61 protein-coding genes and 3 pseudogenes are annotated in these 82,161 nt (G+C 45.5%); 17 read left to right on the top strand and 47 right to left on the bottom strand.

Annotation, left to right across the window (positions count from 1 at the left end; genetic code table 11):
- The 5 genes and pseudogenes from LJ740_RS09770 to LJ740_RS09795 form a co-directional block, all read right to left on the bottom strand.
- A partial coding sequence (locus LJ740_RS09770; protein ID WP_229528912.1) for a reprolysin-like metallopeptidase occupies positions 1 to 3,481 on the bottom strand: 3,481 nt, incomplete at its 3' end.
- Positions 3,482 to 3,672: 191 nt separating this feature from the next.
- The gene (locus LJ740_RS09775; RefSeq protein ID WP_229528913.1) at positions 3,673 to 4,896 is read right to left on the bottom strand and encodes a CsgG/HfaB family protein; all 1,224 of its coding nucleotides are present in this window, start codon (positions 4,894 to 4,896) and stop codon (positions 3,673 to 3,675) included.
- Positions 4,883 to 6,307, bottom strand: a complete 1,425-nt coding sequence (locus LJ740_RS09780) for a DUF6844 domain-containing protein (RefSeq protein WP_229528914.1) — start codon at positions 6,305 to 6,307, stop codon at positions 4,883 to 4,885. Before LJ740_RS09780 ends, LJ740_RS09775 begins: the two co-directional genes overlap by 14 nt.
- Positions 6,308 to 6,382: 75 nt before the next feature.
- Positions 6,383 to 7,002: pseudogene (gene lpoB, locus LJ740_RS09790) on the bottom strand (penicillin-binding protein activator LpoB).
- 15 nt (positions 7,003 to 7,017) lie between these two features.
- Positions 7,018 to 8,487 carry a COG3014 family protein gene (locus LJ740_RS09795; RefSeq protein ID WP_229528916.1) on the bottom strand — a complete coding sequence of 490 codons (1,470 nt, stop codon included), beginning with the start codon at positions 8,485 to 8,487 and terminating at the stop codon, positions 7,018 to 7,020.
- Positions 8,488 to 8,859: 372 nt separating this feature from the next.
- Here LJ740_RS09795 and LJ740_RS09800 point away from each other — a divergent pair, with 372 nt between their 5' ends.
- The 4 genes from LJ740_RS09800 (at position 8,860) to LJ740_RS09815 (ending at position 12,759) form a co-directional block, all read left to right on the top strand.
- Positions 8,860 to 9,393: a nicotinate-nicotinamide nucleotide adenylyltransferase gene (locus LJ740_RS09800; protein WP_229528917.1), complete on the top strand. Its 534-nt coding sequence runs from the start codon at positions 8,860 to 8,862 to the stop codon at positions 9,391 to 9,393.
- 88 nt (positions 9,394 to 9,481) lie between these two features.
- Positions 9,482 to 10,174, top strand: coding sequence for a substrate-binding periplasmic protein (locus LJ740_RS09805; protein ID WP_229528918.1), 693 nt, complete (start codon positions 9,482 to 9,484; stop codon positions 10,172 to 10,174).
- A 213-nt stretch (positions 10,175 to 10,387) separates the two neighbouring features.
- On the top strand, positions 10,388 to 12,160 hold the full coding sequence (locus LJ740_RS09810; RefSeq protein WP_229528919.1) for an aromatic amino acid hydroxylase: 1,773 nt from the start codon (positions 10,388 to 10,390) through the stop codon (positions 12,158 to 12,160).
- A complete protein-coding gene (locus tag LJ740_RS09815; protein ID WP_229528920.1) occupies positions 12,157 to 12,759 on the top strand; it encodes an NADPH-dependent FMN reductase in 603 nt (200 codons plus the stop codon). The genes LJ740_RS09810 and LJ740_RS09815 overlap by 4 nt, the downstream gene beginning before the upstream one ends.
- 54 nt (positions 12,760 to 12,813) lie before the next feature.
- On the opposite strand, the gene LJ740_RS09820 is transcribed toward LJ740_RS09815, so the two are convergent.
- From LJ740_RS09820 to LJ740_RS09865, 10 genes are all read right to left on the bottom strand, one after another.
- Entirely contained in the window at positions 12,814 to 13,092 is a 279-nt protein-coding gene (locus tag LJ740_RS09820) for a GIY-YIG nuclease family protein (protein ID WP_229528921.1), read from the bottom strand.
- Entirely contained in the window at positions 13,092 to 14,843 is a 1,752-nt protein-coding gene (locus tag LJ740_RS09825; protein ID WP_229528922.1) for a hypothetical protein, read from the bottom strand. Before LJ740_RS09825 ends, LJ740_RS09820 begins: the two co-directional genes overlap by 1 nt.
- A complete protein-coding gene (locus LJ740_RS09830) occupies positions 14,840 to 17,119 on the bottom strand; it encodes a DUF4175 domain-containing protein (protein ID WP_229528923.1) in 2,280 nt (759 codons plus the stop codon). The genes LJ740_RS09825 and LJ740_RS09830 overlap by 4 nt, the downstream gene beginning before the upstream one ends.
- Complete coding sequence (locus tag LJ740_RS09835) at positions 17,116 to 18,219, bottom strand: BatA domain-containing protein (protein WP_229528924.1); 1,104 nt, start codon at positions 18,217 to 18,219, stop codon at positions 17,116 to 17,118. The genes LJ740_RS09830 and LJ740_RS09835 overlap by 4 nt, the downstream gene beginning before the upstream one ends.
- Positions 18,216 to 19,112: a DUF58 domain-containing protein gene (locus tag LJ740_RS09840; RefSeq protein WP_229528925.1), complete on the bottom strand. Its 897-nt coding sequence runs from the start codon at positions 19,110 to 19,112 to the stop codon at positions 18,216 to 18,218. Before LJ740_RS09840 ends, LJ740_RS09835 begins: the two co-directional genes overlap by 4 nt.
- A gap of 16 nt (positions 19,113 to 19,128) precedes the next feature.
- Positions 19,129 to 20,139: an AAA family ATPase gene (locus LJ740_RS09845; RefSeq protein ID WP_229528926.1), complete on the bottom strand. Its 1,011-nt coding sequence runs from the start codon at positions 20,137 to 20,139 to the stop codon at positions 19,129 to 19,131.
- A 9-nt stretch (positions 20,140 to 20,148) separates the two neighbouring features.
- Positions 20,149 to 20,847, bottom strand: coding sequence for a DUF4159 domain-containing protein (locus LJ740_RS09850; protein ID WP_229528927.1), 699 nt, complete (start codon positions 20,845 to 20,847; stop codon positions 20,149 to 20,151).
- Between the two features lie 6 nt (positions 20,848 to 20,853).
- Positions 20,854 to 22,221 (bottom strand): TldD/PmbA family protein, encoded by a 1,368-nt coding sequence (locus tag LJ740_RS09855; protein WP_229528928.1) that lies wholly within the window; start codon positions 22,219 to 22,221, stop codon positions 20,854 to 20,856.
- Positions 22,222 to 22,252: 31 nt separating this feature from the next.
- The gene (locus LJ740_RS09860; protein ID WP_229528929.1) at positions 22,253 to 23,881 is read right to left on the bottom strand and encodes a TldD/PmbA family protein; all 1,629 of its coding nucleotides are present in this window, start codon (positions 23,879 to 23,881) and stop codon (positions 22,253 to 22,255) included.
- Between the two features lie 185 nt (positions 23,882 to 24,066).
- Positions 24,067 to 24,924: a DUF2306 domain-containing protein gene (locus LJ740_RS09865; RefSeq protein WP_229528930.1), complete on the bottom strand. Its 858-nt coding sequence runs from the start codon at positions 24,922 to 24,924 to the stop codon at positions 24,067 to 24,069.
- Between the two features lie 137 nt (positions 24,925 to 25,061).
- Between LJ740_RS09865 and LJ740_RS09870 the strand changes: the two genes are divergently transcribed.
- Entirely contained in the window at positions 25,062 to 26,183 is a 1,122-nt protein-coding gene (locus LJ740_RS09870) for a helix-turn-helix transcriptional regulator (RefSeq protein ID WP_229528931.1), read from the top strand.
- A gap of 81 nt (positions 26,184 to 26,264) precedes the next feature.
- Positions 26,265 to 27,059 (top strand): hypothetical protein, encoded by a 795-nt coding sequence (locus LJ740_RS09875; protein WP_229528932.1) that lies wholly within the window; start codon positions 26,265 to 26,267, stop codon positions 27,057 to 27,059.
- A gap of 86 nt (positions 27,060 to 27,145) precedes the next feature.
- Here LJ740_RS09875 and LJ740_RS09880 read toward each other — a convergent pair whose 3' ends face one another.
- Positions 27,146 to 28,039, bottom strand: a complete 894-nt coding sequence (locus LJ740_RS09880; RefSeq protein ID WP_229528933.1) for a LysR family transcriptional regulator — start codon at positions 28,037 to 28,039, stop codon at positions 27,146 to 27,148.
- A 102-nt stretch (positions 28,040 to 28,141) separates the two neighbouring features.
- Here LJ740_RS09880 and LJ740_RS09885 point away from each other — a divergent pair, with 102 nt between their 5' ends.
- Entirely contained in the window at positions 28,142 to 28,627 is a 486-nt protein-coding gene (locus LJ740_RS09885; protein WP_229528934.1) for an SRPBCC family protein, read from the top strand.
- Positions 28,628 to 28,686: 59 nt separating this feature from the next.
- Here LJ740_RS09885 and LJ740_RS09890 read toward each other — a convergent pair whose 3' ends face one another.
- From LJ740_RS09890 to LJ740_RS09920, 7 genes are all read right to left on the bottom strand, one after another.
- A complete protein-coding gene (locus LJ740_RS09890; RefSeq protein WP_229528935.1) occupies positions 28,687 to 29,976 on the bottom strand; it encodes a sensor histidine kinase in 1,290 nt (429 codons plus the stop codon).
- Between the two features lie 6 nt (positions 29,977 to 29,982).
- Complete coding sequence (locus LJ740_RS09895; RefSeq protein WP_229528936.1) at positions 29,983 to 30,681, bottom strand: response regulator transcription factor; 699 nt, start codon at positions 30,679 to 30,681, stop codon at positions 29,983 to 29,985.
- Between the two features lie 42 nt (positions 30,682 to 30,723).
- Positions 30,724 to 31,845 carry a type 1 glutamine amidotransferase domain-containing protein gene (locus tag LJ740_RS09900; RefSeq protein ID WP_229528937.1) on the bottom strand — a complete coding sequence of 374 codons (1,122 nt, stop codon included), beginning with the start codon at positions 31,843 to 31,845 and terminating at the stop codon, positions 30,724 to 30,726.
- A gap of 122 nt (positions 31,846 to 31,967) precedes the next feature.
- A complete protein-coding gene (locus tag LJ740_RS23445) occupies positions 31,968 to 33,542 on the bottom strand; it encodes an ABC transporter permease (RefSeq protein ID WP_407676417.1) in 1,575 nt (524 codons plus the stop codon).
- Positions 33,543 to 34,437: 895 nt separating this feature from the next.
- Positions 34,438 to 35,187 (bottom strand): ABC transporter ATP-binding protein, encoded by a 750-nt coding sequence (locus LJ740_RS09910; protein ID WP_229528939.1) that lies wholly within the window; start codon positions 35,185 to 35,187, stop codon positions 34,438 to 34,440.
- A gap of 112 nt (positions 35,188 to 35,299) precedes the next feature.
- Positions 35,300 to 35,539 carry a TIGR02647 family protein gene (locus tag LJ740_RS09915; protein ID WP_229528940.1) on the bottom strand — a complete coding sequence of 80 codons (240 nt, stop codon included), beginning with the start codon at positions 35,537 to 35,539 and terminating at the stop codon, positions 35,300 to 35,302.
- A 132-nt stretch (positions 35,540 to 35,671) separates the two neighbouring features.
- Positions 35,672 to 36,862: an MFS transporter gene (locus LJ740_RS09920; protein WP_229528941.1), complete on the bottom strand. Its 1,191-nt coding sequence runs from the start codon at positions 36,860 to 36,862 to the stop codon at positions 35,672 to 35,674.
- Between the two features lie 120 nt (positions 36,863 to 36,982).
- Between LJ740_RS09920 and LJ740_RS09925 the strand changes: the two genes are divergently transcribed.
- A complete protein-coding gene (locus tag LJ740_RS09925) occupies positions 36,983 to 37,870 on the top strand; it encodes a LysR family transcriptional regulator (RefSeq protein ID WP_229528942.1) in 888 nt (295 codons plus the stop codon).
- Between the two features lie 109 nt (positions 37,871 to 37,979).
- Here the strand turns inward: LJ740_RS09925 and arsB are convergent, their stop codons facing one another.
- Entirely contained in the window at positions 37,980 to 38,996 is a 1,017-nt protein-coding gene (arsB, locus tag LJ740_RS09930; protein ID WP_229528943.1) for an ACR3 family arsenite efflux transporter, read from the bottom strand.
- A 274-nt stretch (positions 38,997 to 39,270) separates the two neighbouring features.
- On the opposite strand from arsB, the gene LJ740_RS09935 reads away from it, so the two are divergent.
- Together LJ740_RS09935 and LJ740_RS09940 are read left to right on the top strand one after the other, a co-directional pair.
- Positions 39,271 to 40,182 carry a diguanylate cyclase gene (locus tag LJ740_RS09935; RefSeq protein WP_229528944.1) on the top strand — a complete coding sequence of 304 codons (912 nt, stop codon included), beginning with the start codon at positions 39,271 to 39,273 and terminating at the stop codon, positions 40,180 to 40,182.
- A 34-nt stretch (positions 40,183 to 40,216) separates the two neighbouring features.
- Positions 40,217 to 40,924, top strand: coding sequence for a phytanoyl-CoA dioxygenase family protein (locus LJ740_RS09940; protein ID WP_229528945.1), 708 nt, complete (start codon positions 40,217 to 40,219; stop codon positions 40,922 to 40,924).
- Between the two features lie 31 nt (positions 40,925 to 40,955).
- On the opposite strand, the gene LJ740_RS09945 is transcribed toward LJ740_RS09940, so the two are convergent.
- The 7 genes from LJ740_RS09945 to LJ740_RS09975 form a co-directional block, all read right to left on the bottom strand.
- The gene (locus LJ740_RS09945; protein WP_229528946.1) at positions 40,956 to 42,422 is read right to left on the bottom strand and encodes a tryptophan halogenase family protein; all 1,467 of its coding nucleotides are present in this window, start codon (positions 42,420 to 42,422) and stop codon (positions 40,956 to 40,958) included.
- A 14-nt stretch (positions 42,423 to 42,436) separates the two neighbouring features.
- Entirely contained in the window at positions 42,437 to 43,456 is a 1,020-nt protein-coding gene (locus tag LJ740_RS09950; protein WP_229528947.1) for a cupin-like domain-containing protein, read from the bottom strand.
- The gene (locus tag LJ740_RS09955; RefSeq protein WP_229528948.1) at positions 43,457 to 44,182 is read right to left on the bottom strand and encodes a SapC family protein; all 726 of its coding nucleotides are present in this window, start codon (positions 44,180 to 44,182) and stop codon (positions 43,457 to 43,459) included.
- 87 nt (positions 44,183 to 44,269) lie between these two features.
- Positions 44,270 to 47,296, bottom strand: coding sequence for a TonB-dependent receptor (locus LJ740_RS09960; RefSeq protein ID WP_229528949.1), 3,027 nt, complete (start codon positions 47,294 to 47,296; stop codon positions 44,270 to 44,272).
- Between the two features lie 435 nt (positions 47,297 to 47,731).
- Positions 47,732 to 48,694, bottom strand: a complete 963-nt coding sequence (locus LJ740_RS09965; RefSeq protein ID WP_229528950.1) for a Gfo/Idh/MocA family protein — start codon at positions 48,692 to 48,694, stop codon at positions 47,732 to 47,734.
- Entirely contained in the window at positions 48,691 to 50,283 is a 1,593-nt protein-coding gene (locus tag LJ740_RS09970; RefSeq protein WP_229528951.1) for a sugar porter family MFS transporter, read from the bottom strand. Before LJ740_RS09970 ends, LJ740_RS09965 begins: the two co-directional genes overlap by 4 nt.
- A 34-nt stretch (positions 50,284 to 50,317) precedes the next feature.
- Positions 50,318 to 51,508, bottom strand: coding sequence for a glycoside hydrolase family 26 protein (locus LJ740_RS09975; protein ID WP_229528952.1), 1,191 nt, complete (start codon positions 51,506 to 51,508; stop codon positions 50,318 to 50,320).
- A gap of 178 nt (positions 51,509 to 51,686) precedes the next feature.
- Here LJ740_RS09975 and LJ740_RS09980 point away from each other — a divergent pair, with 178 nt between their 5' ends.
- Complete coding sequence (locus tag LJ740_RS09980) at positions 51,687 to 53,303, top strand: glycoside hydrolase family 43 protein (protein WP_229528953.1); 1,617 nt, start codon at positions 51,687 to 51,689, stop codon at positions 53,301 to 53,303.
- 68 nt (positions 53,304 to 53,371) lie between these two features.
- Here LJ740_RS09980 and xylA read toward each other — a convergent pair whose 3' ends face one another.
- Both xylA and xylB read right to left on the bottom strand, forming a co-directional pair.
- Positions 53,372 to 54,691, bottom strand: a complete 1,320-nt coding sequence (gene xylA / locus LJ740_RS09985) for a xylose isomerase (RefSeq protein ID WP_229528954.1) — start codon at positions 54,689 to 54,691, stop codon at positions 53,372 to 53,374.
- Positions 54,692 to 54,808: 117 nt separating this feature from the next.
- Complete coding sequence (gene xylB, locus LJ740_RS09990; protein ID WP_229528955.1) at positions 54,809 to 56,263, bottom strand: xylulokinase; 1,455 nt, start codon at positions 56,261 to 56,263, stop codon at positions 54,809 to 54,811.
- 241 nt (positions 56,264 to 56,504) lie between these two features.
- Here xylB and LJ740_RS09995 point away from each other — a divergent pair, with 241 nt between their 5' ends.
- Positions 56,505 to 57,698: a XylR family transcriptional regulator gene (locus tag LJ740_RS09995; protein WP_229528956.1), complete on the top strand. Its 1,194-nt coding sequence runs from the start codon at positions 56,505 to 56,507 to the stop codon at positions 57,696 to 57,698.
- Between the two features lie 116 nt (positions 57,699 to 57,814).
- Here the strand turns inward: LJ740_RS09995 and LJ740_RS10000 are convergent, their stop codons facing one another.
- On the bottom strand, positions 57,815 to 58,546 hold the full coding sequence (locus LJ740_RS10000) for a 4'-phosphopantetheinyl transferase family protein (protein WP_229528957.1): 732 nt from the start codon (positions 58,544 to 58,546) through the stop codon (positions 57,815 to 57,817).
- A gap of 216 nt (positions 58,547 to 58,762) precedes the next feature.
- On the opposite strand from LJ740_RS10000, the gene LJ740_RS10005 reads away from it, so the two are divergent.
- Complete coding sequence (locus LJ740_RS10005; RefSeq protein ID WP_229528958.1) at positions 58,763 to 58,975, top strand: hypothetical protein; 213 nt, start codon at positions 58,763 to 58,765, stop codon at positions 58,973 to 58,975.
- Between the two features lie 26 nt (positions 58,976 to 59,001).
- On the opposite strand, the gene LJ740_RS10010 is transcribed toward LJ740_RS10005, so the two are convergent.
- Entirely contained in the window at positions 59,002 to 60,663 is a 1,662-nt protein-coding gene (locus LJ740_RS10010) for a response regulator (protein ID WP_229528959.1), read from the bottom strand.
- A gap of 247 nt (positions 60,664 to 60,910) precedes the next feature.
- On the opposite strand from LJ740_RS10010, the gene LJ740_RS10015 reads away from it, so the two are divergent.
- On the top strand, positions 60,911 to 61,675 hold the full coding sequence (locus LJ740_RS10015) for a substrate-binding periplasmic protein (protein ID WP_229528960.1): 765 nt from the start codon (positions 60,911 to 60,913) through the stop codon (positions 61,673 to 61,675).
- A 143-nt stretch (positions 61,676 to 61,818) separates the two neighbouring features.
- Positions 61,819 to 63,120 (top strand): amidohydrolase family protein, encoded by a 1,302-nt coding sequence (locus LJ740_RS10020; protein ID WP_229528961.1) that lies wholly within the window; start codon positions 61,819 to 61,821, stop codon positions 63,118 to 63,120.
- Positions 63,121 to 63,366: 246 nt separating this feature from the next.
- Here LJ740_RS10020 and LJ740_RS10025 read toward each other — a convergent pair.
- From LJ740_RS10025 to LJ740_RS10060, 7 genes and pseudogenes are all read right to left on the bottom strand, one after another.
- Positions 63,367 to 63,582, bottom strand: a pseudogene (locus tag LJ740_RS10025) (transposase domain-containing protein); the annotation flags it as partial.
- Positions 63,583 to 63,853: 271 nt separating this feature from the next.
- Complete coding sequence (locus LJ740_RS10030; RefSeq protein WP_229528962.1) at positions 63,854 to 64,282, bottom strand: hypothetical protein; 429 nt, start codon at positions 64,280 to 64,282, stop codon at positions 63,854 to 63,856.
- A gap of 150 nt (positions 64,283 to 64,432) precedes the next feature.
- Positions 64,433 to 67,434: pseudogene (locus LJ740_RS10040) on the bottom strand (diguanylate cyclase).
- A gap of 187 nt (positions 67,435 to 67,621) precedes the next feature.
- A complete protein-coding gene (locus tag LJ740_RS23290; RefSeq protein ID WP_229528965.1) occupies positions 67,622 to 68,209 on the bottom strand; it encodes a DUF6436 domain-containing protein in 588 nt (195 codons plus the stop codon).
- 2 nt (positions 68,210 to 68,211) lie between these two features.
- Entirely contained in the window at positions 68,212 to 69,711 is a 1,500-nt protein-coding gene (locus LJ740_RS10050; RefSeq protein ID WP_229528966.1) for a methyl-accepting chemotaxis protein, read from the bottom strand.
- The gene (locus tag LJ740_RS10055) at positions 69,708 to 70,811 is read right to left on the bottom strand and encodes a threonine aldolase family protein (RefSeq protein ID WP_229528967.1); all 1,104 of its coding nucleotides are present in this window, start codon (positions 70,809 to 70,811) and stop codon (positions 69,708 to 69,710) included. Before LJ740_RS10055 ends, LJ740_RS10050 begins: the two co-directional genes overlap by 4 nt.
- Before the next feature lie 177 nt (positions 70,812 to 70,988).
- Positions 70,989 to 71,288 (bottom strand): antibiotic biosynthesis monooxygenase family protein, encoded by a 300-nt coding sequence (locus LJ740_RS10060; RefSeq protein ID WP_229528968.1) that lies wholly within the window; start codon positions 71,286 to 71,288, stop codon positions 70,989 to 70,991.
- 245 nt (positions 71,289 to 71,533) lie between these two features.
- Between LJ740_RS10060 and LJ740_RS10065 the strand changes: the two genes are divergently transcribed.
- A complete protein-coding gene (locus tag LJ740_RS10065; RefSeq protein ID WP_229528969.1) occupies positions 71,534 to 72,652 on the top strand; it encodes a sialidase family protein in 1,119 nt (372 codons plus the stop codon).
- A gap of 460 nt (positions 72,653 to 73,112) precedes the next feature.
- On the opposite strand, the gene LJ740_RS10070 is transcribed toward LJ740_RS10065, so the two are convergent.
- The 3 genes from LJ740_RS10070 to LJ740_RS10080 all read right to left on the bottom strand — a co-directional run bounded on the left by LJ740_RS10070 (position 73,113) and on the right by LJ740_RS10080 (position 78,581).
- Complete coding sequence (locus tag LJ740_RS10070; RefSeq protein WP_229528970.1) at positions 73,113 to 73,994, bottom strand: hypothetical protein; 882 nt, start codon at positions 73,992 to 73,994, stop codon at positions 73,113 to 73,115.
- On the bottom strand, positions 73,994 to 75,280 hold the full coding sequence (locus tag LJ740_RS10075; RefSeq protein WP_229528971.1) for an AAA family ATPase: 1,287 nt from the start codon (positions 75,278 to 75,280) through the stop codon (positions 73,994 to 73,996). The genes LJ740_RS10070 and LJ740_RS10075 overlap by 1 nt, the downstream gene beginning before the upstream one ends.
- Before the next feature lie 478 nt (positions 75,281 to 75,758).
- Positions 75,759 to 78,581 carry a TonB-dependent receptor plug domain-containing protein gene (locus LJ740_RS10080; RefSeq protein WP_229528972.1) on the bottom strand — a complete coding sequence of 941 codons (2,823 nt, stop codon included), beginning with the start codon at positions 78,579 to 78,581 and terminating at the stop codon, positions 75,759 to 75,761.
- A 337-nt stretch (positions 78,582 to 78,918) separates the two neighbouring features.
- Between LJ740_RS10080 and LJ740_RS10085 the strand changes: the two genes are divergently transcribed.
- On the top strand, positions 78,919 to 79,662 hold the full coding sequence (locus LJ740_RS10085; RefSeq protein ID WP_229528973.1) for a LytR/AlgR family response regulator transcription factor: 744 nt from the start codon (positions 78,919 to 78,921) through the stop codon (positions 79,660 to 79,662).
- A 533-nt stretch (positions 79,663 to 80,195) separates the two neighbouring features.
- Here LJ740_RS10085 and LJ740_RS10090 read toward each other — a convergent pair.
- Positions 80,196 to 81,080 carry a LysR family transcriptional regulator gene (locus tag LJ740_RS10090; RefSeq protein ID WP_324255607.1) on the bottom strand — a complete coding sequence of 295 codons (885 nt, stop codon included), beginning with the start codon at positions 81,078 to 81,080 and terminating at the stop codon, positions 80,196 to 80,198.
- Positions 81,073 to 81,840, bottom strand: a complete 768-nt coding sequence (locus LJ740_RS10095) for a GNAT family N-acetyltransferase (RefSeq protein ID WP_229528975.1) — start codon at positions 81,838 to 81,840, stop codon at positions 81,073 to 81,075. Before LJ740_RS10095 ends, LJ740_RS10090 begins: the two co-directional genes overlap by 8 nt.
- Positions 81,841 to 82,161 lie beyond the last annotated feature (321 nt).

The following is an 82,161-nucleotide window of genomic DNA, read 5'->3' on the forward strand; positions in this document are numbered from 1 at the left end:
TAAACCGCTGAAGTTCGCCATCACTGGAATTCAGAATGTACCAGTATTGATTCGACGGGCGGCGCACCGCAATATCGGTTATGCCATCACCATCATAGTCTGCCGGAACCGGAATATCCTCGGCCTGTTTACCAAAATTAACGCGTTGAATTTCACCATCTGAGCTGTTTTTAATATACCAGTACTGGTTGGATGGCCGTCTTACTGCCACATCGGCAATACCGTCGCCATCAAAATCCCCCGATACCGGAATGTCATTTGCAGATTTACCAAATTGCTCCCGCAACAACGCGCCACCGGATGACTGACTGATATACTGGAAATAATTGGACGGGCGGCGCACTCCCACATCGGCTTTACCGTCGCCGTCGTAATCAAAGGCAACCGCGGATGCATCTGGTGTTGTTACTCCGGGCAGTGGTAAGCTGACACTGTCCAGGTAAACCCGATCATCGCCATTCGACACGGATTCATCTTTGGTATAAGTCCAGGTCAGTGTATGAGTACCTGCTGATACAGGCTGTGAAACCAGTAAGAAATCCTCTTCACCTGACCACCGTTTAATAAACTGGCCATCCACATAAAAACTAAGAAAATCATAATCGTATTCAGTTGAAATCTTAACGTTAAAACTGACCGTGCCCGCCCCAAAGGTATTGGTGTAGCTTATCGTGGAGGAGCCGCGATCCTTGATTACTCCTGAGCCAAGGCTAAAAGTCCCTTCCCCGGCAGAGCCAAGTGCAAATCCCCATCCGCCGAGATCCCAGTCTTCCAGGCCCAACGGACTCTCAAACTGGAACGGTTCACCTGCGGTTGGAGCTTCGAGATCAGTTACATAAGTTCGGCTATTTATCGGCACAACGATGTTATCAATCCAGGCGCTATCCTCGCCTGAACTGACACCTTCATCCTTTTGATATTGCCAGCTAATAACGTGTGCTCCGGCCTCGATGGGGATGGTGTAAGTTTCCCAGTCTAGTTCACCTGACAGATTTCTGACCGCTCTGCCATCCAGATACACCACCAAATAATCATAATTTGCTTCGCTGGACACCTTGGCGTCAAAACTCACGAAACCTCCTGAGCTGACAATCAACATATCCAACACACTGATTTGATTGTCTGATATATCAGCAGCTTGAAGACTATTATTGCCAGAGGACGCTGCACTGTTCACCCGGGTCCAGGGGTGTTCCCCAATAAAGTTAAATCGGTTTAGCTCAGTTTGAGTTTCAAAGTCAAAGTTTACCTCTCCCACAAAGGGGTTTGAATTGGCATCATTTGGGTCGGTACCGGCCAGATATTCGTCCATGTTGGAGGCGCCATCCCCATCTGCATCATCACTTATATCTGTGGCATCCTGAGGATCAAGAAAATTGGCAACTTCATAGGCATCAGGTAGTCCGTCATTGTCTGTGTCAGTATCATTCACCGCCGTGCCAAGCAAAGCCTCTTCAATATTAGACAATCCGTCAGAATCCAGGTCGCCGCTGGCATCTGATGCATCATTGGCATTAAGACCGTTTAAGGTTTCAAAACTGTCTGACATGCCATCGCCATCGCTGTCGGATGTCACGGCAGCCACCACAGAAACACTGGTTTGTGAAACACTGAAGAAAATATTGTCTTCGCAGGATAATCTGAATCGATAGTCTCCCGTTTGTTGTGGCGCGGTCACCACTGCCAAACCGTCGTTGGTCAGACCCGTTGCTACCGTTGTAAAACTGTTGCCGTTATCGCTTGTCACATCCAATGCGATTCGGCTGCAGTCAATTGGCGCATTTTGAGTACCCGCGGTGTTCCAATACAACAAAGATTGGCGCGCAGCTTCCCATTGCAACTGGGCATCAGGTTTTAGCAATCGAAATTGCTGGCCTGAATTAACCGTAGATACCAGCATCGCATCTGTTGTTACGCCACCATTCCCGTCTCTTGCCGTGAGCCTGAAATTGAGTTCGCGAGAGGTTGTAGCGTAAGTCTCACCTATAGTACTGGTGCCGGACATGACATCCGACATTTTCGGTAATGTCCTGGCGGGTGTGCTTAGCGGGGTAAATGAGCGAAACAACGGGCGACTACTGTTATCTACCATAGTTTCAGGGCTGGAAGAGGATGTTCCGATATCCAATTGCTCCCAAATGTACGTTAATGAGTCACCATCGGGATCACTGCCAGAGCCGGTCAATGTAAAGGGCAAATTTACCGGTATTGTATAGTCGTTACCCGCATCCACTGATGGCTGAGTATTGTTTAATGCTGAAGTACTACCACAATTCCCCCCGGCGCCATTATCGATGAAATCACGGATCTCTTCGATAGAGCCAATATGGAAAATCGGATCGGAGTTTTGCTGCAAATTTTGTGTCGCGCAAATGCTGGCATAAGCCATAATGGTGGAACCACTTCCGGGCTCCCAGGCCGTTCCACCATTGCGATTGCCATCACAAAAGCCTGCCGTGCCATTAAAGGTGTGATTTCCTCGAAATTGATGGCCTATTTCATGGGCGACATAATCAATGTAAAAGGAATCGCCGCTTGGAACAGGAGCTCCCGTCACCCCTGACGCTTTACTCGCCGTACATACGACTCCCAATCCGGCGAGGCCGCCTCCTGCCGTGTTTACGATATGCCCAATATCATAATTACTGAAACCAATGGCTCCATTGATGACGCCCGCATTCAAATCTATATCGTCTGTATCATTATTGAATGGATCGGATGTGGCATCCGTAAAGACCAGTGCATCATTACCTGCCACCAGCTCAAATTGCACCGCCAGATCCACCAGATAGACTTGATTGACTCGATTGACCATGGCATTAACAGCGGCCAGACCGTGTTCAACCGTTCCGCCGTGATAGGCCGTGTATTCTGCTGCGGCAGAGACCGCCAGACGATAGGTACGCAATGTATCACCGGTGGCGATGCGTTGCGCAGAATCAAACTTGCGTTCGCTGATATAGGGTTTCAGTTTCGAAAAATCTTCAGTAAATCGGTGGGTTGTATTAGGAATAGCCTTGCTGCGCAAATAACTGATGTAATGACGGGTTTGGTTGCTCACCTGCGGTTCCAGAAATGCCCAATCATTCTTGTAACGATACATGCCATGCAGCCCAAGCAGGCTAAAGCTGAACCGCCCAATATTTTCGCCGAATTGGTTTAACGCTTTGTAGGACCTGATACCAGGATATCTGGCAGCCAGTTCCGGGGCCATAACGCTATCTTCAATCAAAGTAAGCGAGATGTTTTTGCCATCTGGTGCGGGGATCAAGAGTTCAACCTGACTTTGTCCCAACATGAATTGCTTGCGCATTGGTTCATGTTGAAAATTAATATAGCGCGCGTCCAAAGCCCGGGCATTCAAAACCTGGCCGGTCAAATCCATTTTCTGGTTGTTTTCCTGCCAGAATTGATTGGCAGACACAACAAAAGAACAAAAAGCGGCCAACGCTGCCAGTATCTTAACCCTGCTAAACCCCATCTAAAATCCCTACCTGTATTCTAAAACCAAAGCATAGTGCAAATTGCCGGTATTATGTAATGCGTCATATCACCGATTAAACGTTAACGAGATAGCCACCGCGATTATTCCCTTATTGGTTTAAACAAAAAAGCGCTCGTTGGTGAGCAACGAGCGCTTTTTCAACCTGATAACATGCAATCTAACAGGTGCTATTGATCATCAATGATCACCCCACCCGCCGGTGAGGGCTCAGGTTTCTTTTTAGCTGCGCCAGGCAGCACAATACCACCGGCAGCAGAGGGTTTGTGTGTGGCGTTCGCAGGCGGTACGGGTTGATTTTCGCCTTCATGGTAAAGCACAACATCATTATTCAGGCGCACAATGGAGCCAGCGACCATATCTTCGATATTACCCGATACCACACTGGCATAGGACAGTTTCGAGGTCACCCTGACAATGCTCACCTGTCCAACGGGCAACTCCACGCGCCCCAATGACTCCTTTGTATAAGGGTCTATGAGTTTTTCACCAAGCACAAAAACATCATACAATTCGCCCACTTCCAGACTCTTACCGCCCTGATTCAATACTACAGCGTTGTGACTGTTGGAGACCACTTTCAGTGGATAAATGGCATTAACGATATCCCGGGATATCTTTAACGCTGTGTACAAATCGGTTAAGTCAGTATCCAGCATCGCCTTGTCCTGCCACTTCACCTGTCTGGTAGACAGATTAATGATCTTGTAATTGACCTCGCTATACAGATCGAGGATATCTTTGCGCTCTCCGGTAAACTCGTTGATTTCGGTACGTGAATCATCAAAAAGTGCCACTTCCCCTACCACCAGATAATCCAGCCCCAATACCTGCGATAAACGCACTTTTTCACTCAGGGGCGTATCCGCGCTCATCAACAACGCTTTTTCTTTCTGGTATTCAGCATTGTGCTCACGGTCTAGCACGGCAAAACGTCGGGATTGCACTAAATGGGTTTGCAGATTCTCGGCAAACTCTTTGCCGTAACGGCCATCAAACGGCGCAACTACCAGCTTACGTCGCTTGTCTGGCGACAGTCCGGGACTGTCATACTTTGGAATAATCACGCGTAAATCTACTTCGCACTCTTCATCACAATAACTGTTGAGCACTTCATAACTCTTTATTTGTCCCCGGGTTTTCATGGTGGTGATGTTTTCCAGTGCAATACTGGTAATGGCATCACCATTGACTTTCAGTTGATTGGCCTGACGCCATGACTGACTATTGACGTCAACCCCATGTACCTGTGCAATTGCACTCACTAATCCCTTTTCGATTGCAGTTTCTTCGGTCAGCCCCCTGGCAGTTAACTCCACCGCAACATCCTTCGCCAGAACCAAATGGCTGCTCAGCAGTAACGCTGCGCAAGCGATAGTCTTAAAAGTCGTCATCATCGGCTCCATCACTTTCACCTGAAACAGGGGTTATGGTTGCTTTACTGCCTGATGGCTTATTTTTCTTTAGTTCTTTATTGTTTTTGAATGCGCGAGTGGCCTGCTCTGCCATCGGATGCCACATCAATACAACGCCATTGATTTCACGATTGGTTACCGGATGTTTGCTGCTCCAACGCTTTACCTGTTGTAACCCCACCAATCCCTTCACATTTGAGCTAACTTTTGACATCTGGCTAATCTCTTTGATCACTTTAGCCACTGTCTGCTCCTGGGTTTCAATATCGCCCGGTGAATTCATAGTTGCAGAAGCCGTCCTGGATTTGTCACTGGTACTGCTACTGGTTGCTTCCACTCTGCCGACTAAATTGTAAGTTTCCGCGATGTGAGCAAATGCATTTAGCTCGGCATCCAGGTAACTGAATTCACGATTATCTACACATTCCTCATAATCTGCCGGGTTGCAATCATTGCCTGCCATTCCAAACGACAGCAGTACCGGATAGCCTTTTTCATCCCAGTGAATTTTAGTCCCTATCTGATACATCAGGTTGTCCTGATGTTGCTCCAGATAATCCAATACCGGCAGTTTTGCCTTTTCCGGCTCCGGTTCAATATTACCTTTGCTCTTGCGCAGCGATGCCAGGAAGTTCTTTTTCCTGACCGAAGTGGCGATAACAACAGATACGGCGGTGTTACCATTGCTGTCTGTTTTCTCGTAAGACTTCATAATCTGGGTGCCGGTTATGTCCCCCATAGACACAGTTTCAACCGTCTGAGTAACGGCTTTTTGCATCATGGTTTTGCGCTTTGAAGGCGGGGCCGCATCATATTCCTCAGGGTTAACTCCAAGTTCCCGCAATTCACCATCCACCGTAGCATCTGCCAGGGCTACAATCTTATCCAGTAAAGCTTCAAACTGACTTTGCGCCTGAATTTCCTCAGGTGTAAACTCAGGTAACTGATTGCTTTTAAAACTCTTGCGAATCGTTTCGGTAGCGACATTGGTATACAGCTGCTTAAGCATGGCTTCACGCGCTTTTTGCATTGCCTCAGTGTAAGCCAATACCCGGGCATCCCCCCAACCTGATTCGGTGGGACGCAAACTGATTATAGCCGTACCGGCGTGCATGAATACTTGTTTATTTTGTGTTGCAAACTTTCGGCGCTTATCCCTGATGTATTGCTGGGCTTTTTCATCTACATAGGCTGCAGCATCCGCCGGTTTTTCTTCCTGAGCTTGCACGACTTCCTCACCGGTGGCTGCGGGTTGCTGTGCCTGTTCTTCAATCATCACGACATCGAGTATTTCTCCCGCCTGTGCCGTAGATTGCGCAACACTTTGGCTGGTGAACATAACAGGGGTCACCACCATAAACAGGGTTAAAAGTTTTTTAGTACAACACATAAGCATTCCTTTCTTTTTGTTTGTGGACAAACCGAAAAAAGGCTTGGGTAAGCCTTTTTCATCTGTTGCTCTTAATTACCATGAAACTGAATCGTTACGGCCCGTTTTGGCTATGGGGTATTCCCCTTCCCAATAGGCCAGCCCAGTTTCCAGCTGTGTCATGGTTAACTGAAAATAATACTCCACCAGTTGTTTTGAGTTGCTCACCTTGCTGGTACGCTGAATAATCTTGCCACTTAAGCTAAAGTCAGGCGCGTAAACCTGTCCATCTTTTTGGTGGTATTTTGGTTCATCAGGCTGGAGTCTTGTAATTCCCGTGATTTAGCCGTGCTGCTGTCTTCGGGGCCAGCACCGGTAAAACTCACCGCCGTAGTGGTTAAAAACTTGCCGCTGTTTAACAGACCGACCCGGATCTTTTTCACCAGTTGATCAGTATCGATGCGCTGTGTGGTGTCGTTAATAATGTTGTAAATGGACAAGATATAACGCCCACCTTTATCAGCCTCCGGGTGAACTAACAATGGACTGGCAATAATCTCATCCAAAGCCTGGTTCGCTGCGGCCTCAAAATCTCTCTGCGACAGTCCCATTACAACGGTATCTTCATCATGGGTTGATACGTATTTAGTGGTTGACTGGCAACCTGACATCGCCAGTAAAACCGGTATAGTGGTAGCAATTAAAAGCTTTTTCATTTATTCAATTCCTTATTAAAGAGAGATAACTTCAATTCGAGGTGCAATATTTCGGTTGATCGCTTTCACATAAACAATGTTGTTTTTAGTAGGATCAATTTCAACACTCAAAGGTTGACTTAAGCCAGCTGAATCTATGCTGAGCGTAGATTGCCCGTCATTTTCCACCATCAAAGCCTGAAACGATTTAGGCAAAATACTCCAGGTGCGGGTATCGGCTTCGGTAGTCGCCGCCTGTAAAATGCCGGTGGCAAACCCCAGGTAGGCGTTGCTGTCATTCACCTGCTTTTGCGCCACGGTTTTTACAATTGTGCGGGTAATTTCGCGGGTCAGAATCAATGGAAACTCTTCTTTAAATTCCGCTTTGATGATCTTATCCATGTCAGCCACCACTTCCGAAGAAACGCCATTCACCATAAAGCCATTAAAATAATCAGGCTGGTCCACCAACTTCGGCAATGCCATTCCCACATAGTTCACATTACTGGAAACCAGGAACACCGGCAGATCAATACGAAACTCATCCAGTTTCGCCATTTCCCCGGCCTCAAAAATAACCCAGGTTTTATTAATGCTGTTAAGGTTAACATCACCAGACTGCACCTGTTCAGCAAGCGCCTGCGTATTGGCAGCAACTGCGGTATTGGTGATACCGGAAACCCGCTTGAAACTATCTACAGCTTTACCCAGATCCGCTGAATCTTGCGCGGTCAACATGAAAAATAAACCGTGCATGAAGGTAGAAAACGGGTTGATATAGCCATCGTACGCTGACCATTCCGACATATCGATGCCTTCTTTAGCCAGGATTTTTTCCGCCTCAGATAAACTCTTATCAACATTGTCATCAGACGATTTGTCACCTTCTGACTCCAACTTTTCCTTTTCTTCTTCAGCCGCTTTTGCCTGTGCGTCTTTTTTCTCGTTTATACGCTCAGCAAAAAAATCCGCAGCGCGACGCTGTCTGTCATCGGAGCGGTTCCATTCCACCCGGGCATTCGCGTGATCACCCAGCGCGGTAAAGTTAATTGCTTTGTAGGTGTTCACCATAATCGAATCGTACACCGACTGTTCATAGTCCAGGAAAGTATCGTTGGTTAGAGAGGAAGCAATACTTTCGCCTGCCGACTCCACCATATTTTCCGTGTCTTCGCCGTACATAATGTCTTCTATGAGGTCAAAAAACTGATTGGATTGTACGTAATCCCCTTGCATGCGATAAATTGCTGCGGCCTGCATACCCCACAACTGGTCGTCCAGCAGCGATTTTTCGGCATCGTATTCCGCTTCATCCAGTGCCAGTGTCAGCGCTTCATTGACGTTCCCGGTAGCAATATGTTGACTGAATTTAGCGGAATCGCTGTCGGTCTTAAATGCCCCGCCTATACCGGAGGTTAAACTGGAAAAGGGACTGGAGCCGTTTCCTGTTGAGGCACAGCCCGACAGCGCCATTGCCCCCATCATGCAAAGAATTACTTTTTTCATGTTGTTTCCTAAAACTGGTGTTGAAAAACAGGGGGAAGGGTAAAGTCGAAAAGTCCCTTTCTTTTTGAATCCCTGAACGCAGCCCATTCACAATTGCTTACAAATCAGACCGACAGGTTGAATATACTCAACTTTTTTAAAGACTGTCAAATGGCATTGAGTGCTCAGTCCTACCATTTATAAGGGGACAGACAATCAGAGCAATGCTGTTTTTGCAAAACATCCTTTGTTCACCGTGGGTTAAACTGCTTTTGCCCAACCAGATGGTTCGCGATAACCCAGACATGAATTTTTAATGACAAGGACAATGGCTGATTGTGGTATCGTTGCACCACGATTATGGATTTCTGTTGTTACTCAATTTACCAAGCGATGAAAATAGCAATTTTCGGTTCAGCCTTTAATCCACCGACTTTAGGTCATTGCGACGCCATCAACTATGTGCTGGAACAAGGATATGAGCAAGTCTGGCTGGTACCTTCTTTTCAACATGCCTTTGGCAAGCAAATGCTATGCTACGAGGCGCGCCTGAACTTGCTGAACGCCTTTCAGGAAGATTTGGCAAACCCTGCTGTAAAGGTGTGTGCCGTTGAGCAACACATTGCCAGGGACGAGCAACCGGTATACACCTGGGATGTCCTGAATCACCTGCAGCAGACCCACCCCGAAAGCGAATTCGCCTTTGTTATCGGACCGGATAATCAGGTTAACTGGCACAAATTCTATAAGGCCGATGAGATAACTCAGCGCTGGCAAGTTATTGCAGTTCCTGAACGTCAGGCCATCCGCAGTACCCTGGTGCGCCAGGCCATCAACGAAAATCGCCCGATTGCACAACTGGTCACGCCCTCTGTGGCAAACTTAATAATCACTAAAAAGCATTACCGACCCAACGCATCCCATTAAATATGTCATAAAAGCCACTTTTAATTGCGTTAATCTCAAGATTATACTTAACTAAATCTAAAACACCCTGCTGTGTAAGGTGTCGTCTGTGCGCATCAAAATACTGCCAAAATTGGCTGCCCTATTGTTATTCATCAGTTCGCCTGTATGGGCGGAATATCGTGTTGTGATGGAACCTTCACCGCCGTTTCAATTTATTGTAGATAATGAGTTGAGAGGGCCGGTGGCGCTATCAGTTCGCGCTAAATTTCAGGCCGCCAATCTGACCGCCAGATTTGAAATGTATCCCTGGAATCGCGCCTACAACCTGGCTGCTACAGAAAAAAATGTTTTTATCAGCAATATCGCCCGAACACCTGAGCGAGAAAACTTATTCAAGTGGATTGGTGTGGTGCATTCTTTTAATTTTGCCCTGATCAGTATTAATGAACTTATCATTGCGGAAGAGCTGGACGACGTTCGCCCCTACACGATTGCCGTACAACGCAACGATATTGCGCACAACTATCTGAAAAAGATGGGGTTTTCTGAAGACAAAAACCTGTTCGTTACGGCTGATATCACGGAATCCTGGCGATTACTGAACAAGTTGAAAGTGGATTTTGTAGTAGAAGATATCGATATTATCGACGTGATGGCCAGAGACTATCTGACCGAAGGAAAGACCGTCGCCCATCGTCTGTTGCTGCCGGAAATGCGTTTTGACACCTGGCTTGCAGCCAACCCATCAATTAGCGATCAAACTATTCAATCCTTGACACAACTTTTCGAGCAGCCATAAGCCCTGTAAAAGTTGTAATGTAAATAATTCTTAACATTTAAAGTCAACGTCAAAGCCGCCGGTCTATTGTTGCAGCCGGCAAATTTCACTAGATTTGTGCCCCATTGTTAGCCGTCAGGTCTAAAATTAAACGACCAGCTGCAAATTGGCAGTACTCGCACTCTGAAAAGTGCAGCAGACGGCAAAGAGCCAATTTTATTCGAGGAATCCAAGGTGAATTCACAGCAAGAAATTATCGACAGCCTGCCCTCACATTTACGTCCCTTTATTGCATGGCAAGACTATCAGCTGTATACCCCCAGAGATCAGGCCGTATGGCGTTTTTTGATGCACCAACTGGTGCAAAATCTCAGTGAGTCAGCCCATCCAATCTATCTGGAAGGGTTGCGTAGAACCGGCATCAACATAGAAGAAATCCCCAAAATTGAGGTGATGAATGAACACCTTAATGACATCGGCTGGCGTGCAGCCGTAGTCGATGGTTTTATTCCTCCCGCCATTTTTATCGAGTTTTTAGCGCATCGGGTACTCGTGGTGGCGGTTAATATTCGTTCCTATGCGCATATGCTGTATACACCCGCCCCCGATATTATTCATGAATCGGCAGGCCACGCGCCTTTCATAATCGATATTGACTATGCAGAATATCTGCAACGCATGGGTGAACTAGGTCGTCGCGTTATCACTAACAAAGGAGATATTGAGGTTTATGAAGCAATACGCGCTTTATCTATCGTAAAAGAAAGCCCCAATGCGAAAACGGAGGAAATTGATGCCGCAGAAGCTCACCTGAAAGACGCCATCGAGCGCAAAAAAGAAGAGCCTATTTCAGAGGCTGCCTTGATGTCGCGCCTGCAATGGTGGACCACTGAGTATGGATTAGTCGGTACTATTGATGATTACAAGATATATGGTGCCGGCCTGCTTTCCTCTCTGGGAGAGAGCTTAAACTGTCTGAACGATGAGAAGGTAAAAAAACATCCACTAACCCTGCGTGCCATCGCCACCGATTACGACATTACCCGCGAACAACCTCAGCTGTTTGTGGCCCGTAGTTGTCGTCACTTAAGTCAGGTAGCCGAAGAATTTGCCAGAAATCTGGCCTGTTACAAGGGCGGTAAATATGGACTGGACATGGCGATACAGGCTGAAACAGTCAATACCGCTGTGTATAACTCAGGTCTGGAAGTCAGCGGGTTGTTTACCGATGTGATGTACGATCCGATGGGCAACCCGGTTTACATTAAAACAACCGGACCAACACAACTGGCCTACGAGGAACAACAACTGAGTGGGCATGGCATCGAATACCACGAGCACGGCTTTGGTAGCCCGGTTGGCAAACTGGTGCAAATCACCAACTGTTTATCCACCTATCACATTGACGACCTGAGAGACCTGGGCATTGAAATTGGCAAACGGGTTACACTTAACTTTTTGTCAGGTGTTACCGTCAAAGGCTTACTGAAAAACATCACCCGTCGCGATGGTAAGAATTTGTTGTTCACCTTTGAAGACTGTCGCGTTTCTGATCTGGACAACAATACCCTCTTTGACCCCGACTGGGGCATTTTCGATATGGCCGTGGGCTTCAAAATAGATTCCGTCTACGGTGGCTCAGCAGACCCGGCCGCATATCCCTTGTATAACAATCCATCGGACACTGCGACTATTGCCGGGGATTATGATGACAGTACGCAACAGTTGTTTAACTGGTATGAAAAAGCACGACAGTACCGGGAAGATGACAGCATAACCGCCGCTCAGGTGGAAGATTTGATCCGCTCCTGTCAAAATGCGGTAGAGAATGAGTGGTTATTGATTTTTGAACTTTTTGAGCTGGCCGTTAAAGCCGGAGCTGATCAGGCATTAGCTGAATCTCTGGAAGCCAGATTAAACCACCTGTTAAACGATGAAACTGAAGAAAACCAAATTCTGATCCGCTATGGATTAAGCAGAATTGCAGCGCAAAAGGCAAATGCATGAATAAAATTACTATTATCTCCGGCAGTCACCGCGAAGGCTCTGAAAGCCTTAAAATTTCCCGGGTGATGAAAGAAAAACTGGAAGCCCACTCCAACTGCGACAATGTTGAAATTATCGATTTAGCCGAAGTAAAGTTACCTTTCTGGAGCGAATCTTACACAGCTGACGAAAAAGAAGTTATCGATAAAGTAGCAAAACAACTTGAATCCTCTGATGGTTTTGTGGTGGTGAGTCCGGAATGGCATGGCATGGTCACATCGGCCCTTAAAAACTTGTTTTTATTGTTTACCAGCAAACAGTTTGCCCACAAGCCAGGCCTGATTGTTTCTGTTTCCGCCAGCGTCGGTGGTAGCTATCCCATCAATGAATTACGTACCAGCAGCTACAAAAACAGCCGTCTGTGCTATCTGCCGGAACACTTAATTGTGCGCCACGCGGGTACTATCTTTAACGGTAAAGATGACGACGACAAGAAAACCGAAGCATACATTGGTAAACGCGCATTGGCTTGTGCCGGAATGCTTTTAGCTTATTCGGATGCGTTGCGCACTGCCCGTGAAATGATGCCGGATATGAGTGATTTTCCAAACGGTATGTGATACCAGTGTAAGCAAAATTAGCTCACTAAAAGCACCACACATAGTGGTGCTTTTTTATTGCTCCTCAGAAAAATCAAAGTACACGGGATTGGGTGCCTGCTTTACCAGGTCTTCCTTTTGTTTTTTGGTTAGCGCTTTAATCTGATATTCGTATTTTGATGCCAGTGAACGTCCGTCAACCGCCATAAACCACACCAGTTCAAAAGGTTTGTTGCGCAGGTATTTAGCACCAGTCCCTTTGCGATGGGCAGCCATTCGGCTCTCCAGATCGTTACTGATACCACAATACAGCGCCTGTGTTTTTTCAACCCGCAACAAATAAACAAACCACATCAACGTTTTCGCCACCAAAGGTATGCGGCAGAAAATAACCACAACAGAGCAAACCAATAAGCTGTAAGCGGACGATAGTAGGTCTCTGTTTTCTCCGGAGTTGCTGAACTGCGACGGTTTAATTCATCGATGGTTTGATGTATCTGAAAGGCGCGGATATCAGCAAAGGCGTCAGGCTCATAGGCATAAACGGCTGAACTATGAGCCACATCTGCATTTTCTAATATCAACTGATACCAGCCGGATTGTGTTGGCCAGAAATAGCCACAGGCCATTGAATCTCGTTGAGGCGCTGCCGTCAGGGGAATAGCATATTGCTCGGTGCCGGATTTGATGCTGAGCCGGGCTTCTGGCGACGTTACCAAAGCACAAACCTTGGTGCGCCAGTTAACATGGTTAATGACATTGGGCTCCTGAGGCAAAATACGCCCATGTGCATACAGTGGTAGAGCCGCGGAGATAAGTGTTTGCCAGTAGCGACTGTAAGCCGTACGTTGCTGTTCTCGCTGTAAGACAAAACTGTCTGACAACAGGCTAATGACAATACTGCCCGCCCCTAACCGGTGCTTCACCGCGACGGTCTGCCCCTGTCCGGTACGTATTAATGTCTCCCCCATATCAGAATCCGGGAAACGCAGTTCGGCAACCTTTAGCGCTGCCTCAAACTGAAAATCAGATAGCCAGAACGGCTGCACATTCTGTTCACCCGATTGATAATTTTCCAATTCTATGCCCAATTTCAACAACCAGGCAAAATCCACCAGGCTTTCATCCGCCAGCACAATGAGTCCTTTACCGGCACGCACCTCATTCTCAAGAGACCCCAGCTGAACCGGATTTAAGCGGCTCAGCTTGCGGCCATCCATCACCAAAAGCCGGCTGTTATCACGGTTTTGCCCGTCATCAGATTTTTGCGTCAGGGTTTTGTTTTTACTGATATCGATGTCAGTCATCACCGACTGAGCATCAGCCAATAACCAGTTTTTCAGATTATTGAGTTCTGCATTGGGGGCCGATGCCCAAATCAGGGTGTTTTCCTGAGTTCCGTTTTGTACGTATAAATGTAAATCTGCCAGCAAAGTATGGTCAGCACTTTTCAGTTGATAATGTACCGGCCCCGCCGCTTTAGGAATAACCTGCAATCTAAAAGGCTCTCCTGATTTAACCGTAACACGCCCTACCGTTTCCCCTGCGATATCCAATAAATTCAGCTGCTGTAAAGACTTATCCAAAAAATAATAGCGACCTGCAATGGTTAACGTCTGGCCCAGATACAACTGTTTTTGCCAATTGAGCTGGCTGAATCCCTGTTTGGGCGCATTCTGCATAACACTGATGCTTTCGACGTTTAACTGCGCTACCTCTGATAGCGGAAATTGTGCACCATTCAACTGCAATTGCGACAGCGTTGGATATATCACTGACAGAGCCTCAAGGCTCATTACAGCAGACATATCAGGAAAATGAGGATTAACCCCCAGGCTGATGTTATCCCCTTTGGGTAACACCGGCATCGGATCTGCATCCGGCAGATGCAGGGTGACGACCTGCCCAACGGTATCCGCTATTTTGGGTTGCAGGATCAAACCACTGATCGCCAAAAAAATACCAAGATAGGCCAACATCGCCAGGGTATTGGCAGCAACCGGGTATGGTCGGTGCTGCAATGTCAGTCGCACTGCAAAACTGCAAATCAGCAGAAGCCCTATTAACAACATCCACTGCCAGACAGAAGGCTGCTCGATAATCACTGTGCCTCCTGATACTGGCTCGTTGTCATTGTTTCGGTGCTCAAATAATTTCTCTGATGAATAAAGGGCTCCGCCTGAGGCTCAGCCAACAGTTGCCAGAACTTTTGCACCAGCCGTTGCTGACAATCAGGACAACTCTTTGGTTGATATTGTTGATTGGCCAGAATCGTTTCTAATTGCACCTGGGTCTGAATCAAGGCGGGCCGATTGGGTACCTGGGATTTAATCCAGGCCAGTACCTCTGTTAACAATTTTACGGTATCAGTATCTGGCGAGCCACTGCCCATCGCAACGCCCTGGTAGGCACTTAGCAATAACGCCTGGCTGTTATCATCGGCCTGAAATTGCACGCCTGTTTGCGGGCTTAACACCCCATCGAGTTCGCCTGTTAATCTCTTCTCTTCTGAAACAGGTGGCGGTTCAAATCCCAACCGTTTAACGTAAATACGATCCGCCTGGCGGGCCAGTTTCAGGTATTTGAGCGCCTCTTCTTCAAAGGGCAGTGCCTTGTCCGGCTCTCCTAACATCAGGTGTAATTCGGCACTCCACATTTGTTCCACTGAACGCTTCATATAGGCCCTGGGATTATATTTAATGACGGGACCGATATCGGCGTCCCCATGGTTATGCCCATACTGATTGATCAAAGCCATCCTGCCACTCAAATCACCACCAATGCTGTCTTCACCGTGCCCATGATGTGCATGCCCTGCCTGATGCGATAGCTCAGGCCTGGGGGATTGCTCTTCCTTTGAGTCATGCTCATGACTACCAGTGTTCAGATGCGGCGCAAACTGACTTTCTGCCCCTTGCTCGTGCACTTTGTGATGCTGTTTTGAATGTTCGTGCTCATCTTCATGGTGCTCCACTTCCGACACCACATACATGTCCACACCTTCAAACTCATCACCTAAGTATTGTCCATAACGCTGCTTTAGGTCCGATTGAGCCAGTCCCAGCTGGCGGGAGGTTTCATTAAACACGGCCTTGTCCAGTTGCTCTTTGTCCTGCATTAACTGTTTGGTTTCAATAATGATTTGTCGTTGGCTTTTGAAATACTCCAACTCGAGGTCTGTTACTATGCCCTCTGCGGTGATTACTGCGGCTTCTTCATCTAACCATTTCACAATCAGGGTAGGAGATTTACCTTCCTGTGCCCCCGAAGGTAAGTTGTCCCAGGCCACAATACTGAGATACAGCTCGTCGCCGGGTGTCATCTCAAGGTTTCGCAAATCCCAGTTTAGTTGCAAGGCCTGTTGTTTTTGACCTGACTGAAAGTTATCTAATGGCCGCTCCAGATCACGAAATTTCACCGCTTCACCACTGCCCCGGGCCAACGACATTCTCACTCTGGCTTCTGACAACCCAAAATCATCAGTGAGTACCACGCTCAACTGCAATTGCGGTTGCTGTTCTCTGGCAAAGACCAGGGTGGATGATGGCAACTCAGTAAAACGCACAGTAGGCACTCTGTCAGGCTGTACCAGAATGCTGTAAAAGCCCTGTTGATACACCTCATCGCCTACCCGCAAATGATAACTCTGACTCTGGGTCAGCCGCGCATTAAATCGCGCTGTGTTACCCTGCCATTGGGGTATCAGAGTTTCACCGTCTGATAATTTTAAGGCGAGTTGTTCAACTTGCTGGTTGAAGCTCAACAGCCATTCAATATCGCTGTCCTGCCAGCTTTCGATGTTCAGCTGCTGAAACTGTTGTTCCGGCAGTTGCATGTAATCCGGAGCACTGACCCGCACCTGAGTCGATTCCAGTACCACAACGTTTGGATTATCACTACGTACAGTGCTTATCGGAGTGGATGGAATTAACGGCAGCCAGAAAACAACAGCAGCGAATAGCAGCAGTACTGGTAACTGATACCGCACCGGCGGCAGTGTTTGGGTAAATTGCGTTTTTGATATCTGCTCAAGAGCTTGTTGGGTCCGGGCTTTCTGCAGACTTTCCAATTGATTTAAAGTGTGCGGCTGCAACAACAATTGCGTGCTGTATTGCAGCGCATCAAAGTGTTGGTTTAAATGCCTGGCCAGTTGCGCCAGCGGTATCGCGCTAAACCCTCCGCGTAAAACCAGCACCAGAAACGTCAAGAAACTCAGGCACCCGGCAATGCCAAATCCCATCGAGAGTGAGCTTATCAGTTTCCAATCTATCAGTAGTTTGCACATGGATGCGAAAAATAACGAAAACGCCAGCCACATCAGGAATGTTTGTATCGCTCTGCGTTTTCGCAATACAGACTGAAAAACTGTTAACTGACTCATTCAGCCAACCTCTGTTTATTCAGTTTAAAGCTCAGCAGACGCTCCCCTAACCACACCAGCAACAATGCTAAAAGTAACAGTTCCTGCCAGGGCTGCTTTACCGGGTGACCTGATTGAGAACGCTGTAGTTGCTCACTCACCTGGTTTGCCGCAATTGCTCCTTCGCGACCTGCATTGTGATACAGAGCCAATAGAGACGCCGCAAACCAGGGTTGCTCTGGCCATGAATCCAGTTTTGTAAGCAATTCAGGATGAAATAAATGATGTATCTGACCGGAGAAAAACTGGCGCAGTGTTATCGGCAAACCATCGTCGTTAAACCCTGCCACCAGTGAGTGCACCTGAGGCTGTTCTGCATGGCTGAATATCTGAGCAGAAGCATTTAATAGGCTAAAGTGCGATTCCTGCAATGGCTGTCCGCTGAGATTGATCAGCATGTCATAATTATGAGTTTCAGACCTGGTCGTTGAATACAACTGCACATCCACCTGTAACTTTGGCAAAGTCTGTAATTTCTGCGCCATTAGATTTGCCAGAGATTGCGTTGTACCAGAGGCTAAAATTAACCAATTTGCTGCATCGGCGGGCCCCCGATATTGCTCAGCGATATGCCAGAAAATATTGTCACGGCCTGCTACTCTGAATTCGGGCACCATAGCGGCACTATTGCGCACAAATACATGTTGAGAACTGGCCGCAGGCAACTGCGCCAGAGTGGCCATTAATTCAGCTCCACTTACGTCTTTGCGTATTAATGTGGCGCCCTCACTCAACAATTCTGTGTATTGGTTTTGTTGCTGCGTTGAGAAATGCTGTGGCCAGTCTCCGGGCACCAACACATAAGATTGCGACGATTTAACTGCAGGTAATAACCACTGTGCCAGTAGTAACGCCATCAGCACAATCATCAAGCAACGCAGCAACAGCAACCACCATTGCTGAATCCGGTAATTGGGTTGTTGCGTTTGTTTAGCCTTCAGCAAAAATTGCAGGCTGCCCAGATAAATGTGTTTGCCTTTATCCGGATCTAACAAATGAATGATAACCGGCACCACTATCGCCAGCGCAAACAGCAAGCCCAGTGGCAATAAAAAGCTCATCGTCCTTGCCTCGTGCGTTGCTGCAAAAACTGGGTGATGGCTTCGCTAAAATCATTGTCCACCGACAGGCGTTGCAGATTAATGGCTCGCTGATCGCAATGACTGGCCAGTTGCTGTAGCCAGGCTTGTTGTTCTGCTAAAAAGCGCGTTTTAACGCTACTGGCATTGACCTTTCTGATCTCCCCGGTTTCCAGATCTTCAAATTTAATAAAGCCGCGGTAATCAAATTGCAGCTCCTCCAGGGAGTGCAGATGCAACAGCAGCACATCATTTTTTTGATGCTTTAACAGCGACAGGCAATCACTGATTTCGGTACCTGATTGATAACAATCACTGATAAACACCACCATGCAGGCTTTACTCACCAGCCCGGATAAGTGTGATTGCCAGTGAGTACCAGGAAAAGCGCCGGTGCTATTGTGTTGCTGCAACGCATTCAACACCCGATACCAGTGAGCCCGGCCACTACCGGTTGCGGTAATATCCAGACCATTATTATTAATTAATGTGAGTGAAAAAGGATCGCCCTGTTTTTGTGCCAGATAAGCCAGCGCGCCAATCAAATACTTGCCGTAATTAAATTTACTGAGGGCCCCTTGTGACTGGCTGATGAAGTTCATGGAGGCGCTGCTGTCCAAAATAAAATGAATACTTCGTTCACTTTCCCGTTCGGCTTCCCGCACGAAGTACTTGTCACTACGGGCAAACAGCTTCCAGTCGATTTTGGCAGCTTCATCGCCCTGTTGGTACACCTTATATTGATTAAAATCGGTGCCTACGCCCTTGCGTACACTGGGATGATGACCACTTAAATAGCCTTCAGCGATGGTGCGGGAAATAAATTCCAGATCATCGTATTGCAGCAGTGCCAACAGCTCTTCGGGTAACGCCATGAAATTCAGGTCCGTATTACAAAAACGACTGGCCTTTGAGACTGTCTTGCCAAAGCTGTTCAACGATAGCATCTGCGCTTTGTTTATCCGCTTCAGCATGGAAATTTAACAATATACGATGTCGTAACACACTGGCAGCGACAGATTGTAAATCCTCCAGGGTTACTGCAAAGCGCCCGGCAATCAGGGCCTTCGCTTTAGCGCATAACACCAGTGCCTGCCCGGCTCTGGGTCCTGCCCCCCAAATCACATATTTATTCACCATGTCATGAGCGCTTTCTACCGGTCTTGTCTGACGTACCAACTGTACGGCAAATTCCAACAATTCAGGGGCAATCACCACCTCTTTTACCAGTTGTTGTAGCTCAATGATCTGTTCAGCATTCAACAGTGGTTTCAGCGTGGCCGAGTAGTTTCCCGTGGTTCGCTGTAGCACCTGCAACTCCTCTTCCGCACTGGGGTAATCCACTTTCACCAACATTAAAAAGCGGTCCAGTTGCGCTTCTGGCAAGGGGTATGTGCCCGACTGTTCCACTGGATTTTGGGTCGCCAAAACAAAGAAAGGGTCAGGCAAGGCATAGCGCTTTCCGGCATAGGTAACCTGTTTTTCCTGCATGGCTTCCAGTAACGCAGCCTGTGTTTTAGGTGGAGTACGGTTGATTTCATCGGCCAGTAAAAAATGGGTAAACACTGGCCCTTTAATAAAGTTGAACTCACGCTTGCCGGTGGCGTGTATCTCCTCCAGTAATTCGGTACCTACGATATCGCTGGGCATCAAATCGGGGGTAAACTGCAGACGGTGAAAGCTTTGCTCCAGGGTTTCGGCCAATGAAGATGCCAGCAGAGTTTTTGCCAAACCCGGTGCGCCTTCCAGCAAACAATGACCCCGAGCCAACAAACACACCAGTACCTGCTCAATCACCGCTTTTTGACCAACGATACGCTTGCCAATTTCTTCAACGACGAGCTGGAGGCTATCAAGCGATTTGCGTTCCAGCGATGTGTGTTCCAACGGTTTGTTTTCCATTATTTATTCCTATGCGGTCAGTGCATACATGACGATATTGACAGCGAAACGGGTGTTATCAACGCGCAGCCAGCGCTTATTGCGAAAATCATAATCCCATTCACAACCATAATCTTTATTGCTGTAAAGCACGGCGATTTTGCCGTTGATTTCTATGGCTTTGAGGTATTCATGCACCAAATCATCTCCCCAACCATTGAGTTCATAGGACGTCCGTGGCGGTCCGTCAAAAGCGAAAAAGCTGGAATACAATGGATGATCATTAGGGATTTTTTGTAACGCGGACTCACCAAAGATATCCGCCATTTGTTGCTCAAAACTGCGGGCAAATAACCCGTCGATATCGTGATTGCAATCGTCCACAAACACAAAGCCGCCATTGCGCACGTATTGCTCAAAGTTATTGCGCTCTTCCAGGTTAAACTGCACCAGTTTATGCCCTGCCATATAACAAAATGGGCTGTGCAACATTCGAGGGTCCGCTAACGGTAAGATTCGCTCGGTTAAATCCACCCGCAAATGCGTATATTCAATGAGCGAGTTTAAGATATTTGCCGGCGTACGCTCATCCACATCCCAGTCGCCGGACTCATAACTCAAACGGGTAAAGTAAAAGTCGTAATCGTCAGCAAAACTCAGGGGTGGGAAAGCAGAAGCGGCCGATAAGGCCGCTAACTGTTGTAAAAAGCGTCGCCGCTCAGTGTGCATAACGACTTACACTGCGTCAGACAAACTACTGAAGGTAAAGTCGCGGATCTTCATGGGCGGAATTAGACCACCATTGATTCGCACCGGTTTACCCATGGCTTCGATGTTGTTCAACATGATGATAGGACTTTCATTGAAGCGGAAGTTCTTCACCGGATACTTGATTTCGCCGTTTTCCACATAGAAGGTGCCATCTCGGGTTAACCCTGTGTACATCAGGGACTGCGGATCGAGCTGGCGAATGTACCACAAGCGAGTGACCAGGATGCCCTTGCGGGTGTTTTTGATCATTTCCTCCAGCGAATCACTTCCGCCTTCCATGATGATCTGGGTATTACCGCCGAAAATGCCGCCCCCCGTATAATGGGTAGGCTTGTACTCCGTCCCGGTTTTTTGCGCCCAGTAACGGGAATTCGGCATATTCTTTACCACCCCTTTTTCAATCCACACGGTCTTATCCACCGCATGCCCGTCAGAGGCAAAAGGCGCAGTTGGGACTTCACTGTTTTGCGGATCAGAATACAGCGTGACCCGCTCATCAAACATTTTCTGCCCCAGCTTGTTTAGTGGGCCGTCTTCTTTGCGATCCTGGGGTTTGATACTCAAAAAGCTACGACCTTCATCGGCACTGCGCTGATCCATAGCGTTAAACATGTTGGAAATCAGCTGCACAGTGGCCGCTGGCTCCAGGATCACCGTGTATTTACCGGGTTCCATTTCCTTAGCATCCACTGAGCCTTTGGCCTTTTGAATGGCAATGTTGGTGGCTGACTTAGTATCCAGATTTGACGAGTCAGTAAAATCACGGGTTACCCAGCCAGAGCCTTTCCCGTCTTCGGTACGCAATGTCGCGGTAAAATCAATGTTGGTATTGGTATCGTAGGCAAACAATCCTTTATTGTTCATGATGGCGACAAAGGATTCGCTGTCATTAATAAAGCCCGATACCACTAACTTGCCCTTTTTCGACAGCGCAATGCTGTCATTGGCCATGTTAGCCCGGGTATCCGGGGTAATCGCCGCTGTAGTGGCGGAATGACCATTGACCTTTTTGTATTTTTGCGGCTCCAGTACCGGCATAAACTCCGGGTTTTCCGGGGCCAGCTTAGCCAGTTCTTCAGAGCGCCCAACCACTTTTTTCAGTGATGCATCGTCAAACTCATTTATCGTTGCCACACCGGTTTTCTTACCAAAAGACGACTGCACCACCAGGGTTACATCACTTACTTCGCCAGCGGTAGATACGGTATTCCTGGCATAACGCACGTTGCCTTCCAGACTGCCGGATAAGTTACATTCACACTCATCGGCTTTGGAGAATGACAACACTTTCACCAATAATTCTTTTGCTTCTTTTTCGCTGATAATAGCCATTTTAAAAATCCTCTCTCATTGTTGTCAGTGCTTACACGTTACGCGCGGTGTTGATAACGTTGACATTGTTAAATCGGGTAGTGGGACAACCGTGCGATACGGCGCTCACCTGAGAGGGTTGGCCTTTGCCATCAAAGAAAGAACCGCCCAGGCGATAATCTGATTTACCGGCCATTTGGGCACAGCTGTTCCAGAATTCCTGAGTATTGGACTGGTAGGCAACATCTTCGATTTGGTCTGTGATCTTGCCATCTTTGATTTCATAAAATAACTGACCACCAAACTGGAAGTTGTAGCGCTGCTGGTCAATGGAAAAGGAGCCGCGACCGGCGATATAAATACCGTCTTCCACGTCTTTGATTACATCTTCTGCGGAGATATCTTTTTTATTGGGTCGTAACGAAACGTTTGGCATACGCTGGAACTGCACATCTGCCCAGCTTTGTGAATAACAGCAACCATGAGACTCTTTCTGATCAATCATGTGCACCTGATCTCGAGTGGCCTGGTAGTTCACCAGGATACCGTCTTTAACCAGGTCCCATTCTTTGGTTTTAACCCCCTCATCGTCGTAACCCACATAGCCCAGAGAGCCTTCCTGAGTCTTGTCAGCAAACAGGTTAACGATGTCAGAGCCGTACTGGAATTTACCGGAGCGCCATTTATCCAATGTAGCAAAGCTGGTTCCGGCATAGTTGGCTTCATAACCCAGGACCCGATCCAGCTCCAGAGGGTGCCCCACAGACTCGTGGATGGTTAACATCAGGTGAGCCGGGTCCAGTACCAGATCATATTTACCAGGTTCAACGGATTTAGCCTTTAATTTGGCTTTAAGCTGCTTGCCAGCTTCAGCGGCATCTTCCAACATATCGTATGAATTTTTATAGCCGATATTCGCGCCCTGAACCCGAATCTTGTCTTCTTCTTTACCGTCCAGGTATTCAAAACCCATACCCACCGGATTACCCAGGCTGTTACGGGTTTTAAAGCCGCCTTCACCTACCGAAGTGGCGAAGAAAGGTGCCCATAAACGATGTACATCCTGATCAATGTAGGAGCCATCACTGGAGGCAAAATACTTCTGTTCATTCACGAGGAACAAAATTGAGGTGATGTAATTGGCGCCGTTAGCCATCGCAGCATCATTGACCGACAACAATAAATCCACTTTTTCTTTAATGGGAATTTCAATGGCGTTTTTCTTGATAGGCGTTTGCCAGGATACCTCACCAACCCCTTTCACCGGAGCCAGTTTGACCGGTTCATCCTGAAATTTAGAGTTGGCTTTAGCGACAGCACAGGCCTGCTCGGCGGTTTTCGCTACTGAATCCGGGTCCATTTTAGAACTGGCAGCAAAGCCCCAGGTACCATTGACGATCACCCGAATACCCACGCCGGCAGACTCGGTATTAACGATATTGTCGACGTTCTTTTCTCTAGTGGTAACAAATTGATTCAGGTAGCGCCCTACACGCACATCACAGTAGGTAGCACCTTTTGCCTTAGCGGCATTTAACGCCACGTCCGCGAGACGCTTTTTAAACTGCACGTCCATGGGTTTATCCAGCAGTTGTTCTTCTGCCACTACATTACCCATGACAGGCAACATCAGGGCGCCCGTGCCGACGCCGGCGATTTTTACAAATTCCCGTCTGTCCATTTCCAACCTCGTTGTCGTTAAGTGTTATTGTTCTATTTTTACTTTTTAGCAGCGTGTCAGACTGTCAGGATTCGAAACTTACGTCAACACAGGCTGTTGTCATTGCCGCAAGTTAATATTTTCAAAATGTTTCCACCAGTACTGAACATAACCTGAACAACAAATGAACCATCCCTGTTCAAACATTAAAGTAATGCAGTAACCGCAGCGATTTTGGGCCACCACATCATGATTGCGGCCGATATCACTCCAATCAGGCTAATAACAACACCTCCCCACATCAAAGCGGCAACACTCCACACTCGATCTGCCTGTTTTTGCTTCTTTGCCCAGAAATAGCATTCAGCAAGCAACATAGGTAATAAATAACAGGCAAAAGACAAAAAGATATCGGTTGGACCGTCCAGTTTGTTGCTATTGCCATTGGGGCCCTGATTGACCATATACCAGCCCATCAGATAGAGACGAAACGTCCACACGGCATTCACCAGGATAAAGCTGTGTACTGCCCACCGCATATGCAAATCCAGTCTTTTTTTAACGGCATAACGCCAGGCCATCGCGATAGCGAACAGGATTAAGATTCCATTTAAGGTAATGCCCAATGAGCCTAAATCACTTAATCTTAAACCCGTAACCCATTGCAGATACAATCCGGTAACGGCACCGGAAACACCCAATGAGAAAAACACCCGACCATTCCAGCGATGAAATGCGCGAAAGCGATTGCGAATCGCTGGGATCAGTTGCATACAACCGAAAACAGACAGGTAAGCTGCCGGTAATATATGAGACAAAAAGACAACGAAATCGAAACCCTCAGCCTTTTTGTAACCTAAGGTAGGCGTTATCTCAGCGATATTTATATTGAGTATCAGGGTTAAGGCATACACCATTAGAATGTATGTTGCGAATGCCCATTGACCTGCCAAAGCAAGTACCACCCAACTTTTTACACTTAAATCGAGAAATTTTCTGGCATGGGTTACCTTAAAAATGGCTCCGGCTTCACCAACATGCGATTGACTTTGTATACGATTCATTTTTCTATCCAGATGATTAAAGTGCCGTCAGTCTGTCGCCAAAAACACGTGATTACTCGCCGACTTCTGAATTCAGACCTACAAAGTTGATGTATTTTGTTGCAATAAGAAAATTGCCTGACATAGCCTCAGTCGCTATGATGCCCCTACTGCAAGCACCAAAAATAAAGCCCATGGAAAAACTGACCAGCATTCAGCTAGCACTTTTAGCCACAACGTTAGGATTGTTGATGGCGCAAACCATGGTGAAGCAAAAACACACCATGCATTTATTGTTTGCTCTTTTTTTAGGCTCTGTGGCGATGGGCACAGCACAAAAATTATCCGGCGATATACTGGGGAACTATCGTTATCTGGTGGGCATGGGTGCCTGTGCCACCTGTAACGTATACTGGTTATTGTCACGTACGCTGTTTCGTTCGAAACAAGCCTTGTCAGCCCAGCACCTTTTGTTCGCCCTGGCCCTGGGCATACTCATCATGTTCAAACAAGGCTATCTGTTTCTGGACAACCTGTGGCAATTCGACAGCGCAACAAACCAAAATACCATTGCGATTCTTGGTGAGCTGACGATGATGTTGTCTTCCTGCGTGTTAATTCTCACAATATGGGAAGGTATCAATGGCTTTCAGCAGGCAACCAGCACTGAGAAACAACAACGCCTGCTGTTTATAATCACTATTACCTCGGCCATCGCTATCTGCAAAACTGTCACCTCCACGTCTTTTTTGACGCCTGATATGGCGCGATTTGTAGTAAGCGCTGTTGCTGTCTACGTAATTTGTACAACACAATTGTTGATATTCTGGATCAGCCAGACAAGAAAGGCTGCACTAACAGGCTCCGGATTGACACAGCAGCATTCAGTCAACAATCCAATATCGGATACACAGTTAGCGGCACTGACAACACGCCTGGATAACCTGCTTTGCGCTCAAAAACGCTTCTTACAACCCAACCTGAAAGTAGCCGACATGGCTCGCGAACTGGATGTTTCAGAATACCTGATCAGTCGGGCTATCAGGCACAATTCAGACGGCAAAAATTTCAATCAACATGTTAATGCCCTGCGCATCCAACATGCCCAAACCCTGTTACAGGATGCCGGTAAGCAACACTGGTCCGTGCTGGTGATTGCCCTGGAAAGCGGCTTCGCGTCAATTGGCCCGTTTAATCGGGCATTCAAACAAATATGCGGGGTTACACCCAATCAATACCGTCAGGAAGCATTACAACTGCAATCGCTCAATTGCCATTAGCCACGCTGTCGCTGTTTCACAAGGGTTTCACATTTACCCCATTAAGCTCAGTGTTTCTTCTTACCTGTAAAAGAGAACATTATGCTTGTGCAACGTAAAAAATGGCCCTGCGTCCTGCTCCTGGCCACACTGGCTTCCGGCCTGACAACAGCGGTTTCTGCGAGGGAAAATGTCAGTCCTGCCACTTTCGCCGCGACTAACTCCCTGCATCTGAAAACCATGATAACGGAGGCCATTAGTGCGTTTGAAAACACTGAGCGAAATAGCTGGTCGCACTACATAGACCGCTACGAAAACGAAGAAGGTGATATCAGCAGCAGCACTGAACACTATGATGCCGGGCAACCCGCAGGGCAGCGTTGGACACTACTAACACTCAATGGTAAACAGCCTTCTGACAAAGCCCAGCGCAAGTATCAACAAAAACGACAAAAGCAACGTGAGAAGAACTCAGAAAACCAGGAGCAGAGCTTTTCGATCAGTTTACAGGAGCTAATTCAAACCGCTACGCTGACGTTAAACAGCGAAGATACACACTTTGTATACGCCAATTTTAAGGTTTCCCTGCCACGGATTGGTGAGGATGCGTCAAAGCACCTGACGGGATTGCTGAGCTACAACAAACAACATCAATTTATTGAATCCATCGAAATCAGCAACACGGCCCCCTTTTCGCCCATGTTCAGTGCAGAAATTACCGAACTTACCATTCAGTTTAATTTCCAGAAAATTGACAGCGCAGTCCTGCCTCTGTCAAACCAGATGACAATGAAAGGCAGTTGGGCATTTTTCACAGAAATTAATGAGGTTTCAAAAGATACCTATCGCGATTTCAACCGGATTTCAGACACCGAACAAAATCCTCAGGCCAAATGATACCGTTCTCTTCAATGCTGAAGCGCCCTGCCCGCAGACTCAACTCCCCGCTATAGTGTGGAGCCAGAAGCGGGGGCTGTATCTGCTTAACCGGCACCCCGGTATTTATCAATGATAAAATTTTTAAAGGTTTGCAAATGCGCTGATTGATAACTCACTTTCCGGTAGACGAAGTAAAGCTGCTTGGCCGGCATCTTGTTATCCTGAAAGAGAGGGACCACTGTACCATTGGCAATTAGCTTAAAAAGACTTTGCGACAGGTGAAAACCAATACAACCGTGTTCAAGTGTCATTGATTTAATCGCATTTACATCATCCATGTAGTGATGTGTTCCGGACTGATGACTGAATCCATGCTTTTTGAGCCAGCCTCTTACCTCTGCTGACAGCATTTCGAAATGGGGTAACGCAACCCGATGTGTACTTAATTCTGACACCCCTGTTGGCTGCCCAAAACAGGCCAGGTAATCCGGCGTCGCATAAAACGTTGGCGATACCTGCATTAATTCTCGTGCAACAAGGCGTGTACTGTCAGCTAAAGTGCCTATCCTGAAAGCAAAGTCATAATCGCGTTCACTGAAGTTCTCCAGCATTTCGGAGTAGCTGATGGAAAAACTGACATTGGGAAATTTAAGTGCAAACTCATTGAGATATTGGGATAAGTTTGAGCCAATAAGTGATTTAGAAACCGTGATTCTAATTTGACCGGCAACGGTGCCCTTTTGCAGCTTTATTTGTCTTTCTGAATCTGTAATTTGCTTTAATATTGCACTGCTGGATTGGTAGAACGTTGAACCATGTCCGGTTAGCACCATCTGTTTATTGGAGCGGTCAAACAACTGAACCTCAAGGTCCCGCTCCAGATTGGCAATGTGCTTGCTTAGCGCCGATGGTGTTCTGTTCAAACTTTCGGCAGCCAGTCTTAAACTTCCGGTTCTGACAATAGCGACAAACGATTCATATTGCGATAGTTTTGACACATCACTTTCCATTTTGGAAACACGGATGCAAGTATAGTTCACTTTTCGTTACCTACAAAGCCACATATAGTTCGCCATAAATCAGGCAAACAGGAACTCTATATGAAGCAATTGGCAAACACTTCAATCAATGTGGCTGTCCCGGTGGACACTCTTTTTAACTTCGTAACCAATATGGAAAATTACGGACTTTGGTTTCCCGGTGTTGTCGCGATCAGTTCCCACAACAAGTTAAAGCACGGCACCAAGGGCAAAATATACAAAGAGGTAATCAACATGCCGGATGGACAACACAACCTGCTGATAGAAGTCAAAGAAACCAAAACTAATGAGTATTTCTACACCGAGGGGGATCTGGCGCCTCTGCTACCCGCTATGCAAATGCAGTTCAAGTCAATAAACCTGGAGCAGTCACAACTGAACCTGAGTTATTATTCAAGAAACAATAAATTGGATACCCATTCAGAATTGTTTAAAAGCATTACAGAAAATTTATCCGGGAGAGTTAACATCGCAGGGGTAAACCTACAGCAAATATTAAGCCCGCAAGGCGTTCATGCTATCCAGGCCCTTAACAGACAGACTTAATTTGTGTGCACCATGTCAACTTCACGTAGCGTGATGTGCTCATTCAGCCAGGGTCAGATTCATTGTGCAAAACGAACCGTAACCCGGGTGCCCTGCTGGCTTTCCACCTGAAACTGCCAGCCCTGGTGCTCGCACAGCCGTTTTACAATGGACAACCCAAAGCCGAAACCGGTACTTATTGCCCCTTTAATACCGGCCTCAGTCAGCTTATCAGAAATTCCGGGGTCGATGCCGGGCCCGGAATCCTGAATGATTAAACTGTCATCGGCAAAGTCAATCAGCACTTCACCCGAATCCGTATATTGAAACGCATTACTGAGCAAATTATCCAGCAAGACTTTTAACATATCCGGAGAAGCATGAAGGAGCGTGTCACAGCGTCCGGAAACCTCAACCTCCACCGGCTTATCGTTTAGTAACAAATGATTATCCAGTATGGATTTTTCTAAGACCGGCAGCAATGAAATGGGCTGTTTTGCGGTGGCGCTATGCTCTTCTCTGGCCAGCATTAACAGTGCCTGCACCGTCCTTTCCATTTGCGTTGCGGCATCGTAAATGCGATTCAGAAGTTTTTCATTCGGCTGCGCCTCCTGCCCCACAACCCCGGCGTTCTGACTGCGCGCTAATTCCACGGCATTCTTTATCACTGCCAGTGGGGTGCGCAATTCGTGACTGGCATCCCGTGTGAAGTGTTTTTCACGACTCAGGGCAGCACTGATTCGGCCCAAAGTGTGTTCCAGCGTAACGGCCAGTATGCCAACTTCATTGTGCGGAAATTGTGCCGCAAATGATTTGGGAATCTGTTCAGGGGCGACACCGTCCACCAGTTCTGCCAGTTGTTTCAAGGGTTTGGTGGTTTTGCGAGCCACCAGCCAGGCCAGCAAACAGGCAATCAACGACACCAGCACAGTACTGACAACCAGCAACACAATAATACCTTTGCGAATTTTGCGTACCTGCAGATCCGCACTCACCTCTGCCAGTAAGTAAACCTCCGGATAGCCAGGTAACGCCATTGCGTGATAGTGCCGGCCCTGTTCACCATAAAACTCGATGCGTCTGGGTTCCAAAAGTGCCATCTCTTTGATTTCTTCCGGAAATGTGTGCTTAGAAAAGTGCAGGCTCATTCGCTCATTTTCCGGTTTGGACCACCTACCGGACGCCTCAAACTCAGTGATCAGACGGTTTGCCTGGCGCGCAATGTCTTTTTCGATAAAGTTATCCTCTAACACGTACATTAACAAAAAAGACAATGCGCCAAAGATGAATGAGAGCACCACAGTAAACAAGCAAAATTGCACAACAATGCGCGTACTCAGACTGTGATAACGTTTGCCATTAAACTGCATTGCCTGTCACTCCGACTGTTCAATATCCAGCGTAAATCCGACACCAAACACGGTTTTAATGACCGGTCTGGCGAAGGGCTTATCCATAAGATTGCGCAATTGATAGATATGGGAACGCAACGCATCTGACTCGGTGGGTTCGTCGCCCCATAATTTATGACTTAGTTCAGAGCGGCTAACCACTTGCGGGTAGGCGTCAACCAGCACCATTAAAATGCGAAACCCCATGCTATTCAGAGCCACAGGTTGCCCGTCCCGCGACAGCGTTTTGCGCTTTCTGTCGATGCACAAGGGTCCCAGTTCAATCACATCATGGGTGTTTAGCCTGTGTCTGCGGGATAAAGCCAGACAGCGAACTTCCAGCTCTTCCAGGGAAAAGGGCTTAGTCAAATAGTCGTCTGCCCCACTGTGAAAACCCGAAACTTTATCCGCAATACTATCTCTGGCGGTCAACATCAAAACCGGCACATGACGATCGGCTTTTTCGCGGATATGTTTACACACCTCTACCCCATCCATACCGGGTAAATTGAGATCCAATATCACCAGATCATAATAATTGTTTAATGCCAATGCTAATCCCTGTGGCCCCTTTTCCGCAAAATCCATAACATGGCCTTTGTGCTCCAGAAACTCAGCAATGTTCCGCGCAATGCTTAATTGATCTTCCACGATCAGGATGTGCAAAGAAGGGGCTTGTGTCATTCTGTATTCCGTATTTCGGGTTATCCGTTCGACAATGCCAATTTACAGCGTTAAGGTTTTAACTAGTGCTTTGGCAGGCTCAAACTCGGGATTAGTGGCCAGTATGGCGTGTAAGGTAGTTAAAGCCGCCTGATTATCACCCAGTTTATGTTGAGTTTGCGCAATTTGCATGTCCAGTTGTGGGTTAGCAATGACTTTTTGAGCCACCTGCATCAGCTTCAGCGAATTGTGCAATTGCGAATCCGTTTCGGCAAGTGCCTGATAATAATAGCCATACATGCCGGCCAGCGGAAGGTGATAATAGGCTTCATCAGAGGCCAGAACTTGCAATGCCTCGCTGTCGCCTGCTAAAAATTTCGCCACCAGATCCAGGGTGCGGTCATCGCGAAAAGATTGCATCGGTGTCGGCGCAATACCTAACGCTTTCACCAGCTCCTGTGCCACAGATATTGTAGAGGAAGGATTTTGCCCGGTGATCAGACGCTCATCAACTGCCACATGATTCAGCATAATATCCGCAGACTGAAACTTCCCGCCGCGCTCAATGAGTTTATCCTGCAACAGAAACTCAAACTCAGGTAACCACTTTTTGCCAAACAATTGCTCTTCCTGATTAGTAAAGCCATTCACCGCTTTATTGGCCACCAGATATTTGCCATTTGCCAGTTTGACATCCACCAATGCCGCAGGCCCATGACACACCGCCGCAACCACACCCTGTTGCTGATAAATATCAGCAATCAGGGATTGCAGGTTTTGGTCTTTGGGTAAATCAAACATGGCACCTTTTCCGCCGACAATGAAGATGGCATCATAGCGTTGCGCCTGCAGAGTGGATAACGCCAGTGTGTCGTCAAGTTTCGCCATGATTTCGGCATCTTTTAACACCAGTGCATTGTAAGGTTTTTCCGGATCGTACTTATCGGCTTCAACTTCCCCCCCCTGAGGACTGGCAATATCAACCGTCAGGCCATTTTGATTAAACACCAGATACGCCTTTGAAAATTCATCAAATTCATAGCCTGGCTGCACGCTCCCCTGTTCCTGGCCATAGCCACTGAGCACCATCAAAACTCGCTTTTGCGCTGTCGCCTGGGCGTTACTTACTGTCAATAATCCCAAAAGCACTATCAGGACACTGAGTACCGATTTATGTAGGTTCATGTTCAAATCTCCGTAATTGTTGCTGTTTTAAACGTTAATAAAGATAAAGTCAGGAGCGTGAAACAGATGTGAAAAATGGCTCCTGAGTTGAGCCATTTTTAGATTGATAATAAAAGCCGGTATCAGTCTGTCATGAGTTCTCTGACGGAACTGGATAAACTGTGTTTACTGGCCAGTAGCCCTACTACCACCACCGAGCCGGTAATGATTAACAGGGTCAAGCCCAACCACAGAAAATCCGGTTGCCAGGTCATGGAGAACTGCGACTGGTAAATCAACCAACCAGCCAACCAGGTGCCAAAAATGGCGCCACTTGCTGCAATAATTCCGGTTATTAACCACTCCAGAAATGTCAGTTGCAAACAGGTCTTACGTGAAAAACCAAAGCTCAGGATGATGCTATTCTTCTTCCTGTCCTGGCGTTCTCCCGCCTGGATCGAAGACAAAATGACAATTGCGGCCAGCAATACAATGAATAATGAAAATCCGCTCACCACCTGAGTTACCATGTTCAACATGTTGTCAAATCGTTGCGTCATTTCCTGTAAGGAAACCATGCGCAATGACGGGTGCTTTTGCCACAACTGTGACAGCACCGGAAAGTCATTGTCTTGCAGTTCCAGGCTTGCCATTGAATAGGCTACGCCGGACAAATGAGCAACGGCACTCGTCGGCATTTGAACCCAGAAAGTGATTGAGCCTGCGCCGGGTTTGTAACCATGGCTGGCCACGATATCGAATTCTGTATAGTGCTCGCCAATAGCAAAGGTCATTCGGTCTCCGATTTCCAGCCCAAGATCGGTCAGTACCTCCTGTTCCACCGATATTTGCTGCCAGCTTTGCGCATTGGCGGTCCACCATTGTCCCTGTAACAGTTCATTATTTGCAGGAATTTCATCACTCCAATGCAATCGAATTTCCCGTTGTAAGGTGGCCAGGCTGTCACTGGGTTTTTGGCTAAAATCTGCCAGCGATTGGCCATTTATGCTGATCAGTTTTCCATACATAAACGGCTTGTTCTGACGAATGCTTATGCCCCGATTATCAGCCCAATGCACAATGTCCTGCATTTGTGCATTGCTGGCCTGAGAAACCAACAGATTGCCGTCGTGCTGTCGCTGGTAATTGGCCATGCTGCTACCCAAATCGCGCAATAACATCAAGGTAAACAGCAACAGAAATGCACACAGTCCTACACCCAGGATCTGCGTGCTTTTGGTGATTAATCGCTGCTTCATAATAAAAAAGGCAAAGGGTAACAACCCCGAAACATTGCGGGTCAGCCATTCACCCAGGGTCATCACCAACCAACTCAACAGCACAATCAGCATAATGCTGACACCCATGGTGCCAAGCACCATCGCCGTTAACAATCCGTTATCTGAATAGGCTACAGCAATCCCCGACAGCGCCACCAGGGCACACAACCAGGCAACCCCCTGATTTAACCTCTGAGCCTGATTGAAGAGTAGTTGCAACACTGAGGACTTAGCCACGCCCAACCAAACGGGTAACTGAAACGCGGCAAATAGCATGATCAGCACAAAACTGGTGGACAAAGCGAATAGCCAGTCTGGTTGCCAGTTCAATCCGTGAAAAGTGTCAGCCAGCCACTGCAATAACGCCCAATGACAACCCAAAGAAAGCAGTAGCACCCAGGGCACCATGGCCAGTGACTGCAGTAACCACTTAACCATTGAAATTTGAAAGATTGCGGATTTAGAGGCTCCCAGACTTTGACAGATCGCGCCAAAACACTGCTCTTTTTGCAGTTTTACTTTGGTGAGTTGCTGCAGTGCAATCGCCGCCATAAAAAACAGAATAATAGATGCCAAACCAATAAAGTTCTCGGTGCGTTGCCAGAACAAAGCCAGTGGATGCGCCCCTTTTTTATGGTAAAGCGTAGCGGCAGGTAGCGCTTGCTTTTGCCAGTCCTGTAGTTGTTGTATCTGATCTGCGGAAGCCGCCACCAGGTAGCGATACGTAAACCTATCTTCTGAAAAATTAAGCGAGGCCAAATCATACTGATTTATCAGCGCCCGCATCTGCACGTTGTGCCCTTCCATCAGCCGATCTGGCTCATGCAACAATACTTTAGTTACCTTAAAATCCGTTCCGGCTATGCGGATCTGGCCGCCTGGCTGCGCTGACAACCCGGCCATTAATCGGGCATCCAGCCAGATTTCACCGGGAGCAGGCCCCTGCAACTGCCTTGCTCCGACATCAACAGAATCACCGGCGCGCAATTCACCTTGCAGCGGATAATCCTCTGCAACGGCCTTCAGTGTTGCCCGTTGCCACAGATTATTACGGGTTAACGTGGTATCAATGCTCTGCGTTAACACCCGGTGTTCAGATAGCGCGTCAACGCTTTGCAGTTGTTGCACCGTCAATGGGCGGCTGTTTTGCAATACCAAATCAGCACCCAGTAAATTGTTCAGATTACCGGTAAGGTAAGATTGAATTGAGGCACTGGTTAAACTCAACGTCACCATAAATACCATCAAGATCATTTGAGTCCAGTTGATAAAACGCTGCCAGAGATGACGTTTTTCCTGATGATAAAACTGCCAGGCCAACCCTATATTTTGTTTAAGCATAGTGCACCGCCCTGGCGGCTTCAGCCTGATCTTGCGCGGTGGATTGCTCAGTTGCCGTACATTCCTGTGACGCCCAATGTAAATTACCTTTATTAAACGCCAGTACCTGTTGCGCTTGTGCTGCTAATGATTCACTGTGCGTCACCATCACCAGCGCAGCGCCACGCTCCTGACAACAGGCAAACAGTATATCGGCCACTTCCTTTGCCGAAGCACTATCCAGATTGCCAGTAGGCTCATCGGCAAAGATAAACTCGGGTTCAAATACCAGCGCTCTGGCTATCGCTACCCGCTGTTGTTCGCCACCACTCAGTTGCGCTGGCTTATGAGACAGCCGATCCCCAAGCCCCACCCGTTCAAGCCACTCACCAGCACGTTTAGTGGCATGGCGTAGCCCGCGCAATTTCAGGGGCAAGGCCACATTGTGTAGTGCCGTTAATTCAGGTAACAAATGAAATTGCTGAAAGATGAACCCCACTTTGTGTCTGATTTCTGACAAAGCCTGAATGCCGTGGCTACCGTGATACAAACAGGAGCCGGTGCTGGGCGGTGCCAAACCAGACATCAGAGTTAACAAACTGGATTTTCCTGAACCCGACGGGCCAGTTATAGCGTAAGAACACGTTGTATGTACCGTTAAATCGACGTGACTGAACAGGGTTATTTGACGTCCCTGGCTCTCAAAAGACTGGCTGACCTGGTTGAGTTCGATATAACCGGAATGGGCATTGCTGACTGACATATTTACGACTCCATTTTAAGGACAATGTCAGCGTAAATAACCGGGTGTGAAACAGTTGTGAAAAGCGAAAAGTGGTCACTCTCAGAAAAGTAACCACGTTCGATGTTTAAAGCTAATGCCCTTTTAAGGCGGTGATTAGGGTGGTGGCATGTTCCTGCAAGTCATGGCCCAGATGGGTAAGATACCCCCCATCAGCCTGGGTAATAATGCCTTTTTGAAAGAGTCGCTGTGCCGCATCAACCATGGCAGGGTCTGCGTCATGATGAATTTTCAATCCTTGATCTAAACTCTGATTGGGGAATTTCAGGATCAACTCTATTTCATCTTTCATTTCTGGTGTTATCTGATTCATTCACACTCTCTTATTTTTTATCTGGGTCAAAATCAGTGTAGTGCAAATTAAACCAGAAACACCACAAAAAATTGCGTTCACGCTGATAAATGCAACATGCCTTATGCCTACAGGATTATTTCAGCCTGTCGCTTATGGGTGCCCAAGACAATCTACTCCGCCAGCAGCTGACCTGTCTAAGGAGCCTGAATAGCGAGTGACCAGCAAGGCACTCATTGCGATAACAGCGCCAATCCACGCGGTATCACGCAAAGACATGCTATCAACGATTAAGCCACCACTGACGGAACCCACTGCAATGCCGATGTTAAAGGCAGCAATATTCAGCCCGGAAGCCACATCCACGGCTTTAGGTGTATAGCGCTCTGCCAGCTGTACTACGTATACCTGCAAGCCTGGCACGTTACCAAAAGCAAACGCTCCCCAAATCAGTACAGTAATAACCGCAGCAAGCTTAAACGACATGGTAAAACTAAATACAAACAGTACCAGAGCCAGGCCAGTAAAAATCAGACTCAGGGCTTTGATAGGACCGTGTTTGTCTGCCAGCTTACCACCCCAAATATTACCCACCGCCACCGACACCCCGTAGACCAGCATGATTGCGGCAACCGCTGAAGAGGCAAATCCGGCCTCCTGTTCAAGAATGGGCGCTAAAAATGTAAATGCCGTAAAGGTACCGCCATAACCAAGAATAGTCATGGCATAAACAATTAACAGCCTCGGTTCCAGCAATACCTGTAACTGTTCTTTGATGCTGGCACTGGCAGATTGCTTAAGATTGGCAGGTACTAACAAGGCACTGCCAATTAAGGCAATTAAACCCAACGCTGACACAGTTAAAAATGTGGTTCGCCAACCAAATCCCTGGCCAATCCAGGTACCTAATGGCACACCTGTGACTAACGCCACGGTCAGTCCGGTAAACATGATGGCAATGGCACTGGCTTCTTTCTCTTTGGGCACCAGGCTGGTTGCAATCGTAGAGCCAATAGAAAAGAATACGCCATGAGCCAGTCCGGTTAAGATCCGGGCCATAATCAGGGTGTTATACCCAGGTGCCTGCCAGGCACACAGATTACCCACCACAAACAAGGCCATCAGTGACAACAAAACATGTTTGCGATTCCATTTTCCGGTCAGCGCAGTTAACACCGGTGCACCAACAGCAACGCCCATGGCATACAGGCTCACCAACAAACCGGCGGATGGTAAAGAAACTCCAAGATCTGTAGCAATCGTCGGCACAAGTCCGACAATCACAAACTCAGTGGTTCCGATAGCAAAGGCACTGAGTGTCAGTGCAAAAAGTGCTAAAGGCATAAATAAATCCTCATTAACGACATAGTTAGTTTTTAGTGAGGCGTATTTTGCAACTCAACACTCTTGCAAAAAACATCAATAGTGACAAAATATTTTTGTCAATTATGCAAAGGTTAAATAATGCCGGTAAGATCAAAAACAGAAGATTTAGAAGCTTTTATCGCTGTGGTGGACAGCGGTAGTTTTTCCCATGCAGCAGAATTACTGGATTTACAGGTAGCGAAGGTCTCCCGGGCTGTTTCCAGACTGGAAAAAGGACTCAATTGCACACTGCTGAATCGCACCACCCGACGGCTTGAACTTACCGAAGAAGGCAATGTGTTCCTGGAGCACATCAGAAATGGTTTAAATGCCATTGAATGCGGAGAAGAAGCCATCAGGCTACTTAAGGGAACGCCCTCCGGCAAGTTGCGAATTGATGCGGCCAGTCCCTTTATTCTGCATCAGATTACACCTCTGGTGAATGACTTCCATCAGGCATTTCCCCAGGTGGTATTAGATATCACCTCAAACGACGACATTATCGATTTACTGGAACGAAAAACCGATGTTGCGATTCGCATTGGCGAACTGGGAGATTCCAACTTGCATGCCAGAACATTGGGTAGCAGTACTTTGCACATGGTGGCCAGCCCCGATTATCTGGCAAAAAACGGAACTTTAACGCAGCTCAATGATTTGACGCAGCACCGACTGATCGGATTTTCCCGCGCCCCTACCCTCAATCAATGGCCACTGCACACAAACCTGGATTTGTCGTTCCACATGTATGCCAGCAGTGGCGAAACGGTCAGGCAGCTTTGTCTCGCAGGGCTGGGCATTTGTTTGCTGTCTAACTTTATGTGCCGCAAAGACATACAAAGCGGCCGCCTGGCAGAGATACTGCCCGGTAGTGTGGTATCTCCCAACCGAAGGGAAAGCGTCAACGCAGTTTATTACCGAAACAGCGCAGTCTCTTCGCGAATACAGACTTTTCTGGATTTTATCCAACCCAGGCTGTCACTGTAACTGCAACATTGCTGTGCTCATTTTGCCGATACCAGAAAGTCTGGCAAACAGGCAGTGTCGCCAATAAAAAGTATCGTTAACAAAAAGTATCGATAATAGGCCAGGCTTACTATTGAAACCAATGGCGTGTGCGATTAGCAAACCATACTAATGACAACATCACAGGTACTTCCACCAGCACGCCCACTACGGTAGCCAGCGCTGCACCGGAGTGCAGACCGAACAGAGAAATCGCCACAGCCACGGCCAGCTCAAAGAAATTGGAGGTGCCAATCATACAGGCCGGTGCAGCCACATTGTGCGGTAACTTCATTTGTTTTGCCGCAAAATAGGCAATCGCAAAAATGCCGTAAGTTTGAATAAGTAACGGGACAGCAATCAGGCCAATGACCAGTGGTTTTTCGATAATGGTTTGTGCCTGAAAGCCAAACAACAACACCACGGTAGCCAACAAACCGATGATGGACCAGGGTTTGAAATTTGCAATAAAGGCATTTAATCGGCTGTGATCATTGGCTTTATCCAGCTTTTTACGGGTAAGTGCACCGGCAATGAGTGGCAATACTACATACAAGCCCACAGATAACAGTAATGTTTCCCAAGGTACCTGAATATCGCTGATCCCCAAAAGGAACGCCGTGATAGGCGCAAAGGCAAAGATCATGATGATATCGTTAATGGATACCTGCACCAGCGTATAGTTGGCATCCCCTTTGGTCAGTTGGCTCCAGACAAACACCATAGCAGTACAAGGTGCAACACCCAGCAAGATCATACCGGCAATATATTCACTGGCTGACTGCGGGTCCACCCAGTCGGCAAATAGGCCTTTAAAAAACAACCAACCCAACAGCGCCATAGAAAAGGGTTTAATCAACCAGTTTATCACCAGGGTCAGCACCAGACCCTTCGGCTTTTTGCCGATATCCTTCAAGGAAGCAAAATCGATTTGAATCATCATCGGGTAAATCATCAGCCAGATAAGCACCGCCACTACCAGGTTAACGTGCGCATATTCCAGTTTTGCTAACTGGTTAAACACGTCTGGTACAACATTGCCCAGTATCACCCCGGCGGCTATGCAAAGTGCCACCCATAGTGACAAATATCGTTCAAATAATCCCACTGACCTTCTCCATCACTGATGCGAAAACATTAATTCATTATGCAACACTAACTGGTGTTAATGACCACTGTGGCTGGCAAACAAACCAGCGACACATACGAAAAATCATATGTATGTTTTTTCATATGTCAAATGTTATATCGCGAATCTTATCTACGTCCTGAAATCATCGTGACGAACAGCTCGTTTACAGCGATTGGCCAAGGTAAAGCAATCTACCGGGAACAAAAAATAACAAGTTGATTACGTTTTTTTGACATAGGAAAGCAGCCCATTGTTGCGCAAACTTTCAGAGTCGAAATTACATAACAACGCTATGAAATTACCTTACATTGCCCTGTTTACCGCGCTGATAACTGTTCATATAACGGGTGCAGCAAGCCCGCTGAAAATACCAGGCTCGTCAAAAGTGAGTACTTTGCCTACTGATGTATTACACGAAGTCGTAAAGCGCTCAGACAAATTTAGCCGCATTGACTATGTGTATGGCGAGCAGGGAGATGCCTCTTTTTCCAGAACCCAGGAAGATGTTATCCAGGGCAAACTGGATCTTATGTGGACAGCCACCTCAGAGTTTTACGAAACACATTACAGCGCTATCTATTTTCCTATTTACCGGGGCAGCCTCGGGATCAGAATTGGCATCATTAAGCAGGAAAATGCCGCACAGTTTGCCAACCTGACAAGTTTGCACACGTTAAAAACCTTTACCGCTTGTCAGGGAAAGCTCTGGGCAGACACAAAAATACTCGAAGCCAACGGAGTAAACGTGGCCGCAAGCCACAAGTACTTTAACCTGTTTCCAATGCTTGAAGGCGGACGTTGTGACTATTTTCCACGTGCCTTTTTTGAACCCTGGAGCGAAATTGAACGGGAGAGCCAGTACCGGCTGACAGTGGATGAGCACATGCTGATCCGATACAAACTGGCGAATTTTTTCTTTGTTAAAAAAGGTAATCTGGAACTGGCCAAACACATCTATGACATCCTGGTGCAAATGCACAGGGATGGCAGTTATGAAACTATGTTCAGGGCCGACCCCGATGTACGGCGGGGGCTTCGCTTTGCCAAACTCGGCAACAGAGAGGTGTTCGATTTTAACAATCCATACCTGACTGATGCGGTCAGAGAAATCTCTGCAGAGTTTTGGTTAAACCTGGACGATGAGGCATTTTCCGCCCCCTAATGTAACCTATCCAAAAACACACAAAGGTAAAGTTATGCAGCAACAATACAAGCAGTTAATCGCGCAATTTTGGCATCAAGGTTATCTGGTATTGGAAAACTTTTTCGAGGATGAACTGATGCAAACTATGCATCAGGAAATCCTGGCTCATTTTGGCCAGGCGCCGGAATTTCAGCACTCTGAAGAGTTTCTTAAAAAGTCGGCCACTGAAGTGATCCCCTGGTTCCCGCAACGCGAAGGAAACCCGCTATTTGACAGTATCGAAAAGCACGCAGGATTCTGTCAGTTAACCTCTGCGATTTTGGGGCCATGGCAATCGCAATATTCGATGGTGATGTTTTCAAAAATGGGCACAAAAGGTCAGGCCTGGCATCAGGACTGCCCACCTGAGCAGAGTACCCAGTTTAATCTCAATCGCCTGGTTTACACCATGGACATCAATGAAGATACCGGTGGACAGGTGGTGATCCGTCCCAAAACGCACATGAACGGTGCTCTGTCTGCGGGTCCGGTGAATGAAGACTTTGAAGATCAGTTAGTGCTAAGCCCGAAGCGCGGCACATTAATATTATTGCATGGCCATTGCTGGCACAGAATTACCCCTATTGAAGGGCCGTATCGGGTGTCCACCAATTACCGTTGCGCCCCTGAAGGCGTTCCGGACGACATCACGGATATTTGTGTTTACCGCAATATGCGTTTTCAGTTTTCCACCAATTTGGTACTGGAAGAAAGGGCCTGAGCCTGAACGCCAATAGCCCTTTGGCCGAGGGCTACTGGCAATAGCGCGTCAGGTACTGCTGGTGTTCGGGTAATGCCGACACCTGACGGTGGTGTGAACTGACAATATTATCCAGAAAAGCCTTTAGTTCATGAGCTTGCATTTCATCTGCGATGCGATGATATTTTTCCGGAATAAGCCCCTGCCCAATCATAACCTGCAGCCAGGAATCCACAAAGATCTCTTCATGGCGTACAATAAACCGGCCGGTTTTGCGAAATAAACTCATGCGCTCCTGCAAACTTTCGGGTATTTCCATCTGTTTGCAATAGCGCCAAAAGTCAGAATCATCTCGCTGCGTCTGGCAATAGTGAAGTACAATGAAATCTCTGATTTGTTGATAATCAGACATCCCAGACTTATTAAACTCATCAATATCGAGCTGCTCAATGCCCTGCGACGGAAAAAGTTTAATTAAGCGCAGAATACCCTGCTGAATCAAATGAATCGCCGTGGACTCCAAAGGCTCAATAAAGCCTCCCGACAACCCGATCGCCACACAGTTTTTATGCCATAACTGTTCTCTGTGCCCCGTCTTAAATCCGATTAATCTTGGCTCGGTTATCAGCTCTCCCTCAACCGTGGACAACAGCCGCTCGCGCGCGGTGTCATCATCCATATATTGGGAACTGTACACGATGCCGTTGCCCATACGATGTTGCAATGGTATGCGCCACTGCCATCCTGACTCATGCGCAATGGAACGGGTGTAAGGCACCGGCGTATTACTGGTTTTCGTTTGCACAGCCCAGGCCCGGTCACATTTTAACCACTGACCATAGTCATTAAAGGGAACTTTAAGTGTTTCATTGATAAGCAGCCCTTTAAAACCGGAACAATCAACAAAGAGATCACCGGCCACATGCTCCCCACTTTCCAGTAATAAGGAAGAGATAAACCCCGTCCCGGCGTCACAGTTAACCTTTGCCACCTTACCTTCAATGCGGGTCACGCCTTGCTTTTCCGCCACACTTCGCAGCAGTTTGGCGTACAAGCTGCTGTCCAGATGAAAGGCGTAATTCAGACCATTTTTTGACTGTGCAAACCGGTTCGCACCCGCTGCAACAGCTTCGATGTTATAGGCGCTAAAATTGTCACTGATCCCCAGCTCCAGCCCCTTTCGCCAAAAATCGTGAAATCCGGCCGCCCATAAACTGCGGCCCGTAGAGCCAAATGCATGGAAATAACTGTGCTCCTGCGCTGCCCAGTTTTCAAACTGTATACCCAGTTTATAAGTACCCCGGGTGTGTTTTAAAAACGTATGGGAATCCAGATCGAGCAAGCCATTAAAAAACTGCATGGTGGGGATGGTCGCCTCACCAACGCCTATCGTTCCGATTTGCTCAGACTCCACCAGCGTAACCTTGACGTTTGACAGCACTTTGCTCAGTGCCGCGGCTGTCATCCATCCGGCAGTTCCGCCCCCTAAAATAACCACATTGTTTACGATTTTATTCATATTTTTTTGTTCGCTTAACGATTTAACGCAGCCAGTATCTGCGCCCGTAGTTTTCGAGCCGTAAGCTCGTCCAGTTCCCCCAATACCCCTTGTGCAAAATGAGGAATATGCGCAAAATTTCTGTCTTCAAACACAAACTGCTGAAACAGGTGTTGCCACGCCTGCTTTTGCTCTGCCGGTAGCGCCTTCATTGTCATTAAGGCTAAGTTTAACGCCTGCATCGGTGATGGCATCCAGGCGGGTGTCGGTTTCCACCAGTAGTTCATCAGCAAATTAAAGTCCGAACAGGCACGTATCTGATGCCACCACATACTGGGAATAAATAAGACATCACCCGGCTCAAGTACAACTTCAATACTGGCAGCTATAGCCTGTTGATATTTTGGATATTTGTCAAAGTCAGGCGCATCCGGATTTACCAAACTGATAGCCGGACCGGCCGGATTGAAATCCAGTGGCCCGATATAAAGATTATCCACCTGCTCCGGTGGAAACAAAGTAACTACCCGGGTGCCACAAAGATTGCAGGCAAAATTATTCGGGAAATCGAAATGGGCAGCGATTAACGACTGATTACCCAGCCACAGGTTCGCCACTGTATCAGTTTTCGAAATACCAAACTCCAGTTCGTTTTCATCACGTAAACCGGGAAAATACTTCTGTATATTGGTGGACCCCATATACAGTGTCTGATGGTTTTTAGCGATGGCCGTTAAAAATGCTGGCAAGTTCATCGTCAGCTTCTCAAAGTTCATTCCACTAAAGTCATCATTGTAAAAAATACGCCCATCAAAGCGTTTTTCCAATGCAAAGGTTAACATTTCAAGGCCGGCGTCAAAGCGACGCAAATAAGCCTCTAAATCCAACTGCGATCGTTGCGCCGCCTGCACCATTGGCCAGTCTGCAATCTGTTGTTTTAACAATACCGGAGCCTGTGCTTTAGTGGCGATAAGCTGCAATTCTCCATTACTGCGTTTTCGGAATTCGTTATCTCCCGCAACCTGGTGCATTTTTGCTGACAGGACAGAAGTCATTTAACGGGTAACTTGCTGTAGGCGCTTTCGACTTAGCAAGTCAGAAAAGGCGGTTAAAGAAGCCATGCAGAAATACGCCAGCTGCAGAAAGCCCAACTGATTCAACTGCTGTAATTGCCCGGCATTTAGTCCGGCCAGTTTCTCCTCATCGATACTCAAAAAACCCGACAAGCGAATATTGTTTTGCTCTGCCAGTTGCGCTTCCAACACGAACGGCTGCAACAAATCATGCTGTTGCAATGCCTCGCAAAATTGCCCGGTTAGTGCTCGTTCTTCATGCAGGCGATACAGCACTTCGGCCATAGACTGAGTATAAGGAGCGTTGCCGCCATGCGCTAAAAATAGCGCCTCACCGACTTTGTCATTTATCCTTGTATCGGATAAATCCACACTGATCACCCTACTCTCCGTACCGTCAGATTGACGCTGATGGCCAATCTGAAATGGTCCTTTGCGCAGCATTAACGGCTGATAGATGCCGCCTGGCCATTGCCCATCCCGAATAAACAGGTTTTCCCCTTGTTCAAAGCCAAAAATCGCCACCGGGAACAGCTCTCCACTGTCGGGCTTCTGGTGAAATACAATTGGAAAATGTCGCAAGGCCTCTCTTAATTCACTGAGTACCAGAGATGTACAAGCGGGTGCAGATGAATCCTCAACCAATACCTTATCAAGTACTTTTAAATTCAGGTGCTCAACATTGTTTAAAACTACATATTCACTCATAACGTACTTTATTTAAAACCCTTACCAAGAAACACAAAAACGGCCAGCCACCTGACGTGACTGACCGTTTAACGGCATTACACTAACTTAAAAATCATAGCGAACGCCGAACGCATAGCGCGCACTTTGTTCATTGGCATAGATGATCATGTCATCACCCCGGGCATGAGCCCGTCGATTTTCTTCAGTGATGTTAATGCCTTCAAAAGCGAGGGTCAGATTCTCGGTCACACTGTATGAAACGCTCAAATCAAGCTGTGCGTAAGACTCGGTGTATGCCGGTTCTTGCTGGCCATTGCCACCGGTGGTGGAATTCAGGAACTTATCCCGCCAGTTATAGGCCAGTCGAATTTGCAGTGCATCCTTTTCGTAAAATGCCACCAGGTTTGCAGTATCGCTCAGCCCCAGTAAGGCAAATTGGTCTTCGCCAATGGTAGTGTTGTCATAAGTCACGTCACCATCAACCGTTGTATAGTTGGCCTGGATACCAAACCCGGATTCCCCAAAAATGTGCTGGGCGGCAAATTCAAAGCCGTCAACTGAGGCATCATCCTGGTTTACCGGGATGGTAACCGTATAATCCAGCGGATCATAAACACTGAGATCACCGGTTAAACTGCCATCCGCAGCTACCCAGCCCTGATCCACATAGTATTGTCTGATTTCCTGTGCCGCATTGCCCGGATTAACCACCGCACCCTGCGCTTCTTCGAACCGCTCGCCCGATGCAGGGTTAACCAAGTTCGGATAGATAACCTGATTAACGACACTGGTACCGATAAAGTTCTTCACGTCTTTTTTGTAGTAACCAATGGCGGCATAACTGCCCTCACCATAATAGTATTCCAGTGAAATATCGAAGTTATCGGATTCAAAGGGTTCCAGGTTTGGATCGCCGGAAGCCGCCGTAGAATTATCGAAGGTTCTGGCCTGACTACTGGCCGGTACCGCACCTGCCTGCAGGTCGTCATAGGCGGGTCGTGCGATGGTTTTACTGACTGAGATACGACCAATCAGATCTTCAGTCAAATCAATACTGAAATCCAGGTTGGGTAACGTGTGACTGTAATCCCCTTCCCCTTCGGCAAACACGCCTCCATTTTGTTGCAGGATGAGTTCGTTAGCCGTAAGCCACGACAAACTGGTATAGTTAGGGATTAGCGACTCAGATTTAACATCGGTTGCTTCATGTCTTACCCCCACAATCAGCCGTGATGGCATGTCACCAAGTTCAAACTCAAGGTTGGCCTGAACGTAAAAAGCCAGTTGCTCTTCTTCCAGCCGTAAGTCGTTGGCGTATTCCGGGTTAGTACACAAAGTTCCGGCGGCGCAGTTTCCAAACACATTCCCAGGCAAAGTGGGATTTGCCGCATAAAGGGCAGCAATGTCACTGCTAAACTGATCAAAATCAACCCATACCATCTGCCCATTGGCACCAATATTGTCACCGGAAAGGTCATTCAGATCGGCGACCGTAAAGGCACCATCTGAAAAGTTACCGTCACCATCACCCGCTGGCGAGTTCCAGCCACCGCCTGTGGTATGGCCGGTAAAGCCCATTCCGCCCCAGTCTCCCCCCTGATTAAGGCTAAAGGCTGTACGGTTGTTCATGGTCAGATGAGAAACACCAAAGTTCACCTTGCTGACAATTCCGGCGTCGAAAACGTACTCACCGTTTAATTGCACCTGGTCAATCTCGGTTTTCATGTAACCGTTTCTAAAACTATTGCCCGATGCGATAATAAGACCAGGGTCAATGGCTTCATTGCCTGACGCGCCGGCATCAAAAGGGGCTTCCGTGGGGGTCAGAAAGACCTGCATTTCCGGCACATATTGGGAGAAATCAACGGTGGTCCGGTAGCGACGGAACGTACTGGCCGTCACAACATTGTTGCTACCCCGGTGATCCTTTGGCTTTGCTTCAGCTTCGGAGCTATGAGCATCCAAAGTCAGTACCAGGTTGTCATTCACTTCATATTCGAGATTCAGACCGATGGAGTCATTCTGATTGGTAGTCCCCCAGGCACCCACTCCGTAGGAAAGATCACAACAATCGCGATTATTCAGCATCAGTGGCGACACCACCCCGTTGCTGTCCACTTCGGTAAAGACCGTATCGGCATAGCTGCCTGCCCCAAACCAGGCTGAAAACTCCTGACGGCCTACATCTTGCTCCAGTTCGGAATAAGTATAATCCAGCGTCGCTTTCAGCTTGTCTGAAGGGGCAAACTGCAAGGTTAACTGTGCGTTGGTGCGTACCCGGCTGAAATCTTCAAACACGTACATGTAGTTTTGCGGAGCAGCAAAAATAACACTACCGCTACCAGCGTTGTATACCTCATTACCAAAATTATCCAGTTGTTGCCCGCTCAGATTGCTGGTGTTCCAACCCGATGTCACCTGACCGGATGCAATGTAATTGTCCCGCTCAGAGCGACTGGCAACCAGTGATATCCCCACCTTATCATCGTTAAAGGTATTGGAAATAATGCCCGACACTTCCGGGGTGATATCATTGCCTACGCGGGTATCGTCACTGATTGCTTTAGCGCCGATACTGGCCATAAAACCGGGATTGTTAAAAGGCTTGTGAGTTTGAATATTGATTGTTGAACCAATGCCGCCCGTAGTTAAATGGGCCTTACCGGTTTTGTAAACCTCAACCCCCGACACGGACTCTGAGGCCAGATTCGCAAAATCAAAAGAACGGTCAGTGTTGACATTCAGACCGCTGAGATTGGCCGCAGGCATCTGACGACCATTCAGGGTGATCATATTAAATTCCGGGCCCCAGCCACGTACTGTCACTCGTGAGCCTTCGTTGTTTTGGCGGTCAATAGCTACCCCGGTAATGCGTTGCAGCGATTCAGCGAGGTTAGTATCCGGGAATTTGCCGATGTCCTCGGCAGAAATAGCATCAACAACACCATCGGAGCTACGCTTAATATCCATCGATTTAATTAGACTGCCGCGAATACCGGTAACTTCGATCACTTCAGTGCCATCGTCTTCGACGGTTTCCTGAGCCAATACAGCTTGTGGATTCGTCAGACCAAATACCGCCGCCACTGACATGGCAACAAAGCTTGGCCTGAAATATTTTTGTATCTTCATCAATATGTTCTCCATCCACTTTCATGCGATTTCAGTTGCAGGTCGGTAACTGACATGTCAGCGGAAACATTTATAAATTTTTTAAGTGTGTTCGTTAACCCGGTTTAAAAAGAGACGACGTAGCATTGCCGTTGTAAACCAAATGTTAACAATGACAACATAACGCGACCTGACAACAGGATCGATTACGATATTTTTTGCTTTGTTATGTTTTTTCACAAATAGTTAAACACATGAATTTGCTGGGGTAAAAAGCGATTTTCATAACGAAAAAACAAGAGAAATTATTTTCTTTAGTGGTATTGGGCTATCTCAAAAAAGCACGGCAACACTGCAGGCGTTAACAACCTTGTAACAGGTTCTGAGTTAAAAAAAACCAGGTCTTGCCTGGTTTTGCTCTTTTAATGATGGCGATAATAAACCGCCAGTAACACGTCAGAATGCCGCTAATATTTGTTGAATATCCTGCTGAAACAGCAAACTGTCTGCGTGAGTTACCACGGATGACTCTTTTTTGTTGTTCAAAATACTATCAACTGTGTGCTGAATCTGATATTCGAAACCACTGCCTGAACGGTTATCAACAAAGCTGTCGATACAATTGTCCAACTCGTACAATTCCGCGGTAGTCGCCCGCCAGAAATCAGGGATAGCAATATAGCCTTGTGTGCCAACAATGTACGCCCAATTGCGCAATTTACTCTCAAAGCTGGCGCCCAGTACCGCTGAGCTGGCATCGAAGTCAAACAGCACATTAATTCGCTTATCAGCACCATTGTCAGCGCGTTTACCAACGACACTCATCCGCACGGGGTCGCTGCGATGGAACAAGCGATTCAATGCAACCGGATAAATGCCCATTTCAAACGTACATCCCCCTGCCAGCTCTACATTCCATTCGCGCTTATCTGGACCATATTCTATGGGATAACCAAAATCGGCCTGGATTTGCGTTATTTCTCCAATTCGGCCCTGTTCAACCCAGCGCTGCGCCTGTTTTATGGCCGGTAAAAACCAGGTCCACATGGCTTCCATTAAAAACAATCCCTTGTCTCTGGCAAGGCTTGTTAAGGTTTCGCACTGCTGTGGTGTTACCACAAAAGGCTTTTCACAGAGTACGTGTTTTCCCGCTAACAAGGCATCACGGGTTTGTTCAAAGTGCAGGGTATGGGGTGTAGAAATGTAAACGGCGTCGATGTTGGGATCGGCGAACAAGGTATCATAACCTTCATAAGCACTGGCAATGTCATGCTTTGCAGCAAACTGCCGGGCATTATTTAGTGAGCGCGCAGCCACTGCAGTAATTTTAGCGTGTTCAACCCAGGTCATATCCTGCACAAAGGTGTTGGCAATTCTGCCTGCGCCTACCAAACCCCAGCGTATTGTATTAGTACTCATTTGCCTGTTCCTAATTCCAGTTCCAATTGTTCCAGACTCTTGCCTTTGGTTTCCGGAAATAAACGCCAAACCAACAACAGCCCAACCAATGCAAGCATCCCATAAATGATGAACGTCAGCGCAGCCCCGATATTAAGTAACTCCCAGGGGAACATAAATTGTACCGCAAAGCTGGCGATACTATTGATGACCCCCACAAAAGAGACGGCCAGCCCTCGTACGTGGTTCGGGAATATTTCAGAAAACATTACCCACATTACCGGCCCCAGTGAAATTGCAAATGAAGCCATAAAGCCCAATATGCCTGCCAGAATTAGTTTTGCATTCATGCTGGTTGCCAGTTGCAACAGGTCGCTCTGTATTTTGTTGAAATTTTCTGTGCCAATCTGCTCCATAACACGGGCCTTAAACACCACATCGGAATCAAATTGCCTGTTTTGCAATTGCTTTAGCGGCGCAAGTTGCAGGTTTTGATGCTTGTTTTGCAATATGCTGATGTGGGATTCATCCAGGCGGTAACTGGCTTTGTAAAACCCATAACCGCACAACGACATGCTCAGGAATACTCCCGACAAGCCTATTATCAACAGGGGTTTACGGCCCAGTTTGTCGATCAGTGACATCGCCAGCAAAGTAAAAATAATATTAATAATGCCAATCCAGATAGCCTGCGCAAACGCCGCGTTGGTACCAACACCACTTTGTTCAAAGATGGTGGGGGCGTAAAACGACACCGCGTTAATGCCCGTTACCTGCTGAGTGATGCCAATAATGACCCCAATTACAACGGCGAATCGCATCTTATTGCTGAACAGAAATTTGATTCTGTCTGCTAAGCCAGATTGCGTTTTTTCCTGGGTGGTTGATGGCTCAGATCGCATCTCACTGAGCACTGGCGCACATACCTCATGACTGGCATTGCGGGTTAAGCCCAGCTTTGCCAGTGATAATCTCGCTTCGGTTTCCCTGCCTTTTTGCAATAGCCAGCGAGGACTGCGTGGGATCAGAAACAGTAACCCAAACCAAATGATGGCCGGAAAGGCTTCAATGCCCAACATCCAGCGCCAGGTGTGCTGCTGAATACCGATCATGGTGCCCCATTCACTCGCAGACTGAGCCCACTGTAAAATGTAGTAATTGGAAAAATAAGCAACAGAAAAGCCCAACATAATATTCAGTTGATTAATGGACACCATGCGTCCCCGCTCTTCAGCCCGGCTAATTTCAGCAATGTACATAGGCGCAATCATCAGAGAACAAAACGCCAGACCGCCAATAAATCGCGCAGCGACGAGAAAGTTGTAACTGGGTGCAAAGGCGGAAGCCACAGCAGATACTGAATACAAAAAAGCGATAATAATCAAAAAATTGCGCCGCCCTATGGCATCGCATATTATCCCGCCGGTTAAGGTCGCTATGATGGCGCCCAGCGTTGGTGCTCCCACTACCAGCCCTTGCTGCATCGGGCTAAGCTGAAATTCATTGACGACAAAGTTCAATGTGCCGGAAATCACGGTGGCATCAAATCCGAAGATAAACCCACCCAATGACGCGATCAGGGTATAAATTAGCACTGGCGATATTTTCATTTTTATCCTTTGCGTAAGCCCACTATCAGCGGCATTAGTAAGCACCGGTTTGGATCCACAGCGCGTCATTGTTAACCTGCTCTAACCACTGAGCTTTGATAAAGGGATGGCCTTGTACTCTGCTGTCACCCCAATTACCTTCCGGGCACTGGGGATCAGGGGGGCTGGTATCAGGCGCACAATACCAGCGGGACTGACTTTCCCAATGGGTATTGATGTAAGCTACAGCGCGAATTACATCCCGGTTGTCATATATAAAATCAAAAAAGCGTTGATACCAGTCCTGCCAAATCTGTTCCGCGGGTAAAGGAGTTTGGGTATTTAATGCGATAAAACTCTGAGTTTGTTTTTCTGTGCGGTATGACTGTGGCGCGGCTTCAGAAATCATCAAGGGGATCTGTTTCGCGCGGGCAAAATCCACATATAACTGTTGCGCCTCAACCGGATGAATTGTCAGCTCAAAGTTAAAACGGCTGTCATCGCGATAAAATGAGGAGATACTGATCCAGTCCACTACATCATCACCCGGGTACCATTTTGCGATGTGCTGTGGATCGTTGTGATCATACAAATGGGTACGGTCACCCGCAAATTGCGGTGCTGGCCAGGCAGCCGACTGCCATACCATGGCAACATTATCAGCCGCTTTCATTGCTTGCGCGATATGACGAAAGGCCGCTTTATAGGTTTCTGGCTCATAACAATTCCACATGCCGTCGAATTCATACCCGGCCCGCAACAGCACTTTTCGGGGCGCAATGGATTGCAGATAGTTCACCAGGGTTTGCAGTGACTTATCATAATGACCGGCAGCGATATTGGCGCTGTGATCCTCGTCATTGCAATCATCAAACGCCAGCCCTATGGCCAAAACGGCATCGGGAGCAGCCTGCAAGGTATCCCCAAAATTAACATCACCTGAGTTCCAGTTTCCGGTGGAGAAAACCCCGTGAAGTGTTTGCTTAGGGTCCGGTGATTTAAGCATGGTGTAGAGTGTCACGCCTTCCAGATTATCTTGTGGCACGGCACGCTGATAGTCGGCAATGGTTTCGCTGTCCTGACCTATGATCATCAGGGTTTTACCCTCTGGCGGTGTAAACTTGCCCGTGATGATGGGCTTAGCCGGGTCCGATGTTGCTGACGCAGGTTCGCCGGAGCAACCGCCCGAAACCAGCATTAAACAGGACAATATTAAGATACAATGGGTTTTTGGAAACCATTTCATACTGCGTACTCATTTGTTGTGTTTTTGTTGTTTTAACCCGAACTGTCGACACTATCCAGTGGCAATTCGCGGATAATTAAAAATGGTTATAGTATTGATTAATATGATAATTGAGAGGCGGCGCCAAATTACCCACTCTTCCGGAAACCCTTTTATCTGAAAGAGAACATTGCAGAGCATGACAGTGATTAACAATCCCATTTTACCCGGTTTTCACCCGGACCCTTCGATACTGAGAGTCAAAGACGACTATTATATTGCCACATCCACATTTGAATGGTATCCGGGCGTGTGCATCTACCATTCTAACGATTTAGTTAACTGGCAACTGGTGGCATTACCCCTGAACCGCTTGTCGCAACTGGACATGCGAGGTAACCCGGACTCCTGTGGTGTCTGGGCGCCCTGCCTGAGCTATAAAAACGGCCTGTTTTATCTGGCATTCACCGATGTAAAGCGCTTTGCCGGTGATTTCAAGGACACCCACAATTACCTGGTGACCAGCCCCTCCATCTGTGGCGAATGGTCTGAACCGGTATATTTGAATTCCAGCGGGTTTGATCCGTCGTTTTTCCATGACGACGACGGCAAAAGCTATTATCTGAATATGCTATGGAACCACCTGCCGGCTGCGGGTCGCAATAACTTTTCTCCCGCTAAATATTTCGGCGGTATTGTGATGCAGGAATTCAATACGCACACCCAGCAACTGACCGGTGAATCAAAGTTAATCTATTCCGGTTCACCCATTGGCCTGTCAGAAGGACCACATCTCTACAAACGCGATGGCTATTATTATTGCTGTGTCGCCGAGGGTGGCACCGGTATCCATCACGCCTCCACCTTCGCCCGCAGTAAAAAACTCTGGGGGCCATATGAAACCGATCCGCAAGGCCCGATGGTAACCAGCCATTATGCGCCACAAGCGTCACTCAAACGCGCCGGACATGGCGATTTAGTCGAGTCAGCGTCCGGAGACTGGTACTTTGTGCATTTGTGTAGTCGTCCATTGCCCTATCGGGGTCGTTCAGTTATGGGCAGAGAAACCGCAATCCAGCCGGTGCGATGGTCAGAGGATGGCTGGCCAAGATTAACAAGTGGTGGCCAGCACCCCGACAAGCAGGTGACTGTCGCCAGTTCTGCAAAACCCCGGACTCATCGTGATCAACGCATCGAGTTTAATGGCGCGCCATTACCTCTTAATCTGCAGTCACTACGCTATCCCTTGCCAGAAAACGTAGCAACACAAGCCGAGCGACAGGGCTATCTGCGTCTGTACGGCAAAGAGTCCCTGGGCTCCTGGTTTGAACAAAGCTTATTAGCCAGAAGACAGCAGGCTTTTTGTTTTAGTGCGCAAACGCAATTGGATTTTGCCCCTTCGTCTAAACAGCACATGGCGGGTCTGGTGTGTTACTACAACAGCAAGAAATACTTTTATCTGCATATAACCCACGACGAAAAGCTGGGCCGGGTGTTGGACGTTGCAATGTGCTGCAACAACTGGCACAGCCAGTATCCACTGGCGTCGCCAATTCAATTACCAGAATCCGGTGAAGTTACCCTAAAAGCCGATGTGGTCTACGACCGCCTGGTTTTCAGCTATGCTACCGGTGATAAATTCACCGAGCTGCCACTGGAACTGGACTACAGCGTGCTGTGTGACGAAGTGGGTGACGGTGGCGCAGACGCCAACTTTACCGGTGCCTTTGTAGGGATAGGTTGTCAGGATCTGGACAATCAAACCCGGTACGCCGATTTTGCCTGGTTTGATTACAAGGAGCACCCGCCTGCATAGCTGGTGCCAACCGCAAAAAGCCTGTCGATGACAGGCTTTTTTATGGGTTTCAAGGGTGACGGAAATTGTCAGGGGTATAAAACGCCGTTGACATGGTTTTCCAGCAACTCCTGCTGACCACTTTGATGTTTTGGCTCAAGGGCTTTATCCGCTACCAATTTTCGCAAAGCGGCAATGGATTGATTACCCGACATGATTTGTTTCCCTAAATCACCGCTCCAGCCCGCATAACGACGGGAAACAGCCTGTGCCAGAAAGTCGCTCTCGATCATTACCGCCGCCTTTTTCAGTGCGATCGCAATGGTATCCATGCCACCGATATGACCATAAAACAAATCATTCGGATCGGTGCTTTGTCGACGCAACTTGGTATCAAACATCATTCCACCTGTGGTAAAGCCGCCGGATTTTAGGATCTCATACATGATCAGCGTCATTTCTTCCACACTGTTGGGAAATTGATCCGTGTCCCAGCCCAACTGAGGGTCGCCACGGTTGGCATCAATACTGCCAAACAAACCCAGCGAAAACGCTGTTGCAATTTCATGCTGAAAAGAATGGCCGGCCAGGGTCGCATGGTTTGCTTCGATATTCACCTTGAATTCTTTTTCCAGGCCAAATTGCTTGAGAAAGCCATATACAGTCGCCGTATCATAATCATACTGATGTTTGGTAGGCTCCTGAGGTTTTGGCTCTATTAACAAAGTACCTTTAAAGCCAATCTTTTCCTTGTGTTCTACCACCATCTGCATAAACCGGCCCAACTGCTCCCGCTCCTGACGTAAGTCGGTATTGAGTAGCGTTTCGTATCCTTCCCGGCCTCCCCAAAGAACATAGTTCGCCCCGCCTAAACGATGGGTGGCCTCCATAGCATTGCACACCTGACCGGCGGCATAAGCAAAAATCTCAGGGTCAGGGTTTGATGCAGCGCCTGCTGCAAAGCGCGGATTACTGAAGACATTGGCTGTACCCCACAGGAGTTTCAGGCCCGTTTCTTCTTGTTTTTGCGCCAGTACCTCTGTCATTTCCGCAAAATTGCGTTGATATTCAGCAAAGCTGTCGCCTTCCGGACTTACGTCAATATCGTGAAAGGTATAATAATTAACGCCTAATTTTTTAAAAAACTCGAAAGCGACATCAGCTTTTTGTCTGGCTCGCTGCATTGGCTCTCCTGCCTGTAGCCAGGGTCGACCAAAGGTTCCCTGGCCAAACACATCGGCACCATCCCAGCAGAAGTTGTGCCAGTAGCATGCCGCAAACCGCAAATGCTCGGCCATGGTTTTACCCAGAACCACTTCATTTGCGTCATAGTGCTTATAGGCTAATGGGTTGCTACTCTGTGGACCTTCGTACTTGATAGCATCCACATTTTCAAAATACTGCGACATGACTTTTCCTCTTTTTATCTCGCGTTTTCGTCCTTGGATAATGGAAGTAAAGCGACACGGCCTCAATTACGATTTTTCCATTCCTGTTTGAGCTTTTTGGGTAGCAAGCAGAGTGAATCAAAATAAGTCTTTAACCCTGTGATAAATCTGCTGATAGCGAATAAAGCGCTCAGCAAACAATTGACTGCGGGCCGCATCGGGTTGATGGGTTGCAACCAGTGGCGGAACCGGGCAGATTTGGCGAATATCGGTGCCGGGTTTATGCCCTAACAACGCCAGTCTCGCGGCGCCAAGCGCGGGGCCAACTTCGCCACCACTGCGACATTCCAGCGTCAGGTTTAACACGTCTGACAGCATTTGCCGCCAGTACCCACTTTTACTACCACCGCCAATCAGGGTAATGGAACCGGGTTTCTGCGTCGCCTGATGCAGCGCCTGTGCCCCTTCTTTTAACGCAAAACTCACACCCTCCAGAACTGCGTAAAGCAAATGTGTGCGATGAGTTTCATGGGTTAGTCCAAAGAACATGCCTCGGGCATTGGGATCGTTATGTGGAGTGCGCTCGCCCGATAAATAGGGAATAAAAACAGGACACTGCTCTGTATTGATTTCGCTGTTTTCTAACTCTGCCAGCAGGGTATCCAGAGGGGCTTTGGCAATGGCATCGGCAAACCACTGCAAACAACTGGCCGCGCTCAGTACTACCGACATTAAGTGCCAGGTATCAGGTAAAGCGTGACAAAAACTGTGCACCGCTGAATCAGGATTGCTGGTAAAGCGCTCGCTCACCGCAAAATAAACGCCTGACGTTCCCAACGACAACATGGCCTGGCCGCTGTGAATTACCCCAACGCCGATAGCGCCTGCGGCATTGTCTCCGGCACCCGCCACCACCGGCACCGACTTCATTCCCCATTGTTGCGCAACGTCATCAGACAAATATCCGGTTATTTCCGACCCTTCAAACAAGGCTGGCATGTGATTTTTATTCAGCCCACAAGCTCTTAGCATTTCGGGCGCCCAGTCCCGTTTAGCCACATCCAGCCAGGCGGTTCCGGCCGCATCAGACATATCAGTTGCAAAATCACCACACATTCGGAAGCGCAAATAATCTTTGGGTAACAGAATCTTGTCGATGCGGGTAAAGTTTGCCGGTTCGTTTTGCATCAACCACAATACTTTCGGCGCAGTAAACCCTGGCATAACGATATTACCGGTTATTGCTCGGGCTTCAGTGATTTCTTGTTCAATCTGGCGGCACTGCTCAGCACAACGTCCATCGTTCCACAAGATTGCAGGCCGAATAACACTCCCCGCACTATCCAGAAACGTAGCGCCATGCATTTGCCCTGACAAGCCGATAGCGGCAACCCCGGAAAGATCACCTGCACCAGCCAGTTGCTGCATACAATCCTGCAATGCCCGCCACCAGGCTTCCGGGTCTTGTTCTGACCACAGCGGCCTGGGACGACTCACCGTCAACTCGCTGCTGGCAGTTGCGGCTATCTCGCCATCGCCGGTCATCAAAATCACTTTGATACCGGAAGTACCTAAATCTATGCCTATATACATTCGCCTTCGACCATCTTTTTAACTAGCAATATTTGTTCACATAGTGACGAGCAGAACGGCGCCCGACAATTACGAAATTTCATAAAAGGATTGTTAATTATTTGTAAAGAATTACAATGCAAGCCAACTACAATAAGGCCTGCATCAAAAAAGCAAAAAACATAATACAAAGAAAAGATAATATACAAAGAAAAGAAAGTTTCGTGAGTCCGGCCCAGAAGATTGTTAGAGCGAGGTAGATATGTTTGATACCAGACACAGTATTACATTGTTATTTAATGCCAATAAAGTTTACGACCGGCAGGTGATTGAAGGTATCGGGCACTATCTACAATCATCCAAAGTAGACTGGGACATTTACCTAGAAGAAGACTTTCTCTGTCGCCTTGAAAACATCCAGGACTGGGCGGGTGATGGCATCATTGCTGACTTCGACGATATTGATATTCAACGGGCTCTGGAACATAGCGATATTCCCGTAGTGGGGGTTGGCGGTTCATACCAAAATCCGGAGGATTACCCCAAAACCCCTTATATCGCTACCGACAATTATGCCATTGTTAAAGCAGCATTCGAGCATTTACGCCACCGAGGCCTGGAGCGCTTCGCCTATTACGGTGTACCCACTGATCAGCACCATCGCTGGGCCAATGAACGGGAATTAGCAATCCGTCAAATCACCAAAGAAGAAGGCTACGAATTGCAGTGCTACCGCGGTCATACTACCCACCCGGAAACCTGGCAATATTCCATGAACCGGCTAACCGACTGGATTCAAAGCCTGCCAACTCCCATTGGTATCGTGGCAGTAACCGACTCGCGGGCCAGACACGTTTTGCAGGCCTGTGATCACCTGGGTATTGAAGTGCCGGACCGTATTTCTGTGATTGGGATTGATGATGATGATATCGCCCGGCACCTGAGCCGCATCAGTTTAAGCTCAGTGACTCAGGGCTGTTTCGAAATGGGTTACCGGGCAGCAAAATTGTTGCACAAACGCCTGAACAATATCGACGTACGTGGCAAAAAAATCATGATCCCACCGGTGGGCGTTGCCAGTCGTCAATCCACAGATTTTAAGTCGTTAAAAGATGCGAATGTAATTCAGGCCATGCATTTTATTCGCCAGTACGCCACAAAGGGCATAAAGGTCGAACAGGTAACCGATTATGTGGGTATCTCACGCTCTAATCTGGAAAATCGCTTTCAGGCAGAGCGCGGCCACAGTATTCACACCGAAATTCACAATGAAAAACTCACCAGAGCCTGCAAGATGCTGGAGGAAACCAGTGTATCCCCGGCTGAAATTGCCAATATTTGCGGTTACCCTTCTTTGCAGTATATGTACGCGGTATTCAAGAAACACTTTAACCAGACACCCAAAAGTTACCGGGAATCCGTTATTAACAGTCAGAAACGGGTGGCCAATTTTTGAGTGTGTAACAAACCGAGTTCAGGTATTCACCAGGATTATCAACCCCGGCGATCACCTGAATAGGCAACGCCAGTGATTGGCGACTACATGGCAAATGCGAACATAATGCAGTGCAGTTAAGCGGCTTGCAGCAAACACCAACTGTACAGCAGTGACGCCTGAACACGGAAATGTACCGCAATCTTTGTGCCTACCCCGTAGCCCGCTGCCAGCGACTCTGTCACTTCAAATTGCAAGAGTTCCCGGTCAGCTTCGATGCCTGTCAGGTTCACCGCACTAAAATCAAAAAAGCGACGCACACTGGGATACAGGGCTTTGTAAATTGCCTCCTTTGCAGAAAAAACCGCGGTAAACAGGACATTGTCCGCCAAAGCGCTGAATTGACGCATCAGCAGGGACTCCTGCTGATTGACAATAGAAATGCGGATTTCCTCAACGGTTTTTACCGCCATGATGTTTTCTACATCAACTCCCACTCCCTGAAAAAGGGTATCCGGAGCAGTGATACAACAGGCGACCGCATCAGCGTGACTGATTGACCCCACCACGCCTTTTGGCCATTGTGGACAACGCATTTCATCGTTAACAATGTCAAACCCCCGCACGCCCATTAAAGCCAGGTTATGCCCGGCCAGAATGCGGCCTGCCAGAAACTCTGATTGCCTTTTTGTCACCGAGCGACGGATATCTTCAGGGAAATATATCTCATGAGAGTGAAACAACTGCTCGCTAAACTCACCTTGCCCGAACCTGGCTCCTATCCCTGTTACCCCCTGGGGTAATATTGCGGGAAATGGCTGTGGCCTCAGAAAGTCAGTGGTCGGCAGGGTGATGTGCGGGGAATTCATTGTATCCTTGCAGAATCAGATGATGTGCTCAACAGGCAAATTGTCGATTGCACAAATTGTTTATTGCATAGTTAGCGCGCATTTATAGCAATTTTTTACCGATAAGAACAATTTTCAGTTTCTTGGCGGGTTACAAACTTTTAATGTTTACTATTTGACCAAAATAAGTTTTTGGTTTATTTTTTACCCCAACTCTGTTTTCGGTAGAGGCGAAGTATGTCTTCTTTTATTGTGAGTTATGAACTAAATTCAGAACAAAGCGACTGCACCGAATTGCACAATCGCATCAAATCTTATATTGCCTATTACCATTGCCTGAACTGTACCTGGATCATCAAGTCAGAATTTAGCGTCGAACAAATTCGCGAACACCTGCTGGCGGCACTGCATAAAAACGACCGATTGCTGGTGGCTAAGATTCAGGCATAGGGGCGATGCCGGGCTCAGGCTTCCATTTACTGTAAACTGGTAGAGAGTAAATCCAGTTCATTGATCTCACCAATTTGCTGCCGATAATAACTAAATTCTTTTTGCTGCTCGTTATCCAGGTCAGATTTTCTCAGTAAGATAATTGCATTGTTGATCGTGCGTTTTTCATCATTATTCAGGGTTTCCCGCTCACTCATAGACATGCCCACTTTCATGATATTCATTGCCAACGCGGTATTCTTCGGCGACAAACGAAATGCCTGAGACAGCATCGCAATGGCCTGATTGTACTTTTCCTGGCTGTGGTAGGAAGCCGCCATCGCAGTTAACTCTTTGGGGGTAAAATGGATACTGCTGCGTTCATCAGTTTCCTGCTCAATATATTTGTTGAGGATCTGACCTGAGAAGGAATCGTTTTCCACCAACACCTCCGATTCTGCCAACAAACGCAGGCAACCCTCTCTGTCTCCGGCTTCATGCCTGGCTTTGATCAAATCAAAATTCAAATCCAGGTTGTTCGACTCTTCCGGCTCGATGTTTTCCAGCACTTTTTCAGCTTTGCGTTTGTCTCCCTGAGCGCACAAAATTCTGGCATTAATAACGTCTATCGCGACTTTTAACAGACGATATAACTTCGGATTGGTGCTCAGTTGCGTAAGCTGCTTTTGCGCCTTGTGCAACCAACTATTGCATTCATCATCCTTAAGACTGTTGGCTAAATCAATGTAGGAACGGATCACGTTGAGTGTCAGTTCCGGTGAATCATGAATGCTGTTTTTGGCATACTTTGCCATATTGATGGTGGCTTCCAGTTGCCCTACTCTGTCGTGATTTAGCCTGGCTAAATCCCAACTGCGCTTGTTGCGCTCAATGTTTCTGGGCGCCAGTTTTGCCGCTTCAATAATTTCGGTATAAGCCTGTTCATAGTCGCCTTTTTCCACATAATGTTGCGCCAGCAAATCGTGAATCGCACAGCGGCTGTCCTCCCGGAGTTTGAGCTTATCCACCAACTCCTGTGCCTGCTGATACTTTTCCTGTTTTAGCAAGCTTCTGGCAAGACCAATATAAACCCAGTTGTATTTATATTTAGCGAGCACCGCATTGAAATGCTTTTCCGCGTCGGCGTACTCCGACAGAGCAAACAGGCAGTTGCCTTTAATACGATGCAATCTGGGATGAAACTCTTTTAGCTCACTCAGCGCCAACAGCCGATCTGAATAATAAATGGCTCTGGAATAGTCCATTTGATCGGCAAAATACAGTGGCCTATGCAGCTTTTCTTTGACGCTCAATAAAAAATCCAGGCGTCTGTTAACACTTTTAATATCGAAGGGCTTCAACCAAAAATCATCGGGCTGCATTTCTACTACACTGTGCACCAAACCTTTTTCGGTATCTGCGCTTAAAAACACCACTATGGTCTGGTTGGTTACATAGCCTTTAAACTTTAGCTCTTCCAGCAGGTGAAATCCGTCTTTATCGCGACTCAGGTTGAACGACACAAACACTAAATCAAAAGGCTCAGTGCGAAATGCCGACAAGGCCTCAAACGCATTCGAACACAGCACCACACTTCTGACACCGGCCTGCAACAACACAGACTTGAGCGAATCTCGAATAATAGCTTGCTGATCAATCACGATGGCGCTGGCTTCGTTGATTGATTTAGGCGCGGGGATTTCAAACATCTAATAAACCCTGAAATTGGTGCCAATTAGCGAACATGAGTGAACTTAAGCGATAAAGGCCTGACACCAAACTTCACAAATATTGCCTTTATCTACCCCGATATTAAAACAAAACCACGGCCTGCAAACAGCCTGTTTATTTCTGATTTATTTCTACCATTAACAAGACAAAGATGTTGTCCCGATCTTGAGAAAAATGTTTTCCTTAACTAAAATTTTAGCTACTCAGTAGCTCGAGATGATGTGTATGCGGCAACGGCTGCCTCTACTTTTATGCTTCATATTTTCCTTGTGCTCACAGGCAGAAACGCTGCGCTTTGCCACAGATTCCTGGTGCCCTTACATCTGTGATCCTCAGTCACCACGACCTGGCATTTTGGTGGAAGCCACCAGTGAAATTTTGCTCTCCACCCGGTATCAGCCTGAATATATCCGTATCAACTGGGCGCAATCAATCAAACAGGTACGCAGTGGCCAACTGGATGCACTGATGGGCACCTATATCTCTGATGCGCCGGATTTCATCTTTGGCAACACGGCCTTTATGCAGTCGCAGATGTGTTTTTTTGTGCCACAAACTGATACCTGGCAATACCGCAATCTGCTCGATTTGGACAACCGCCGAATCGCCATCATGAATGGCTACAGCTATGGCGCACTCATGGACAGTTACATTCTCAACAATGAAAACAGTGGCGAGCAGAACATTATGCGGGTCAGCGGTGATGAAGACCTAAAACGACGCTTAACCCTGCTAAATCGCGGCCGTATCAACACCATTATTGAAGACAAACGGGTGTTTTCATACTTCGTTTCCCAATCAGGGCTTGGCTCGCAATTTAACACAGCCGGATGCCTGAAACCGGAAGCGGTACACATTGGGTTTTCCCCCAACCTTGAAAGCTCGTTGCAGCAAGCCGCAATACTGGAAGAAGGTATCAAACAACTGGAAAAAAGCGGCCGTCTGGAGCAAATCATTCAGTCGTATCTCACAGTACATCAGGCATTTTAGTCATCTTTGTGGGTAGGCTTCGCTTTCTTTGCAATACCAGGCTGCCGTTTTGGCCAGCCTGCATGAGTTTACATCTGCTGATTTGTCTATAACATGCCCACTGAAATTAACATTACATGCGCAGTAACAGCAGAGGAACATTGATGAATCTTCAGGCCAACAAAAACAGGGAATATCTCAGAACAACACTGCTTTTTATCAGCATTTTGGTTTTGACCTTTTCAGGCATTGCCAGTGCCAAAGATCTCGATAAAACCCTGTTGTTAAACCTCAATATCGTAGATGTTGAAAACTCAGTATTGCTAAAAAAGCACTCGGTATTAATTGCCGGTGACAAAATACTTGCCATAAGTGACGACCCTAAAGAATTCGCACAGCAAGCCACAACCACCATTGATTTGGCGGGTTATTATGCCCTGCCAGGTTTGTTTGATATGCATGTGCATCTGGCAACCTCCCCGTCCTCTTACGACAATATTGAAGACGTTAAAAAACGGCTGAGCTTTTTAGCAAAAAAAGGGGTAACCGGCGTAAGAGACATGGCAGGAGATGTCAGACAGCTGAGCTATTTATCCCGTCAGGCCATGCTGGATGAAATCACCGCCCCCGATATCTATTATTCCGCGTTAATTTCAGGCGAATCATTCTTCTCAGATCCCAGAACACATGCATCAGCGAAAGGACTCATTCCAGGTCAGGTGCCCTGGATGCGGCAAGTTACAGACAGCAGTGATTTTCAGGCCGTGGTGGCAGAGGCAGCCGGTACAGGTGCATCAGGTCTGAAGCTTTATGGCGACCTGACCGGAGAACAGACCCGTCAGGTAATCCGTGCGGCACAAAAAATCGGACTGCCCACCTGGGGACACGCCGCAGTTATTCCGGTAAAACCGCGAGAACTGGTCGATGCGGGTATTTCCAGTGTGTCTCATGCCAGTTTGCTTGCCTGGAGTTCCAACAATCAACAACCGACAGCAGCAACAGCACGTTATAGCGATTTTGAAATCGATTTACAAAACCCTGTGTTTAATAGTGTACTGGACGACATGGCAGCTAAAAACATCTACCTGGATGCCACCATCACCACCTTTGCAGACCACAATTCAGAATTTGTTTACAGCAATGGGATAAAAGCGGCAAAAGCCGCATTTCAGAAAGGTGTGCCCTTTGTTGTAGGGACAGACAACCGCTTAAACTACTGGGCAGACTATCCTTCGCTGATTGACGAAATGCTATTCCTGCAGTCTGAAATCGGCCTCTCTGCGATGCAAGTCATACAGGCCGCCACGCTCAATTCAGCAAAACTGTTAAACATTGATACCCAGTCAGGCTCAATTGCACCCGGTAAAAAAGCGAACTTAGTCATAGTACAAGATAACCCTGTTACCGATCTGGCAACACTGAAAAAGGTAAAAATGACCTTTAAAAACGGCAAGTTGATTGATTAAAGGGGGTTGAGACAAGTGCTCAAGATTTGTTTAAGGGATTTTGAGCTTTTGCGAATCAAATCACATGACAACATAGTGTGTTTCTACCGCTTACAGGACACCAAAAAGCGTTGTTTAACTCAACTTTTTAAAGTGGAAATAACCGTTGGAATGAGTTCCAACCGTTTTGAAAGGGTGTCTTAGAAGAGAAGTTGGTCGGTGTGAGAGGATTTGAACCTCCGACCGTGAGCGTCCGGGGAATTACGTCTAAACGGGTTTAGTTTCGTTTGGTAAGATCTCCCACGGCAGGAGATCTACCAGATCGTGACCTGAATTTCTCTTTGGTAACTCTTCAAACAGCAGATTCAGGTAGTCGAACGGTACCAGACCGTTGGCTTTGGCAGTTTCAATGATGCTGTAGAGTGTTGCACTGGCTTTGGCACCACTGGCAGTGTTGCTGAACAGCCAGTTTTTCCCACTGATTGAGGCTGTAGTTGAATGCTTCCCCCACTTTGGATTTAGGCGGCACCTGCAGTGATGACTTCTCCAGCTAGGTGTTTATCGGCAGGTGTATTTGGCCGGACGTTTTCACCCGATCTCTTATTCGGGTCATTCGAACACCTAAATTCCGTTTTTAGCAAAGCTCTTTCAGGTTAATAACCACCTTGAATGGATATCTAAAGAATGATTTAAAATGCCATGAACTACCAGTGTCTACCAACACAATATTCTCATTTCTGTAATTAGAGGGTCGCTAACCAGGCCTCATAGATTTAAGTTCGTCAAGAACTGCAATAGCCTTCAACTTATTTTTCATATGTTCGGAGTCAATTGGGTTTCGGTCGACTTTCAACGACTCTTGCATCCCTGACAAAAAATCGCTCCTGTCCTCTGGCCTTTCAGTCATACTAGTAGGTGCGACTATATGCATGCCTACTCCTGTACTTATAATTCCTTTTTCCATAAGTTTATTAGCCATCTCTCCTCTCTCCTTTTGTGAAATATCATTAACATCATACTGAGTGGCAATACTATTCATCTGGGCCATAGCATTTTTCCCATCAGAGCTTATCGTGACTTTTTCAGCTAGACTTGTTCCTGAAGTCAATGAACCGTCTTTGATATCTTTATGTTTCTCGGCTGCGTAGTTATTTTGAATTTGATTGTTACCAGTTATATTCATCTCAATTTACCTGTCTGTTGGGAGCACCCATAGCTCATTGCAAAAAACCAAGTAATGAGGCCGTTTCAAAATTCCCTTCTTTTGGATTGCTAAAAAACAATCAATACCGGAACCTCGGTTAGGCATCAGACTTTAGCCATTAAAAGATTTTTAAACAGCCGCTGTTATACTCTCAGGGTTAGCAGTGTTTGGTGGACGATAAATAACAGTGTTATTACGCCCAAGCTCTTTTGCCTTATAAAGAGCTTTGTCAGCAGCTTTAAACAAAAACTCTTGTGAGTTACGCAATTGAAATTTTGACGAGGCCACTCCAATACTAACCGTAACACGGAAATCTGTAGCAAAACGCGATAGGTCGGTAGTTTCAATAGAAGTACGTAACCGCTCGGCAAATGCAAATGCTGCATTCAAATCACTCGAGCTTAAAAGCACTATGAACTCCTCCCCCCCCAACGAGCAATTGTATCCTCATCTCTGCAATTACTTTTTAATGCATGCGCTACGCACGCCAACACTTCGTCGCCTACCGAGTGAGAAAATCGATCATTAATCATCTTAAAATTATCAATATCAAGGATTAACAGACATAGCCCTTGCGCATTTTGTTCAGCTGCTTTATCACTCAAAATAGCATCAAATGCCCTTCTGTTGAGAAGACCTGTCAACGGGTCTTCTAGAGCCATTTTTTCAAACTTTTTTGATTGTAATCTCAATTCTTCAAGTAATTTTGTTTTTTGAAATGATATTTCCTGTAACGAATCAGTTTGACGTTGTAGTTCCTTTGTTTGATATGCAACCTTCTTGTGTAACTTAGCTTTCAACTTTGTAATATTGCGCAGTCTTAAAATGTGAATGAAATATAAAAAACTGGCGGCCAATAGTGACGCAGTAATAAAGAAACTCTTCGTTTCCCAAAACTTCGGATGGATTTGAAATTCCAAGATCTGTGACGCAGAAAGTTCCTCATTTTTAAAACGACCATACTTCGCAGCGATTAAAAATCGATAATGGCCTGCTGGGAGGTTATTGTATTCTCGAAGGTTTCTATTGGTAGACCATACCCAGTCGCTATCAATTCCTTCCATAAAGGTAGCCAGGTGAATACTTTCCGGTGTAGCTAAGCCCAATCCTGAAAAATGTATTTCAACTCTTTCAGTATCAGAAGCAAGGTGGATAGGCTGTCCTAAATCCATACTTACACCATCAACGATCAATTCTTCAATTGCTACAGGTGGGCCACTTAGATTTGATATTTTCAACTTATCGGGGTCCAACTTACTCACCCCCTTTGCAGTGGCAAACCAGAGGCTTCCATCGCGTTTTTTAACTATTGGAGTACCAGCACCTCCATTTGATTGCTTGCTAATTAATCCGTCAGACTCGCCAAACAATTTATAATCTAATTTCTGTATCTTGCCATCGATATATTCCATGACCTGGCTTTCTGAAACCTGTAAAATCCCTTGGTTTCCGCTTAACCAAAAATTCCCTATAGAATCCATTTCAATACCAAAAAACTTATCAAAAGGTAGGTCAGCCTCCTGGTTTACTTGAAATATATCCTCAGTGACAGGGTTATATCTCAACAATCCTGCGTCTGTTGCAAACCAAATAAATGGCGATTCGTCATTCTCATAAAAGCCAAAAATAAAGTGCACATCGGGAAAATCAATTAACTCAAACTTTTCCAGATTTCCATTTTTCCTAATTCGGTTAATTCCAGTTGATGTGCCAATCCAAACAGTGTCATCTTTTGACTGAAACATAGAAAGAACGAAGTTTCCCGCCATTCCATCCTGGATTCTAAAATTTTCGAAGCCAGAATCAGATAAAATACTTAAGCCGTCAGAAGTTCCCACATAAACCTTATCATCTGTGGCCAGGATAGCTCTTACTTCATCCGCAGCCAGACCGTCTACCCTTTTATAACTTTTAATAAAGTTGTTGCGTCTAAGTAATGTTAGGCCCTCAGTATAAGTTCCTATCCATAACGCATCATTATTTCCTTTGGCCATACTCAGGATAGATTCATTGACAATATTTGCCTCAGAGGGAAACGGTAAAACTTCATTATCCTTAATAACATCTATTCCACCACTGGAGCCCACCAATACGTCGCCATTATCCAACTCAACCAAAGAACGAATAAAATCTGATTTGAGACCTCTTGTATTGGTAAAGGTCGAAAAAGGAGTTTGCCTCAACTTCATTAGCCCCCCATTGGTACCGACCCAAATATTGTGCTCCTTATCCTCAAAAACTGTGATGATTCTATTATTTAGAAGTGGATTCGATGTATATTTCTCGACGCCAAGCTGACTGATTCGATACAGCCCATTATTTATCGTGCCGACCCACAAAGAATGCTGGGAATCCAATAACATATACGAAACAGTCAACCCAGCCAGCTTAGGGCTCAATCGTACTAAATCATTACCTTTTAAACGGTATACACCGTCATTTGTACCAAGTAACAAGTCCTCATTGGTATCTTTCAAAATAGAAAATGTAGGCTGTGATTGCAAACCAGCCTGTTGGTAGACATCACTAACAGTCAACGTATCTGAAATATGAAATGCACTCTTAACTGTTCCTACCCAAACTCCACCACTAGAATCTCCAAGAATTGAGTAGACTGCACCTCCACTGCGTTCGGAGTCTCCCAAAAAAATATTAGAATTTCCTGACACAGATACTTTGATAGTCTCACCACTATCAAGCCCAGCCCATACATTATTGAACGAATCACAATGTAGAGCTCTGGCAAAAGGAGGGGTTTTATTGATTTTTGACCAACTATTATTCTTAAATTGGTTTACACCACCAATAATATCTGTAGCGATTAAGTTGTTTGAATTGTCACAGGTAGCTATTGCGCTAATTGCACTTGTCTTAGCAAATACATCGTTATTTTTCTTGTTGAAAACTTTAAAGTCCCGGCCATTAAACCTCGCTATTCCCTCCCATGTTGCCACCCATAAATAGCCATCACTAGTTTGACTAATCGCATTTATTGAATTATGAGGCAACCCTGACTTAGTCGTCCAAGACTCGAGATGGTAATCATTTAATGGCAATGGTTCATTGGCAAGAGACTGCTTTGTAATTATTGAAAACAGAAACATCCATGGCAATAACATCCAAAACTGCATGCTTTTAATCAACTTTTACACTCATGTTAAATAAGCCCAATTTTTACGTAGAGAATGGTTAAGCCACACTCGAGTTGTAATCAAAACCGATTACGCGTGAAAAAATTGTGAAGTTATTAGAAGGCTTACTCTCGAATCGATACCACCTGTTAATAATGCCAACTGGTGTTTTAAAAGCCTTCAAGAGTTACCATTTACAAAAGCAGCCAGATTGCTGGTAATTCATATAACGGGGGTTGAACCCATGATCAATATTATTGAGAGTAAGTTCGATAAAACTGGTCCCTTTTCCACAAAGATTCCCTCCGGAATGAGGCCCGACGTAACTTATTTGCGAAAACCCAGTTTTGTAAATTGAGACAGCAGGGGATGATGGCAATAACCTTTGTGTTTCTTTATACAAATGTTCTCCAACGATTTTAACGGAGAAATAATCCGGTAGCTCTATTCTTCTTTTGCTTTGATACTCAGGAATCAGCACAACATGGGATACATTGTTTTTTTTGAGATGCAATGATTTAATATAAGTGATTGCGTACTTTGCACAATTACAATTTAGGTTTAACCAATGAAACACATAAACCTGATCTCTTTGAGTTTTAAAGTCACCCAGAATTTCCTCTGTTAATCGTTGCCACTCACCTTCCAAATCAGGGACTTCATAACTGATATTACTTGGGTCAAAACGATTTATGTGTTTGCCAAAATAGTAGTAAAACAAAATTAGTATGCAAAGTAACCATGCAAGATAGATAAGTTGGGCGATCTTACTCACAACTAAATTGTCAATTTAAAGCCAGCCATATGCCGTTCTAAGTGTTCAACAGATAAAACCAAACTATTACTCACCTTCTCTAAGGCTAATATTTGCGCAGCCCCGTTACTTGAGACTTGATTTATCTTACCCGTAGTCTGAGCAATAGAGTTAATTTCAATTTTCTGTAAAGATAAAGATTCAGACATCTGCCCATTGATTTCTGTCAGAGACTTTATAACCTCTTGAGTAGACAAAATCGCCGACTTTACTTCTTCACCAAGAGACAAGCTATTTAATGCTTTAAGCTTGCAAGAATGAGTGCTACTAACAGCCAAGCTGCCAATTTCAAGAAGCTCTTTTAAAACCTCATGAATGTGCATTGTTGAGCCCTGTGTTTTTAAAGCTAGTGCACGAACTTCATCTGCAACTACAGCAAACCCCCTCCCCTTATCACCTGCTCTTGCTGCCTCTATTGCCGCGTTTAAAGCTAATAAATTAGTTTGATCAGCTAGCGTATCAATGACTTTTAGAATATCACTAATATTTACTCCGAAATCCGATAGCTTTCTGACTGTCTCTCCCAGATCTTCAATAAAAGTCGCCAGCTCATGCATCGAATCGATTGATGTATCCATTAGCCTCAACACTTTTATATTTTGATTATTAACGTCACCAATCTCCCTATTCACTTTGTCTGCTGAAGTCACCATCCCTTCAAAAGTCACGTTTATCTTATCCGAAACTCTTTGGATTTCTTTTGTCGCTCCACCTTGTTTTTCAATGTTTGCACTCATGATATTTACTGAGTCTAAAACCTCATTTGACGCATTCGACACAATTCGTTTTGATAGATTTACCTGATTAAGGGTCTCTTGTGTTTTATTTAAAACAGAAAAAAGAGTCCTTAATAATGGATTCGAAGAACTTACTGGTGTTTGGGTGAAGTCTAAAACCTGCTCTCCATTTACTCTTGCAAGTGTAAAAACAAGCTCCTGCTCAAATCTCGAACGATGCGAGTGATAACCGAGGATAAGGCATTCAACAACAACATAAAAAGCATGTTGAATAACTATAATCATAGAAAAGTTATCCGCTGAAAAAAGGAGTACACCTGTATTACCAAGCTGTAAAAAGAAAAACAAAAGATGATGCGTAGCTGTTACAGCGAACGCCAGAATGAATAACCTAAAATCCTTATAAGCGTAAAGAACAGCTATAATGACAAAGAATCCGAAATGAGCCTCCACCATGCCATTTAACTGCTGAACATGTAATGCCACCTGAAGCAACAAAGAGGTGGTTACAAAATAACGAGTGATCGGCTGACCTGGTTTGAAAAAGATCCCAGCCCATGCAGGGAAGTTTATTAGCAATCCCAGAACAATAGCCTCACCCCATGTAGAATTAACATTGGCATAAGCAAGACTAACCCCCCAGGCTCCACATAACACCCACCCCATCAGCTTATCTGTTTGCTGAGCCAGTGTGGTTAACTCTTTACTTTTTTCTTCCTTTTTCATCCAATTTGTCGCTCGCAACGACTCACAAGGTCATAAAAAACATCTATGACTTCGCTCTCATTCCATTCATCAAAAGCGTCTCCTATCTGAACTTCAACCCGAGTCGGTAGATACCTCCCCTGTAATACAGAATCAAATAGCCATGTTTTGTTCCGTGAGGCAATTTCCAGAGATTCAGACGCAACAACACTTTTGGGGAAAGGAAACTCAATAACAAATGCATTACCTTGAACATCTGAAATATTTAGTTTGGGCTCAAATTGTTCTTTAAGTATGGCAGCCAAACTATGTGCATTTTCGCAATACGTAGAAATTCTGGGAAAATGATGTTGTAGACCCCACAAAGCAGAAATCACATAAGGAAAAACAGTATTAATGTCCCCACCGAATCGACACTTATCTTCCCCTACACCTTCAATTAATTGTTCACTACCTGCTAATACGCCACCTCCCATTGCTCCCAGAATTTTATACAAAGAGACATATAATGAGTCCGCCAGGTTTGCGACTTCTGAGCATGTTTTATTTAATTCATAAGCTGCTTCAAATAACCTTGCCCCATCAATATGCAATGGGATTTTGGTATCGTTACAGTACGCCCGTAGCTTGAGAAGGCTCTCCCAATTTGGAAGTGCAAAGCCGGCGCGCCTGACAGGTAACTCGACAGATATAGCCCCCAACCTGGCTGGCAAAGAATAGATATCCTTTGAGTCAAAGGCTTCGTTTAATCCCCCCAAAAAATATCCTTTTAATCCCAAAAGTTCTTTATATGCAAGTTCCTCATCATTATGAATGTGCGACTGTGGATGTATGGCTATGCTATTGCATGAACTTCTATAGCACCAATATTTAAGAGCGCACAACTGACCAACCATTCCCTTATGAAAAAACATTGCTTTTTCTTTTCCAAGAATATTGGCCAGCTTTTGTTCAAGAAGTGATATAGCAGGACCATGCCCAAAACTATCTATATCCAAATCGAGCTCTTCCATATTCAAAATTCTCTCCATCCACGCACGCTGACTAAGAGGCTTATGTCTACTTAAAAACTTTCGACAGTTTTGTTTCAATGGGTGATCGAAATAGAGCTCATTTTTCATACTAGGTAATCTTTATTTAAACTAACTTCTCGATAATTTTATTTATGGTAAATTCGGCCAACCAAACACTTATTGACTTTGAGCGATGTGTGTATGGGCTGGATTGAACCATTAGATAAAAAAGTAGAAGTACTAATTGTTAGCCCGATAGTTTTCTAAGTTATTAATTGCCCCAAACTAAATAAAAGAGCAATCGTCCACCTCTGATAACACTTCAACTGACACTCTCTCAGCTATCAAATGCATATGTTCCATTTCTACCGGAGTTTCTTTGTTCCAGAACCTCAGCCAATCTTCATAGGAGCTCCATTTTGCAATGGCATACACTTCTTGCTCGTCTTCTAAAGAACGAAATAGGGTACTCCCTTTTGCTCCTTTCACGGTTTTATGGATATGGCTTGTCGTCTCCCTCCAGATTTTTGCAAACTGTGATAGGTCTGATTGAGGCAATCGCCAGCGATAGATTACAGCTACCATATAACTCCTACGGTCAGTATTAGAACTTGAATAAGTATTCTGATCCCAGAGCTGTGAAAAAAACGTGAACAGTTTATGCCGCTTTAGTAGAGCCCACAGTTAAATACGATAGGCTAGTTGTGAATTTGATTCTTTATACATCGTTCAAGAGCCATTTCTTTTTGAGTTCAGTACATTGACAAAAACTTCACGATATGTCGGCTAAATTAGTAACCCCAATATTTCTCTTACAGGTGTTTTAAATAATGTTTTCTATTTTCTCTATTGCATATTGCAAATCAGCAATCAAAGCGAAAAGCTCTCGTCTAACAATGATTTTCATACCTTTAATTTTTTGTCTTGCAGCATGCAATAGTGCTCAAAGCCCAATTAAACAGCCTCCGCCAGAGTTTACTAAAATGGGGTTGAGTGGCTTAATTGTGAAAAAGCTCATATTGAAAAATGAAAAGCTTTACGCGGCCACTGACCAAGGCTTCTACCTTCATGAAAGCGATGAAAAATGGAAGTTATTAAGTAATGAAAATTGGGATATTTACGATATTGTTGTAATTGACCACTCTCACTTCGTAATCAGCTATAAATTTCGTGGCCGAAACGTTCTTAGTCAAAGTACAAATAATGGAGAAAGCTGGGTAGATGTACGTAGCAACTTCGGGTTGCACAACAGAAATTTACAATCCGAACTGAATGAACCTATTTTCAAATTGTTCTATGATGACGGCAGTTTGTACGGGAGTGGTTATGATGCATTGGCGATTTCCTCCGATTTTGGTCAGCATTGGCAAAAGTTGGCTGGCGTTTGGAATGGTTTTGCGCGAGGCACTTCATTACTAACTAAAAACACATCTTCCAATGAAATTTGGTACGGTGGTCAGGGAGCCTTTGAAAACCCCATACTAAGAAGGTATTCAGAGACAGACTTATCACTTTTTGAAGTTTCAACTATTGACGACGTACTGCCGGTTCCAAGTTCAGTAAAAAGCTTAGAATTTTCAGAGTTATTCCCTAATAGAGTATACGTAAGTGGTGAAGGAGGAATTGTCTATAGTGATGACCAGGGAGATAGTTGGTTTCCTCTACATGTTAACGAGGACTCTCGCTTTTATTTTGATTTCGCGGTTTTTCAAGACATTGAAGAAACCTTTTACACCGCGGGTTGGAACAAAAATTATGACCGACCTCAACCATTAATTGTTGAAGTTAGCAGAGATTCAGGTATCAACTGGGAATCGTTCGAATATAAAGAAGACGAGCTTTTTGGCGGAGTGTACAGTATGGCAGCAAGCCACTCGGAATCTGCAGACACACTCTACTTGGGACTCTATAAAGGTGGCGTGATAAAAGTTGATTTTTCGCTAAAATAATACAAAGACTTAAAAAGCCTCCACTTGGAGGCTTGCCAAAATGGCATCTAAGTTTTTGAACTAGCCGAACTAGCGTCTAAAGATGAATATACGTAAAAAGCATACTTCACTTTAAAGTATTGAGCCCTATGTGCTTTCAGCTCCAACTGAGCCACAGAATCAAAATTGGTATTGATTTACCTGAAAACTCAAGATGTATTCCAAGGTATTTAAATGGCCATGCAGTGGTATGAGGTGCCAGTTTCGAGAAGGACTGAAGCTTTAAGAAAGAGGTCAGTCACACTGCAACAGATGGCTGACTACTAACACACCATAGCGGATAGTCATTTAATACAACTGGACAGCCGCTAAAGACAAGTACCGGGCGTTTAACGCCTAAATCAGAGATGAAAAATAGTTGGTTTAAATTAGCACACAGAAGCAAAGCCAACTATTTTTTCTACTTAATTGACTTTTTAGCTTACGCTGCATTAAGCCTTGCAATTAAATTAGAGTAATATTCGTCAGGGTTTGTTGACTGTTGATTTATAAAGCGATTAATCATATTCCTTTCTATCAGTTGTTTAGGGATGGATTTATAGTCCGAATGCTGCTTGCAAATGTAATTAATGACATTCAAAGACAAACTAGCCAATAACTTTCCATAATTATTTAAAATAGGACATAAGCTTGAAATATCTTGGGTCAATAAAGCAGGGCGAGGTATCTCTTGTTTTTTTTCCTTAATAAATGAAATTATTGAATCCCTATTTATGCTTGCGCTTTTTTTTGGATTAAAAAATCGCTCACCACTAACATCCGTAATGAATTTTTTATTACTTTCTCTAAAGATTACCTCTAACCTCAGTAGCCTAGCCCCAATATTTTTAAATTTATCGTAAGAAAATTCAATCTCTTTAAGTAGTTCGTCTGGCATACTTTGTTCTAATATCATGCTTTCAATTTGCTCTATGGTTGATAGCTTAGAGAAAACATCATTTTCCCAACTATATCCTTTCGTAAATAGTATACATGGCGAATCGAAATGGCTTACCTCATCAAGATCAAGATCCCTATCTTTAGCAACTATGGTGTTTGCGACTTCTCCTGCCATAATTTTCTCACAAATAATTCTTAAGGCAGTTTTCGAGCCAAGGGCTCTAAATTCGACTTTTTTACCAAAGTTATAACTTTTAAAAACTCCACTCCAAAACTTAATATCCACTGATCTAGTACTAAATTTGCCTTCTTCTACTTCTTGAATAGAAAAAGATTTATCACCGCCTTCGGTATAAACAATTACTTCTGCACCATAAAAAAGAGGTAGGTTCGATATTCCAGCGTTAGTTCTAGTAAATGGCATTAAAACATCTTCTCCATATCAAACACTTTGTCATCAAAAATGCTAACTACATCAGGAGAATGAGTTGCAAAAATAATTTGTGAATTAGGGTTAATAGCTCTTAAATTTTCAACCAAGCTTTCTTGCCAGCGGATATGTAAAGAGAGCTCAGGTTCATCGGCAATATATACCCAAGATTGCTTTTCCTGTAGAAGAGCCTCTCCCAAAACTATAAGTAATTGTTTTTCACCCGAAGATAATCTATGTATAGGGAGATCTTTTCCCGACTGAGTTGTAATTTGTAGTTCGTTACGATCATTAATGGTAAAAGTTTTGCGCTGCATCATTGAATTAATGATTTTTAAGAAAATATCTCTTGGTCGGAAAATGGCCTCTCTCTTTCTGATTGACTCATTCCATTCATCTACAATGTAATCAATTCGTTCTGTTCCAATCAATACAGAAATATCCGTTGTATTTAACCCAATATTTTCACCAGTAGAATTTAGTTTTTCTTGAGCTCTACCTAAAGCGTCAAAATGACTATCTAATTTCCCTCTAAATTCTTTAGGTTCAACTTTGAATTGTTCAAAGATACCTTTAAGAGCTTTCTTTTCATTTTCTATATCTATCTTTTTTGCTGTAGAAAAAAATGGTTTGTTACTTTTTCTGTATAGCATTGATAGAAAAACTTCTTTTTGAAAATTAACAAATTGCTCTGAAGCTTCTTTACCCAAGCTAGAAAAATATCTAACTAATCTATTTGATAACTCTTTTAGCTTTCTATCCACACTAGATACTGGTTCATCAGAATCTCGATCTTCATGGCTCACATTTGAACGATGAACAGATAACCAGCTTACGTTTGCCAACTTTCTTAGTGAAGAAGAAACGCTATAACCTTGCCTCCGATATAGCTCACGTTCAAATATATGTCTAGGGTAACGTCTCAGCATCATTTGCTCTTCATAATCATCAAGAGACATTACTATTGGCTTTTCACTTGCCGATTCTTTAATTTCATAAACAATTGAAGAAAAAGGTTTGTCTTGTTCGGCAGTTTTACTGATTGTAATAGAGGGTTTTTTTCTGCTATTTTTTGATTTAAGTCTAATTGTGATTTTACTAAACTCCAACCTGTCCAATTCATGGAAATTAGCGGTCAATGCTGATACAACTATATTTATAGCTGTTGTTTTACCAGAACCATTTATTCCGATAATAAAATTAACATCATCGTGGAAATCAAACTCTAGAGTTCGTTCACCCCAGAAACCATCTACTTTCACACTATCTATATAGTTCATTGACAACCTTGTTTAAAAGTTAGCTAACAGCCTATTATTGAGACTTCATAGTAACACCCGTTACCACCGAGAAGCATCTTCCATTTTTCATGGAAGCAAAATTGTATAGCCGGTTTACGTACCAAGCAGTCCCCATCTCAAAGAATCGAACGACAGCTATTGGCGCAATACAGCCAATCAAACCTGATATGCCCAATGTCCGGTTTGGAAGAATAGCAGCCATTCACATCAGCCCCCGAACGGCAGCTTTTGGCACATAGTGTCCCTATAACATTCACGATTTGAACGTTCTCATAACGCTAAATGAAGCCAATCAATATATATAACTGACAGACCAAGTTGCTCTTCTAATCTCTAAATTTTACGTTCTGCTAAGCCACCAGACGGCCATATATATCAGTTTAAATCTGCTTTTAATCCAAAAAATTAACGCCAAAGAACCGCTCACAAGGAGCGGCTCAATGATTAGATAGCAGGTTTAAAACGTATATGAAACACCAGCATAATAATACCGACCTACAACATCATAGGCTGCTGAGTATGTATTAATCCCGGTTCCACCATGTTTTGTACCTTGTCCCAATAATGGGGGCTGCTTATCAAACACGTTATTAACACCTACTCTTACCTCCATATGATCACTCACCATAATAGAGGAACTAACATCGTGATATATTTGAGCAGAGATATTGTTGTGCTTTTCCAAGCCACCAAAACTTGAAAAGTTAAAGTTTTCACCTTCAGTGGAATCAACAACATCATGCCAATAGCGCATTCTCCAACTGTAAGCTACATCACCTGTTGATAGATCTAAATTAATTGCAGCTCTATGTTCTGGGTTTGATGCTTCGCCTTTGTAATCCAAAACACTCCCATCAAATATGCCAATCTGTTCATATTTCGAGATATGGTTCCAAATTAATCCGGCTTTAAGAGTACCGAAAGATAAATCTTGGGTATAATCAAGCTCCAGATCAATACCTGATGTTTTTAGGATGTTTTCATTTGAAGTCCCAGAGTGAACTTCAGTAAGTACGCCTCCAGCGTTTCTCAGCGCAGCGCCACCACAGCTTGCATCAAAAGTATCAGGAGATTGATTAAAACATCTCTGTAGCACGACTGAGCGAGATGTTGTATCAATTGCATCATCGATTTCAAAGTTGTAGTAGTCCATGGTAACAGAGAAGTTGTCTGTAATTTCATAGACCAAACCTAAACTCCAGGAATCTGACGTTTCCTCAGTTACATTAATGTTGCCACCGATGGTTCCACCAGCACTTTGAGCTTCGACCTGGCTTAATGTAAAGCTACCATTCTCCTCAACTCTTTGCATTACACCGGCAATAGACAAACAGTTTTGTGCCACCACACTTGTATCTGAAGCAGTTACGCCATTACAAGGGTCAGCAACAACAGCAAACGTTTCACCTCTTCCACCGAATAGATCACTGATATTCGGAGTACGAACAGCAGTTGCTGCCGATGCACGCAACATTAATGTTTCCATTGGGCGATATTCAACGCCAACATTCCAAGTAAATTGCCCATCAACAATTGAATGGTCTGAGTAACGGGCAGCTAAATCTAACGTCAATGTTTCTAACAAAGGCAGGCTTAACTCTGCAAAAACGTCCAGGGTGTCAAACTCGCCATTTGTTGGAGAAGACTGATTCGTGGAAGATGCACCTGTTTGCGCCAAATCACCCGGGCTATATGCTCCTTTTTCATCCCGATATTCAATTCCGAATGCTACACCTGAATATCCACCTTCTAGTTCAAGTGGTAATTCGCCCGTTAAGACAGCAGAGATGACTAACTGCTCAACTTCGCCAAAAGTTTTGGCGGGAACTTTCAAATAATTAACAGCCTCATCAGAAATGGTACCAGCACCAAAGACATCAAAAGGCACACAACCCTGCAACCGCGCAATATCATCGGCACACTGCAGCTCACCATTTGGACCTTCCACCACATCCAATGCGTAGCGCGCTCTTTCTAAATTGATTTGCCCACCGTTTTCCTGCGACTGCTGCGTTCTTCCCCAAGTAATATAGGTATCTAAAGCCCAATCATCATTAATCTCAAAATCAACACCGGCGGCAATACGGACGGTATCTCTGGAGAGATCTGTTGAACGTGCTCCAAATTCAACCATTCTGCGAACCCATGGCACCTGATTTAAATTTGTCACCCCATCATTAATTAAGTTGTTTCTCAATAATTCAGGTAGCAGCGGCGAATTCACATCCAGTCCACCGACTCCGCCACGATCCGGAATCCAAATATCATTCATATCAAATGGATAAGGCTCAATAGTTGAGTCTTTAGTAGAGGTGGAGTTCCATTGTACTTCCGTAAATAAACTGGCAGCATCGGAAAGCTCGTATCTTGCACCTGCCGCTGCATATTTTCGCTCTAAAGGTGTTACTAACTGACGATATGATCCTCTGTTAAACCCATCTGAGTTTTCTGGATCTGATGAATAAGTAAATGGTGTACCGTCGCCATTATAACCGCCTACTCGCCCCTGTGGCGGATAAGAGGAAAAGACATTCCCATAATACTCTTCACCATTCTCATCTAATAGAACAGCAATATCGTTCTTAGAAAACTCTCTGTCAGACGCTCGAATACCTTGGCTATTATCAAATCCAGCTGAAACCCAGGCATTGCCGCTATCCCAAGCGCCACCTGCTGTTACATTAAATAGATGTCTTTCGCTATCCCCTTCTTCTGACATACCCACCTGGCTGTTTAACTCAACCCCTTCGAAGTCGTCTTTCAGAATAATATTGATTACACCCGCTACTGCATCCGAACCATAAACAGCGGATGATGCGCTTTTAAGTATTTCAATTCGCTCTATCATTGGAGCAGGAATAGAGTTTAAATCTACAGCGTAACCTACTGAAGGCGACAACCCTGAAACATATCTGCGTCCGTTAACCAATACCAATGTGCGAGACTCACCGAGATTTCTAAGGGCGGTGTTATTAACACCTACAGAACTAGTTGAAAACGTAGTACTAGAAGTATTATTAGTAGAAATTGTAACGGGTTGAGTTTTAAGGATATCAGAAACATTGATACTTCCCGTTGCAGCTATATCCGCGCTAGTAATAACGGCAACCGGAACGGGGCCTTCCATATCGGTTCTTTTAATTCTAGAACCTGTAACCTGGACTTTTTCAACGTTTGTAGCCGAATCTGCTGTGGGGGCAGTAGACTCTTGTGCATTAGCAAAGGGCGACAGTAAGCAGGCTGCGGAAACCATTAAGCTTATCTTATTTTTCTTGAACATGTGTTTGTGTACCTTCTGTTTTTATATTAATGACTTATCCATTAGTCTTTTGTTAATCCATTAAAAAACAGGCTTATAGCACGCGAACTAAACCCCCTCGCCACCTAAGTGCTCAACCCCCTCCTTTTTGTCGTGAAGCCCCTCTTTTTCCAAATATTCATTCTTGAAAAAGCAGAGTAAGTCTTATAACAAAACCAAGTTCTCTCACCAAAACATTCACTTTTTTTCACTAATACTCGGATAGATTAAGTTCAGTAATCTCTATAGCTTTTAACTGAGAAATTATTCCAGCTGCTCAATCTAGCTTTTAAAATTTTTAGATATATGGAAGTAAAAAATGGAAAATTATTTTGTTATTGATAACGAACAATTATCTCGAGTAACATTAATTGAATCCCTAATTCTTTCTGGAATAAAATCCGATCAGATTATTAAAAATGATATTGAAGAAACTTTTAAAAAGGCAATTGATGGCGTATTAGTTGGTGGTTTTATCAATTTAGATAGTATAGATGAAAAGATACTGATAAAGCTTCTAGATATATCCACCAACAGTAAAGTCATCTTATTGATGGATAGAACGTGCTCAATTATCGAAAAGCTCAATTACCCTGTTTTAGATTATCTGCTTAAACCACTAAACACTGAACAAGTCCACCGCGTTATATCAAGCCATTTTAAAAGTTTCTCCATCGCAAGCAGAAATGCTCCTCGGGTGCACAGTATCGCGACAAATGGTTACCATCGTCCTTCCAGACTATTGCTATCAGAATCAGGCAGAGTGAGAGTTTTATATAAAAACCAAATCCGGTATCTCAAGGCTGCAGGAAACTATGTGGAAATACACATGAATGACGGCAGTAAAATATTTCATAGAGGTATTTTAAAGTCGTTCGAAGACAAACTAATAGGTCACGGGTTTATACGTATTCATCGTTCTACCATTGTCAGAATGGATGTAATTTCGGAAATAAGGTCAAATGAAAAAGGGCTATTGAAGTTAATCGTCGACTGTGGAACCGAGTTTCCCGTATCAAAGAAGAAAAACGACCTGATTGAAATAATTGAATCTTCAATTTGACAGCAAGACATAAGAATAAAAAATGTTGCTCACTTGTCTATTCATAAGAACAGAATTCAATTTATAAGGGCTAACACTGAGCATTTAATTATTGATTCCCGTGGTAATTAGGTTAGTTAGCCCTTTTTTTAACACCCAAATATCAACATTCTCGCGAGCTATTTGTACAGAATTTGATGTATATATCAAGGCATGGGTCATTTTTACATTGCCGTTAACAAAGCTTCAGAAAGCAATTTAAAATAATTAAGACTCATCTGGCAGACCATTGCTGTCAACAAAAATGTATCAAGCAATGTTTTGCCCTCAAACCGACAAAAATATTTCGGAAAAACAGCGGGAAAAAGCATGGGACTTTTAGGTAACATGGGAGCATATCTTGGAGCTTTCACTGCCTTCTATTAGGATTTTACAACTAAAGACGGTTTTATCGTTTTAATGAGCAGAGATTCAGACAAAAGATACGCTGTGGCAAAGAAAAAAACAGGCTGATTTATTAACGGCGATAAGCTAAATGACACTCACAATGAGGACTATTTTGAAACTGCTACAACTAATAGATTCTGCAGTTCTTTGGCCCAATTTAACTCCGCGATCTGAGGTCTCACACCACACTGTAATGCCACAGTACGAGTCTCTCCAAGAGCCAATTGTAAATAAGTGATACCCAAATTATTTAAAAAATCATTGTCCGAAAAATAAGATTTAGGAATCCATGCAAATCCAAGGTTAGCTCTTACCGCCGCAATAGCCTCATGCATAGATGAAACTGTAATACGGGTATTCGTCCCTAACCAACCTGAATTAAAATTGCTTCTAAGCCCTGCATCTCTGACTACTACCTGACGATAATTTTCCAATTCCTTTAATTCGATACCAGTGCGCTTTGCCAAAGGGTGTTCAACATGTACCACGGCAAATAAATCAACTGTTAAGGCCAGTTGAGTTAAATACCCTTTCGGAATTCTACTTGCTATCCCTATGTCCACTGAGCCATCATCGAGTAATTCCCCGCACCTGGAAAGAACAGTCTCATACAGTTGAATATTTAAGTCGGGATGGGAAAGACCAAAACGCTGTAATGCCGAGAAAAGTTCTGCTCTTGGGTACAGTGTATCGACGGCGATAGAAATGGTAGGGTTAACTTCTCGTTTTTGGGTAATTGCTTCTTTTTCGAGAATGTCTGCTTGTCCCACCAGCAATCTGGCGGAATTCAATAAGCTGGCCCCAAATGGCGTTAATGTCGCTTTTCGTCCAGACAAATCAAATAATGTTTTGTTTAATGTGTTCTCAAGTTTCTTGATACCATGGCTAACAGTTGACTGGGTTTTATAGAGTGCATCACCTGCCTGCGCAAAGCCACCACAATCGACTACTGCAACAAACATTCTCCACTGCTCTATCGATATCTTACTCACAAGGATCCCAAATTTCTTTTAAAAGTTTGATCGAATACAATTCAAAATCATTCACAAAACCAAACTTTTTATACAGACCAATCCCCATTGATGAAGCCTGCAAAATCGAAAGGGTGACATCTTGACTAGCGTCTTCTGTTAATATTTTCTGTAAAAAGATTCTCGCCAAACCATTTCCTCGCAATTCAGGGAGCACAAAGAACTGGTGAATTCCCATTACATTGTACTCCTTTCGAATAAGTACACCACCGCATACATTGCCATTGAATAACAAGAAGTAAACGCGATTACTGATATCCTTAAGTGCGTTGCTAACAGCTTCGGGGTCAACATTGTAATTAAACCCAAGACTACAGTAATGACACCATAATTCCACGTCACTTTGACGAACAGGTACAATATTAATTTTAGTTGATACTGGGTCTTCCGTCCTATATGAAAAGTAATCCATTCTTAAATGCATTGATTGCAAGCTGGTAATAGGGGAATGCATTCCCGGTTTAGTGATTTGCTCAACTAACTGGCAACTGTTTTCCCCTACATCCCAAAAACAAAAAGAAAAACCCGGATACTGAATCGTCAGGTTAGCGATCTCCGCGGCAAAATCCTGAAAACACTTCTCTTTGCGATTGATCCATATCTTAAAGGGCCATCCATTGGTGATCCCCCACTCAACACCATTTCCTTGAACTTTACGGTAACCATAACTTTGCCATAACTTAAGCATATCTCTTATGGCAATAAATTTAATATTGTTCATTGGCATCAGTTGTTAAAATCAAAATATAATATGGCTCGGGTTCTCTTTTATTTTCGTATCAATCTCTAGTTGGAAACCTTTTCAATATTAAGTTTTTTAAACAAAGCTTCTAATTGAGTAAGCGTCAATGTTTGCGAAACCAGAGATTCATTATCAATTAGAATGGAAGGGATTGTTTTTATTCCCAGCGTTTTAGCTCACTTATTGTCAGAGTTCACCAACGACAAAGTGTCTTGATGCATCATGACATCAATAAACTGTTCTCTAAAATAACCTAATCTCTCTGCAATATTTAAGAGAACAGAAGTGTCAGAAATATTT

Origin of the sequence: Planctobacterium marinum (genome assembly GCF_020687805.1) — a bacterium.
Classification (GTDB): domain Bacteria; phylum Pseudomonadota; class Gammaproteobacteria; order Enterobacterales; family Alteromonadaceae; genus Planctobacterium; species Planctobacterium marinum.

What these genes read in the sequence shown, in the direction of transcription:
- LJ740_RS10065 (WP_229528969.1), top strand. Translation starts at nt 71,534, where the DNA reads ATGTTTTCTATTTTCTCTATTGCATATTGCAAATCAGCAATCAAAGCG.
- LJ740_RS10015 (WP_229528960.1), top strand. Translation starts at nt 60,911, where the DNA reads ATGCGGCAACGGCTGCCTCTACTTTTATGCTTCATATTTTCCTTGTGC.
- LJ740_RS09925 (WP_229528942.1), top strand. Translation starts at nt 36,983, where the DNA reads ATGCCGGTAAGATCAAAAACAGAAGATTTAGAAGCTTTTATCGCTGTG.
- LJ740_RS10030 (WP_229528962.1), bottom strand. Translation starts at nt 64,282, where the DNA reads ATGAATATAACTGGTAACAATCAAATTCAAAATAACTACGCAGCCGAG.
- LJ740_RS09775 (WP_229528913.1), bottom strand. Translation starts at nt 4,896, where the DNA reads ATGACGACTTTTAAGACTATCGCTTGCGCAGCGTTACTGCTGAGCAGC.
- LJ740_RS09820 (WP_229528921.1), bottom strand. Translation starts at nt 13,092, where the DNA reads ATGTGGTTTGTTTATTTGTTGCGGGTTGAAAAAACACAGGCGCTGTAT.
- LJ740_RS09945 (WP_229528946.1), bottom strand. Translation starts at nt 42,422, where the DNA reads ATGAATAAAATCGTAAACAATGTGGTTATTTTAGGGGGCGGAACTGCC.
- LJ740_RS10055 (WP_229528967.1), bottom strand. Translation starts at nt 70,811, where the DNA reads ATGAAAAATGAGCTCTATTTCGATCACCCATTGAAACAAAACTGTCGA.
- LJ740_RS09940 (WP_229528945.1), top strand. Translation starts at nt 40,217, where the DNA reads ATGCAGCAACAATACAAGCAGTTAATCGCGCAATTTTGGCATCAAGGT.
- LJ740_RS09780 (WP_229528914.1), bottom strand. Translation starts at nt 6,307, where the DNA reads ATGTGTTGTACTAAAAAACTTTTAACCCTGTTTATGGTGGTGACCCCT.
- LJ740_RS10050 (WP_229528966.1), bottom strand. Translation starts at nt 69,711, where the DNA reads ATGAAAAAGGAAGAAAAAAGTAAAGAGTTAACCACACTGGCTCAGCAA.
- LJ740_RS09855 (WP_229528928.1), bottom strand. Translation starts at nt 22,221, where the DNA reads ATGGCTATTATCAGCGAAAAAGAAGCAAAAGAATTATTGGTGAAAGTG.
- LJ740_RS23445 (WP_407676417.1), bottom strand. Translation starts at nt 33,542, where the DNA reads ATGGTTAAGTGGTTACTGCAGTCACTGGCCATGGTGCCCTGGGTGCTA.
- LJ740_RS10085 (WP_229528973.1), top strand. Translation starts at nt 78,919, where the DNA reads ATGGAAAATTATTTTGTTATTGATAACGAACAATTATCTCGAGTAACA.
- LJ740_RS09950 (WP_229528947.1), bottom strand. Translation starts at nt 43,456, where the DNA reads ATGACTTCTGTCCTGTCAGCAAAAATGCACCAGGTTGCGGGAGATAAC.
- LJ740_RS10005 (WP_229528958.1), top strand. Translation starts at nt 58,763, where the DNA reads ATGTCTTCTTTTATTGTGAGTTATGAACTAAATTCAGAACAAAGCGAC.
- LJ740_RS09840 (WP_229528925.1), bottom strand. Translation starts at nt 19,112, where the DNA reads ATGGCGTTACCCGAAGAGCTGTTGGCACTGCTGCAATACGATGATCTG.
- xylA (WP_229528954.1), bottom strand. Translation starts at nt 54,691, where the DNA reads ATGTCGCAGTATTTTGAAAATGTGGATGCTATCAAGTACGAAGGTCCA.
- LJ740_RS10070 (WP_229528970.1), bottom strand. Translation starts at nt 73,994, where the DNA reads ATGCCATTTACTAGAACTAACGCTGGAATATCGAACCTACCTCTTTTT.
- LJ740_RS10060 (WP_229528968.1), bottom strand. Translation starts at nt 71,288, where the DNA reads ATGGTAGCTGTAATCTATCGCTGGCGATTGCCTCAATCAGACCTATCA.
- xylB (WP_229528955.1), bottom strand. Translation starts at nt 56,263, where the DNA reads ATGTATATAGGCATAGATTTAGGTACTTCCGGTATCAAAGTGATTTTG.
- LJ740_RS09965 (WP_229528950.1), bottom strand. Translation starts at nt 48,694, where the DNA reads ATGAGTACTAATACAATACGCTGGGGTTTGGTAGGCGCAGGCAGAATT.
- LJ740_RS10075 (WP_229528971.1), bottom strand. Translation starts at nt 75,280, where the DNA reads ATGAACTATATAGATAGTGTGAAAGTAGATGGTTTCTGGGGTGAACGA.
- LJ740_RS09995 (WP_229528956.1), top strand. Translation starts at nt 56,505, where the DNA reads ATGTTTGATACCAGACACAGTATTACATTGTTATTTAATGCCAATAAA.
- LJ740_RS09850 (WP_229528927.1), bottom strand. Translation starts at nt 20,847, where the DNA reads ATGCACACTGAGCGGCGACGCTTTTTACAACAGTTAGCGGCCTTATCG.
- LJ740_RS09835 (WP_229528924.1), bottom strand. Translation starts at nt 18,219, where the DNA reads ATGAGCTTTTTATTGCCACTGGGCTTGCTGTTTGCGCTGGCGATAGTG.
- LJ740_RS10080 (WP_229528972.1), bottom strand. Translation starts at nt 78,581, where the DNA reads ATGTTCAAGAAAAATAAGATAAGCTTAATGGTTTCCGCAGCCTGCTTA.
- LJ740_RS09800 (WP_229528917.1), top strand. Translation starts at nt 8,860, where the DNA reads ATGAAAATAGCAATTTTCGGTTCAGCCTTTAATCCACCGACTTTAGGT.
- LJ740_RS09795 (WP_229528916.1), bottom strand. Translation starts at nt 8,487, where the DNA reads ATGAAAAAAGTAATTCTTTGCATGATGGGGGCAATGGCGCTGTCGGGC.
- LJ740_RS09975 (WP_229528952.1), bottom strand. Translation starts at nt 51,508, where the DNA reads ATGAAATGGTTTCCAAAAACCCATTGTATCTTAATATTGTCCTGTTTA.
- LJ740_RS09895 (WP_229528936.1), bottom strand. Translation starts at nt 30,681, where the DNA reads ATGACACAAGCCCCTTCTTTGCACATCCTGATCGTGGAAGATCAATTA.
- LJ740_RS09830 (WP_229528923.1), bottom strand. Translation starts at nt 17,119, where the DNA reads ATGAGTCAGTTAACAGTTTTTCAGTCTGTATTGCGAAAACGCAGAGCG.
- LJ740_RS09875 (WP_229528932.1), top strand. Translation starts at nt 26,265, where the DNA reads ATGCTTGTGCAACGTAAAAAATGGCCCTGCGTCCTGCTCCTGGCCACA.
- LJ740_RS09920 (WP_229528941.1), bottom strand. Translation starts at nt 36,862, where the DNA reads ATGCCTTTAGCACTTTTTGCACTGACACTCAGTGCCTTTGCTATCGGA.
- LJ740_RS09860 (WP_229528929.1), bottom strand. Translation starts at nt 23,881, where the DNA reads ATGGACAGACGGGAATTTGTAAAAATCGCCGGCGTCGGCACGGGCGCC.
- LJ740_RS09960 (WP_229528949.1), bottom strand. Translation starts at nt 47,296, where the DNA reads ATGAAGATACAAAAATATTTCAGGCCAAGCTTTGTTGCCATGTCAGTG.
- LJ740_RS09980 (WP_229528953.1), top strand. Translation starts at nt 51,687, where the DNA reads ATGACAGTGATTAACAATCCCATTTTACCCGGTTTTCACCCGGACCCT.
- LJ740_RS09845 (WP_229528926.1), bottom strand. Translation starts at nt 20,139, where the DNA reads ATGGAAAACAAACCGTTGGAACACACATCGCTGGAACGCAAATCGCTT.
- LJ740_RS10010 (WP_229528959.1), bottom strand. Translation starts at nt 60,663, where the DNA reads ATGTTTGAAATCCCCGCGCCTAAATCAATCAACGAAGCCAGCGCCATC.
- LJ740_RS09970 (WP_229528951.1), bottom strand. Translation starts at nt 50,283, where the DNA reads ATGAAAATATCGCCAGTGCTAATTTATACCCTGATCGCGTCATTGGGT.
- LJ740_RS09885 (WP_229528934.1), top strand. Translation starts at nt 28,142, where the DNA reads ATGAAGCAATTGGCAAACACTTCAATCAATGTGGCTGTCCCGGTGGAC.
- LJ740_RS09955 (WP_229528948.1), bottom strand. Translation starts at nt 44,182, where the DNA reads ATGAGTGAATATGTAGTTTTAAACAATGTTGAGCACCTGAATTTAAAA.
- LJ740_RS10020 (WP_229528961.1), top strand. Translation starts at nt 61,819, where the DNA reads ATGAATCTTCAGGCCAACAAAAACAGGGAATATCTCAGAACAACACTG.
- LJ740_RS09915 (WP_229528940.1), bottom strand. Translation starts at nt 35,539, where the DNA reads ATGAATCAGATAACACCAGAAATGAAAGATGAAATAGAGTTGATCCTG.
- LJ740_RS09815 (WP_229528920.1), top strand. Translation starts at nt 12,157, where the DNA reads ATGAATAAAATTACTATTATCTCCGGCAGTCACCGCGAAGGCTCTGAA.
- LJ740_RS09890 (WP_229528935.1), bottom strand. Translation starts at nt 29,976, where the DNA reads ATGCAGTTTAATGGCAAACGTTATCACAGTCTGAGTACGCGCATTGTT.
- LJ740_RS09870 (WP_229528931.1), top strand. Translation starts at nt 25,062, where the DNA reads ATGATGCCCCTACTGCAAGCACCAAAAATAAAGCCCATGGAAAAACTG.
- LJ740_RS09900 (WP_229528937.1), bottom strand. Translation starts at nt 31,845, where the DNA reads ATGAACCTACATAAATCGGTACTCAGTGTCCTGATAGTGCTTTTGGGA.
- LJ740_RS10000 (WP_229528957.1), bottom strand. Translation starts at nt 58,546, where the DNA reads ATGAATTCCCCGCACATCACCCTGCCGACCACTGACTTTCTGAGGCCA.
- LJ740_RS10095 (WP_229528975.1), bottom strand. Translation starts at nt 81,840, where the DNA reads ATGAACAATATTAAATTTATTGCCATAAGAGATATGCTTAAGTTATGG.
- LJ740_RS09865 (WP_229528930.1), bottom strand. Translation starts at nt 24,924, where the DNA reads ATGAATCGTATACAAAGTCAATCGCATGTTGGTGAAGCCGGAGCCATT.
- LJ740_RS09910 (WP_229528939.1), bottom strand. Translation starts at nt 35,187, where the DNA reads ATGTCAGTCAGCAATGCCCATTCCGGTTATATCGAACTCAACCAGGTC.